Raw genomic sequence first — 96,181 nt, 5'->3', positions numbered from 1 at the left:
CGGGGGCCCCCGCGCCGCCCCGCGCGGGCGGCGGCCCCCCCCCCCCCCGGGGGGGGCCCCCCCCCCCCCCGGCGGGGGGGGGGGGGGGGGGGGGCCCCGGGCGGCGCCCCCCCCCCCACCCCCTCCGTTCGCTCTACGCGCCCCGGCCGGCGGCTACTTCGCGCGGTCGAAGTCGATCGCGCTGTAGGCGCGCAGCTTCGACAGCCGGTGGGTCGAGGAGATCGTCCGGATGGTGCCGGACTTGGACCGCATCACGATCGACTCGGTGGTCGCCGTCTCCGCGCGGTACCGCACACCGCGCATCAGCTCACCGTCGGTGATCCCCGTCGCCACGAAGAACACGTTGTCGCCGCTGACCAGGTCGTCGGTCGACAGCACCCGGTCCAGATCGTGGCCCGCGTCCAGCGCCCGCTGCCGCTCCGCCGCGTCCTTGGGCCAGAGCTTGCCCTGGATGACGCCGCCGAGGCACTTTATGGCGCACGCCGAGATGATGCCTTCGGGCGTCCCGCCGATGCCCATCAGCAGGTCGACGCCGGTGCCCTCGCGGGCCGCCATGATCGAGCCCGCGACATCGCCGTCGGAGATGAACTTGATCCGCGCGCCGGTCTCGCGGATCTCCTTGACGATGCCCTCGTGCCGGGGGCGGTCGAGGATGACGACGGTGACGTCCTCGGGCGTGGAGTTCTTCGCCCGGGCCACGCGCCGGATGTTCACCGACACGGGCGCGTTGATGTCGACGAAGTCCGCCGCCTCGGGCCCCGTGACCAGCTTGTCCATGTAGAAGACCGCGGACGGGTCGAACATCGCGCCGCGGTCGGCCGCCGCCAGCACCGCGATGGCGTTCGGCATGCCCTTGGCGTTGAGTGTGGTGCCGTCGATCGGGTCGACCGCGATGTCGACCTCGGCGCCGGTGCCGTCGCCGACCCGTTCGCCGTTGAACAGCATGGGGGCTTCGTCCTTCTCGCCCTCGCCGATGACGACGACGCCGTTCATCGAGACGGTCGAGACGAGGGTCCGCATGGCCTTCACGGCGGCGCCGTCGGCGCCGATCTTGTCGCCGCGGCCCACCCAGCGCCCGGCAGCCATGGCGGCGGCCTCGGTGACCCGGACCAACTCCAGGGCCAGGTTGCGGTCGGGGGCCTCCGGGGAGACCTCCAGTTGGGACGGCAGATGATGCTCGGACATCGGAGCGCACCTTTCTGTACGGCGACGACCGGATATGAGGGTGCTGTGACTCTATCGGTAGGTCGATAAAATGAGCAGAGCGGGTCACGCATGAGCGCCCCCGGCGTCGTGGCCGTGACCGGCACCCTGCGGCCGGGCGTGTCAGGCCGCGTGCCACCATGGATCCCGTGGCAAGCAAGCGAGGCAAGCAGACAGTCCGGGACATGATCCTGTCGACCTTGGTGATCGCCGCCTGCGCGGGCGTCATCTATCTCTTCATCCCGAAGGACGAGCACGCCGATCCGCTCAAGGCCGTCGACTTCACCGTGGAGCTGGCGACGGTGCGGACGGCCGCCCCCTACCCGGTGGCCGCGCCTGAGGGCCTGCCGGAGAAGTGGAAGGCGACCTCCGTCAGCTACGACGACGCCGCGGGCGACGCCTGGCACCTGGGCTTCCTCGACCCGGACCGCAGGTACGTCGCGGTCGAGCAGTCCACCGCCGCCGCGGGCACGTACGTCCCCGAGGTCAGTCAGAAGGCCAAGGACACCGGGCGGACCGAGACGGTGGCGGGCCGCGAGTGGCAGTACTGGGAGGGCGACAAGTACGACGCGCTCGTCCTGCCGGAGAAGGGTCACACCACGGTGGTGACCGGCTCGGCGCCGAAGGCGAGCCTGGTGGAGATGGCCGCCGCACTGAAGACGACGCCGCCGCCCGCGAAGCCGGCTTCCTGACGCGCGGCCCGCACGGACGGACCCGCCCGGCGCGAGCCCGGCGCGAGCCCGACGCGAGCCCTACGCAGCCCTACGCGAAGGGGCCCCGGAACACGTGATGTTCCGGGGCCCCTTCGCGTAGGACGGGAGCGGTGCGGCTCGGCCGTACCGGCTCAGACGGTCGTGACGACCTCGTCGAAGGAGAGGCGCGGGCTGCGCGGGAACCAGGCGTCCTCGCCCGGCTTGCCGATGTTGACGACCATCAGCGGGGCGTGGTCGTCGTCCAGGAACTCCTTCTGGATGCCCGCGGCGTCGTAGCCGGTCATCGGGCCGGCGGCCAGGCCGGCGGCGCGGACGCCGATGATGAAGTAGGCGGCCTGCAGCGCGGCGTTGAGACCGGCGGCCGACTCACGGACCGGGCGCTCCGAGAAGAACATGTCCTTGGCCTGCGGGAAGTGCGGGAGCAGCGCCGGGAGCTCCTCGTGGAACTCGTTGTCGGCGGCCAGGATCGCGACGAGCGGCGCGGTGGCGGTCTTCGGGCGGTTGCCCTCGGCCATGTGCTGCACCAGGCGCTCACGACCCTCGGCGGAGCGGACCAGGACGACGCGCAGCGGCGACTGGTTGAAGGCGGTCGGGCCGAACTTCACCAGGTCGTAGATCGCCTGGACCTGCTCGTCGGTCACCGGCTCGTCGGTGAAGGTGTTGGCGGTGCGGGCCTCGCGGAAGAGGAGGTCCTGGGCGGCGGGGTCGAGAACGAGGGACATCTGGTGCAAACCTTCCGAACGTACGCAGTGGGGAGAGTCCGAAGGTACGCCAGAGATAGGTTAACTTTCAACTAAACAGGGCCATGAGTGATCCATTGCACATCGGTTGCACAGTGCAGCTACTTCGCGCGAGGGCCCGGCTCAGCCCTCGTCGGCGTCCTCCGGGCGGGCCAGGGCCGCGTCCAGCCGGGCGCGGGCGCCCTCCAGCCAGTGCCGGCAGACCTTCGCCAGCTCCTCGCCCCGCTCCCACAGGGCCAGTGACTCCTCCAGCGTCGTGCCGCCCGCCTCCAGCCGGCGCACGACCTCGATCAGCTCGTCGCGCGCCTGCTCGTACCCGAGCGTGCCCGTGGCGGCGGCAGTCGCCGCCGTACCGTCGTCCGTCATGTGATCCACCCTAAATGTGAGCTGTTACGTCATCGTGGGCACGGCCCCGGCCGCCGGTCGGCCGGCTCACCCGTCCCCGGCCCCGTCCACCCGTACCGTGAACTCGCCCTCCGACACCCGCGCCCGCAGCGGCTCGCCGGGCGCACCGGCCTCGTCGGGGGAGCGCACCACATGCCCGTCGGGCCGCTGGAGCACCGCGTACCCCCGCTCCAGGGTCGCGGCGGGCGACAGCGAGACGACCCGGGCGAGCGTGTGCGACAGCTCCGAGTCGGCCCGGTCCAGCAGATGGCCCAGCACCCGGCGGCTGCGCCCGATGAGCGCGTCCACCTCGGCCTCGCGCTCGTCCACCAGCCGCTGCGGCCGCTCCATCGCGGGGCGGCCCAGCGCGTGCGCCAGCCCCCGCTCCTCGCGGTCCAGCAGCCCCCGTACGGTCCGCAGCGCCCGGTCCCGCAACTGCTGCACCCGCTCCAGCTCCTCGCCCACGTCGGGGACGACCTTCTTGGCCGCGTCCGTCGGTGTGGAGGCACGCAGATCGGCGACCAGGTCCAGCAGCGGCGAGTCGGGCTCGTGGCCGATCGCGGAGACCACCGGCGTACGGCAGGCGGCCACGGTCCGGATCAGCTGCTCGTCGGAGAACGGCAGCAGATCCTCGACGCTGCCGCCGCCCCGGGCCACCACGATCACGTCGACCTCGTCCAGCGCGTCCAGCTCCTCGACCGCCTGCACCACCTGGGCGACCGCGTTCACCCCCTGCACGGCGGTGTTGCGGACCTCGAAGCGCACGGCGGGCCACCGGCGGCGGGCGTTCTCCAGGACATCGCGCTCGGCGGCGGAGGCGCGGCCGCAGACGAGCCCGATGAGCTGCGGGAGGAAGGGCAGCGGCTTCTTGCGGTCCAGGGCGAACAGCCCCTCGGCGGCGAGCGACTTCTTGAGCTGCTCCAGCCGTACGAGCAACTCGCCGATCCCGACCGGCCGTATGTCCGTCGCCCGCAGCGACAGCTGCCCCCGGGGCGCGTACCACTCGGGCTTGGCCAGCACGACGACGCGCGCGCCCTCCGTCACCACATCGGCGATCCGGTCGAAGACCTGCCGGAAACAGGTCACGCTCACCGAGATGTCGTGGGACGGATCGCGCAGCGTCAGGAAGACGACACCGGCCCCCGGCCGCCGCGACAGCTGGGTGATCTGCCCCTCCACCCAGATGGCGCCGAGCCGGTCGATCCACCCGCCGATGAGCCGGGACACCTCACCTACGGGCAGCGGCGCTTCCGCGGACGTGTTGAGAGCCATACGGGCGAGCGTATCGGCAGCCACCGACAGGACCCCCGCCCCGCGCAGGACGGCAGGGAACCCGAGGACTCACCCGCCCATGCCGCCCGGGCCCGCCACCCCACCCCGGCGGCCCGTCCCCTGCACCGCCAGCACCACGAGCCCCACCCCGAGCCAGCAGAGGCCCACGACCTGGGAGGACGTCGTCGCCTCCACGATGACCGCGACCAGCACCCCCGCGCCGACCACCGGGACGAGGACGTGCCGCCACCACACCGGGGGCCCCGCCATCCGGCGTACGACGAACCAGCCGACCACCGACGCGTGCAGCAGGATGAACGCCGTCAGGGCCCCGATGTCCACCACGGACACCAGATGGTCCAGGCCGTCGTCGCGCCGGGCCGCCCACACGGCGGCCACCAGCGTCACGACCGCCGCGCACAGGATCGCCACCCGCGGCACGCCCGACTTCGGGTCGACCTTCGCGAGGAACGGCGGCAGACGCCGCTCCCGGGCCATCGCGAAGACGAGCCGCCCGGCGGCGGCCTGCCCCGCCAGCGCGGCGAACGCGGCGCCGATCGCCTTGCTGACCGCCACCAGATCGTGCAGCCAGGTCCCCACCGAGGCATCCACCGCGTCGTAGAACGCCGACCCCTGCGCCGCGGGGTCGGCCGCCAGCTCCGCCGAGCTCACCGGCTCCAGCAGCGCCGCCAGGTACGACTGCGCGACGAACAGGACACCGGCCAGCACCAGGCAGAACAGCACCGCCCGCGCCACCTTCTGCGAGCCGCCCGTCACCTCCTCGGCGAACGAGGCGATGGCGTCGAAGCCCAGATAGGAGAGCACGGCGATCGACACGGCCCCCAGCACCGCCGACATGGAGAACACGGTGTCCCCCGTCAGCGGCGTCAGCCAGCCGCGTTGCGCCCCGTCCCGTACGAGGACGACCACGGCCGAGACGACGAAGACCAGCAGCACCACGATCTCCATGGCCAGCACCGCGAAACCGACCCGGGCGGCCGCCCGTACGCCCCACAGATTGAGCAGCGTGGTGATCAGGACGGCGATCGCGGTCCACACCCACCGCGAGACCTCAGGGACCAGCGCGTTCATCGCGATCCCGGAGAAGAGATAGGCGACGGCCGGGATCAGGAGGTAGTCGAGCATGGCCATCCACCCGGCGATGAACCCCGGCCCTTCCCCGAGCCCCTTGCGGGCATACGTGAAGACCGAACCGGCGAAGGGGGCGACCCGCACCATCTGGGCGTAACTGAAGGCGGTGAACGCCATGACGACGGTGGCGACGACATAGACGAGAGCGACCGCGCCGTCGGACTTCGCGTCGAGCGTGCCGAACACGCCGACGGGCGCCATCGGGGCGATGAAGAGCAGCCCGTAGACGACCAGATCCCGGAACCCCAGCGTCCGCCGCAGCCTGCCCGGCTCGGCACTGCTACCGGACCCACTGCCGCTACCGGACCCACTACCGCGACCGGAACCCCTGCCCGAACCGCCGCCCGAACCGCTCCCCGACACCGACACCATCGCCCTCCATCACCGTCCGCCACACTTCACACGCGCACCGCGACCAGTCTCCCGACCCGACGGTCCGCGCGCCCGTTCGGCACGGCCTTACGATGGGACGCATGACTGCTACTCCTGCCCGCCGTGTCCTGCTCGCCGCACCCCGTGGCTACTGCGCGGGCGTGGACCGTGCCGTGATCGCCGTCGAGAAGGCCCTGGAGCAGTACGGGGCCCCGATCTATGTCCGCCACGAGATCGTGCACAACAAGTACGTCGTGCAGACCCTGGAGAAGAAGGGTGCGATCTTCGTGGACGTCACCGCGGAGGTGCCCGAGGGCTCCATCGTGATGTTCTCCGCGCACGGAGTCGCGCCCACCGTCCACGCGGAGGCCGCCGAGCGGAAGCTCGCCACCATCGACGCGACCTGCCCGCTGGTCACCAAGGTCCACAAGGAAGCCGTCCGGTACGCCAAGGAGGACTACGACATCCTCCTGATCGGCCATGAGGGTCACGAGGAGGTCATCGGCACCTCCGGCGAGGCCCCCGAGCACATCACCCTGGTCGACGGCCCCGAGGACGTCGCGAACGTCGAGGTCCGCGACGAGTCGAAGGTCGTCTGGCTCTCCCAGACCACCCTGTCCGTCGACGAGACGATGGAGACGGTCGACGCCATCAAGGCGAAGTTCCCCAACCTCCTCTCGCCGCCCAGCGACGACATCTGCTACGCCACGCAGAACCGCCAGATCGCGGTGAAGAAGCTCGCCGAGGACGCCGAACTGGTCATCGTGGTCGGCTCCAAGAACTCCTCGAACTCCATTCGCATGGTCGAGGTTGCCCTGGACGCCGGAGCCCCCGCCGCCCACCTGGTCGACTTCGCGAGCGAGATCGACGAGGCCTGGCTGGAGGGCGTGACCACGGTCGGCCTGACCTCCGGGGCCTCCGTCCCCGACGTTCTGGTCGACGAGGTCCTGGAATGGCTCGGGGAGCGGGGTTACGGGGACGTGGAGACGGTGAAGACGGCCGACGAGTCGATCACCTTCTCCCTCCCCAAGGAGCTCCGCCGCGACCTGCGCGCCGAGGCCGCCGCCCTTTCCGCCGAGTAGCCGCGCAAGGGGCTCGGCCTGCCCGTACCGTGGGTTCCATGGAGATCTTCGGTGTGGACATCGGCGGGTCAGGGATCAAGGGTGCTCCCGTGGACCTGGACCGCGGAGACCTGGCGCGGGAGCGCCACAAAGTACTGACACCGCATCCGGCCACGCCGAAGGGCGTGGCCGACGGCGTTGCCGAGGTCGTAGGCCATTTCGACTGGTCGGGCCCTGTCGGCATCACCTTCCCCGGGGTCGTCACGGACGGCATCACCCGCACCGCGGCCAATGTCGACAAGGGGTGGGTCGACACGGACGCCCGCACCCTGCTGGGCGAACGGATCGGTCAGCCCGTCACCATCCTGAACGACGCGGACGCGGCCGGGATCGCCGAGATGACCTTCGGCGCGGGCAAGGGCCGTACGGGCACGGTCATCGTGCTGACGTTCGGTACGGGCATCGGCAGCGCGGTCTTCACCGACGGCCGGCTCGTCCCCAACACCGAGCTGGGCCACCTGGAGCTGCACGGCCACGACGCGGAGAAGCACGCCTCCACGAAGGCCAAGGAGGACGAGGACCTCAGCTGGCAGCACTGGGCGCACCGGGTCCAGAAGTACCTGCTGCACGTGGAGATGCTGTTCTCGCCCGAGCTGTTCATCATCGGCGGCGGCGTGAGCCGCAAGGCGGAGAAGTTCCTGCCGCTGATCGAGAAGGTCCGGGCCGAGATGGTCCCCGCACAGCTCCAGAACAACGCGGGCATCGTGGGAGCGGCGATGGCGGCGGCGGGCACGGAACAGAGCAAGAGCTGAACGGCTCATACGGGCTCGGCGCACGTGTCAGCACATCAGCACATCAGCACAGGTGACGGAGCGCGACAGACGGGCTCAGGGCCGCTGAGGACGCCGGGCAGCAGCGCCCGCCGCGGCCCGTACGGGCTTCGCGGCCGCGGCGGAGGCGGCGGCGGCCCGGGGCGCCCGCCTGGGGGCGGCACCACGCCCCTGAGACCCTTGAGCCCCCTGGGCCAGCACATAGCGCCGCCGGGCCCGCATCTGCCGCACCTTGCGTACGGAGGCGATGAGGCCCGCGATCAGCGTCCCGCCGTACAACCAGCCGGCGTGCACGGCGAGGGCGGTGACGAGCCCCATGATCTGCCCGCCGACCCCCTCGGACCCCCCGGAGATCGGGAACACCCCGACGGCGAAGGCGATGGGCACGCTGATCGGCGCGGTGACCAGGTCGGCGGGCCGGACCCAGAGGGCGGTCAGAGCGCTGACGGGCAGGAAGAGCAGCCCGTAGACGAGCTCCGAGCCGTCGAACAGCAGCCGGTCGACGCAGGCGAGCACGAACATGGTGAGGGCGGCGAACAGCCCGGCCCCGATCCCGGTGAGCCGGGGGTTGGGAAACCGCCGCAGCGCGAGGACCACGGGCGGCACGCTGCGCACCCGCACCCGGTACACGGCGGAACTCTCACCGGGAGAACCACCCGGCGCGGGCGGGGCGGGCGCGGCCTGCGGGGGCTGCCTGCGCTGCGGGGGACGTGTCCTGTGCTGCTCCACCCGCACAACGTAGGTCGCGGGGGGCGGGGAATCAGGCGTTGGACACGCGCTTTGGCCGACCTTGGGGTTGCGTTCGATGTCACACGGCCGAAAGCAGCACTGTTCGGACGGGCGGAAGGGTCCCGCGTACCGCACGGCCCGGGCCGACGGGTGGGACCCGTAAACCGCACTGTCCGGTCCCACCGGCCCGGCCCGTAAACTGGAGAATCGGTCCACTCCGGGACCCGGCCCGAACAGCCGAGCCGGACCCGGACGCCCCTGACCCCCTCCTCACTCCAGGAAGTCGCCAAAGTGTCGCTCACGATCGGAATCGTCGGTCTGCCGAATGTCGGCAAGTCGACCCTGTTCAACGCCCTGACCAAGAACGACGTGCTGGCGGCCAACTACCCGTTTGCCACGATCGAGCCGAACGTCGGCGTGGTCGGCGTCCCGGACCCGCGCCTGAACAAGCTCGCGGAGATCTTCACCTCCCAGCGGCTCCTCCCGGCGACGGTGGACTTCGTCGACATCGCCGGCATCGTCCGGGGTGCTTCGGAGGGTGAGGGCCTGGGCAACAAGTTCCTCGCGAACATCCGCGAGTCCGACGCGATCTGCCAGGTCATCCGGGCCTTCAAGGACGAGAACGTCGTCCACGTCGACGGCAAGGTCTCGCCGAAGGACGACATCGAGACGATCAACACCGAGCTGATCCTCGCCGACCTCCAGTCCGTCGAGAAGGCCGTCCCGCGCCTGACGAAGGAGTCCCGCCTCCAGAAGGAGAAGGTCGCGGTCCTCGCCGCGGTCGAGGAGGCCCAGAAGATCCTGGAGTCCGGCCAGACCCTGTTCGCCGCGGGCATCACGGCGTCCACCGAGAAGGGCCGGCTCCTCCACGAGCTGCACCTGCTCACCGTCAAGCCGTTCCTGTACGTCTTCAACGTCGACGAGGACGAACTGGTCGACGAGGACTTCAAGAACGAACAGCGCGCCCTGGTCGCCCCCGCCGAGGCGATCTTCCTGAACGCCAAGATCGAGTCCGAGCTGATCGAGCTCGACGACGACGAGGCCCTCGAACTGCTCCAGTCCATGGGCCAGGAAGAGCCCGGCCTCGCCACCCTCGGCCGCGTCGGCTTCGAGACCCTGGGCCTCCAGACCTACCTCACGGCAGGCCCGAAGGAAGCCCGCGCCTGGACCATCAAGAAGGGCGCCACGGCCCCGGAGGCGGCCGGTGTGATCCACACCGACTTCCAGAAGGGCTTCATCAAGGCGGAGATCATCTCCTTCGACGACCTGGTGGAGACCGGCTCGGTCGCCGAGGCCCGCGCCAAGGGCAAGGCCCGCATGGAGGGCAAGGACTACGTCATGCAGGACGGCGACGTGGTGGAGTTCCGCTTCAACGTGTAGTGGGTGAATTCTCACCACTTCGGTAATCTAGTGAACATGCAGGTCAGAAAGGGTCCGACTCTTCCGAGTCGGACCCTTTGTCGAGCCCGACTCGGCCGCCGTTCCAGATTCCCGCAGTTCAGGAGTCCTGCTCCCTGGGATGGAAAACGCCCGGGTGCGTTCCGGCTGTGCCGGCGAGTTGCGAATCTGGGCCTCAGCGCCACGCGTGCGGCCGCCGATGCGGGCACCGGTACGACAGTCAATTCCGCCAGGTACCCTCGAACACATCGTCAACGCGGCCCGACGGGCTTCCGCTCCACCCCGTGGAGTCTCGAAGGACATGCCCCCACCCGCACGAGCAATTTCGTGCTGCCCGGGGGAAGTCCTTGTTGTTCCGCGCGTCTGCGAAAACGGTCGCCGCCATGGCGCTCGACAGTTCGCTCTATCTTCACCTCACCGAGCAATTCACCCACATGCATGGCTATCAGCCCAACCCGTCGGAGGCGCGGTCCTGGGAGCGGAGCATCCCTGAGCTGACCGCCGCGCTCAATGACGCGGGACTCGGCGACGTCGAGGTCATGCTCGAGTACACGCTTCCGATGAACAGCAAGCGAGCCGACGCGGTTCTCGCCGGTGTCCACCCACGCACCGGCGACCCCTCCTATGTGGTGGTGGAGCTCAAGCAGTGGAGCGATGTGGTCCCGGACGAGGACGACCCGGTCCTCTGCCACGTCTCTTCCTATTCTCAGCCGGTCCTCAACCCCATCGAGCAGGTACGCCGCTACTGCGAGTACCTCGTCAACTTCAACGGCGCTGTCGCCGGCCACGCGGAGAGGGTCGGGGGAGTGGCCTTCCTGCATAACGCCACCGAGCTCGATGTGGCCGTACTGCGCGAGATCGAGTCCGAACAGTGGGGGCAGTTGTTCGCGGGCGGCACCCGGGGTGGGTTCATCGACTACCTTCGTGCCCGGCTCAGCCCTGAGCATCCGGGCGCCGCAGCCGCTGACGGGCTGCTGGCGGGCAAGACGGTCCCCTCGAAGCAACTGATGGCGGTCGCAGCACAGGAAGTCCGTGAGAGGGAGCAGTTCGTGCTCCTCGACGAACAGCAGGTCGCTTACCGCACGGTCCTCAACGCGGTACGCAAAGCCCAGCAGGCCGATCACAAGGAGGTCGTGGTCATCACCGGTGGTCCTGGCACCGGCAAGAGCGTCATCGCGCTCTCCCTGCTCGGCGAGTTGTACCGGCGAGGCATCCCCGCTCTGCACGCGACCGGGTCCCAGTCCTTCACCAAGACGATGCGCAAGGTCGCGGGTGCCAGGAAGCGCGAAGTTCAGGATCTCTTCAAGTACTTCAACAGCTTCATGACGACGGAGAAGAACAGCCTCGACGTACTGGTCTGTGATGAGGCCCACCGCATCCGTGAGACATCCGCCAACCGGTACACGCCGGCAGCACGCCGGACCGGCAAGCAGCAGATTGACGAACTGATGGACGTGGCCAAAGTGCCCGTCTTCTTGCTCGACGAGCACCAGGTCGTGCGCCCGGGCGAGATGGGCACGGTGGAAGACATTCGGGCCGCGGCCGCACGCAGGAGGCTGAACTGCACCGTCGTAAGGCTGGAAAGCCAGTTCCGCTGCGGCGGTAGCGATGCCTACTTGCGCTGGGTGGTGCGGCTTCTGGGCCTGGAGCCCGGCGGCCCGGTGATGTGGGACCCGGATGATCGCATGCAACTCCTGTTGGCCGACAGCCCGGAAGAGATGGAAAGCTTCCTGGACGGCCGCTGCGGCCAGCGCTACAGCGCCCGCATGTCAGCCGGCTACTGCTGGCAGTGGTCCCCGGAACCCAAACCGGGACAGCCCCTTCCGGCAGACGTGAGGATCGGCGCCTGGGCACGCCCCTGGAACCTGCGCGGCGACCGCTCTGTCTCCGGCGCACCGCCGTCCGCTCTGTGGGCCACGGACCCGGCGGGCTTCGGTCAGATTGGTTGCGTCTACACCGCCCAGGGCTTCGAGTACGACTGGTCCGGCGTCATCATCGGCCCCGACCTGGTGTGGCGCGGCGACCGATGGGTGACGGACCGCACGGCGTCCAAGGACCCGGTATTCAAGCGCTCGACACCGGACGCCGATGTGGATCGCCTGATCCGCAACACGTACAAGGTGCTATTGACGCGGGGAATGGTCGGCACCGTCGTCTACTCCACTGATCGGGAGACGCAGGAGAGGCTACGAGACCTGGTGGGTGCCAGACGGCGCGTGACTGTCACGGCGTAAGCGACCGGACTGAGCCGCCGGCTTCTCGCCAACTTGCCGCCGACATGCCATGAGTCGGCGGGAGGAGTTCGCGTGAGCTGCGTTGCTCTCTAAGATCACCTTTTACCCATTGCGGCCCGACGGGCTTCCTCCGCACGAGGACACGCCCCCACCCGCACGAGTTACTCGTGCCCTGGGGGAACCACCTCGTGTCGATGCTCTTGCTGAGGCTGTCCGCGCAGGACCTGCTCACTCTGAACTCAAGGCGGCGGATGGTGCCGCATCTCGCCGCCAGATATCGGTACTTCCGAGGGCGCGATGTGTCCGATTCCGAACGGGAGGCGTGGGCCGAGAGCCTGATCGAGTTGGCGGAAGACCTCGTCGAAGCGGAGCGGGGCAACGTCGAGATGGTCGTCGAATGCGCGGCGACGGTCGACGAACCGAAGAAGGGCGAGCCGTCCCTCATCGACGTCGTGCTCGTGGGCCGACACCCGACGGAGGGGCTGCCGTCGTACCAACTCGTCGAGCTGAAGCGATGGTCAATGGTGACGCGAGTGGAGTCCGCCACCGCGCAGCTCGTGAATGTGCCGGGATTCAAAAGTCCTAAGAAGCACCCTGCTCTGCAACTCAGGAACACCTACCAGTTGTTCACCGGAGACCAGGGCCCGCTGCGTGGCAGCACGGTTGAATGCGGCGGATTCGCGTATCTGCACAATGCCACCGATGACTCCGTTCGGCCGCTGCTCGATACGTTGGCGCCGACGGGAGCCTATGAGCGTGTGTACACGCGCGACAGCCGCGATGTGCTCCTCAGAGACCTGCGGAAACACTTCGCGGAGACCGGCGCGGCCTCCGAGGCCGAGCGTCTCCTCACGTCCATGAACCTGCGTAATACACCGCTTCTCGACGCGATGATCCGGTCTCGCGGGGAGGACACGGTGTTCACTCTGCGCGGACAGCAGAAGAAGGTGGCGGCAAGCGTTCTGGAACGGGCCACTCTGGTTCTCGGCGATCCCGATCGGCCCGCTCCGCCGCAGGGCGACGAAAGAGCCGTGTTCATCGTGACGGGTGGTGCGGGTACCGGAAAGAGTGCGGTGGGTCTGCAGCTCAGAGCCGATTTTGAGGCAGCCGGACGCACGGTGAAGTACGCCAGCGGCAGCCGTGCGTTCAACGGGGCGCTCCAAGAGCAGGTGGGCTACACCGACAAGGAGTTCAAGGAGAGGTTCGCCTACTTCAGTTCCTTCGTGACCCCTCCGGACCCTCCCTTGGACGTCCTGATCTGCGACGAGGCACATCGCCTGAGGGAGCGAACCATCGACATGTACCAGCGAGAGGAGAAGTCGGGCAAGCAGCCCCAGGTGGATGATCTGCTCGATGCCTCCCGCCTCACTGTGTTCTTTCTCGACGAGAGCCAGTCCGTGCGACCCAAGGAAGTCGGAACGGTGAGCCTGATTGAGGAAGCCGCAAGAGCGCGGGGGATCACTCCGCTCCGCTACGGACTCAGGGAGGAATGGCGGTGCGGGGGCAGCGACGCCTACATCCGCTGGGTGCGGGCTGTCCTCGACATCGAGGAAGGAACCACCGAGTGGGCCCCCGACGGCTTGATGCATGTCGAGGTCGCGGACAGTCCGGAGCAACTCGAGTACATCATCAGGGCGGAGGCGGCGGCGGGAGCGACGGCTCGCATGGTGGCCGGCTTCTGCTGGCCGTGGACCGAGCCGGTGGGCCGGGGGAAGGCCGCGCGCCTGGAGGCAGACGTGCGGATCGGTGACTGGCACCGACCGTGGAACGCCAAGGGCGACTCCTTCCGCGAGGACGGATCGGTGCCCCCGTCCACGAAATGGTCGGTGCACCCGTATGGCATCAACCAGATCGGCTGCGTTTACACGGCTCAGGGCCTCGAGTGGGACTGGTGCGGGGTAATCCTTGGCGAGGACATGGTGAGACGTGGCGACCGCTGGGTCTACCGCAAGGGGCAGTGGCGTGAGGATGCGGAAAGCGGGGTCAAGCGTGTCAAGGTGCCCGGTTCGTTCGACATGAAGCTCCGTGAGGGGACGGGAAGCGAGAAGGAGAAAGCGGAGGAGTTCGCGCGGTGTGTTCGGCACGCGTACCACGTGCTCATGACCAGGGCGAGCCGGGCGACGGTGCTGTACTCCACGGATGAGGAGACACAGGCATACCTCAAAAGCTGCGTAGGTGACGTGCAGATACACGGCCTGCGGCCCACGCGGGACAGCCTCTCCTCCGAGGCACGGGTTCCACATCGCCCCAGCCCGAAGAGGAAGGGGCATGCCACCCCTCCCGGGCAGGAACTGCTCTTCTGAGGGGGCACTTGCCGTAAGGCTGAAGCCAGGCAGACTGAAGAGTGGCGGGCTCTCCGGGCCCGCCACATGCCTGCCTCAGATGAGGTGGCGCGCTGCCACCGTCAGTGCCTCCCACACGAGGTTGGAGACCACGCTCACGGTGACGCCGGCCAGGATCTTGCGGATCCAGGGACGACGCGCAGGCTTGTACTCGACCGGTTCCATAAAGGCCCACTCCATGGTGTGAGTTCGGAATGGTAGGACCGCCCTACCGGGCATCCGCTCCATCCGTCACTCACGGCCAGTGGACTGGTCCGTGGACTCCGCCTCGTACCCTCCGGGAAGGTGCGCAGCAGTAAAAGCCTATCTCACTGGGGTGCGCGCTCTCATCGGGCCAACGATCGCGCAGTCGACCGGAGTTGGAGCTTGAGATCGACCCAGGCGGTTTTCTCCGCAAGCGGTGGGATCGGACATCCGCTACGAGTACGTCCCTATCGCCGCCTCGAACGAGCAGGTCTCCCTTGGTCTCGGTGACCGCAGTCGTGGACGCCCTGCGCTACTTTCCGGGTCTGAGGCTCATCGATACATATGCCGAAAACCCGGCACGCTTGGCGAACTTCACCCGACGCGTGTGTGACTCACGGAATCCGAGCTTGCGGTACAGCGCCAGCGCAGGGGCGTTCGTATCCTTGATGTCGCGGAGCACGAATTCGTCGTACGGCAACCGCAGCAGATGCTTCATGAGGGCCGTCGCGACGCCTTTCCCCTGGTTCTGCGGCGCGGTGGTCACGAAGCCGATCTCTGCCAGGCCGGGCCGTGCGCCGTCGTATGCCCCGAGGAACTGGCTCCGGACGATGAGATAGCTGATCAGTCCGTGCCGGCCTCCCAGCGCGTGCTGGAATTCGCGGCGGCTGGGATCGAAGCACTCCTGATCGCCTTCCGTCACGGTCGCGATCGCCGCCGGTTTCCCGTCGACCAGCGCCACATGGAAGCGCTCGAGGATGACCATGTGCTCGAAGGCGTCTGCCAGGACCTTCGGATCTTTCGAGAAGTATGCGAAGTCCTCGGCGAATCCGTGGACGAGGACCTCGGTGACGCCCCGACGGAAGCTCTCGCCCAGTTCGTCGCCGCGTCTGATCTCGATCACGTGTGTCCTTCTGTCGTCAGGAGGCGAAGCACGAGGTCGACGCCCGAGTCGGTCAAAGAGTCCTGGATGACCAGCCGCATGCTCGCCAGACCGGACAGCATCGCGAAGTAGTAGGCGGTCAGCTGGGCCGGGTCGCCCGCTGCGAATTGCCCGGCTGCTTGTCCGCGGCGCACGAGATCGGCGAAGGCGTCCCACAACGAGCGCTGGCCGGCCGCCAGCCGTGCCGCCGTTCCGGCCGGTGTGTCCGTCAGGAAGCCTTGGTTGATCACGAGAAAGAACTCGGCCGCGCCTTCGCCGCTGGCGAGGTCGGCGAGAAAGTCACGGGTGAAGCCGCGTGCCAGGGCGAGTGGGTCTCCGTCGCTCGAGAGCACCTCGGATGCCGCTGCGAGACCGGCTGAGGCCTGCTTGAGCAGGTCATCGAAGAGTGCTTCCTTGCTCGCGTAGTGCCGGTAGATCGATCCGACGCTGAGACCGGCCTCGTCCGCGATGTACCGGATGCTCGATGCGGCGAATCCATGCCTGGCGAAGATGCGGATCGCGGCGACCTCGATCGCCTGGCGCGTGGCCTCGCGCAAGGCCCGATTCTGTTCTGGTTGCCGCACGACCGCCTCCACGGGATGAACTGATGTTCATTATATTCAGCGGCCGTCGGATCCTCGGTCTCCAGCCTCGTCGTCCCGCACCCTGTCTTCCGTGCGGGGAACGGGTCAGCCGGCGTCGGGCGGCAGCAGCCCGTGCAGCAACTGGTCGAGTCCGTCCTTGATCCGCTCCGGGGAGAATCCGGCCGCGCGCAGCTGGTGGTCGACCAGACCGGGTGTGAAGGGGGCGAGCAGCGCGTCCGCCAGGTACGGCGCGTCCGCGTCCGGGCGCAGCTCGGCCACCAGGGCGCTCGCGTGCGCGTGCTGGAAGGCGTACGAGGCGTTGCGGTAACGCGCGGCGGGCGAACTCGATTCGGCGAGCAGCAGCAACTGCCGTTGTTCCACCGAGAGGTCGACGAGCGCGTGGAGGAAGGCGCGGAGCCGCTCCGCCGGGCAGGCCTGCGGCCCCAGCGGCGGTGGACCGGCCGTGACCCGGGCCCGGAAGCGCTCGTCCTGCTCCTCCAGCAGGGCGAAGACCAGCCCCGCGCGGTCCCCGAAGCGCCGGTAGACCGTACCCACGCCGACGTCGGCGGCCCTGGCCACCTCGTCCAGCGCGAGCCGCTCCACGCCTCCCGCCGCCACCATGCGGGCCGCGGCGGTGAGGATGCGGTGACGGTTGCGCGCCGCGTCGGCGCGTTCGGGGGTTGCGGAGGGCATGGCCGAGAGCATAGTTCGGCCGATCGGGCGGCTCGGGCCGCTCGTGAGGCAACCCTTGATAAGTGGAAGATTCTCCGTTTAGGCTCGGCGCACACCACGCCGAACAGTTCCCCGCATCCCCGACGGAGAGGAAGTCCCCATGAGCTCAGCGCAGTTCGACCCCGCACCCACCGCCCCCGCCGAGGACGCCCCGGGCGCGTACAACCTTCAGGTCATCCAGCAGTTCCGGGAGAACGGTGGAAAGGTCGGGGGCCCCTTCGAGGGGGCGGCGCTCATCCTGCTCACCACCAGGGGCGCCAAGTCCGGCCTCGCCCGCACGGTGCCCACGCTCTGCTTCCGGCAGGCGGACGACAGCCTCTTGATCTTCGGCAGCAATGGCGGTGCGGACACTCACCCCGCCTGGTTCCACAACATCAGGACCAACCCGCGGGTGACCGTCGAGACCGGTGACGAGACCTACTCCGCCGTCGCCCGCGAGGTGCCGCTCGGCGAGGAGCACGACCGTCTCTTCGCCGAGGCGTCCGCCGAGGTGCAGGCGTTCGCCGACTACCAGGCCGGGACCGAGCGGCGGATTCCGCTGGTCCTGCTGAGCCGGAAGGGCTGAGCCGGAAGGGCTGACCCGGAAGGGCTGATCCGTGCGCTGTGTGCTGCCCGGAGGGAATGGGGGCCGGGGGCCGGGGAGCCGCCCCTGGCCGGCTAACCCGCGAGCGCGTTCGCGGTGGCGCGGGCGAACGCCTCCGGGTTGTCCAGCATGATGTTGTGCCCGCAGTCGGGGATCGGCACCACCGTCACGCCTGTCGCCTCCAGCGGCTCGGCACCGGGGAGAGGGCCGCTGCTCTCGGGCAGCATGTACGTGCGCGGGATCTTCAGTTCCGCAAGCAGCGTTCGCAGCGACGGATCCGTGCCGCGCACGAGGTGCACCGCGCTGCGGTGCAGCGCTTCGAGGCCGGCCAGGCGCATCGTGGACCACCAATGGGCGCCGGCGGCATCGCGTACCTCCTGCCAGCCGCCCGCCAGGAACTCTTCCTCCGTGAAGTGGGCGATGCCCGCGCTCCCCGGGCCCGGGGCGGGGGCGATCGGGTCGAGATTGGCGTCCACCAGAACGAGCCGGGAGACCAGGTGCGGGTGGCGGGTGGCCAGGACGATGGCCACCGAGCCGCCCATGCTGTGCGCGATCAGCTCGGCCCCCGCCACACCGGCGGCCTCCAACGCCGAGGCGAGCGCGTCGGCGTGCGCCTCCAGTGTGTAGGTGAAGTCGACCGGGCGGTCGCTGATGCCGAAGCCGAGCATGTCGATCAGCAGGGAGCGGCGCCCCGCCAGCAGAGGGTGGACCGCGCTCTCCGCGAAGTAGGCGGGCGATGTGGCGCCGAGCCCGTGCACATAGACGCGAGAGGGGTCCGCGCCCGGCAGTTCGACCCACCGAATCCGGTCACCACCGGGTGTCACACGCGCGCTGCGCACAGCCTTGACCTCCGTACTCGAAGCTCGTCGGAAAGCCGAGGCTACTCGCCGCGTGGTCGGCTACCGTTCCGTCCGTACCAACGGACGCTCCAACCCGCATTGCTCTTCGAGGAGTTGCCTGCCATGCCGCAGATCACCGTCGACTACTCCGGAACGCTCGATACCGCCTTCGACCGGCAGGCCTTCGCGCTCGCCCTCCACCCGGTCGTCGTGTCCACCGTCGACGCCCGACTCGAGGCCTGCAAGACCCGCTTCCGCCGGGTCGAGGACTTCGTCGCCGGCGACGCGACCACGGGACACGCCATCCTGCACATCGAGATCCGCCTGCTCCACGGCCGCACCGACGCGACCAAGATCCGCCTCGCGGACGCCGTGCTCGATCTGGTCGCCGCCCAGGTCAAGCCGGTCGATGGCGTCACCCTGCATCCATCCGTCGAGATCCCCACCCTGGACGTGTCCTACCGAAAGCGCTGACGGACCCGGTTCGCTCAGGCCACCGGGCATCCGTGCCGAGCTCCCGAAGCGGTGGCGAACGCCGTCAGCAGCCGGTGTCCGTCCTCGGTGCGGACCGTGCTTCGCACGCCCTTCTCGGCGTCCCGCATCGGCAACTCCTCGAACTTGAAGTACGCCGTGCCCAGAGCGCCCTTGCAGGGGTGTGGCCGCATGATCGCGCCCTTCACACTGCCGGGGTAGCGCTTGTCCAGGTACATCTCCTACTGGGCGGAAGGGCCGTAATACGCGGTCAGGCGGATGCTGTGGCTCTTGGCCGGCAGCTCCAAGGAGCACTCCTCGGTGAGCGCGCGGCCGGCCGGCATCTCCGAAGCCGTCGTGAGCCGCAGCCGGGCGATGTCCTGCGCGCTGACGACTCCGCGGCAGGTTCCATCCGTCCGGGCGACGGGGCTCTTCTGCCATTCGGTGCGGTCCACGGTCGAGGGGCGCTTCCCGAGCGCCCCTTCGCAACCGAAGCGCTCCGCCGCCCGGCGCGCCGACTCGGTGGTGAAACGGGCCAGTCCACGGATCTGCTCGGCGGAGAGCTCCCTGATGTCCTCGGGTACGTCGGCCATGACGAGGAGGCCCTTGCCGGGCAGCGGCGCGCAGTCGACGAGCACGGCGGCCGAGGGGTTGTATCCGGCGTCGAACGAGCCGTTCCAGCCGAATCCGATCGGTGCTGCCGTGGTCCTCTCCGCCGCGCCGCTGGCGCGATGGGCCGCCGCCGGACGGATGGACAGTTCGAGCGCTACGCCACCGGGTTCCTTGCCGCCGGCCCACGCCCTGCAGTACTCGGTCTCGTGGCCCATCCATTCCCCGGTGTTGCCGCGGAACTCCAGTTCCGCTCCGCCGAAGAACTTGCCGGCCTCCTCGGTCGCCAGCGCTCCCCGGCAGGTGTCGGCGGGGGTCGTGCCCGAGCCGTCGCCCCGGAGACCGAAGCCCCAGATCAGTCCGCCCGTCGTGAGTGCCAGGACGAGCGCCGCCCCTGCCACCTTCGTCCGTCGTCGTCCGGTCATGGTTGTTCCTTCTCGGGCACGGGAGGGCGGAGAGCATGGAGAGGGGTGGAGGGTACGGAGGGGCGGAGGAAGCCATGCGTGTCACCCCCCGTGTCCACCGCATCACGCTCTCTCCCCCTCCGATCGTAGATCGGGCAGGCCGAACGGTTCCGTCCGGGGTCTGAAGGGGTAGGAGGTCAAGTAAGTCCCCTTGGGGAGGCTGATTCGATGCCGTGGTTCGCATGGCTGCTCGCCGCCGCGGCGCTCGGCGCCGCGGAGTTCTTCACTCTGACGCTGGTTTTCGGGTTGCTGGCCGGAGCGGCGCTGGTCGCTGCCGTCGTGGCCGGAGTGGGCGTCGGTCTGCTCGGCCAGCTCGTGGCGCTCGGACTGACGGCGGTCGCGGGTCTCGCTCTCGTACGTCCTGTCGCGCTGCGCCACATGGCGCAGGCGCCCTTGACGCACGAGGGCACCGATGCGCTGATCGGAAAGCGGGCGGAAGTCATGCAGGAGGTCACCGCGACCCACGGGCTGATCAAGGTCTCCGGTGAGGAATGGACCGCTCGCGCCCTCGACGAAAGCCATGTGATCCCGGTCGGAGCGCTGGTGGACGTCATGGAGATCGAAGGCGCTACAGCAGTCGTGTATCCCCGCGAGCTCCTTCCGTGAACGACTGAACACGCAGCGAAGGAGGAAGCATGGACCCGGTCGTCATCACGATTCTTCTGGCGGCGCTTGTCGTGGTCTTTCTCGTGGCCGCCACCGTGCGGATCGTTCCGCAGGCGCGCCGCTTCAACATCGAGCGGTTCGGCCGGTATCGCCGGACTCTGCAACCCGGTCTGAATTTCGTCCTGCCGGTGGCGGACCGCGTCAACACCAAGCTCGACGTGCGGGAGCAGGTGTATTCGTCCGAACCCAAGCCGGTGATCACCGAGGACAACCTCGTGGTCAACATCGACACCGTGCTCTATTACCAGATCACCGACCCGCGCGCGGCGGCCTACGAGGTCGCCGATTATCTGCACGCCATCGACCAGCTCACCGTGACGACCCTGCGTAACGTCATCGGCTCCATGGACCTGGAGGGGACGCTCACCTCGCGTGAGGAGATCAACGCCCGCCTCCGTGCCGTCCTCGACGAAGCCACCGGGAAGTGGGGCATCCGGGTCAACCGGGTCGAGATCAAGGCCATCGATCCGCCGAACACCATCAAAGAGGCGATGGAGAAGCAGATGCGGGCCGAGCGTGACAAGCGCGCGGCCATCCTGCACGCCGAGGGTGAGCGGCAGGCCAAGATCCTCACCGCCGAGGGTACGAAGCAGAAGGACATCCTGGAGGCGCAGGGTACCCAGCAGGCCATGATCCTGCGGGCGGACGGTGAGTCGAAGGCGGTGGAGCTCGTCTTCCAGGCCGTCCACCGCAACAACGCCGACGCGAAGGTCCTGGCCTACAAGTATCTGGAGACGCTGCCGCATCTGGCACAGAGCGACAACAACACGTTCTGGGTCATCCCGGGCGAGCTGACCGAGGCGATCCGTACGGTCACCACCGCGTTCGGCGACCAGTCGGCGGCCACGGGAGCGCCCCCCTCCGCGCAGCGCGAGGGTGCGGCCGCCGATGTCGCGGACAGCGACAAGGACAACGTCGGGGTTCCGGAGATCGAGCCGAACTCGACGCTCGCGCTGGATGCCGTCGCCGCCGCCGGCGAGGCCGCGAAGGAGGCCGCCGCCGCGGTGAGCGACGCGAAGGCCGAGGCCGCGGCCGCGGGAGAGACGCGGCTGCCGGGACGGGGGCAGACGTCCGGCGACTGAGTCGGGGCAGACATCTGGCAACGGGGCCGGGGGTCGGTGTCCGGTGATTGAGCGGACCATCGACTGATCGAGCGGACAATCGGCGTATGGACGTCGTCGGGATCCTCGAAGCCGCGTCGCTGCTGGTGCCGGAGAGCGTCGCCACCGACAACGACATCTCCGTCTCCGATGTCTGGGACCACCTCGCGCACGACGAGTGGGAGGTGGCTCTCGACCTGCTTCAGGAGCTGGGCGACGGCGACGCGTGGACCGCGCCGGAGGGCTTCTGGGACGAACTGGCGCGCGCGGCCGGGGCGATGGGGTTCGAGCGGAGCCGGGAGTGGTGCCGGTGGCGGGAGACGGAGACGCGTTCCGGCGTCATCCGGGCCGATCTCACCCTCCTCCCCGCCGGCGAAGGGCCCCGGCGCACCCCGATTCCCGGCGGCGGGGTGCTGCGGCCGATGTGGGACACCGGTGAGCGGGGGGACGGCAGTGTGCCCGCGCTGGACATCGCCCGGGTGTGGGTCGAGTTCGCGCGGGAGCTGGAGCCCGGCGCCCGCGCCCCTGTACGTCTCCTGCCGCTGAACCCCGCCCGGTGGACCCACCTCGTCCCGGGCGACCGGATCACGCTGTACGAGAACGCCGTCCCCGGCGGCACGGCGACGATCCTGGAGGTGGTGAAGTGAGGTGAGCCAGGGGCGGGGCGGCCAGGTGGCGTTCTGGAGGTGAGAGCCAGGACCCGGCCGCCGGGCACGTTCTACCGTCCTCCCGTCTCCACCCGCAGCTCCGCGATCCCCGCCGGCTTCTCCGGGTCCTCCGAGGCCACCGTCACCCGGACCTTGCGTGCCGTGTCGCCCGCCAGGTAGGGGCGCCAGAAGCGGCCGTCGAGGGAGGTCTCCAACGTGTGGGAAGCGGGCGGTACGTCGCTCCAGACCGGGGTCACGGAGGCGAGCCGGAGGGGCCTGGTACCCAGGTCGACCGTCAGGGAACCCGTCGCGCCGTCCGGGGACCAGGACGTCGCCGGGGCCCCGTCCACCGCCGCCTCCGCGTACAGGCCCGGGGCCTCGGACGTCGCCGTCACCGGGCGGCAGCGCGCCGCGTCGGCCGTCGGGGTCAGGTCGGGGCGACGGGTGGGAAGCGTGAGGGACGAGGACAACCTGCGCGGGCCCTGTGTCGTGTGGACCGTGAACGGGGTGCCCGAGGTCAGGCGGACCGTGGTCGTCCGGGGGCCGATCTCGACCTCGTACGCCGCGTCCCGGTACCGCAGGCCCTTCAGCGTGACGCCCTCACGCAGCTGGGGCGGCAGCGTCGGGTCCAGGCGCACGCCGTCCTCACGGAGGCGCAGGCCCGTCAGGCCGTGCGTGAACACCTGGAGGAAGCCGCCCTTCCCGGTCAGGAAGTCCTCGGCCGGGAAGCCCGACAGCGGGTCCTCGGCACCCGACTTCTCGCCCCGCGCCTCGGAGAACAGGTCGTACGGGCCCCGCAGAAACGGCCGTACCGCACGCTGGAGATACGTGTACGCCGAGCAGCCCGGCTCACCGATCTCCGCCGCGTCGATCGCGTGCACCGAGTCCGTCATCGCCGGGCCGTCCGGATCGGTGCGCGCCGCGTAGTAGTCCAGGGTGGCCGCCGACGCGCCCGGCTCCATCGGCCACTCCAGCGGGTACGTCAGCAGCACCGTGTCCGCCTGCTTGATCGTGGAGCCGTTGTAGCCCGCGTACTGGAGGAAGACCTTCTTCTCCGCGTCGTACGGGATGCGCAGGCCGTCCGCCACCCGGTTCCAGCCGGACGGCGGGCGGTGGCCCAGGAGTTGGGCGGCGCGGGTCGCGTTGCGGAGGGCTGTGGCGGCGACCGCGTTGGTGAAGACGCCGTCGTCCACGCCGTTGCTGTACTCGTCGGGGCCCGCCACGTCGGTGATGGAGTAGCTGCCGTCCGCGTTCGCCGTGGCGCGGGACTGCCAGAAGTCGGCGATGCCGCGCAGGAGCGGCCAGCCCCTCGCCGCCAGCCAGTCGCGGTCCCCGGTGGCCAGGTAGTACTGCCAGACGGCGAGCGAGACATCGCCCTGGAGGTGGTTCTGGGTCACGCAGTGCGGCGGGTCCACGCTGTGGCACTCGGAGTCCAGCCGGCCCCGGCTCGCGCTCGTCCAGGCGTAGAACAGGCCGTCGTGGCCCAGCTTCTCGGCGTTCGCGCGGGCCGCGTCCCGGGTGCGGTAGCGGTACTCGACGACCGAGCGCGCCAGCTCCGGGCGGGTGGCCAGCAGCCCCGGGAACATCCACGTCTCCGCGTCCCAGAACACCAGGCCCGCGTAGTTGTCGCTGGTCAGACCAGCCGGGGCGATGCTGTCCGAGGAGCCTCGCCGGGTGCTCGCCAGCAGCCCGTACTGCGCCGAGCGCAGCCAGCGCTGGAGGTCGGGGCTGCCGGGGACCAGCACATCGGCGGACCAGGCCTCGCGCCAGGCGGCCTCGTTCGCCGCGAAGACCCGGTCCCAGCCGCGCCGCGCCGCCCGGTGCGCCGCCTCACGGGCGTCCTCGGCCGGGGTGCGGGAGGTCAGGGCGGTGTCGACGCCGACGTACTTCTCGAAGGTGTACGTCCGGCCCGCGCGGACCGGGGTCTGCCTCGGGGACGTACGGGCGTCCGGCCGCAGCGTCTCGACGACGCCCGAGCCGCGCCGCATCGCCTGCGCCACGGCCCCCTCGATGCCGGTGCCGAGCGTGCGGAACGTGCCGTCCTCGCGCAGCGTGATCCGGCGCGCGCCCCGGGCGTCGAGCCGGCCGGTGACGGTCGCGGTGCCGCTCCAGCGCGGGGTCATCCGCAGGCGTACGGCTCCGGTGTGGACGTCGGAGCGGTCGGCCAGGACGTCGTAGGCGAGGTCGGTCGCCCGGCCGTCCGCGGTCGTCCAGCGCAGCGAGGTGCGGACGAGGCCGCAGGAGAGGAAGACCGTCTGGCGGTAGTGCGAGATCCGGCCGGTCGGGGTGTCCGTGCCGAGGGTCTCCTTGCCGACGCCCACGTCGATGCCGGTCCAGCTCGGCAGCGCGGCGATCACCTCGCGGCCCTCGGTGACGCCTTTGTCCCGCGCGTAGAGCCCGGAGACGAACGCGCCGTCGTAGCGCGGTGTGTAGAGCGGCCAGCCGGTCTTCTCACCGGTGGCCGCGTATCCGGCGCCGGTGGCGGGGACCCGGTGGCCGAGATAGCCGTTGCCGACGTACGGGTCGTACCCCTCCGCCTCGCCGAAGCGGGTGGAGGTCGGGGACCAGGAGGTCCCGGGGGCGCCCTGACCGTCCGTCCGGCCACAGGCGGGCACGGCCGGGGCCGGGGCCGGGGACGGGGATGGTGCTGGGAGCGGAGACGAGGGCGTGGCCGATGGCAGGTACGGGGACGCCGTCGGGGCCGGCGCGGGGGAGGTGGCCGGGTGGGCCGGGCCCGGCAGCGGTACGGGGCCGGGGGACTCGGCCGCGTCGGCGGGGGGCGGCAGAGGTGCGATCAGGGCGGCCGCGACCAGGGGCGCGAGGACGGAGATACGCGAGAGGCTCACGGTACGAAGGTAGGGACGCGGCGGTGCGGTCGGCCGTCACGCCGCGCACGGTCCGCATACCCACCCCGCACCGGGCGTCCGCCGGACCGCCGGATGGAGCAGATCCCGCGCCCGTCGGGGGTGGTTCGCTTCGCGGACGGATGGGCGGATGGGCGGATGGGCGGAAGGGTGGACGGGCGGAAGGCGGATGGGCGGGCGGTCGGCTCCGGGGCGACCTGTTCTGGGTTCCGGGGGGGCCTGAGCCCGGATCCCGCGCGTGAACCCCGCGCCCGGATCCCGCGCCCGGGCGCGCCCGCCCCTGGTCAGGTCGGCTCCCCGCCCCTCACCCCGCCGCCATCCCCGTCTTCAGCCCCGCCCCGCACAGCGGCACCACCACGCTGCCCCTCACCGCGTCGTCGCCGCCTCCGTCCTCGCCGCCCCCGCCCCCGTCCCGTACCGCCGCCCAGCAGGCCACCCCCGTCGTCTCGACGTAGAAGCCGCGTGCCGCCAGGTCCCGCTGGGCCTCGCGGATGCGGTCCTCCGGCACCGTCAGGAACGTGCCGCCCGAGGCCCGTACCGCTGCAAGGATCTGCCGGGCGCGCGGTGGGCGCGGGATCGCGATGCCCTCCGCCAGGGTGGGGGAGGGCACGGAGAGCGGGCCGGCCGCCGGGGGCAGGTCGTCCGCGCCCGTGTGGAAGGCGGCGGCCAGCGGGGAGACCGCCTCGGCCTGGACGGCGATCAGGCGGGGGCGAGTCTCGATCAGGCCCAGCGCGTGCAGTTCGGCGGTGGCCAGGGCCGCGCCCAGCAGCAGGGTGCCGTTGCCGACCGGGACGGCCAGCGCGTCCGGCAGCCGGCCGCCGAGGTCCTCCCAGAGCTCGTACACGTACGTCTTCGTTCCGTGCAGGAAGTACGGGTTGAAGACGTGCGAGGCGTAGAACGCGCCAGGTTCGCCGGCCGCCTCGCGGGCGGCCAGGGCCGTCGCCTCCCGGCCGCCGGGGACGGTCACCAGGTGCGCGCCGTGGGCCCGGATCTGCTCGGTCTTCTTGGGCGATGTGCCCTCGGGGACGTACACCGTGCACGCGAGCCCGGCCCGCGCGCAGTACGCGGCCACCGACGTGCCCGCGTTGCCCGTGCTGTCCGCCACGACCCGGTCCGGGCCGAGCCGCCGGGCCAGCTCCACGAGCATCACCGCGCCGCGGTCCTTGAAGGACAGCGTCGGCATGAGGTAGTCGAGCTTGGCCGAGACGGTGTCCGTGAGCGGGACGAGCGGGGTGCGGCCCTCGCCCAGGGAGATCGCCGGGGAGGCGAGCGGCAGGAATTCCTCGTAACGCCACAATGAATTGGCGCGCGTGGAAAGCGCGTTCGGTCCGACGCCCCGTACGGGGGTGAAGTCGAGGTCCCAAGGGCCCCGGCAGACCGGACAGCACCAGGTCAGGGCGGTGGTCTCGGACCGGGTCCCGTCCACCGGGCAGTGATAGGTCGTCATGTTCGCCAGCATGTCAGGCATATGGCAGATGAATGGCGCGCGTATGGCACGCCCCAACGCACTCTTGTGGGTTCGTCATGGATCGGTCAATCTTTCGCTGGCAGCACGGCATGCCGGTCACCGGAGGACGCAGAAACCGGGGCGTTCCGACGGCTGATTTGTCATGCCCCTGCCGGGAGTCGTCGTGCGGCTCCGGCACCACCCCCCACCAGAGCACCGCCTATGAGGAGGACCCCTCACATGTCAGTGATGCGTCACACCCCCCATGCACGGCGAAGACTCGCCACGGCGACCGTCATAGCCACCGCAGCCGCCGTCGCGCTCGCCGCCGCCTCCGCCCTTCCGGCGAACGCGGCCGAGCGGGCACCCGAAGGCGTGATCGAGAACGCGGGCGCTCCGGGCGTCATCAGCAACAGCTACATCGTGACCCTCAAGGACTCGGCCGCGAAGTCCGACTCCGCCCAGGGCAAGGCCCTCGCGAAGAAGTACGGCGCGAGCATCGAGCGCACCTACCGCTCGGCCCTCAACGGTTACGCGGTCGAGGCCTCCGCCGCCGAGGCGAAGAAGTTCGCCGCCGACCCGGCCGTCGCCTCCGTCTCGCAGAACCGCACCTTCACGGTCTCCGCCACCCAGAACAACCCGCCGTCCTGGGGTCTGGACCGGATCGACCAGAAGAACCTTCCGCTGGACCAGCGCTACACCTACCCGGACAAGGCGGGCGAGGGCGTCACCGCCTACGTCATCGACACCGGTGTACGGATCAGCCACAGCGACTTCGGCGGCCGGGCCTTCAACGGCTACGACGCCATCGACAACGACAACGTCGCGCAGGACGGCCACGGCCACGGCACCCACGTCGCGGGCACCGTCGCGGGCACGGCCCACGGCGTCGCCAAGAAGGCGAAGATCGTCGGCGTCCGCGTGCTGAACAACAGCGGCTCGGGCACCACCGCGCAGGTCGTCGCCGGCATCGACTGGGTGACGGCCAACGCCGTCAAGCCCGCCGTCGCCAACATGAGCCTCGGCGGCGGAGCGGACTCCGTGCTCGACGCCGCCGTGAAGCGGTCCATCGCCGCCGGCATCACCTACGCCGTCGCGGCGGGCAACGAGTCGACCGACGCCTCCACGAAGTCCCCGGCGCGCGTGCCCGAGGCCATCACCGTGGGCTCGACGACCAACACCGACGCCCGCTCCAGCTTCTCCAACTACGGCTCCATCGTGGACATCTTCGCGCCCGGTTCCTCGATCACCTCGACGTGGAACACCAGCGACAGCGCCACGAACACCATTTCCGGTACGTCGATGGCCAGCCCGCACGTGGCCGGTGGCGCCGCCCTCTACCTCGCCGAGAACCCGTCCTCGACGCCCGCGCAGGTCTCCGCCGGTCTCGTCGCGGCGGCCACCACCGGGGTCGTCGGCAACCCGGGCAGCGGTTCGCCCAACCGCCTCCTGAACGTGAACACGGGCACCACCAACCCGCCGGACCCGGACCCCAAGAAGTTCGAGAACACCACCGGGTACCCGATCAACGACAACGCGACCGTCGAGTCGCCCGTCACGGTCACCGGGGTCACGGGCAACGCGCCGTCCGCGCTGAGCGTTCCGGTCAACATCTCGCACACCTACATCGGTGACCTGAAGATCGACCTGGTCGCGCCGAACGGCACCGTCTTCAACCTGAAGGCGTTCGGCTCCGGCGGCAGCAGCGACGACGTGGTCACCACGTACACGGTCAACGCCTCCTCCGTCGCCGCCAACGGCACCTGGAAGCTCCGGGTCAGCGACAACTGGACGTACGACACCGGCCGGATCAACAGCTGGGGCCTGCACTTCTGAGCCCGCACCGCTGAACGGCTGAACCACAGGCACCAGGCACCAGGCACAGCCATACAGGCCGGGGCGGTCGCGTCATGCGACCGCTCCGGCCCTGTGCGGTGCGGTGTCAGCGGCGGTTGAGCCCGCGGTCGACCGCGGTGATCAGCTCGCCGTTCTCCGTGTCCCCGTCCAGCGACCAGAACATCGCCCCGCCGAGACCCTTGTCCCGAATGTACGCGGCCTTGGTGCGGAGCACCTGCGGGTCGTCGTACGTCCACAGCGTGGTGCCGTCGAACAGCCAGGCGTGGCCGTTCTTCACATCACGGTGGACCTTGTACGTCCCCGACGCGGCCAGCTGCTTCAGGACCTTGTAGTCCTCGTAGCCCGCCTCCCAGGTGGCCGGAGCCGGGGCCGTGGCCGGCTGCCCCATGCCCGTGCCGCCGCCGCTCACTCCGGTCCACCCCTGACCGTAGGTCGGCATCCCCATCACGAGCTTGTGCTTGGGCGCGCCGCGGCGGACCCAGTCGCGCACGGTCCGGTCGACGCTGAAGTCGTCCTTCGCGTACAGGGCCGACTGCTGGGCCGTCTTCTTCTCGCCCGAGACGTGGTAGTCGTAGCCCTGGATGTTGACGAAGTCGAAGTCCTTCATGAGGCGCTTCACGTCGAAGCCCGCGTCGATCGCGGCTGGGTTGGCCGGTACGTACGCCGACAGGTCGTAGTGCTTGGGCTTCGGCTTGGGCTTCGGCTTGCCGTGCCCGTGCCCCTTGTTCTTGTCCTTCTTGGCCTCGCTCTTCGCCTCGCTCTTCGCGTGGGCGTCGAGCTGGGTGCGGAACTCGCGGATCAGCGCGGTGAAGTTCTTCTTGTCCTCGGGGCGGAAGACGGTGCCCTCGTTCGCCGCCGAGCCGGGCCACTCCCAGTCGACGTCGATGCCGTCGAAGAGGCCCGCCGCGGCGCCCTCGCCGCCGCGCGCCCCGTCCACCGGGAGGTTGCCCTTGATGTACAGGTCGACGCAGGAGGCGACGAGCGCCTTGCGGGAGGCCTTGGTGCGGACCGCGTCGGAGAAGTGGGTGGACCAGCTCCAGCCGCCGAGCGAGATCATGACCTTGAGGCCGGGGTGCTTGGCCTTCAGCTCGCGCAGCTGGTTGAAGTTGCCCGCGAGCGGCTGGGTGTCGGTGTCGGCGACGCCGTCCACCGATCCCGCCGCGTCGAGCGGACGGGCGTAGTCCGCCCAGGCGTCGGCCTGGCCGGGGACATTGCCGGTGAAGCACTTTCCCTCGGCGCTGACGTTGCCGAAGGCGTAGTTGATGTGGGTCAGCTTGGCCGCGGCCCCGCTGGTGTCCAGGTCCTTGACCTGGAAGTCGCGTCCGTAGACGCCCCATTGGGTGAAGTAGCCGATGTTCTTGTACGCGGGGCGGTGGTGGCCCTTGCCGCGGTCGCCGCCGTCGCTCCGGTCGTGGCCGGGGCCGGCCGTGGCCGCGGGCGCGACACCTGCCAGCAGGGCCAGGGAGACGCCGACGATGGTCATTCGGGACAGGTTTCTTCGACGCATGAGGCTCGTTCCTGTGCGTGATCCGGTGGGAGGGAAAGCCGAGGGAAAGCCGAGGGAATGCGGGAGCCGTGCTGTGCACAGGAAGGTATTGGTCTGGACCAAAAATGGTCAAGGGTGCGGGAGTTGCCGGAGAACGTCCGGGAAGAATCTGGTGTCCGCGTTCGAGGTATGCATGAACCGTCACAGGATCATCACATTGGGTGAAACTCTGGCCTATGCTTGCGGTGTACAACCCACGGTTGTCAGGCTGTCGCAGACTGTCAACCTGTTGGGAGTGGCCTGTGACTTTTGGTGAGCAGCCCGCCTATCTGCGCGTGGCGAGCGATCTCAGGGAGAAGATCGTCAACGGCGCGCTGCCGCCCCATACCCGCCTGCCGTCGCAGGCCCGCATCCGGGAGGAGTACGGGGTCTCGGACACCGTCGCCCTGGAGGCGCGAAAGGTCCTGATGGCGGAGGGGCTGGTCGAGGGGCGCTCCGGCTCCGGCACCTATGTGCGTGAGCGCCCCGTGCCCCGCATGATCGCCCGCTCCGGCTACCGGCCGGACAAGGGCGCCAGCCCGTTCCGGCAGGAGCAGACGGCCGAGGGGGCACGCGGGACCTGGGAGTCCCGCAGCGAGCAGGAGGGGGCGAGCCCCGAGGTCGCCGGGCGGCTGGGTATCGAGCCGGGCGACCGGGTGATGCGCACGCACTACGTCTTCCGGGAGGCGGGCGAGCCGGTCATGCTCTCCACCTCGTGGGAGCCGCTCGCCGTCACCGGCCGGACGCCCGTGATGCTGCCGGAGGAGGGTCCGCTGGGCGGTTGCGGGGTGGTCGACCGGATGGCCGCGATCGACGTGGTCGTGGACAACGTCGCCGAGGAGGTCGGCGCGCGCCCGGGGCTGGCGGAGGAGCTCCTGGCGCTCGGCGGTGTGCCCGGCCATGTGGTCATCGTCATCGGGCGTACGTACTACGCCTCGGGCCGGGCCGTGGAGACGGCCGACGTGGTGGTGCCGGCCGACCGGTACCGGATCGCCTACCACCTGCCGGTGAGATGAGGTGAGGTGACGCCCCGTCGGGCCCGGTGAGGGGTGCCGGCCGGGGCCGACGGGGCATGCCGCTGAGTCATGAGGGGCGCATTCCGCTGATGCGCCCCTTTCGTGATGGCCGGATGTGTATCTCTTTGTGCAAACCCGCCTGCACTGAGTGAAGGTCAGGCGTACGCTCGGGCATATGCGTACTGCGGTTTCCTGGGGATCCTTAGAGACGTGCACGCCGGTGGGAAGAGGGGCGATATGCGGGGGAGCGACACGATGAGCGACAGCGGCGCCGTGCTCCCTTGGCAGGTGATACGGCAGGACGACGGCGGTAACCGCTACCGCGTGGGCAGGTATGCCACGCAGGCCGAGGCGCAGAAGGTCGCCGACGGCCTCGACGGCCACCATCGCCACCAGGTCTACCGGGTGGAGCGCGTGGGCCAGGGCAACAGGCCCTGACGCGACGGACGGCCCCGTGGGGTCCCGGAGGGCCGTTCCGCCCCCCGGGGCCCCACGGCCTTCCCAGAGGCCCCACGGCCTTCCCGGAGTGCCTCCGCGCCCGCGTGCGCCCCTCGTCGCGCTTGTGCGCGTCTCCTGCCCCGGGCGGTCGCGTCCCCTGCCCCGGGCGGTAGGGTCCCGCCCGGACCGGGGGTGCGGAAGCCGCCGGAAGCGCGGCGAGTGGGCGGAGTGATGACGGTGCTGATCGACACGGTGGCGTGGGTGCGGATCGAGGGCGGCAGGATCCTCTGCGCACGGCCCCGCGGCAAGGACGTCTTCTACATCCCGGGCGGCAAACGCGAGGGCGCCGAGACCGACCTGCAGACCCTTCTGCGGGAGATCGAGGAGGAGCTGACGGTCGGCCTGATCCGGGAGACCGTCGTCCACGCCGGGACGTACGAGGCCCCCGTGGACGACCGGCCCGACGCCGCCGTCGTACGGATGAGCTGCTATTACGGCGACTACCGCGGCACGCTCGCCGCGAGCGGCGAGATCGAGGAGATGGCGTGGTTCTCCTTCGCCGACCGGGCCCTGGTGCCGCCCGTGGACCAATTGCTCTTCGACGACCTCAGGGCGACGGGCGCCCTGACCTGACCCGGTGCGTCCGCATCTGCTCGTGTACCCCGTATGCACCAAACGTAAGGTCACGCGGTAGTAAGCAATAAATGGTGGGTATGGGCTGTTTAGTCCCCATTTGCAGGTGGGTGCGCCCGTGGTCGTCCCTGGGAAGTGATCGGCGTGATCGATACCGAAGGCGACTGCGCCGAGTGGACCTTCCCCGCGGAACCGGGTTCCGTGCGCGGCGCCCGGCACGCCGTCCGAGGTGCTCTGGGCTCGTGGGGCCTCGACGCGGCGGTGGGCGACCTGGCGGTCCTGCTCGTCAGCGAGCTGGTGACCAACTCCCTGCGGTACGCCTCCGGACCCATCGGCGTACGTCTGGTCCGTACGCACCCCGACGGGGAACTCCTGCTCGCCGACAGTCCTCCCACCGCCCCGGGACTGCTGGTGGAAGTCTCCGATCCGCTTCCGGATCCACCCACCGAACGCAGTGCGGGACCCGACGACGAAGGCGGCCGGGGACTCCAGCTCGTGGCCTGTTCCGCACGTCGCTGGGGGACCCGTCGCGGAAAGAGTGGCAAGACCGTGTGGTTCGAGCTGGCTCTCCCTGGTTAGGAGAGTGGAGGGACGCACAGCGATCACCAGAGGTCGGGCAGAACCTGGCTGAAAGGGACTGAGACCTTGCTGTGATCGTGAACGCCGTGTCGGTCGGGGCCGTAGTGCTGAATACTGCGGGCAGGACCGGTCCGGTGTGTGAGCTGGAGGGGACGGTCGCGTGAGCGAAATACCTGGGACAACGGGTGATGTCGTCGGGACCACGGGCGATGTCGTGTGGCAGAGCAGCCCGCCCGGCTCGATCTACGACTACATCAGGGTCGCCTCCTTCTCGATCGGCCCCGATGGTCTGATCGAGCAGTGGAGCAGCCGGGCCGCCGGTCTCTTCGGCATGACCTCGACCGAGGCGATCGGCCGCGACCCGGTGGAGGCCTTCATGCCCGCCGAGCTGCGCTCGGACGGCCATCGGCGGGTCGGCGAGATCCTCGACGGCAGGGAGTGGACGGGCCTCGTCCCGTTCCGGATGCCGGGCGAGGGCGGGGCGCACGGCGTCGCCGAGGTCTATGTGATGCCGAGTCTGACGGGGCAGGGGGAGCGGGCCGCGCTCTGCATCGTCGTGGACGTCCGGGCGCTGCGGCGCATCGAGACGGACCTCGCCGCGTCACAAGCCATATTCGGCCAATCTCCTTTCGGCTTCGTGCTGTTCGGTACGGACTTCGCCGTCGTCCGGGCCAACCAGCGCTTCGCCACGGTCTTCGGCGGCGCGGCCGAGGACCACCGGGGCCGCACGGTGGAGGACTATCTGCCGCGCGCCGAGGCCGACCGGCTGTCCGCCACCCTGAAACGGGTCCTGGAGACCGGGGAGTCCGTCACCGACCTCCAGCTCGTCGGCACCGCCCCCGGCGGCACCGAGCGCCGCCACTGGTCCATGAACCTCTACCGGGTGCACAGCGGGGCCGGCCGTCCCGTCGGCGTCGCGGGCCTCGCCACCGACGTCACCCGCCGGCACATCGCCGCCCGCGAGGCGGCCAGCGCCCGCCGCAACCTCGCCCTCCTCAACGAGGCCAGCGCCCGCATCGGCAATTCCCTGGACCTGGAGACCACCGCCCGCGAGCTTCTCGACGTGGCCGTCCCCGGCTTCTGCGACCTCGCCACCGTCGACCTCTACCAGGGGCTGCTCACCGGCGAGGAGGCCGCTCCCGGCAGTTGGGCGCCCGCGCACCGCGAGTCCGCCGGAGGCTCGGCGGAACTGCGCCGGGTGGCCCACGCCAGCGCGGTCGCCGACGCCCTGCCCACCGCCGTCGCGGGCAACGGGGCGCCGGGCCCGGACGACCTGCCGCCCGCGCTCGGCTCCGTCCACCGCTTCCCCTTCGGCTCGCCCTGCGCCGTCGCCCTGCGCTCCGGCCACGTCGAGGACGTCCCCGGCGACGAGATGGGCTTCGTGCAGTCGACGCTCGCCGTGCCGATGGTCGCGCACGACACCGTCGTCGGCCTCGTCCAGTTCTCCCGTACGAAGGGCAGCGAGCCGTTCGGCGAGCGCGACCGGGCGCTCGCCACCGAACTGGCCGCCCGCGCCGCCGTCTGCATCGACAACGCCCGCCTCTACCGCCGCGAGCACGAACGCGCCCTGATCCTCCAGCGCAGCCTGCTGCCCCCCGGCGACCCCGAGGCCGCCGGTCTCGACATCGCCTGCCGTTACCTCCCCGGCAACACCGCCACCGAGGTCGGCGGCGACTGGTTCGACGTGATCGAGCTGCCCGGCCACCGCACCGCCCTCGTCGTCGGCGACGTCATGGGGCGCGGCCTGCGCGCCGCCGTCGCCATGGGCGAACTGCGCACCGCCGTAAGGACCCTGGCCCTCCTCGACCTGGAGCCCGCCGAGGTGCTCTCCGCCCTCGACGAGGTCGCCCGCGGCCTCGGCTCCCCGGGCGGCGGCGAGCGCAGCGAGGGCCTCGGCGGCAGCGGGGGAGCGCAGTGGCCCTCCCGCGCCGCGCAGAAGTCCCGCGAGGCCGACCTCTCCGAGGTGTATCTCGCGACCTGCGTGTACGCGGTCTACGACCCGGTCACCCGGCGATGTACGTTCGCCAACGCCGGGCACCTCCCCCCGGCCGTCGTCGAGCCCGGCCGGCCCGCCCGGCTCATCGACGTCCCCCCGGGCATGCCGCTGGGCGTCGGCGGCGAGCCGTTCGAGGAGGTCGAGGTCGAGCTCGCCGAGAACGCCCTGCTCACCCTGTACACCGACGGCCTGGTCGAGTCCCGGGACCAGCCGCTGGACGAGGGCCTGGAGGCGCTGCGGGCCGTGCTCACCGGTCCGCAGATGGAGCTGGAGGACGCCTGCGACCACGTCCTGAGCACCCTCGACACCCGGCACGGCGAGGACGACATCGCCCTGCTGATGGCCCGGATCCAAGGGCTCCCCGCCGAGGCGGTGGGGGACTGGACGCTGCCGCGCGAACCCCGCTCGGTGGGGCGCGCCCGTGAGCTGGCCCGCTCCCAGCTGGTCGCCTGGGACCTCGACGACCTGGTCGACACCACCGAACTCCTCGTCAGCGAACTGGTCACCAACGCCCTGCGCTACGGCGAGGGCGAGATCCGGCTCCGGCTGCTGCGCGACCGCACCCTGGTCTGCGAGGTGTGGGACGCCGGACTCGTCCAGCCGCGCCGCCGCCGCGCCCGCGACACCGACGAGGGCGGGCGCGGACTCCAGCTGGTCGGCCTGCTCAGCGCCGCCTGGGGCTCGCGCCGCACCCCGCGCGGCAAGACCGTCTGGTTCGAACTGGCCCTGCCGGACGGGGCCCCGGCCGCCGAACTCTCCGTGGAGCAGCTCCTGAGCATGTACTGAACCCCGCCCGGCACACCGGGCGTTACGCGCCCGTCTTCAGGGCCGCCAGCCGGGCCTCGACCTCCGCGCTGGCGCCCAGACTGTCCAACTGCTCGAACTGGGCGTCCAGCGAGGAGGCCGCCAGCTCCTGCTTGCCCAGCGCCTTCGCCTCCTCGCGCCGCACCTTGTCCTCGAAGCGGCTCAGCTCGCTCGTGGGGTCGAGCACGTCGATGTTCTTCACCGCGTCCATCATCTGGTTCTGCGCCTGCGCGGACTTGGCGCGCGCCACCAGCTCGTCGCGCTTGGCCTTCAGCTCGGAGAGCTTGACCTTCATCTGGTCCAGCCCCGTCTTCAGCTTGTCCACCACCTCGGACTGCGAGGCGATCGTCGGCTCGGCCGTCCTCGCCTCCTGCTCCGACTGGAGCTGACGGCCCAGCGCCACCTTGGCCAGGTTGTCGAACTTATCGGCCTCCGCCACCGACCCGGCCCCGCGCAGCTCGTCCGCCTTCCGGCTGGCCGCCAGCGCCTTGCCGCCCCACTCGGCCGCCGCCTCGACGTCCTCCTTGTGGTCCTGCTCCATCAGCCGGAGGTTGCCGATGGTGGACGCGACGGCCTGCTCGGCCTCCGCGATGTTGTTCGTGTAGTCCCGGATCAGCTGGTCCAGCATCTTCTGCGGATCCTCGGCCTGGTCGAGGAGGGCGTTGATGTTGGCCTTCGCGAGCTGGGTGACGCGGCCGAGGATGGTCTGCTTGGTCATGTGGTCGCTCCTTGGAGTCGAGATCGCTGGTACGGGAGAGGAGATACGGGAGAGGAGATACGGGAGAGCGGATGAGATCCGGTCGTTCAGAAGCGGCCGCCACCGCCCCGGCGTCCCCGGGTCCCGCCCCCGCCGAAACTGCCCGGACTGCCGCCGAAGCCACCGGACCGGCCGCCCCCGCCGAAGCCGCCGCCCATGCCCCCGCCCCGGCCGCCGCCTCCGCCGAACAGCCCGCCGAGGATGATGCCGCCGAGCACCGCCCCGCCCATGCCGCCGCCCCCGCCCCGCATCCCGCCGGGCCCCTGCATGCCGCCGAAGCCCCGGACGTCCTGCTCCGCCAGGCTCATCGCCTGCCGGGCCAGCGCGTCCGCCTGCTGCGCTTCGGCCAGCGCCCCCTGCGCGTCCGTGCCCGACAGCTCCCGGGCCCGCTCCCACCGCCGCTGCGCCTCCGCGAGCCGGGTGCGGGCCTGGCTGCCGACCGCACCCCGGTTGGTCGTGATGTAGTCGGCCGCCGCCCCGATCGCGGACCGGGCGGTGAGCATCGCCTGATCGAGGAGCGAGCGGGCCTTGGCGTCGCCGCGCTCCTGCTCGCGCGCGCCGGCCAGCGCCTCGTCCAGGGCCGCGTCCGCCTCCTCCACCCGGCGCAGCGCGTCGATCGGGTCGTACGGTCCCGCCGCCATCGCGCCCCGGACATCGGCGAGTACGGTCTCGGCGCGGGCGATCCGGCCGCGCAGATCGGCGGTCGACGCGCCCTCGGCGGTCCCTTCGAGCAGCCCGCCCGCGTCCGCGAGGTCGGCCTCCGTCTCGGTCAGCGCGGCGGGCAGCTTCTGTGCGGCCTCGCCCAGCTCCGCCGCCCGCCGGTCCACCGAGTCCAGCAGCGTGCCCGCCTGGCCCACCGCGCCCTCGGCGGCCCGGATGTACACCGCGGCCCGGGAGTTCTCGTCGCCCTCGACCGCCGTACGGGCCTGCTCCACGGCCGAGGCCGCGAAGACGAGCCGGTCCTCGGCCTGTTCGACGTCGGCGGCCACGGGTGCGGCGGCGCCCTCCCCGTACCGCTCGCGCAGCCCGGCGACGCCCGACTCGGCCGCCGCGACCCGCCCGGCGAGGCCGCGGTGTGTGGCGTCCACGGTGGCCAGGGCCTCCGGGGCGGTACGTTCCAGGGCGCGCAGCCGGTCGAAGTCCTCCGAGACGGTGTCCAGACCCTCGTCGGCGGTCGCGCACCGCCGCAGGATCTCCTCCAGCATCCGGCGGCGGGTCGCGTCGTCCTCCGGGAAGGCGTCGTCGAGCTGCTGGCGCAACCGGAACGACTGCGTCAGCTCGTCCTTCGCCCGCGCGACCGCCTCGGTGAAGGGCTTCGCCGCCTCCTCGCCGAACTGGGCGGTGGCGAAGCCGAGTTCCTCCTCGCTGGTGCGCACCGCGTCATCGGTGTCCACCAGCACCTGCTTGGCCCGCGCGTCCAGCTCCGGCAGCGGCGTCGGCTCCGGCGCACCGCCCGCCCCCGCGCCCCGTCCCCAGCCGGTCGCCGCCGGGGTGGTGCGGGTCGCCGTGCGCCGTCTGCGCCGGGCGTACGCGTAGACGCCGACCGCGCCGGCGCCCGCGACGACGGCCACCGGCAGGATGAAGTCGCGGGCGCCGGTCGAGCCGGAGTCGCCCGTTCCGGGGTCGGCGGGGCCGGGGGTGATGGCGGGGGCGGTCACCGGGCGTCCGGCCAGCACGGAGGCGTAGCCGTCGGCCGCGCCGATCGCGGCCCCCGCCCAGTCGTTCTCCCGCAGCGCGGGTTCGATCGCGGTGCCCGACACATCCCGCAGCTGCTCGTCGGTGAGCGGGGAGCCGGCGTCGACGGAGTAGGCGTACTGCCGGTCGTGGGTGGCGACGGAGAGCAGCACGTCGTCCTGGCCCAGACCGTTGCGGTTGGCGGTCTCGTCGCTCCAGGTCTGTCCGGACCGGCCGGAGAAGTCGCGTACGTACACGACGAAGAGCTGGATGCGCTCGTTGTCGTACAGCCGGTCGAGGGCGTCCTCCACCTGCCCCGCCCGGTCGCCCAGGGCCCCCACCCGGTCGGTGATCTGCCCGTCCCGGGACAGCTCGACGGGGTCGTCGGCGCGGGCGGTCGTGGCGGCGGGGAGCACCAGCCAGCACACGGCGGACAGCACGGCGAGGAGGCCGGTGAGCGGTCGAGGAGATGTCACCTTTGCGAGGCTATGTGCGCTTTTTCGCCCCCGCGACCCGGCGGTCCGCCGACCCGCGTCGGCTGTTCGCATGAATGGGCGCGGGAAAGAGACGCCCCCGCGCGTGTGCGGAGGGACGGAGGCCGCCGCCCGTCGTCAGATGGGGCGGACGTGGTGCGTTCCGGGCCCGGTGCCGGAGGCCCACGGTGCCGCGCCGGTGAGGCCCGGCACCCGCGAGGCCCGAAGTCCGGAGGTGGCGAGTGAGTGGCCTTCAGCTGTCGGTCGTCGTGCCGTGTTTCGACGAGGCCGAGGTGATCGAGGCCTTCCACGCCGCTCTGGTCGGCGTCCTGGACCCCCTCGGCGACAGCTTCGAGATCTGTTACGTGGACGACGGCAGCCGGGACCGCACCCGCGTCCTGCTGAGCGGCCTCGCCGCCCGCGACCCGCGGGTCCACTACACCGCCTTCAGCCGCAACTTCGGCAAGGAGGCCGCCATGCTCGCCGGCCTCCGCATGTCGCGCGGCGCGGCCGTGGTGATCATGGACGCCGACCTCCAGCACCCGCCCGAGCTGATCCCCCGCATGCTGGAGCTGCACCGCCACGGCTACGACCAGGTCATCCCGCGCCGCGACCGCACGGGCGAGGGCATGCTCCGCAGTACCCTCAGCCACACCTACTACGCGCTCGTCCGCCGCTGCATGGACGTGGAGCTCATCGACGGGTCGGGGGACTTCCGGCTGCTGTCGCGGCGGGCCGTGGAGAGCGTCCTGTCCCTCCCCGAGAGCAACCGCTTCTCCAAGGGGATCTTCTCCTGGATCGGCTTCGACACGGTCACCTTCCGCTACCGCAACAGCGAGCGGGTGGCGGGCCGGTCCAAGTGGGGCAGCAAACGGCTGCTGAACTACGGCATCGACGGACTGCTCTCCTTCAACAACCGGCCGCTGCGCCTCGCGATCTACGCCGGCTTCTGGGTCTTCGTCTCGGCCCTGGCCTACGCCCTGTGGACCGTCACGCGAGTCGTCCTGCACGGCGTCGACACCCCCGGTTACGCCACCCTGCTCACCGCCGTCGTCGCGCTCAGCGGCATCCAGCTGGTGACGCTCGGGGTCATCGGGGAGTACGTGGGCCGCATCTACCACGAGGCGAAACACCGCCCGCCCTACGTGGTGCGGGAGACCGACGCGACCTGCCGCACGCTGCCGGACGGCCCGCCACCGCGCCCGCGGCTCACCGGAGGCGGAGCCCCGGCCGAACGCACCGCCACCGCAACGGTCACCGCCCCGGCCCCCGCGACCACCGCCCCCGGCCGGTCCCGTACCGTCCGCCAGTTCGGCAGTTTCGTCCTCATCGGCTGTGTGAACACCGCCGTCTACCTCGGGATCTACGCCTCGCTGAACCGCTGGATCCCGTACCTGACCGCGCATGTCATCGGCTACGCGGTCAGCATCGGGTGCTCGTTCCTGCTCAACTCCTACGTCACCTGCCGGACGCGGCCGACCTGGCACGCGTTCGTCCGCTATCCCCTCTCCAGCCTGGTCAACCTGCTGGCGTCCGGTGCGCTGCTCTACGGCGCGGTCAGCGGCCTCGGGATGGACAAGAACCTCGCGGCGCTGGCGGCCGGCGTCCTCGTCACGCCCGTCTCGTTCCTGCTGGCGCGGTGGGCGATCACCTCGGGCCAGACCAGGGCCACCGCCGCCGCACCCGTACCGGGGACCCTGGACCGTGCCGCACCGCTGCCCGACGGTCCGGCGCCCGCACCGCTGCCCACCCGCTCACCCCAGGACCGGTGAGGGCCGCGATGCCCGACGACGTTCCCGTCACCGCCGCTCCCGGGAGCCCGCGGAGCGAGGAAGCGCCGGACCGGGCGGCCGGACGGCAACGCTCGGACCGCCCGTGGACCGCCCTCTGGGTGACCGCCCTCGCGGTCCCGCCCCTCGCCCTGCTCGCCGCCGCGTCCTGGCTCGGGCGGTGGGTGAGACCCGGCGCGGACGACTGGTGCTTCCTGCCCGCCGTACGGGACGACGGCGTCACCGGCCTCGTCGGGACGTTCTACTTCGACGACAACGGGCGGGTCGCCAACGCGCTCCTGGTCGGCGCGTACGCGAAGTTCCAGGTCGCGGGACACCAGTGGTTCCCCCTGGTCAGCGGGGTCCTGGTGGTCGCGGTCCTCTGGACGGTGGCCGTCCTGGCGCTGCGCCGGGCCGGCCTGCGCACCCCGCGCGGCCTGCCGCTGCTGCTCGCGGCCATGACCACCGCGCTCTTCCTGTTCGCCACGCCGAACACGTACAAGACGTTCTACTGGCCCGCCGCGTCCGTCTCGCACACGCTGCCGCCCGTCCTGGCCTGCGCCGCCCTGATCCCGCTCCTGCTCGCCCGCTCGCGCCGGGGCCGGATCCTCGCGCTCGTCGTCGCGGTGTGCGCGGGGGCCTTCCTCGCCACGCTGTCCGAGGAGACGGCGATCGTCGTGGTGACGGTGCTGTCGGCCACGCTCCTCCTGTCCGGCCGGGTCGTCCCCGCGCCCGAGCGGGGGTTCGTCCGCCGGTGGTGCGCGGCGGGCATCGCCGGGACGGTGGCCGGGGCCGTCGTCCTGATGACCTCACCCGGCTCGCTGCACCGCAGGGAGCGGTACGGCGCGGAGACCACGTCCCTGCTCTCCTCCGACTCCCTCGCCGCGTCGCTGCGCGCGTTCGCCGAGATCACCGTCACCGTGGTCACCACCTGGCAGTACACCGGCGCGGTCGCGGCGGGCGTCCTGCTCGGGCTGCTGTGCCGGCGGGCGGACGGGACGACGCCCCGCCCGCCCGCACACGGGCCGCGGCTCGCCACCGCCGGGGGGCTCGTGCTCCTCGTCGCCGGCTACCTCTGCACGGTCATCGCGTACCCGGTGTTCGGCGACCGGGTGAGCGAAGCGAGCGCCAACCGGCTGTGGAACGACTACCTCCTGCTGTACGTGATCCTCCTCGTCGGCGCGGGCGCGCTGCTGGGCCTGGCCGTCCGCCGGTACGCCCGCCGCACCGCCCCGGCGAAGGCCGTGTGCGCCGCGCTCTGCGTCCTGGTCTGCGTGGGCCCGGCCGTGGCCCTGAGCGACCTGGGCACCGCGATGCGGGACCGGGCCGAGAAGTGGGACGCCCAGGACCTGCGGCTGCGCGAGGGGGCGGCGGCCGGCGAACGTGTCCTGCCGTACGAGCGCCTGGTGATCAGCCAGATGCTGGAGCCGTTCAGCCAGGGCGGCCGCCGGTACTGGCCGGGCGGCTGCGTCGCCGACCTCTACGGCCTCGACCGGGTCACGGACGGGGCCAGGGGACGCTGAGGTCCCGGCCCTCCGTCCCTGTGGATCGTTCACGCACGAGGTGTCACACGGCCGGGCGGTGGACGCGCGGGAGTCCCAGGTCCGGCAGGTCGAGGTGGAATCCGTGCCCGCGGCCGCCTCGGCGTGCGCGCGATCGTCCATGGCGTCGGGGAAACGGCGTTGCCAGACCGGGCGGGTGAACTCCCAGCCGCTCCGGGTCGGGCCGATGTTGACGGAACGGTTCCCGGGAAGCGACGCTCGCCCCACCAGGACATCAGGGAATGAGGTGGAGCATGGAGGCAGGCGGAGTGGAACTCGCTTTCGGGCAGAAGGTGTTGGAGGCCCAGCCCTTCAGCGTCTATCTGGGGGCCAGGCTCACCGCCTTCGGCGACGGGGCGGCGGTCCTGGAGCTGGACGTACGCGACGAGCTGCGCCAGCAGAACGGCTTCGTGCACGGAGGCGTGCTCAGCTACGCGGCCGACAACGCCCTCACCTTCGCGGCGGGCGCGGCCGTCGGCCCGTCCGTGCTGACCGCCGGCTTCACCATCGACTATCTGCGCCCGGCCCGGGGCGAGGTGCTGCGCGCGCGGGCCCAGGTGGTCCGCCCCGGCCGGACCCGGGTCGTCTGCCGGTGCGATCTGCTGATGGTGGACGCGGCGGGGGAGGAGACCCTCTGCGCGGTGGCCCAGGGCACGATCGCCGTCGCCGGAGACCCCGGACGCTGACCGCTGCTGCCGCTCAGGGACGGCCTCGGGGGCGACCTCGGGGGTGACCTCCGGGGGTGTCCGACCAGAGGTGTATGTCCCTATGTTCCTTGGTCTGACGTTTTCGCTTGATACGTGCAAGAACATGGAGGAAAGGAAACTTCTTCGGCTCTGAACAGGAGAGAACATGCGTGGCGTTCTGATAGGTGCGGTGGTCGCGGTGGCAGTACTCGGCGTGGCGGGCGCGGTGGCCGTGCCCGAGGCCAAGCAGTGGTACGACGGACGCCACGAGCAGACGTCCTCCTACGCCACGGGCAAGGACGCGAAGGCGGAACGCGAGTCCGTTCCCCGCTGGCTGCCGGACGACGCCACGTCGGTGGAGTACGCCATGCGGACGACCGGGGGCGAGCGCCTGCTCAAGGCCACCCTCGCCGACGACCGGCTGCCCGCGTCGTGCGAGCCGCTCGACGGCAAGAAGGCCCCGGACCCCGAGATCAGCGCCTCCTGGTTCCCCTCCGGCACGGAGAATGGCGCGAAGGGCCGCTGCGGCTCCTACTACGTGGCGCTGGCGGACCACACGCTGTACGCCTGGCAGACGGACCGGGACTGGGTCGAGGAGAACCGCCGGTCCGCGCAGTAGGGCATGGTCGCCCTTCGGGGCTCGTACAGGCTCCCGCTCCCTACCGTGCCGCGCATCGCGCGGCCGACGCACCCGAGGTTCTCGATGCTCGCATTCGTTCCGACGGCAGGCTTTCTGCTCTGGTTCTGCTGGGGCGTGCGGCAGGACAGGCGCCAGTTCCGCAACGCGGTCCTGCTCGGCCTGACCGTGCTGAGCCTGTCGTTCGCTCTGCTGACCAAGGTGGACCGGCTGCCGGCCAACCTGGCCGTGGTCGTGTATTCCCTGGTCTTCCTCGTCCCCGTCCTCGCGACCGTGGTGCTCGGCGGCTTCCTCGTCGTCAACGGCCTCACCATGATCCGCAAGGAAGGGCGCAGCCCCGCCAACCTCCTGTCGGGTCTCGCGGGTCTGGCGATCTTCGCCGTCCTGGCGCTCGTGGCCACCGCCGACTACTTCGGCGGCTCGAACGCGTACCGGTCCTTCATCCTGGCCGTCGTGCTGATCACCGGCTATGTCTCCTTCCTCTTCCTCTGCTTCCTCGCCTACGCCTTCCTGTACGGCCGCATCCGCGTGCGCGGGGACGTGGACTACGTGGTGATGCTCGGCTCGGGCCTCATCGGCGGCGAACGGGTGCCCCCGCTGCTCGCCTCGCGTCTGCGGGCCGGCCTGCGCATTCACCAGCAGCAGGTGGCGCGGGGCGGCGCGGCCCCCGTGCTGCTGGTCTCCGGCGGGCAGGGGCCGGACGAGAAGGTCCCGGAGGCTCGGGCGATGGGTCGCTGGCTGGTGGGCGAAGGCGCGGACCCGGCCCTCGTACGCGAAGAGGCGCGGTCCCGCACGACGGCCGAGAACCTGCGCTTCAGCCGGCGGATGATGGAGGCGTCCGACGCGGGTGACGTCTGCGTCGTGGTGACCAACAACTTCCACGCGTTCCGCGCGGCGATGACCGCCCGCCGGGAGGGGGTACGCGGCCAGGTGGTCGGTTCCCCCACCGCCGCGTACTTCTGGCCGAGCGCCACCCTGCGGGAGTTCGTCGCCGTCTTCTGGGAACACCGCCTCGTCAACGCGGCCCTGTGCGTGCTGCTGGCGGCGCTGGCGGTGGCCGTGGGGATGGGCGGGTAGGGGGCGGCCCGGCGGACCGGTGCGCGGCGCACCGGCGAGGGGCCTCTCCCGCGCGGCTCGGGCCCGTCGGCCGGAGAAGCGGGAGAGGCCCCTCGGGTCTCATATGCCGCAGCTGGGCGCGGACCAGAAGCGGCCGCTGCCCCCGGCGACGTGGGTGTGGTCGTTGTGGCCCGGGTAGCCCGGGCCGAGGATCTCGGTGAAGCCGTGGTTGCGCGCGGCCTGGGCGAGGGCGCAGAAGCCCTGGGGCCCGGCGCCGAGGTCGGCCGCGTGCCCGTACATGTGGCGGCTGTTGGCGGCGCCGCCGACCGCGCTGTTGCAGGACACGCTGCGGAAGCCGCCGTTGACGGTGATGGGCCGGTCTCCCATCGCGTGCCGCATGGCCTGGAGCTTCCACATGGTCACCAGGGCGTTGGCGCGTGCGGTGGCGGCGTTGACCTTGCCCCCGGACCAGTCGGAGTTGCAGCGGTTCAGCTCGGCGTAGGTGAAGTTGACCGGGGTGCAGTCGTTGTCCTGCAGTTGGTAGATCTTGTTGAACGTCTGGGCTCCGGCGATGCCGTCGGCGGCCAGTCCGTACGCGGCCTGGAAGCGCTGCACGGCCGCCTTCGTGGCCGGGCCGAACGCTCCGTCGATGGCGATCTGGTTGCCGGTGCCCGGATAGCCGGCGACCCGGATCTGGAGCTGACGCACCGCTTCACCGCTGGAACCCTCCTGGAGCGTGCCGCTCCAGGTGTAACAGGCGTCGGCCGTACCGACGTTGCCGGACGGTACGGAATCGGGGGCCGGGGGCGGCGTCGCGGAGGCGGTGGCGGTACCGCCGAACGCGAGGGCCGCGCCCGCGAGGGCCGAGAGGAGGAATCCGATGGAGCGTGATCGCATGGGCTTGCACCTCATAGTCGTCAGGCTGTCCCTTGGGGACTCAGAGCCTCCGGCGCGGGCTCCATGGGTGTCAAGGTCATGTCAACATGCTGCCAAGTGGCGCGATCGTGAATGACCTGGCGGCGCTTGTCAGCAGCGCCCGCCGTCAGGGTCAGGGCATCCTCTGCTGGGTTGCGCAGGGGGTAAGCGTCGGTCCAGTGGCGGCGGCAGTCCTCGGGCAGCGGGACGCCCCACCGCGCGGGGCACGGTGGGGCGGGGCTGGAGCTGCGGCGTCGGGTCAGACGGTGTCGAAGTCTCCGGCCCGGACGCCCGCAACGAACGCGGCGAACGCGGTGGCCGGGACGCTGAGGGCCGGGCCGCCCGGGTTCTTCGAGTCGCGTACGGGGACGATGCCGGTGGTGGTCGCGGTGCGCGGGGCCCACTCGACGCAGGTGCCGCCGTTGTCGCTGTAGGAGGACTTGACCCACTGCGGGGTCGTGGATTCGGTCGTCACGGGGTGCCCTTTCGATGCTGGTGGATCATGTCCACGGTATCTGTCTGCGACAGAGACACGGCCTGCAACTGATGGTAGGACCTCACCATCGGGATGACCGAGCTGAGTTCACGGTCGAGATGGCCCTGCGTCTCGGACTCGACGTAGGAGACCGCGGACCGGTCCTGGAGCGTCAGCAGGTTCACCGCCCGATTGAAGGGCCGCTGCTCACCGACGCTGAACGGGGCGATCTGCAGCATGGTGTGGGACTGCGTGGCGAAGTCGACCAGATACTGCAACTGCGCGTCCATCACGGCAGGGCTGCCGATCGGTCGGCGGATGCAGCTCTCGTCCAGCACCGCGATCAGCATCGGCGGCACGGTGCGTAACAGCGCGCCTTGGCGTTCCATGAGTAACGAGACGCGCTGATCGGCCTGTTCGGGGGTGATGACGCCCCGGTCGACCGCCCCGCGCGCCAGCGCCTCCGCGTACTCCCGGGTCTGCAACAGCCCCGGGATGACGCCCACCTCGAACAGCCGGATCTCCGCCGCCCGGCCCTCCAGCGCCACGTACTCCGGGAAGCCCTGCAACAGCACCCCGTGCTTGATCTTGCGCCACTCGCGCTCGAACGAATCAGCGGTTCCCGTATAGCTCATCGCCACGTCAACGGCGATCGAGAACTTGCGAGTTGGGGACTTGTGGCACAATTCCACGCCGGAAACGTGCCGCCCCGTGTAACCGATGTGCGCGCCGAGATCGTCCTGCTTCCAGCCCCGCGCTTCGCGCTCCCTACGGAGACGTGCTCCGTAGGCAGCCTCCGGGCCCCCGTCAGGGTTCACTTCTTTGCGGTTGACCAACGTATCCCCCAGATCCGAAACGTTGAAGACGTATCCACGCTAGGCCACTCTGAGTCGCCCCGGTAGTCGTACGGCTACAGAGAGGAGCGAACGGTGTACGGCGAGAACGTCAGCCCGAATACGGAGCGGCCCCCACATGCCCCGGCCCCCGGGACCCTGCTCGCGGACACCAGTCGCGGTGACCGCGTGGGGGAGTTCCAGGGCGTCGCCGGCCCGTACTGGTCCCTCCGGCCGGTCGGCGGCGGGCGCGAGTGGGAAGTCGAACCCCGTTACGTACGGCCCGCGTTGCTCATGGAGCAGCTTCGGGCCCGTACCGCACGGCTCAACGCGCGCAGCCGGGGAGAAGTGCTGTGAGGGCGGCCGCGCCGGTCGGCGGCGGGCGGGAGTGCGTCGCGTGAGGAATCTGGATTACGTCGCGGCCGTCACGGCCAAGGTCGGCGGCGAGGCCCTCCGGCTCGGCGGAGTCGCTCTGCCGAACCGCCGGCTCGTACTCCGTTGGCTTCGGCGGCAGGCCCTGCGGCTGGCGGATGCGCACGGGCACAGCCTGCCCCCGCCCGCCCCGTGGCTCGGGGCCAGAGACATCCGGCCGGTCACCTTCCACGGCTCCGACGCCCCCGAAGCGCTCCGGGCGTGGGCCGGCGACCACGGCAGCCAGGACCACGCCCTGAGCGCGCTGGAATCCGGGCTTCCCGCCCTGCTCACCGTGGTCGACCCCTTCGTGGGGCTGCGCGTCACCCTCGGCGCGTGGCCCGTGGATCTGTGGGGGTGGACGGCGGCAGCCTCGGCGAGCCACCCGTCCCCGCCCCGTACGGAAGGGGCCTGACCGCGTGCTGCAATGCACCGCCGTGACCCAAGTCCCTTACCCCGAAGCGTTGCTGGCGCTCGCGACGATGGAGGGCGGGCCCGCGCATCCGCCCGATGTCGTGGCGGCGGAGGACTTCGTCCTGTGCGAGCTGGGTGGCCACGACGATACGGCCGAGCACGCCGCGCACCTGTGGACGGCGGACACCCCGGACGACCAGGACCTGTGGTTCCTCTGGTCGGGGACCGGGGCCCACCGCGTCCACCGGCTCGACACGCTGCGCCTGTGCCCCGCCGTGCTCCGCGAGCTGGCGACCCGCACGGTCACCACGTGTGCGTTCTTCGACCACCACCCCGGCCCGCACTCCTTCTCCGTGACCGACCCGCTCGGCGACCTCATCGCCGCACACGTCCACAGCGAAGTCCAGCGGCTCGTGACCGAGGACGACGCGCCCGACACCGACGCCCCCGACACCGACGCGCCCTGACGGCGACCGGAGGTCCTGCCCCTCATGAACCCCTGCGCCCCCTGCGCCCCCTGCACGGCCGTGGCCCTGCTGCCGCCCCCGGAATTCGTGGTCCGACTGGCAGGCCCCGGGGCGCCGCCGGAAGCCGGACATGTGCTCTGCGAACTCGGTGAGGATCACGACGGATTACACACCGCGCTGCTCTGGGACGAGGACGTCAACAAGGAGGCGGTCTGGGTTCGTTGGAACGGTTGCGGTGCGGCCGGGCTCGTTGCGCTGCCGTGGTGCGGTGTGCCCGACGCCCGGGGCGAGGACGCGTGCGGGCTGTTCGCCGGTCACCCCTCCGCGCACGACTGGAACGTCATGGATCCCACCCTCGCGGCGGTGGACGCGGTTCTCGCGGCGGAGCACCCGCGTCTCTTCCCCCAGGAGGGAGGGCAGGACCCCCTGTAGGACGTGTCGGCCGGTCGTGCGACTGCTCCGCGCCGGACGCGTCAAGGTGTGCGTGGGTGCCCGACGGACGACCTGGCGGCCTGCTCGATCTTCGCGCGGTAGGCCGCGCGGGCTTCCTGGTCGATCGGCTTCTCGTGTTCGGGGCGCAGCCCGGTCCGGCCGTCGATGCCCTCGCGCAGGATGTCGGCGTGCCCGGTATGCCGGATGGACTCGCCGAGGACATGGACCAGGACGGCGAACAGGTTCGTGTGGGTAAAAGGCTCCGGCCACCACGGCACGTGGCCGGGGGCGTCGAGGGGAAGCGCGTCGATCGTCGCGTCCGAGTGTTCCCACGTGCGCCGGTAGAACTCGATGATCTGCTCGCGGGTCTCGTCCTCGGCCGCCCACTGATCGCTGCCGTCGGAGTCCTGCCACCGGGGCAGCGGTTCCGGGGAAGGGCGGTCGAAGACCTCGCCGAAGTACCTGGCCTCGACGTTGGCCACGTGTTTGACCAGGCCGAGGAGGTTGGTCCCGGTCGCGGTCAAAGGCCGGCGGGCGTCGTAATCGGACAAGCCGTCGAGTTTCCAGACCAGCGCCTCGCGGTCCCGCCGCAGTCTGCCGTGCAGGTTGTCCTTCGCGAATTCATCGATCATGAGGCATGAGCCTTTCATGGGGTGCAGGGTTGGGGTAGCGGTGGTGGGGGTGAGGCTGGGGGGTGGGGTGCCAGGTGAGCATCCAGCCGGCGGTGAGCGCCACCGCGCCGCCTGCCAGGGCGATGGCGCCGCCTGTTCCGATGGCTGCGGCCACCGCGCCCAAGCAGACCGGTCCGACGCCCTGCAGCGTCATGCTGCCGGAGCCGAGCAGGCCGAACGCCTGGCCCCGGCCGTCCTGCGGCAGGGCGTCCAGGAACGGGCGTTGCAGGCCGAGACCGTAGGCGTATCCGAGGCCGCTGAGGAGGAGCAGACCGGACGAGACGCCCACCCCGGGCTCGGCAGCGAAGCCGAGCAGAGGCAGCCCCGCCAGCGCGACCAGCGGAACTACCAGTCGCTCCCGGGTGCGTGGCCGGAGCAGCCGACCCACCAGCAGGTCACCGACCAGCATGCCGACCGGAAGACAACCCATCAGCACCGCGTACCAGCCGGGCGCGAATCGGCGTTCTCCCGCGTAGGCGACGATGAGGCCTTCCGCGCCCGCTACGAGCGCGACGGGCAGCCACTGGGCCAGCATCAGTCGTCGTACCGTGCGTCCGCGCAGCAGCAGGCCCGCACCCTCCAGGCTTGCCCGGACGGCCCCGCCGTCGCCCCCCGCGCTGCCGGGTGCGCCGCCGAACTCCCCCGCCCGCAGCCGGGGGAGCCGGATACGGACAGCGAGAGCGCAGCCGAGGTAGAGGACGGCACTGACCGCGAGCGCCCGGCGTGGGCCGAGCGCCGCTACGGCCGCGCCTCCCAGCGCCAGACCGAACAATTGCGCGCCGGCGCCGGCGATGTTGTTCAGCGAACGGCCCAGTACATAGGCGTCGCCCTTCAGCGACTGAGCGACCAGCCGACTCGACGCGCCGTGGAACAGCGGGGTGGCGAGAGAGACCAGCGCCACGACACCGAGACTCGCCGCGACCGGCATCCGCACCAGGGCGAGCAGCAGGGCGGTGGCGCACGTCAAGGCGTAGCCGCCGGTGATGAGCGCGCGGGGCGGCAGCCGGTCGGCCAGTGAGCCCAGCAACAGCGAACCGAACAGCTGCGGAATGAAGCCGATGCCGAAGGCCACCGCGCTCAGCAGCGCGGAGCCGGTGGACGAGAAGACCAGTACCGAGAACGTGGTGATCCGCAGCGCGTCCGCGGTGATCGCGACGGCGCGTGTGGAGAAGAGCAGCCGGAATCGCGGCTCGGCGAGCACCTCCCGGTAGGTGGCACGGTGGTCGCCCTGCGCGGGCCCGGCGGTTGGGGTCATGACGCGGAGCCTCGCCGCGCGCTCACCTCACCCACCAATGATTCGTCGCTGGACGAATCCGAACAGGCGTCCCGCGCTAGCATGCCTGCGTGCTGCGCTTCGAAGTCTCCGTCGAGGATCTGCTGCGCAGCCGCTTCGCGCTGTCGCCCGCGATGGACCTGTGCTTCCTGCTGGGCTCGCTCACCGGCCGGGACAGGCCGCTGCCACGAGCCTGGGCCACCCGGCTCCTGCCGGCGTTCGAACGGCTTCGCCGCGAGACCGAACTGAACGCCGTCCTCGCCCTGTTCACCCCGCAGGGCGGACCGAACTTCATCGCCCCGCCGCCCCGCGGCCTCAACCAGACCTGGGCGGACGACCTGGCCAGGATCCGGGCCACACCGCTGGAAGCGGCCCGCCACGAATGCGCCACCACCGCGACCGGCCCGTCCGCCCGTGATCCCCGCGTACGCGCGGTGCTGGACTCGACGGACGCCGTCTCCAGGATCGCCGAGGCGATGGACCGGGCGTGGCGCGAACTGCTCGCCGCGGACTGGCCGCAACTGCGCGCGATCTGTGAGCGCGACGTCGTGCACCGGGTGGGAGTGATCGGCGAACACGGCTGGGCCACGACCATCGAGAGCCTGCACCCGAGCATCACCTGGCACGCCGGCGGCATCGAGATCGGCCACTTCCAGCCAGTCGGAACCGTCCGCCTCGCCGGCGACGGGCTCCTGCTGATCCCTTCGGTCTTCGTCAGGAATATCGCCGCCCACACGGAAGACCCCTGGCCCCGGACCTTGATCTATCGCGCCCGCGGCACCGCGGCCCTGTGGGGCGAACAGGAGACCACCCCCCAACCGGACGCGCTGACCGCTCTGGTCGGCCGGGCCCGAGCCCGCCTGCTGCTGGCGCTGGACGCGCCGGCCAGCAACAGCCACCTCGCCCGAAGCCTCGCCATGGCACCCGGCGCGGTAGGAGACCACCTCGCCATCCTGCGAGGCGCGGGGCTGCTCGTCCGCGCCCGGTCCGGACGGTCGGTGCTCTACCGGCGCACCCCGCTCGGCGAAGCACTGGTCGCCGGTTCGGGCTGAGGGACCGGATCAGCATGCGGCACCGGCGGCCCGGGGCCGGAGCGTTTGAGGTGGTGGCGAGGCCGAGTTAGGGTCGATATCCGCCGCACCCGATCTTGACCACATCGGCCACGCGGCTCAGGGGAAGATCCATGGGTAGAAGAATGCGGGGGGAATTGACGTGTGCGCTGATTCGGGTGTGAGAACTCCGTCACGAAAAGACGAAGTGAAAGGCTTTCCCAGCTGGCTGACGTTCGTCGTTTCGGTCGCCGCCGGTTTTGTGGGCGGGGAGTTCTTCGGCTTTCCGTGGTGGCTGCGCCTGATCACGGTCGTGGCCGTCACCATCCTCATGCAGGGCGCCGGCGAGATCGTGGGCCGCACCCGCGCCATGAGAAAGGCTCGCGAAGAGCACACGGGTCACTGACCCGCGGGGGGAGTGGGGGAGTTCACTCGCACCGGCCCTCCTCGCCTTCGCGCGCGGGAACGCTGCCTCAGCGTTCCCGCGCGCTTGAATCAGACCTCTCCGTAGCGTCGGTCTCAGATCGAGAACCGCTCCTTCGCCAGCAGCGGCCGCACCCGGGTCCGGAAACCGCCCGTGCGGAACGGCCGTTGGAGCAGCCCGGGGCGCAGTTCCTGGGCGAGTGCGGCGACGATCATGCCCTGGTCCAGGGCGAGCATGAAGTCGCTGACCCGGCCCGTGGACACGTTCACCGAGTCCCGGAAGCCGAGCCCGTCCTCGTACGCGCCGAAGTCCCGCTCCAGCGCCCGCAGGTTGGCCACCGCCTCCCGGCCCGCGTACGGCAGGGCCAGGAAGGAGGCGTGCGGGGTGACGACCCCGTTGGTGAACGCGGAGGGCGGCGGCAGGGGTTCGCCGTCCGTGGTGTGCGTGCGGTCGGTGTTGGAGGCGTATCCGTCGACCGCCATGCCGAGCGCGTCGACCCCGTACTCCTGGTAGCCGTCCTCGGGGACGTTGGAGGGGGAGAAGCCCCAGTAGCCGTACCGCGCCTCCCGCAGACCGTGGTCGATCTGGCCGCGTACGTACCGCTGGTGGGTCACGCCCCAGGCGCGCGGCGACCACTCCGGCTCCGGCACGAACAGCGGCACCATCAGCGCCTCGAACATCGAGCCGCCCCAGGTGGGGATCAGCTTCCGGTCGCGGTGGGTGTAGTGGCCGTTCCAGACGCGTATGCCGTCGACCGTGACGTAACCGCCGCCAGGCTGCTGCTCCTGCTCGTGCTCCGGCAGCATCGTCCGCAGCAGGTGCCAGTAGTGGTCGCCGGGGAGCGTGCCGTCCGCGATGCCCAGGTAACTGGCCATGCGCGGCTCGGTGTTGAGCGCCCCGTAGTGGTGCGGGGTCGGCTCGTCCGTGTCCGTCCAGACGCCGCCGCGCAGTTGGCCGGGGCCCGCGACCGGGTCGGCCGGGTCGTACGGCGTGTAGAAGTACGACCAGTCCGCCGTGGCCAGGATGCGGTGGATACGGGGGCGGAGCGTCGGGGCCGCGTCGGCGGCTATCCGCAGGCCCGTCACCAGCCAGGCGTTGTCGACGGAGGACAGGAACGGGCGGACCGGATCCCCCGTGCCCGGCCACTCGGTCAGCACCGAACCGTCGTGCGCGTCATACCAGTTGAGCCAGAAGCCGTGGTGGCGTTCCAGCTTCTCCACGGCGGCGACCGTACGGGTCAGGGCGCGGATCATCGTGCTCTCGCGGATCACCCCGAGGCCCGCGGCGGCCACCGTCGACCACAGGCCGCAGCCGATGTTGGTCGGGGAGGTCTGCTGCGACTGGACGGGGGCTCCGGGGCCGCCGATGCCGATCTTGTCGGTGACCAGACCGAAGTCGGTCGTCATCGCCCCGATCGAGCGGTACGTGTCGACGAACCAGGTCCTGAGGAGGCGCGGGTCGGCGGGGGCTGCTGCTGTCGCGGGGGAGGCTGCGGCTCCGAGCGACAGGGCCGCGGCCCCGGTCCCTGCGGCGGTGAGAAACGTGCGACGGTCCATCGGTCCGGCTCCTGTGGCAGAAGGGGGAGGGGGATGAGTCGTGATCTCGGTCGTGCGGGGTGAAGCCAGGTGGTGCGGGGGAGTGGTTCTGGTTCTGCGCGGGCGGCTCGGGGGCCGGCGGTCGTCAGGGGCCGCCGGCTCCCGGGCCGGAGGGAGCCGTCAGGTGGCTCCCCGTATCAGGGGCGTCCCCCGGAATCCGGGAGCGCCGGAATTACGCTGCTGTGCGCGGCAGTTCGCGGGTGCGGCCGAGCGAGCCCAGCCACTTCGCCGAGTCGCGCGGGGTGCGCTCGAAGGTCTCCCAGTCGATCGCGATCAGGCCGAACGTGGCCTTGTACGTACCCCACTCGTAGTTGTCCAGAGCGCTCCACGCCAGGTAGCCCCGGATGTCGATGCCGTCCGCCAGTGCGGAGGCGACCTCGTTCAGCGCGCCCGCGTAGTAGTCGACGCGGCGGCTGTCGTCGGCGGTGGCGATGCCGTTCTCCGTGACGATCAGCGGGACGTCGCCCACCACCTCGGCCGTGTGGCGCAGCGCCTCGCCGACCGCGCCCGGGTAGTACTCCCACGTCGTCAGCGTCCGCTCGACGTCGTCGGCCGCCGGGATCGGTCCTTCGGGGCCGATCCGCGTACGGGTGTAGGACTGCACGCCGATCCAGTCGTCGCCGCGCGCCGCCTCGATGAAGACGTCCTCGCGCGGGTGGCGGTAGGCGGCGGTGACGTCCTCCGCGCCGGGGAGGGCCTGGTAGACCTGGTTGGCGATGGTCCAGCCGACCTGGATGCCCGCGTCCAGGGCCCGGACCTCCTTGACGGCGGCGTGGTGGGCGGCGATGACGGCCTCGGTCGTCTCGTCGTCGGGGGTGGGCAGGCCGGCCGGCGGGAAGCTGTTGTCACCGCGCTTGGCCTGGCCCGCCATCACGGCGATCATGTTCGGCTCGTTGATCGTGCAGACGTGGCCGACGCCCTCGGAGATCACCGGGGCGCAGGCCGCCACGTACCGGGCGAACAGCTCCACCGCGCCCTCGGCCGTCCAGCCGCCGCGCGCCTCGAACCACTGCGGGACGGTGAAGTGGTGCAGGGTCACCATCGGGCGCAGGCCGCGGGCGATCGCGCCTTCCACCATGCGGCGGTAGTGGGCCAGTTCGGCACGCGAGAAGTGGCCCTCGACCGGCTCGATCCGGGCCCACTCGACGGAGAAGCGGTAGTCCGTGAAGCCGAGCGAGGCCAGCAGGTCCATGTCCTCGGGCCAGCGGTGGTAGCTGTCGCAGGCGTCCAGGCTCGGCTCCGCGATGTGGGTGCCGGCGGCGTGCTCCTTGACCCACCAGTCGCTGTCGGTGTTGTTGCCCTCGATCTGGTGGGCGGCCGTCGAGGCGCCCCAGAGGAAGCCCTCGGGGAACGGGACGGGAGCAGGGGTGTTCGTCATCGCGACATGTCTTTCTGGTGGGTGGTGAGGGGTGCGGCCGCGCTCGGTCACGGGGTGGGGTGCGGCCTCGATAGGTGAAGTCGGGCGGCCCGGGGGCTACTTCATGCCCGCCGTGGCGATGCCCTGCGTGAAGTGCCGCTGCAGCGCGATGAAGACGATCAGCACCGGCAGCACGATCAGGAAGGCCCCGGCCATCAGCATTCCGTTGGAGCCGCCGGCCTTGTTGGGGTCGGTGGCGAAGGTCGCCAGGGCGACCGGAAGGGTGTACTTGTCGGGGTCGTTGGTCGCGATCAGCGGCCAGACGAAGTTGTTCCAGGAACCCAGGAACGTGAAGATCGACAGGGTCGCGAGGGCGGGCTTCACCAGCGGCATCACGATCCGCCAGAAGATGTACCACTCGCTCGCGCCGTCCATCCGGGCCGCTTCCAGCAGCTCGTCCGGGATCGACTGCATGAACTGCCGCATCAGGAAGACCCCGAACGCCCCGGCGGCGAACGGCAGCACCAGACCCGCGTAACTGTCGATCAGCTGGAGCTTGCTCATCAGCACGAACAGCGGCAGCAGCATCAGGTTGCCGGGCACCATCAGCGCGCCGAGCACCAGACCGAAGATCTTGTTGCGGCCGGCGAACCTCAGCTTGGCCAGGGCGTAGCCGAGCATCGAGCAGAAGACCAGGTTCGAGACGGTCACCAGGACCGCCACGATCACCGAGTTCATGAAGTACAGCGGCAGGTCCAGCTTGTCGAGCAGCTGCCGGAAGTTCTCCAGGGTCCACTCGGTGGGGATCCACACCGGCGGGCTGGCCGACAGCTCGCTCTGCGTCTTGAAGGCGGAGATCCCCATCCAGAGGAAGGGCGCCGACATGACCAGCAGGCCGAGCGAGAGCAGGACGTAGACCAGGGGGCGTGCGGTGCTCCGCTTTCCGGGAGACCGCTTGTCCAGGGTCTTGGCCGGTGCGTTGGGGCTGCTGGTGGCGCTCATTTCGTGTTGTCCTTCAGCAGTCGGAGCTGGAGCACCGTGATGCCCATGATCACCACGAAGAGGACGTACGCCATGGCGCTCGCGTAGCCCATGTGGAAGAAGTTGAACCCTTCGCGGTACATGTTCAGCGAGACCGTGAGGGTCGAGTCGGACGGGCCGCCCTGCGTCATCACGAACGGCTCCTCGAACACGTTGAGGTAGCCGATCGTCGTGATCACCGTGGCGTAGAGGACCGTCGGGCGCAGCAGCGGGACCGTGATGCCCCGGAACTCCTGCCAGACGCTCGCGCCGTCGAGCTTCGCGGCTTCCCGCACCTCGGTGGGGATCGCCTGGAGGCCCGCGATGAACAGCACCATCACCGTGCCGACGTTCCGCCAGACCGCCATCACGATCAGCGACGGCATCGCCAGCGTCTCGGAGCCGAGGAAGTCCGGCGCCGTCCAGCCCACTTCGGAGAAGAGGCCGGCGATCAGCCCGTCGCTCGGATCGAGCACGAACCGCCAGACGACGGCGACCGCGACGATGGTGGTGACCACCGGAGCGTAGAAGCCGACCCGGAAGAAGGTCCGCGCCCGGTCGATGCCGTTGTTCAGCAGAACGGCGACGACCAGCCCGATCCCGATCGTCAGCGGTACGCCGACGACCACGAAGTACCCCGTGTTGAAGAGGGACTTGAGGAACTTCTCGTCGCCGAAGAGGTTGACGTAGTTCTCGAACCCGATGAAGTTCGCTTCCCACGGGCGCGTCACGTTCCGCAGCCCGAAGTCCGTGAAGCTCATCACCAGCGTGGCGAGGATCGGGAACGCCATGAAGACGGTGAACAGGACGAGGAACGGGGTGGAGAACAGCCAGCCCGCCGCGTTCTGCACGCCCATCGACGGCTTGCGGCCTCGGCTGCCCGTGGGGGCGGGGGACGGGGAGCCCCCTGCCTTCCCGGGCTGTTCGGCCTTCCCGGCCGTGGTGGTCGTGGTGCTCATGGCTACTGCTTCACGAGGCCTTCGATCTCGGACTGCGCCGTCTTCAGCGCGTCCTCGGCGGAAGCCTTGCCCTGCGTCACCTTGGCGATGGCCTGGTCCACCTTGTCGGTGATCTCGGTCCAGTTGGCCAGGGACGGCGAGGACTTGGCGGTGTCCATCTGCTTCTTGAAGGTCTGCAGGTCGGCGTCGTCGGCGAGCGTCCCGGACTCCCACGCGGAGGTGTTGGCGGGCAGGTCCTTCGTCCGCTCGTACCAGTCGGACTGGCCCTTCGTGTCCGTGAGGTACTTGATGAACTCGGTGGCCGCCGCCTTGTGCTCGCTGTCCTTGGAGACGACCAGGGAGGAGCCGCCCGCCATGGAGGTGGAGGAGGCGTCCGCCGGAACGTTCGCGATGGCCCACTTGCCCTTGATCTGCGGCTGGCCCTCGTTGAGGAGCGTCACGTGCCAGGGGCCGCCGAAGAACATCGGGACCCGGCCGTTGCCGAAGTCCTTCACCACGTCGTAGCCGGGCTGTACGGACTTGTTGGAGAGGCCCTTGTCGAAGTACGAGCCGTACTCCTTCAGCGCCTTGACCGCCTCCGGGCTGTCGATGACGGCCTCGCCCCGGTCATTGACGATCTCGCCGCCCGCCGAGTACAGGAAGGAGTAGAAGTTCTGCACGGTGTCCAGGCCGCTGGGCTGGATGGAGAGACCCCACTTCGTACCGGCCTTCTTCTGGTACGCGCCTGCCAGGTCCTGGAGCTCCTTCCAGTTCTCCGGAGCCTTGCTCACGCCCGCCTTCTCGGCCAGGTCCGTGCGGTAGTAGAGGACCCGGGTGTCGACGTACCACGGCACGCCGTAGGCGGTGCCGTCCACCTCGCCCTGCTCCCAGCCCGCCGGGAAGAAGTCCTTCTTGTCGAAGGTCTTGGTGTCCACCGGCTCCAGCACGCCGAGCTCGGAGAACTCGCCCAGGTAACTGCCGCCCATCTGCGCGACGTCGGGCAGTGTGCCCGCCGCCGCTGCCGAGACGAGCTTCTGGTGGGCGACGTCCCAGCCGATCGGGGTCACCTTCACCGTGATGTTCGGGTTGGCCTTCTCGTAGACCTCGGCCACGTCCGCGAGCTTCTCGCCCTCGGCCCCCATGGCCCACACGGTGAGCGTCTGCTTCTCGTCGGCCGCGACGTCGCCGCCGGAGGAGCCGCAGGCGGAAAGGGTCACGGCGAGCGCGAGCGCTATGCCGGCGGGAGCTGTTCTGGCGATGCGGGACATGGGAGGGCTCCTCCTTGAGCAATCCGGATGCTGCGCGATGTATGCGCTGCCTGTAAGCGCATACATCACTCTGCGCCAGCCGCTCGGGAATCCGCAAGAGGGTGCTGGGTCACACTCGTGCAACGTGCTCGACACGTCGGCGCCTTGTTGTTGAACCGTAAACGCGCTGTTTGTGGAACAACAGGCGATGTGACCGATTCGTCGTGCGGGGGTCCGTGTCCGGCGGGGGCGTGGGCCCCCGCACGGGCGGGCGTGGTCGGCGTCTACCCTCGCGGCATGGCTCCATCCGCCGCGTTCCCCCACGGCTTCCCGTTCGACCCGGCCTACGGGTACGACGCGCCGGACGCCCTGCTGAACATCCCCGCCCCGCCCGCTCCCGACGACTTCGACGCGTTCTGGCGGGGCCGGTACGCGCGAGCCCGCGCGGTCGATCCGCGGCCGGTCCTCGGCCCGGTGGAGGAGGAGCGCGACGGCCTGCAGATCCACGGCGTGAGCTACACCTCCGTGGGCGGCGTCCGGCTCGGCGGCTGGCTCGCCCTGCCCGCCGAGGGGCCCGTGCGGTACGGATACGTCGTCGGGCACGGCTACGGCGGGCGCCAGGGGCCCGGCCGGGACCTTCCGGCGCCGCTGCCCGGGGCCGCCGTAATCCTGCCGTGCGTACGGGGCATGGGGGAGCGGGGCCGGGTCGAGGGCATCCCGGACCTGGCCGACGAGCACGTCCTGCACGGCATCGGCTCCCGCGAGTCGTACGTCATCGGCGACTGCGTGGCCGACCTGTGGTGCGCCGCCTCCGCGCTGACGGAGCTGGTGCCCGAGCTGGCCCCGGCCGGCCTCCCGGGCGGGCCCCGCCTCGGCTATCTCGGCGAGAGCTTCGGCGGCGGGCTCGGGGCCCTCGCGCTGCCCTGGGACGAGCGCTTCGGCGCGGCCCAGCTCACGGTCCCCACCTTCGGCAACCACCCGCTGCGCCTGACCCTGCCCTGCGCGGGCAGCGGGGAGGCGGTCCGGGCGCACCACCGCGAACACCCCGAGGTCACGGATGTCCTCGGCTACTTCGACGCGGCGACGGCGGCGACCCGGCTGACGCTGCCCACGCTGGTCGCGGCCGCGCTGTTCGACCCGTCCGTGCCGCCGCCGGGGCAGTTCGCCGTGCACAACGCGCTGGCCGGCGAGCGGGAGCTCCAGGTGCTGACGGCGGGGCACTTCGCTTACCGGGGGATGACGGCCGAGGCGGCGGAGCTGGACGCGAACCGGACGCGGTTCTTCGGGGAGCGGCTGAAGCCTGCTTGACGGCTGCGAAGCCGAGGGGTTCCGGGGCGCCGACGCTCAGCGTCTGACCGCTGCGCCGGGGGCGCCGAGCCGCAGCCGCCCCCACACCCGCAGCTCGCGCGGTCGCGTCCGCCGTGTCAGCCGCAGCCGCAGCTGGCCCGTCGCGTCACCGAGACCGGCAGCTCCAGCGAGACCGGGGCGCGGCCCGGGTCCGCCAGGCGCTGCACCAGCAGCTCCACCGCCTGCTCGCCCAGCTGCCGGATCGGCTGCCGGACGGTCGTCAGGGGCGGGCGGACGATCCGGCTCAGCGGGATCCCGTCGAACCCGGTCACGGCGATGTCCTCCGGTACCCGCACCCCGCGCCGCTCCAGCGCCTGGAGCGCGCCGACCGCCATCTGGTCGTTGGCGAACAGCATCGCCTCCGGCCGCTCCACCCCCGTACCCTCCGACCGGTCCAGCAGGGCGCCCGCCGCCAGCGCGCCCTCGGCCTGCGTCATCATCCCGGCGCGCAGCTCCGGCCGGGAGGGCACCGGAAGGCCCGCGTCCCGGCACGCCTCCTGGAAGCCCCGGAACCGGGCCTGGGCGTCGGGCGAATTCTCCTCGCCGCCGATGAACGCCAGCCGGCGCAGCCCGTGGTCCTCGATCAGATGGCGGGTCAGTTCGCGCTCGCCCTCGGTGTTGGCCACCACGATGTGATCCAGGTGGTCGATCTCGCGCGGTCCGGCGAGCATCACCACGGGCAGCCGGCGCGATATCACCTCCAGGTCCTCGGTCGGCACGGTCCGCGCCAGTACGGCGAACCCGTCGACCCGCCCCGCGACCTTCGCCACCAGGCTCTCCGGCCCGCCGTCCAGCGAGGCGGCGATCAGCAGGGCGTAGCCGTGCCGCCGGGCCGCCCGTTCCATGCCCCGGATGATCTGGTCGGAGTAGAGCATCACGGCCTGGTCGTCGTCCGCGTCGCTCGCCGCCGCGGCGGTCTCGGCGTCCTGGTCCGCGAAGTCGGGGAAGCACAGCCCGAGCACGCCCGTGGTCCGGCTGGCCAGGCCCCGGGCGCTGCCGCTCGGCACGTACCCCAGCTCGCGGGCCGCCTCCATGACCTTCTCGCGGGTCTGCGCGCGTACGGAATCGGGGTTCCGGTAGACCCGGGAGACCGTGGCAATGGAGACGCCCGACCGCTCGGCGACGTCGTACACCGTGGGGGCGCTCACTCGACCGACCGTCCGTCCGCTTCTTCTGCTTCTTCTGCTTCTTCTTCGTTCACGAGGCTTGTGAAAGCGCATTCACCCTAAATCCTGGGCCGAGGGAGGAGCAAGGTCACCCGGTGTCACGCGAGCCGCGTCGGAGGGAAACGTTCCTCCGGCCGGGTGAGCTTGCGGCCCCCGCCCGTCGTGTCTGCGCCCCCTCGCGCGAGGGGGCGTTTTCAGTGGGCGGAAGGAATCAGTGTGATCAACTGCAAATGCCACCACATACGCACTATCCGGTCCATTCCGGTACGGGGTGGTCCGGGCCGGCCCCGGAGGTATCAGCCATGTCCCACGTCGGCGTCCCGCGCGGGACGGTTCGAAAGCGCCGATCGCTCGCGCTCCTCACGACGGGGGTGCTCACGATCCCGGTGCTGGCGGGCTGCAGCTCCGGCAGCGAGGAGACCTCCCGGGGCGTGCCCCAGGACATCGCGCCCGCCGCCCGAGAGACGGTGACCGACGGTTCGACGGTGAACTGGGCGGTCGACGCGCTGCCCGCCACCTTCAACGCCTTCCAGGCGGACGCGGACAGCGCCACCACCCGGATCACCGGAGCCCTGCTCCCGACCCTCTTCCCGATGGACAAGTCCGGGCAGCCGAAGCTCAATCCGGACTACCTGGAGTCCGCGAAGGTCATCGAGCGCGAGCCGAAGCAGGTCGTGCTCTACAAGCTCAACCAGCAGGCGGTGTGGAGCGACGGGCGGGAGATCGGAGCCCCCGACTTCGTCGCCCAGTGGCGGGCGCTCAGCGGCAAGGACTCCGCGTTCTGGACCGCCCGCAACTCCGGTTACGAGCGGATCGAGAAGATCGAGCGCGGCGCGGACGACCTCCAGGTGCGGGTCACGTTCTCCAAGCCGTACGCGGACTGGCGCTCGCTGTTCTCGCCGCTCTACCCGAAGGAGATCACCGGCTCGCCGGACGCCTTCAACGACGGCGCGCGCACCACCCTGAAGAACACCGCCGGGCCCTTCGTCCTGCGCGGTGTCAGCAAGTCCAAGGGCACGGTCACGCTGGCCCGCAACCCGCGCTGGTGGGGCGACAAGGCCAAGCTGGACACCCTCGTCTTCCGGGCGGTCGCCGCGAAGGACCGTACCCAGGCCCTCGCCGACGGCACGGTGGACGTCGCCGACATCGACGCGCCCACCGCCGACCGCATCACCCTCGCCCACCGTGACCGGGGCAACAACGGCCAGCCGCTCGCCCACGGTCCGGGCTCCGGGACCACGCCCGCCGAGGCGCTGCGCTCCTGGGCCCTGGCGCACGGCTCCGACGAGGAGGCCGCGGAGATCGCGCAGGCCGCCCGGGAGAAGAACCGCAAGGCCGTCATCGCGTACACCGCGGAACAGAAGGCCCTGCGCGACTTCGCCGTCCGCAAGTCCCTGGAGCCCGCCTACACCCAGCTCGCGCTGAACGGCGAGTCCGGCCCGCTCGCCGACGACCGGGTCCGCCGGGCGGTGGCCCGCGCCCTGGACCGCCAGGAGCTGGCCCAGGCGGTGCTGGGGCCGCTGGGCCTCCCGGCGAAGCCGCTCGGCAGCCACCTCGCCCTCGCGGGGCAGCCCGGCTACAAGGACGGCAGCGGGGCGCTCGGCGACCAGAACACCAAGGAAGCCCAGGCCCTGCTGGCGGACGCCGGGTGGACCCGGGGCGGCGCGGCCCAGCCGCCCAAGGACACCAAGGCGGGCAGCGAGGCGGAGAAGAAGGGCGACAAGAGCGAGAAGGGCGAGAAGAGCGGCAAGGAAGACGCCGACGCGGAGAAGAAGACCTCCGAGGACGCGAAGAAGGACGAGGACAAGGACGCGAAGACCGAGAAGGCGGAGAAGGACGAGAAGGACGAGAAGGACGAGAAGGCCGACAAGGCCTCCGGGGACAGCGCCGCCTCCCGCGACGAGGGCCTCTACATCGTCGGCGAGGACAACAAGCCCGGCGCCCAGGCCCCCGCCCACGCCTCCGCGAGCGGCGCCTCGGGCCTCCACGTCCTCGCTCCCGGCCGGACCGCCGCCGCCCAGAGCGCCGCCCTGCTCCGCCAGGCCGGCACCCTCGGTGAGGACGGCGCCGTCGCCGCCCAGGACAAGCAGCCCGGGGGAGCCGCCGGAGCGTACGCCCCCGTCGGCACCGCCGCCCCCGCGCCCGCCGCGGCCAAGGGGCAGCTCGGCAAGGACGGCAAGGCGCTGACCCTGCGCTTCGTGCTCCCCTCCGGGCCCGGCTCCCAGTCGCTGCGCAGCGTCGGCGACAAGATCGCGGTGATGCTGGAGAAGATCGGCATCGGCACGGAGATCACCAAGGTCCCCGACGAGAGCTACTTCAAGGACCACATCGCCTCCGGCGAGTACGACCTGGCGCTCTACTCCTGGCCCGCCACCGCCTACCCGGCCACCGACGGGCGTCCGATCTACGCCAAGCCGGAGCCCGCCACCGACGGATCGCTCCTCGTGGAGCAGAATTACACCCGGGTCGGCACCGACCACATCGACCAGCTCTTCGACCAGGCCGCCGCCGAGCTGGACGAGAAGGCCGCACGGGAGCTGATGAAGCAGGCGGACGCCCGGATCTGGGCCGCGGCCGGATCGATTCCGCTCTTCCAGCGCCCGCAGCTCGTCGCGGTCGACAAGAAGCTCGCGAACGTCGGGGCGTTCGGTTTCGCGGCCCCCCGGTATCAGGACATCGGGTTCAAGAACCGGCAAGCGGCAGGTTCCCCCGCAGACCGCAAGAAGTAGCGAGCAAGTATCACCGACTCCCGTCGCCAAGCTCAGATGCACCTCAAAACCCTTGCCCGCCGGTTCCCCCGGCGGGCAGTGTGGTTTCTGCCCTGACCCGGGCCGTTCCATCGCTTCACCGCTCCTCACCCCCCCCACAAGCTCCACCACAGCTCCGCCCGCATTTCGGCCATGCAGATGGCCCGGCTGCACCCAAGGGCCCGCCTGCGTGCCAGGCCGGGCTCGCGGGCCCCGGCACGCGCATCTGCGGCGTTGTCGTCGGTCGGCATGGCTCCGCCATGGCTCCCTCCTCCGCCTTGCAGCTGCACGCGCCGGACCCCGCTCACTGACCCGGCCTGGCACGCAGGCGGGCCCTTGACACCGGCTGAATATCGCCTGAATCACACGGGAAGACCGCCTCTGCGGATCGGCCCGGGAAGCCCGGCGGGCCCAAGGCCCGTACGATGGGACGAGCCGTGGCGTGCCGCCCGGCGGGCGTACGAGGACTCGAAGACCGACTGAGACGCCTGATCCCACGATCCGAGAGAAGCGCAAGCCACCCATGCCCACGCGCCACGACATCCGTAACGTAGCCATCGTCGCCCACGTCGACCACGGCAAGACCACGCTGGTCGACGCCATGCTCAAGCAGGCCGGTGCGTTCGCCGCCCACGCCGCCGAGCACCTCGACGACCGCATGATGGACTCGAACGACCTGGAGCGTGAGAAGGGCATCACGATCCTCGCCAAGAACACGGCGGTGAAGTATCACCCCAAGGACGGCGGGGACCCGATCACGATCAACATCATCGACACCCCCGGCCACGCCGACTTCGGTGGCGAGGTCGAGCGCGGCCTGTCGATGGTGGACGCGGTCGTGCTGCTCGTCGACGCCTCCGAGGGCCCGCTGCCCCAGACCCGCTTCGTGCTGCGCAAGGCGCTGTCCGCGAAGATGCCGGTCATCCTGTGCATCAACAAGACGGACCGCCCCGACTCCCGGATCGCCGAGGTCGTCGACGAGACGTACGACCTGTTCCTGGACCTGGACGCGGACGAGGACCAGATCGAGTTCCCGATCGTCTACGCCTGTGCCCGTGACGGCGTCGCCTCGCTGACCAAGCCAGAGGACGGCACCGTCCCGGCGGACAGCGACAACCTGGAGCCGTTCTTCAACACGATCCTGTCGCACGTCCCGGCCCCGGAGTTCGACGCGGACGCGCCGCTCCAGGCCCACGTCACCAACCTGGACGCCGACAACTTCCTCGGCCGTATCGCGCTCTGCCGCGTCGAGCAGGGCGAGCTGCGCAAGGGCCAGACCGTCACCTGGATCAAGCGTGACGGCACCCTGTCCAACGTCCGCATCACCGAGCTGATGATGACCGAGGCGCTCACCCGCAAGCCCGCCGAGGTGGCGGGCCCGGGCGACATCTGCGCCGTCGCCGGTTTCCCGGACATCATGATCGGCGAGACCCTGGCCGACCCCGAGAACCCGATCGCGCTCCCGCTGATCACGGTCGACGAGCCGGCCATCTCGATGACCATCGGCACCAACACCTCGCCGCTCGTCGGCAAGGGCGGCAAGGGCCACAAGGTCACCGCCCGCCAGGTGAAGGACCGCCTGGACCGCGAGCTGATCGGTAACGTCTCGCTCCGCGTCCTGGACACCGAGCGTCCCGACGCCTGGGAGGTCCAGGGCCGTGGTGAGCTCGCGCTCGCCATCCTGGTCGAGCAGATGCGCCGCGAGGGCTTCGAGCTGACCGTCGGCAAGCCCGAGGTCGTCACCAAGCAGATCGACGGCAAGACGCACGAGCCGATCGAGCGCATGACGATCGACTCGCCGGAGGAGCACCTCGGCGCCATCACGCAGCTCATGGCGACCCGCAAGGGCCGTATGGAGACCATGACGAACCACGGTTCGGGCTGGGTCCGCATGGAGTGGATCGTGCCGTCCCGCGGCCTCATCGGCTTCCGTACGGAGTTCCTGACCCAGACCCGCGGCACCGGCATCGCGCACTCGATCTTCGAGGGCCACGAGCCGTGGTTCGGCGAGCTGCGCACCCGTCACAACGGCTCGCTGGTGGCCGACCGTTCGGGCTCCGTCACGCCGTTCGCGATGGTCAACCTCCAGGAGCGCGGTGTCATCTTCACCGAGGCCGGCACCGAGGTCTACGAGGGCATGATCGTCGGCGAGAACTCCCGCGCCGACGACATGGACGTGAACATCACCAAGGAGAAGAAGCTCACCAACATGCGTGCGGCCTCCGCGGACACCACGGAGAACGTGGTCCCGGCCCGCAAGCTGTCGCTCGAGCAGTCCCTGGAGTTCTGCCGCGAGGACGAGTGCATCGAGGTGACCCCGGAGACCGTGCGTATCCGCAAGGTCGTCCTGGACGCCAAGCAGCGCGGCCGCACGGCCTCGCGCGCCAAGCACGGCTGACCAAGCACCAGCACGGCACGCAGGACCGCCCGGACGCCCCTCAGGGGGTGTCCGGGCGGTCCCGTGTGCGGCCCCGGGATCCCCGGAGCCGCACCCTCCGTATGCGGAGACCCGCGCGCCCTCGGAGACTCGTCCGGACGGTCCGTCAGCACAGGCATTGACAGAAGGCCCGGCCCACCACGGACACTGTGGTGGGCCGGGCCTTCGTCAATCGCTTTTTCTGACCGTGGTGTCCGGATATCGGGGGTCGCTCTCCGGAACATGTGTTAACAGTCCGTTTCGGGCGTGTCTGTCTGGGATCGCTTTGTCCGGATTTCGGGCAGGCAGAGGGTGCTGATGTTGTCAAACCGAGACCCTTTAAGTGTGGTTTACAGCCCGGCCGTACTCAATAGTTGGCTCCATTGAGCTCGGGTCAATGGGTCACGCACTGTGGGGAGTGCCGACTCACGAGCACACTCGGGGCACTGAACGATCACCGTCAGGGGTGTCGGTGAATCTCTCCAGTGCCCTTCTTGTAGTCAAAAGTGGACTCATGAGGAGGAAACCCATGCGCGGTGCCAAGAGCGCCAAGTGGGTCGCGGGAGCGGCAATCATCGCCCTGGCCGCGACTGCCTGTGGTGGTAGCGACAGTGGTGACGAAGGCAAGAAGAACACGTCGGGCCAGCCCGCCGGGTACGTCTCGATCGACGTCGGCGAGCCCCAGAAGCCTCTGATGCCGGCCGACACGAACGAGAGCAACGGCTCCTACGTCATCCAGTCGCTGTTCACCCAGCTGCTGGACTTCGACGACAAGGGCGAGATCGTTCTCACGAACGCCGAGTCCGTCGAGACCGAGGACTCCAAGACGTGGACCGTCAAGCTCAAGGCCGGCTGGAAGTTCCACAACGGTGAGGCCGTGACCGCGCAGTCGTACATCGACGCGTGGAACTGGTACGCCAACGTCGAGAACAAGCAGCAGAACGCGTTCTGGTTCTCCGACATCAAGGGCTACGAGGACGTCCACCCCGAGAAGGGTGCGCCCAAGGGCAAGGAGATGTCCGGCCTGAAGGCCGTGGACGACACCACGTTCACGATCGAGCTGGCGGAGAAGGTTCCGTACTTCAACTACAAGCTCGGCTACGCGACGTTCGCGCCGCTGCCCAAGGTCTTCTACGACGACCCGAAGGCGTTCGGCCAGAAGCCGGTCGGCAACGGCCCGTACACGTTCGAGAAGTGGACCCACAAGAAGCTCATCCAGGTCAAGGCCTGGGACGAGTACCAGGGCCCGAACAAGGCTGCCAACAAGGGCATCCAGTTCAAGAACTACTCGACCGTCGAGGCGGCCTACGCGGACGTCATCTCCGGCAACCTGGACATGATCCGTCAGGTCGGCCCGCGTGACCTCCCGAAGTACAAGACGGACCTCGGTGACGGCGCGATCGACCAGCCGTACGCCGCGATCCAGACGCTGGTCCCGGCGTTCTACTCGAAGTCGTTCAAGGACATCGACCCCAAGGTCCTCCAGGGTCTGTCCATGGCGGTCGACCGTGACACCATCACGAAGACCGTCCTGAACGGCACGCGCATCCCGGCGACGAGCTTCACGCCCCCGCAGGTCAAGGGCAACCAGACGCTCGACTCGGACATCCTGAAGTTCAACCCGGCCAAGGCCAAGGAGCTCATCAAGGAGGGCGGCGGTGTTCCGGAGAACAAGATCTCGATCCAGTACAACGCCGACGGTGGGCACAAGGAGTGGGTGACCGCGGTCTGCGAGTCCATCCGCAACTCCACCGGGGTCGAGTGCGTGGGCGACGCCAAGCCGGACTTCCCGACCGACCTCGAAGCGCGTGACAACGACGAGGTCAAGGGCTTCTACCGCGGTGGCTGGGTGGCCGACTACCCCGTCAACGTGAACTTCCTCAAGGAGCTCTACCACTCCAAGGCGGAGTCGAACAACGGTCGTTTCAACGACAAGGAGATCGACGAGCTGATGGCGAAGGGCGACAAGGCCGACTCGCTCGAGGAGTCGGTCGCCGCCTACCAGGAGGTCGAGAAGGCCCTGGTGGAGAAGATGCCCGCCATCCCGCTCTGGTACTACGCCATCAACGGCGGCCACGGCAAGAACGTCGACAACGTCAAGGTCGACTTCCACGGTGACCTCGAACTGACCGGCGTCACCACCAAGTAACGCCTGCGGGTCATTCCCCAACTGGCCGTCATCCGCCCGTGCTGCCCCTCAGCACGGTCGGAGGCGCGGGGGTCGTCTCTGCGAAGAGGCGGCCCCCGCGCCGCAGTTATCCCCACACGGAGGCACCCATGGGGCGCTATGTCGCACGACGACTGCTCCAGATGATCCCGGTCTTCATCGGGTCGACCCTGCTGGTCTTCCTGATGATGTACGCACTGCCCGGCGACCCCGTCAGAGCACTTGCCGGTGAACAGCACGTAGACGCTGCGCAGATCGCGTCGATGAAGGCGAGTCTGGGTCTGGACCAGCCGATCTGGCAGCAGTACTTGAACTACCTGGGCAATCTGTTCCAGGGCGACCTCGGCAATCAGATCGGAACGCAACGTCCGGTCGCCGAAGTCATCGCCGAGGCCTACCCGATCACCGTCAGACTGGCGATCTTCGCCTTCGTCTTCACGGTCGTTGCCGGGATCTCGCTCGGCATCATCGCGGGCCTGAAGGCTGAGTCCCTTCGGGACCGCGGTCTGCTCGGTCTGACGCTGGTGCTGATCTCCATGCCGTCCTTCGTGCTGGGCTTCCTCGTCCAGTACTTCTTCGCGTTCCAGATGGGCATCGCCAAGCCGAACGTGAGCCTCGAACCGACCAACAGCGAGTTGATCATGCCGGCCCTTGTGCTGGCGTCGCTGTCCCTCGCCTACGTGGCCCGGCTCACCCGTACCTCGGTCGCCGAGAACCTGCGCGCCGACTACATGCGTACGGCTGTGGCCAAGGGCTTGCCTCGACGCCGGGTCATCGGCGTCCACCTGATGCGCAACTCGCTCATCCCGGTCGTCACGTTCCTCGGCACCGACATCGGGGCCCTGATGGGCGGCGCGATCGTGACCGAGGGCATCTTCAACATCAAGGGCGTCGGGTCGCTCGTCTTCGAGGCTCTCAAGAAGCGTGAGGGCGCCACTGTCGTCGGCGTCGTGACACTGCTCGTCGTCGTCTATCTCGTCGCCAGCCTGCTCGTCGACCTGCTCTACGCGGTCCTGGACCCGAGGATCCGGTATGCCTGACACCACCGCACTCAAGAGCACCGACGCTCCGGCCGCGGCCGTCGACGCGCCGCCCGCGACGGACGCCGGGCCCGCGCCCGGCAAGCCGCGCAGCCTCTGGTCGGACGCCTGGCACGACCTGCGCCGCAATCCGCTCTTCGTCATCTCGATGGTGCTGATCCTGCTGCTCGTCGTCATGGCGATCTTCCCGGGTCTGTTCACCAGCGCCTCGCCGCGGGATGCCAACCTGGCCGAGCACTACCTCCAGCACCCGAACTGGGGGCACTTCTTCGCCCCCGACTGGCTCGGGTACGACGGTCAGGGACGTTCCATCTACGCGCGTGTCGTCCACGGGGCCCGTGCCTCCATCACGGTCGGCGTCGTCGTGACCATCGCGGTCACCATCACCGGACTGGCGATCGGCATGATCGCCGGCTACTTCGGCGGCTGGATCGACACGATCCTGTCCCGTGTCACCGACGTCTTCTTCGGTGTTCCCTTCATCGTCGGCGCCATGGTCATCCTGACCAGCTTCGAACAGCGCTCGGTGTGGGTCGTGATCCTTTCCCTGGCCTTCCTCGGCTGGACCTCGATCGCGCGTGTCGCCCGTGGCTCGGTCATTACGATCAAGCAGGCCGACTACGTGGTCGCCGCCAAGGCCCTCGGCGCCTCCACCACCCGGATCCTGACGCGGCACATCCTGCCGAACGCCATCGCTCCGGTGATCGTGGTCGCCACCATCGCGCTCGGCGGTTACATCGCAGCCGAGGCCACCCTGTCGTTCCTCGGCATCGGCCTCGCCGAGCCGACGGTCTCCTGGGGCATCGATGTGTCCGCCGCTTCGGCCCAGTTGCGTAATGCTCCGTACGTCCTGATCATCCCCTCGGTGATGGTCTCGATCACGGTGCTGTCCTTCCTGATGTTCGGCGATGCGGTCCGCAACGCCCTCGACCCCAAGATGCGCTGAGGGAGGCGTTCGTGACCACCATCGACAAGACGGCTCACGTCCCCGCACCGCGGGAGTCCGTGAGTGGCGAAGGCCCACTGCTCGACGTCCGTGACCTGCACGTGGAGTTCCACACCCGCGACGGTGTGGCCAAGGCGGTCAACGGTGTGAACTACACCGTCAGCGCCGGCGAGACGCTCGCGGTGCTCGGCGAGTCCGGTTCCGGCAAGTCCGTGACCGCGCAGACCATCATGGGCATCCTCGACATGCCGCCCGGGAAGATCACGCAGGGCGAGATCCTCTTCCGCGGCCAGGACATGCTGAAGATGTCCAACGAGGAGCGCCGGAAGATCCGCGGCCGCAAGATCGCGATGATCTTCCAGGACGCGCTGTCCTCGCTGAACCCGGTCCTCTCCGTCGGCTACCAGCTCGGCGAGATGTTCCGGGTGCACCAGGGCCTGTCCAAGAGGGCGGCCAGGGCCAAGTCCATCGAGCTGATGGACCAGGTCAAGATCCCGGCGGCGGCGGCCCGTATCTCGGACTTCCCGCACCAGTTCTCCGGCGGGATGCGCCAGCGCATCATGATCGCCATGGCGCTGGCCCTGGAGCCGGACCTGATCATCGCGGACGAGCCGACCACCGCGCTCGACGTGACGGTGCAGGCCCAGGTCATGGACCTGCTGGCCGAGCTCCAGCGCGAGTACAACATGGGTCTGATCCTGATCACCCACGACCTCGGCGTCGTCGCCGACGTCGCGGACAAGATCGCCGTGATGTACGCGGGCCGGATCGTGGAGACGGCCCCGGTCGGCGAGCTGTACAGCCGCCCGGCCCACCCGTACACCAAGGGTCTGCTGGACTCGATCCCGCGCCTGGACCAGAAGGGCCAGGAGCTCTACGCGATCAAGGGCCTGCCGCCCAACCTCACGCGTATCCCCGCGGGCTGTGCCTTCAGCCCGCGCTGCCCCAAGGCACAGGACATCTGCCGCACGGACGTCCCGCCGCTCGCCCCGGTGACCGAGCAGGACGGCCTCGAGCTGGTCGGCCGCGGCAGCGCGTGCCACTTCTGGAAGGAGACGATCCATGGCTGAGCTCAAGAAGGAGCCCGTGGACGCCACCCCGAACGTCTCCGACGTGGAGACCGTGGACGCCGCGACCGAGGCGGAGGCCGTAGCCGCCATCGACGCGCCCGTCAGCCAGGGTGAGCCCATCCTCCAGGTGCGGAACCTCGTCAAGCACTTCCCCCTGACGCAGGGCATCCTCTTCAAGAAGCAGATCGGCGCGGTCAAGGCCGTCGACGGGATCTCCTTCGACCTGTACGCCGGTGAGACCCTGGGCATCGTCGGGGAGTCCGGCTGTGGCAAGTCCACGGTCGCCCGGCTTCTGATGACGCTGGAGCGGGCCACCGCCGGCGAGGTCTTCTACAAGGGCCAGGACATCACCAAGCTGTCCGGCCGCGCGCTGAAGGCCGTGCGCCGCAACATCCAGATGGTGTTCCAGGACCCGTACACCTCGCTGAACCCGCGGATGACGGTCGGCGACATCATCGGGGAGACGTACGAGATCCACCCCGAGGTGGCCCCGAAGGGCGACCGGCGCCGCCGGGTCCAGGACCTCCTGGACGTCGTCGGGCTGAACCCGGAGTACATCAACCGGTATCCGCACCAGTTCTCCGGCGGTCAGCGTCAGCGCATCGGCATCGCCCGCGGCCTCGCGCTCAACCCGGAGATCATCATCTGCGACGAGCCGGTCTCCGCGCTCGACGTGTCGGTGCAGGCGCAGGTCATCAACCTGATGGAGAAGCTCCAGGACGAGTTCAACCTGTCCTACCTCTTCATCGCGCACGACCTGTCCATCGTCCGGCACATCTCCGACCGGGTCGGCGTGATGTACCTCGGCAAGATGGCCGAGATCGGTACGGACACGCAGATCTACGACCACCCGACGCACCCCTACACCCAGGCGCTGCTCTCGGCGGTCCCGGTCCCCGACCCGGCGGCCCGTGAGGGACGCGACCGGATCATCCTGACCGGTGACGTTCCGTCACCGGCGAACCCGCCGTCGGGCTGCCGCTTCCGCACCCGGTGCTGGAAGGCGGAGGAGCGCTGCGCGACGGAGGAGCCCCTGCTGGCGATCCCCGAGCGCTTCGTCGCGGGGACCACTCCGGCCTCGCACGAGTCGGCGTGCCACTTCGCCGAGGAGCGGGACGTCGTGCACGCGGCGTAACCGTTACCCGTTCTCGAACGGCGGATGCCCGGTCCCCCGAGGGGGCCGGGCATCCGCCGTTCAGGAACCGCCCCCGCCCGTACGGGGTAAGCCCGCATGCGATGCATGGCGTTATGAGGTGATATGAGGCATTGAGCTACTCGATGACTCTAGGAGGCACTTCATGCGCGGAGCCACACAGGTCAGGTGGGCCGCATGTGCGGTGGCCGTCGCCCTGACAGCGACGGCCTGCGGCGGCGGCGATGACGACAGCGGCGGCAGCGGCTCCGACGGCATCGTCAGCTCCTCCTGGGGAGACCCGCAGAACCCCCTGGAACCCGCCAACACCAACGAGGTCCAGGGCGGCAAGGTCCTCGACATGGTCTTCCGCGGACTGATCCGCTACGACCCGAAGACCGGCGAGGCCCAGAACATGGTCGCCGAGTCCATCGACACGACGGACTCCCAGAACTTCACGATCAAGCTGAAGGACGGCTGGACGTTCTCCAACGGCGAGAAGGTCACCGCCAAGTCCTTCGTCGACGCCTGGAACTACGGCGCCGCGCTGAAGAACAACCAGAAGAACGCCTACTTCTTCCAGTACATCGAGGGCTACGAAAAGGTCCACCCGGAGTCCGGAACCGCCTCCGCCCAGGCCCTGTCCGGCCTGAAGGTCGTCGACGACCTGACCTTCACCGCCAAGCTCACCCAGAAGTTCTCCCTGTGGCCCGACACCCTCGGCTACTCCGCCTTCGTCCCGCTGCCCAAGGCGTTCTACGACGACCACGACGCCTGGCTCTCCAAGCCCGTCGGGAACGGCCCGTACACCATCGAGTCGTACGACAAGGGCTCCTCGATGAACCTGCGCAAGTGGGACGACTACCCGGGCGACGACAAGGCGAAGAACGGCGGCGTCGACCTGAAGGTCTTCACCGACAACAACACCGCCTACACCGACCTGACGTCGGGCAACCTCGACCTCGTCGACGACGTTCCGGCCTCCCAGCTCCGTAACGTCGAGGCGGACCTCGGCGACCGGTACATCAACACCCCCGCCGGCATCATCCAGACCCTGGCCTTCCCCTTCTTCGACGAGAAGTGGGACACCGACGACGCCCGCAAGGTCCGCCAGGGCCTGTCGATGGCGATCAACCGGCCGCAGATCACCGACCAGATCTTCCAGAAGACCCGCACCCCCGCCTCCGACTGGACCTCCCCGGTCCTCGGCGAGGAGGGCGGCTTCAAGGAAGGGCTCTGCGGCAAGGAGTGCACGTACGACAAGGCCGCGGCCAAGAAGCTGATCGACGAGGGCGGCGGCATCCCCGGCGGCCAGCTGAAGATCTCGTACAACGCGGACACCGGCTCCCACAAGGAATGGGTCGACGCCGTCTGCAACAGCATCAACAACGTCATGGGCAACAACAAGGCCTGCGTCGGCGGCCCCGTCGGCACCTTCGCCGACTTCCGCGCCCAGGTCTCCACGCAGAAGCTCACCAGCGCCTGGCGTGCGGGCTGGCAGATGGACTACCCGCTGATCCAGAACTTCCTCCAGCCGCTCTACTACACCAACGCCCCGTCCAACGACGGCAAGTGGAGCAACGAGGAGTTCGACGACCTGGTCGACAAGGCCAACGCCGAGAGCGACAAGGCGAAGGCCGTCACCACCTTCCAGGACGCGGAGAAGATCCTCGTCACGGAGATGCCGGTCATCCCGCTCTGGTACCAGAACGGCAGCGCCGGCTACTCGGACCGGGTCGACAACGTCGCGCTGAACCCGTTCAGCGTCCCGGTCTACGAAGAGATCACCGTCAAGTGACGCGCTGAGCGACGCGGACGGCCGGGACGCCCGAAACGCCGGCGCCCCGGCCGTCCGCGCACCCCGTTCCGCCCGCGCACCCCCTGCCCGGTACTGCTCGCCCCGACCCCCGGAGCCCCACATGGGACGTTATGTGATCCGGCGGCTGCTGCAGATGATCCCCGTCTTCTTCGGCACCACGCTGTTGATCTTCCTCATGGTGAACGTGATGGGCGACCCCATCGCGGGCCTCTGCGGCGACCGCCAGTGCGACCCGGCCACCGCCGCCCAGCTGCGAGCCGAGTTCGGCCTCGACAAGCCGGTCTGGCAGCAATACCTCACGTACATGGGCAACGTGTTCACCGGCGACTTCGGCACCGCGTTCAACGGGCAGAAGGTCACCGAGCTGATGGCCACGGCCTTCCCCATCACCATCCGGCTCACCATCGTCGCGGTCGTCTTCGAGGTCGTCATCGGCATCAGCCTCGGCGTCGTCACCGGCCTGCGGCGCGGCCGCCCCGTCGACACCACCGTCCTCATCCTGACGCTGGTCGTCATCGCCGTCCCGACCTTCGTCACCGGTCTGCTGCTCCAGCTCCTCCTGGGCGTCAAGTGGGGCATCATCAAGCCCTCGGTCTCCCCGGACCCCGCCTTCGACGAACTGCTCGTCCCCGGACTGGTCCTCGCCTCGGTCTCGCTCGCCTACGTCACCCGGCTCACCCGGACCTCGATCGCCGAGAACGCCCGCGCCGACTACGTACGCACCGCCGTCGCCAAGGGCCTGCCCCGCCGCCGCGTCGTCGTACGGCACCTGCTGCGCAACTCGCTGATCCCCGTCGTCACCTTCATCGGCACCGACGTGGGAGCCCTGATGGGCGGGGCCATCGTCACCGAGCGGATCTTCAACATCCACGGGGTCGGCTTCCAGCTCTACCAGGGGATCCTGCGCCAGAACTCGCAGACCGTCGTCGGGTTCGTCACGATCCTCGTCCTCGTCTTCCTGGCCGCCAACCTGATCGTCGACCTCCTGTACGCCGTACTCGACCCGAGGATCCGCTATGCCTGAGCCGCAGTCATCGGACGGAGCGATCTCCCCGGCGGGAGCCGGCGGCGCGATGGACCTCGCCCTGGAGGAAGGCGCCAGCCTGGAGAAGAACCCGGGCGGCCCCGACGGCACCGGACCGGCCGGCAAACCCCGCAGCCTCTGGTCGGACGCCTGGCGCGACCTGCGGCGCAACCCGGTCTTCATCATCTCCGCGCTGGTCATCCTCTTCCTGGTGATCATCTCGATCTGGCCCTCGCTCATCGCGAGCGGCGACCCCCTCCAGGCCGACCTGGACGACGCCCAGAAGGGCTCCGAGCCCGGCCATCCCTTCGGCTTCGACCCGCAGGGCCGCGACGTCTACACCCGGGTCGTGTACGGCACCCGCACCTCGGTGACCGTCGGCATCTGCTCCACCCTCGGCGTCGCGATCCTCGGCAGCGTCCTCGGCGGACTCGCCGGATTCTTCGGCGGCTGGTGGGACTCGATCCTCTCCCGCCTCACCGACGTCTTCTTCGGCATCCCCGTCGTCCTCGGCGGCCTGGTCTTCCTCTCCGTCGTCACCAGCTCCACCGTCTGGCCCGTCGTCGGCTTCATCGTCCTGCTCGGCTGGCCCCAGATCGCCCGCATCGCCCGCGGCTCGGTCATCACCGCCAAACAGAACGACTACGTCCAGGCGGCCCGCGCGCTCGGCGCCTCCAACTCCCGCATGATGCTGCGCCACATCACCCCGAACGCCATCGCCCCCGTCATCGTCGTGGCGACCATCGCGCTCGGCACGTACATCTCGCTGGAGGCGACCCTCTCCTACCTCGGGGTCGGCCTGAAGGACCCGGCCGTCTCCTGGGGCATCGACATCTCCGCGGCCTCCAACTACATCCGCAACGCCCCGCACATGCTGCTCTGGCCCGCCGGAGCGCTGGCGATCACCGTGCTCGCGTTCATCATGCTCGGCGACGCGGTGCGCGACGCCCTCGACCCCAAGCTGCGCTGAGGAGCCGGTTGCCATGTTGCTCGAAGTGCGCGATCTGCACGTGGAGTTCCACACCCGCGAAGGCGTCGCCAAGGCCGTCAACGGGGTCAACTACTCGGTGGCCGAGGGCGAGACGCTCGCCGTCCTCGGCGAGTCCGGCTCCGGCAAGTCCGTCACCGCCCAGGCGATCATGGGCATTCTCGACATGCCGCCCGGGAAGATCGCCGGCGGCGAGATCCTCTTCAAGGACCAGGACCTGCTGAAGCTCAAGCCGGAGGAGCGGCGCAAGATCCGCGGCCAGGAGATGGCCATGATCTTCCAGGACGCGCTGTCCTCGCTGAACCCGGTCCTCACCGTCGGCGAGCAGCTCGGCGAGATGTTCGTGGTGCACCGCGGCATGTCCCGCAAGGACGCCAAGGCCCGATCGGTCGAGTTGATGGACCGCGTCCGCATCCCGGCCGCCAAGGAACGGGTCGGCAACTACCCGCACCAGTTCTCCGGCGGGATGCGCCAGCGCATCATGATCGCCATGGCGATGGCCCTGGAACCGTCCCTGATCATCGCCGACGAGCCGACCACCGCCCTCGACGTCACCGTCCAGGCCCAGGTCATGGAACTCCTCGCCGAGCTCCAGCGCGAACTGAACATGGGCCTCATCCTGATCACCCACGACCTCGGCGTGGTCGCCGACGTCGCCGACAAGATCGCCGTGATGTACGCGGGCCGCATCGTCGAGACCGCCCCCGTCCACGAGATCTACCGGGCCCCCGCCCACCCGTACACCAAGGGTCTCCTCCAGTCGATCCCGCGCCTGGACCAGAAGGGCCAGGAGCTCTACGCGATCAAGGGCCTGCCGCCCAACCTCACCCGCATCCCGCCGGGCTGCGCCTTCAACCCCCGCTGCCCGATGGCCCAGGACGTGTGCCGCAGCGATGTCCCGCCGCTCTACGAGGTGGACGAGCAGCGCCGGAGCGCCTGCCACTTCTGGAAGGAGACGCTCGATGCACGCTGACCGCGACGAGAGTGCGGGGACCGGCGGTGGCGCGGCCGGCTCCACCCTGCTGTCCAAGGCCCGCGAGGACGCCGTCACCCCGTACACGGAGGGCGACCCGATCCTCCAGGTCCGCGACCTCGCCAAGCACTACCCGCTGACCCAGGGCATCCTCTTCAAGCGGCAGATCGGCGCGGTCCGGGCCGTCGACGGCGTCGACTTCGACCTGTACGCGGGCGAGACGCTGGGCATCGTGGGGGAGTCGGGCTGCGGCAAGTCGACCGTCGCCAAGATGCTCGTCCACCTGGAACGCCCCACCGCCGGCGCGATCCGCTACAAGGGCGAGGACATCTCCAAGCTGTCCGGCCGGGCCCTGAAGGCGGTGCGCCGCAACATCCAGATGGTGTTCCAGGACCCCTACACCTCGCTGAACCCGCGGATGACGGTCGGCGACATCATCGGGGAGCCGTACGAGATCCACCCCGAGGTCGCCCCCAAGGGCAACCGACGCCAGAAGGTGCAGGACCTGCTGGACGTCGTCGGCCTCAACCCGGAGTACATCAACCGCTATCCGCACCAGTTCTCCGGCGGCCAGCGCCAGCGCATCGGCATCGCCCGCGGCCTCGCCCTCAACCCGGAGATCATCGTCGCCGACGAACCGGTCTCCGCGCTCGACGTCTCCGTACAGGCCCAGGTCGTCAACCTGCTGGACCGGCTCCAGGCCGAGTTCAGCCTCAGCTTCGTCTTCATCGCCCACGACCTCTCGATCGTCCGGCACATCTCCGACCGGGTCGGCGTGATGTACCTCGGCCGGATCGTGGAGATCGGCTCCGACGCGGAGATCTACGACCACCCCACCCACCCGTACACCCAGGCACTGCTCTCCGCCGTCCCCGTACCGGACCCGACCGCCCGCGCCCACCGGGAACGGATCATCCTGCACGGCGACGTCCCCTCACCCGCCAACATCCCCTCCGGCTGCCGGTTCCGCACCCGGTGCTGGAAGGCGCAGGAGCGGTGCGAACTGGAGGTCCCGCTGCTGGCGGTCCCCGCGGAGTTCCGGCACGTCGACACCCCGGCCCGGCACGACTCCGCGTGCCACTTCGCGGAGGAGAAGCGCGTGGTGCCGAAGGAGGACGAGAGCGGGGGCTGAGACCGGGATCGCTCTTGAGTAGGGTGCGAGGGACTCAGGCGTTCCTGAGCTCGACCGGCGGCGCGACCGCCCAGGGGGAACCGCAGCCCTCGCGGCCTTGACCAGGGCCCGCGAAGGCTCTCCCCGGCACGCGCCCGACACGCGAAAACGGGGAACATGAACAACAGCAGGACCACAGCGGACGGACCCGGTTCGACGGCCACGGTGGGAGCGATGGCCACGGTGGGAGCGACGGGCACGGTGGGAACACTGTGTCTCGACGAGAGGCCGCCCGTCCCGGGGGACCCCCTGGCCATCCACGACCTCACCCCGCGCGAGCGGCAGGTTCTCCTGCTGCTGGGGCAGGCGGCGACCAACCGTCGGATCAGCCACAGCCTCGGCATAGCCGAGCGGACGGTGAAGTCCCACCTCACCAGCATCATGGGCAAGTTGGACGTGACGACCAGGACCGAGGCGGCGCTGTTCTCGTACGTCCACCACCGGGTGCTGGTCCACGAGGATTCCGGAGCCGCCGCGAGCTGACGGGCCGCCCGTTCCGTCACCGGCCCCTGCGACCTTCGGGTGATGCCCGTTGGTCGGATGCCCGAAGATCCCATTGCCGGGGCCGGACCGGACTGGAGATGATCTCTTTCCGCGGCCGCATCACGGCCGCGGTCCACCACCTGGCCTCCTGACCCGGGGCCGGTGTGTCCGTTCCCGGCGGGGATCTCCCACGCGTCAGAAGCACCCTGCGGGGTGCGGATTCGGCATGTCCTGCGGGGGGTCCGCGCGGGAAGATACGAGGAGTTCATCATGGCGACCACCTTCGCTTCCCGGCTTTTCAGCGGCGCGGCGGCCACCGCGGCGGCCGGTGCGCTGGTCCTCTCGGCGAGCCCGGCCCACGCCACCAGCTCGTCCCAGAGCTGGAACATCAACGGCGGCTACAAGGCCACCGTCAACGCCTGGCACTGCGGCGTGTACGTCAAGGCCTGTGACTGGAAGACGTCGACGAAGCTCTACAAGGGCAAGTCGAGCGCGAAGGCCACCTGGATCCAGTCCCGGGCCATCGTCAAGTCGCACGGTGTCGGCGCCTCGCTGGAGATCTCGAAGAGCCCGAGCATCAAGATCTACTCGAAGACCAAGGACAAGGCCGAGTACCGCTGGAAGAACACCAACACCTGGATCTCGGACGCCTCCGGCCAGGTCAAGCCGGGCTGGAGCGCCACCCACATCTCCACCAAGAGCTGTGGCGCGCTGAAGATCGGCAAGAACATCAACTTCAAGGAGAAGTGCGTCACCGCCGGGGCCTTCTGACCTCTCTCCCCGCCTTCCCGTGAAGGCACGAGTCACGCCCGGGACGTGTCACCCGTGCGCCCCCGCCCTGGAATTCGCCTGGTGCGGGGGCGCACGCGTCCGGTGCGCCGTCCGCCGGAAAGAGCCGAGTCAGGTCACCGTCATGAAGAAAGCCACTGTCAGGGCCGCCGTCGCCGCCCTCGCCTGCGCGGTGCTGGCCGCCTCCTGCGCCGCACCGCCGGACGAACCGGCCCCGGGCGCCTCCCGTCCGGCATCCGGAGCGTCGCCGGCAGACCCCTTCGAGACGCTGGTCAGCAAGCAGAACGGACTCTTCTACCACCCGTTCCTGCGCGGCCACGCCACCTCCGCCCAGGACCAGTCGTTCGCCCTGCGCGCCCTGCGTGAGGCAGGCGCCCGGCCGAAGGTGGAGCTGACGGCCGCCGTGCGCGACGAGGTGCGCGCGGACGCGCTCGCGGTATCGGCCGTCTGGGGGCGGTACTGGCTGATCGCGTTCCGGGATGCCGGGGCCCGGGGAGCCCTGACCGGCGCGGACGCGGACGCCGTCGAGCGGCTGCGCACCCCGGGAGGCTGGTACACGGACCCCGCCCTGGGCGACGAGCCCGCTCAGCGGCTGAGCGCCACCTGGGCGGCGCTCGAAGTCCTGGACGCGGTGGGGCGGCTGCGTCCCGACGGGCGGCGGGAGGCGACGGCGCGCTGGCTCACCTCCCTGGCCGGCCCGGACACCGGGCTGGAGGAGGCCGGTGCCATCGCGCGGTCGTTGCGGCTGCTGGGGAAGCCCGTGCCGCGACGGCTGACGGCCCTGAAAGCGCCCCCGACGGCCGACTTCGGCTCCCTGACCCCGGATCAGCGGGCACAGCGGCTGCTCGACACCTACGGCTACGTCACGCTGGCCGAATCGGCGGGCATCGCGGTGGAGGTGGACCGCACCGCGTGGCGGAAGGCCCTCACCGACAACGCCGACGTCCTGGAGTACGACCAGCTCCACTACCTCGCCCGGGTGCTGAGGGCCGGGGGCGAGGACAGCGGCGTCCTGCGGCCCGTCGTACGGCGGCTGGAGCGCAACCGGCTCGCCGACGGCAGGATCGGCGACCCGTCGTCGTACGTCGGGACCGGCGACGCCTCGCTGTTCGTCCAGATGCTCCGCGCGCTCGCCGGGGGCGGGGCACGCGATGTCCGCCTGGCACGGGCGGTGCGCGAGGAGAAGGCCTCCGACGACGCCCCTGACGATCCGGTCAGCCGCATCACGCGTGCCGCACTGCTGCGTTCGGCCGCCGGGGACACCACACCGCAGGACGTGCGTGGCCTGTGCGCGGACGACACGGTGGTGCCGTCCCGGGTGACGCAGGACAACGCGGTGGAGTGGCAGCGCATGGCGCAGCTGTGCGAAGAGGCCGGCGCCGGGACCGGGGCGCCCCGGGTCACGGCCTGGCCGGTACGGACGAGACAGCAGATCAGGGACGCGGCCGCGCTGGTGGACGGCCTGACCCGACTGGGCACGAAGGCGCCCGCCTGGGTGGACACGGCGGCCCTGAGACAGGTGGCGGTGGCCCCGGACGCAGAGACACCGCTGTACGAACAGGCGGTCGCCGCGCACGCGTATCTGCGGGCGGGCGGGAAGGCGGACGCCGCCCTGCTGTCGGCGCTCCGGCAGAAACAGGCGGGACTGCGCGGCTGCCCCGGGCTGCCCGGCCTGTACCGGATCGGCGCCGGCGACGAGAGCTGTGACCTGAAGACCACCTGGGCCGTACGACGGCTGGACAGGCAACTGGACGGAAGACTTCTCCGTCTTCCGGACGGCACACACGCACCATCAGGAAGTGAGAAGCAAGGGTGAGCGCACTACTCGAAACCCGGGGGGTGTCCAAGACGTACCCCTTCCGGGGGCGCGCCGTCGACGTTCTGTCGGACGTCGACTTCTCCGCGCACGCGGGTGAACTGACGGCCATCGTCGGGCACTCGGGGACCGGCAAGTCGACGCTGCTGCACATCCTCGGTCTGCTGACCGAGCCGGACCGGGGCAGCGTCGTGCTCGACGGAACGGACACGACCGGACTGGGGGACGCCCGGCTGGCCGGTCTGCGGCGCGCGAAGATGGGGTTCGTCTTCCAGTCGTACAACCTGCTGCCGCAGCACTCGGCCCTGCGCAATACCCTCATCCCTTCCGTACGGCGTGGGAAAGAGGCCCAGGAACGAGCCCGGGAACTGCTGGAACGGGTCGGCCTGGGCGAGCGGGTGGACCATCTGCCGGCCCAGCTGTCGGGTGGTGAGCAGCAGCGGGTCGCCCTGGCGCGCGCCCTGGTCAACGACCCGCCGGTGATCCTGGCCGACGAGCCCACCGGCAACCTGGACAGCGAGAGCGAACAGCGGCTGCTCGCCCAGCTCCTGGAGCTGGCCCGGGAGGGCCGCGCTGTGGTGGTCGTCACCCACAACCAGGCCGTCTCCGACGCCGCCGACCGTGTCTACCGCATCGCCGAGGGCCGCATGAGCAGCCCGCAGATCCAGAAGGAGGGCACCCGGTGAGCCTGTGGTCTCTCGCCCTGGCCAACGTGTGGTCGCTGCGGCGGCGCCTGGTCGGGCTGATCGTGCTGGTGTCGGCGGCGGTGGCGGTGTGCCTGGGGGCGTTCGCCATCACCGACCGGGCGCAGGCCGTGACGACGAGCGATGTGAAGGAGAGCACCGCCAACCGGTCCATCACCATCGACCCGCCGGGGGAGGGGTCGGGCAACCCGCTCCTGACCGGGCGGTCGGTGAAGGAACTCGGGAGCCTTCCGCGGGTCGAGTCCGTGCAGTACCGGTTGCAGGCGTCGTTCGGACTGGTCACCGGGGAGGGCAACGGCCCGCTGCTGTACGCCACCACCTACCGGCCGGCCCTGCCGCCGCCCGTCGTGGACGCGGTGCGCGAGGACCTCTTCCCGCTGCGCAAGGGCGAAGTGGTGCTGCCCTCGCGCTCGCAGGGCTTCGACCTGGGCAAGTACCTGGGCAAGAAGGTCACCGCGACGACCACCCGGTTCGTCCGTGAGGGCGAGGGAACCGGGGTGGACCAGCCGGTGACGGTGGTCGGGATCTACGACGCGACCTGGCAGCTCGACAACCCGGACGCCGCCTACGCGGACGACGCCACCGTGATCAGGTGGGCGGCGGAGCGCAACGGCCGGCCGGTCAAGGACTTCGTGGACACGGTCGGCTACGACCAGCTCACCGTGGTGGCGCGGCAGGAGTCCGACGTACCGGAGCTGACGCGGCGGATCCAGGACCACCACTACACCGCCACGACGCTCCGTCAGGTCCTCGACACCCTGCCGGGCATTCTGGAGCTGATCCGGGTGGCGGGGCAGGTGCTGCTCGTCGTCCTCGGCGTCCTCGCCTTCGCGGGTACGGTCACCGCCACCGGGGCCCTGGCCCGCCGACGGGCGCAGGAGATCGGCATCCTCAAGGCGGTGGGGTTCCGGACCCGGTTCGTCCTGGGTCTGCTGGTGGCCGAGATGAGCGTGGTGGCGGCCGTGGCCGCAGCCGTGGGCGTGGTCCTCGGCGTGGGCCTGGCGGGCGCGGGCGCGGCGGGGCTGCGGACGGTGTCCGAGCTGAAGCCCTATGTGGAGCAGGCGCTTCCGCTGCCGTCCGCCGGTGTGCTCCTCCCGCTGGTCGCGGCGACGGTGCTCGTCGTCGTCGCCGGATCCCTCGGCCCCGCCCGACGCGCCGCACGCATGTCCCCCACTCAAGCCATGAAGGACTGGTGACCCCGGGATGAGGCCCCGAACGACAGCCCGAACGACGGCCCGAACGGCAGCCCGAACGGCGGCCCGAACGGCGGTCGCACCGATCGCGCGCGCTCCTCGTGCCTCTCGTGTCGCCGCCGTCCTCGTCGCGTCCGGCCTGCTGGCCGCGCTGACGGCCGGATGCTCCACGCCCGGCGAGGACATCACCCTGGGGAAGGACTGGGACGGCGCCCAGTCGTACGTCGTCGTCGACATCGCGGGTACGGAGGCCGTGGCCGGCGTCAACCCGCTCACGCGCACGGCGGAGCCCCTGGCGCTCGTACCCCGCCACGACGACGACGATGACGTGCTCGCCCCCCAGCTCGTCCGGCTCTCCGGCGGGCGGTGGGTGCTGGCCGTGCCCCGCAAGGACGGCAGGCCGGACCGGCTCTACCGGCTGGACGAGGGCTCCCGCAAGCTCGTCGAGCAGGGCGACCACGACGCGCTGCACGCGATCCTGCCCGGCCGCACGCTGGTCGCGGACGCGAAGGGCCTGGACGGCGCCCGGGCGGGCACGGAGGTCCTGGTGAAGGACCCGAAGCGCTGGAACGTCCAGCGCAAGGTCCAGGTCCCCGGCGCGCTCGCGCACGCCTCGGCGGACCCGGCGTCGGACACGGTGTGTCTGGCGACCGGATCGCCCCAGGACCTGACGGTCCACGCCCTGGAGCTGACCGGCGGGAAGCTGACGAGCCGGCGGGCCCCGAGCGGGACGGACGTCCAGGGGCTCGCCTGCTCCGGCGGGAAACCGGTGGCGGCCGGAGTGAAGGCCACGCGGCCGGACGGCGACCAGCCGGCCGACGCGACCTTCACGATCGCCGTGACGGACGCCGGAGCGAGCATCACCGCGGACACCGGACGCATCGAGGACATCCAGGTCCAGGACGGCACCGCGACGGTCGCGGTGGCGGTCGCGGTCGGCGAACGGACCGAGATCGTCGAGGTGGACACCCGCAGCGGCAAGGAACTCCGCCGGACGGGCCTGAAGGGTACGGGCGCCCTGCGGGCGCTGCGCCGTGCGGACGCCGGGTGGCTGGCCTACACGCAGGACGCCGTGTCGGTGGTGGACCCCGGGACCGGCAAGGCGCGGACGTTCGGCCTTCCGGGGGCGTACGTCGCCGGGTGACGGCAAGGAACCTCGACGCGAGCGGGCTCGCCCCCGGTGACCGGGGGCGAGCCCGCTCGCGTCACCCGGTCAGCTCGTGGTGCCGCAGGGCTTGCCGGCCTTGATCTCCTTCACGGCCGGGGCGAGGGCCGAGAGAACGGCCGAGGCGTCCGTACTCCCGTCGTGGAGACGGACCTGGACGCTGGGGTTGCGGCCATGGGTGGAGAACATCTTGGCGGTCCGGTCGTCCGCGGGCTTCTGGGCGACCCAGTCGACCCCGCCCTCATCGGTGCAGGCGGCACCGGCCTCGGGCTCGGGCATACCGCAGTAGACGATGATGTCGCCGCCGTCCCCCCAGGCGGCGGCGCCGGTCACGTCCGACTTCTCCTGGTCGTATCCGCCCAGTTCGCCGGGGAGCTTGCCGGTGAGCGTGTCGCACGCCGGACTGCCCGAGAAGGGCGGCTTGGTGAGGTTGTAGCCGTCTCCGCTGCCGCAGCCGGCGAGGACGGCTGTACAGGCGGTCAGAGCGGCGGTGAGGCGCAGCGCCCCACGTATGTTCTTGGTCAACGTGTTCCCCGTGTGGGTGGTTGTTCGGTCGAACAGAAACCTATCGCCCGACCGCGCGCCGACCTCATGGAGGATGGGCTTCCGGACCGTCTGCCGATCCGTTAACAGGCAGGCAACTCAACCGTCGCCGCACCGATATACGGACGCTCCATGCTGAACAGCGTACGGCCGTGCGGGTGCCGTGGACCGGCCGGAGCGTCGTCTTGTCGCTCCGGCCGGTCGCCCGCCGCTCCGGCCCCGTCCCCAGGCGTGCTTGTTCATCCGTTCGGGGCAATGGAGTATCACCGGGTGACACTTACACGGGGAGCAAGAATCACCGGCGCGGTTCTCTGCGCGGTGCTGGCAGCGATGGCCTTCGCCTGGATCGTGCGGGACATCCGGGCCGCCGACGGGCCGATGAATCTGTGGGAGTACCTGGGCGCCCCGGACCCCCGGTCGGGTCAGCCCATGACGACCGCACAGGGCAGCCGGGTCCTGCTCGTGACCTACGTCCTGGCCGCGGTGGCCGCACTTCGTTCCTCCTCCGCCGCCTCCTCGGTCCTGGTCATCACGGGTGTCGTCACCCTCGCGATGAAGCTGCCCGGCACCTGGTCCATCGACGACACCTATCCGGTGGAGCTTCGGGACCGGGCCGAACTCGGCCTGTACGTCGCCCTGGCCGCCGCGGTCGCTCTGATCGTCGCCGGGATCGCCGGCCGCCGGCCGTCGCCGGAGGCCGTGCGTCCCGCGGGGCCGGGGCAGGGTGCGGGGGTGGCGGCCTTCCTTCTGCTGGGCGCCGTGGCGGTGGTCTCCCTCGCCTGGGAGATCCGGCAGCCGTTCGTCGTCCCGTCCGGGATCTACCCCGCGTGGTTCCTCGGCGGAGCGCCGGTGCACAGCCCGATGACCGAGGCGCCGCCCGGCTGGGAGAGCGTGGTGCTCGTCCTGATGTCCCTGGTGGCGGCGTTCGGCGCGGTCGTACGTGCAGCGTTCGCCCGGGTGCTCGGCCTGATCGCGGGAGGCCTCTCGTTCCTCGGCGGTGTGCTGGGCACCGCTTTCGCCGTTCGCTTCGAGATGTACGAGAACTTCGCCGATCTGCCCCTGGAGCGTCAGCTGTCCGTGCTGACCTCGCTCTTCCTGGTCGTCGTCGGAGCGGCCGTGATCGCCGTCCTCGCACGCCCGGGAGCCGAGCGCACCTCCGGCGGCCTTCCGGGCCCGTGGGGCGGCTCCGGCCCCTGGGGCGTCCAGCCCCCCGGCTATCCGCCTGCCCCGGGCCCCGGCGTGCCGCCGCAGGCCCCCGGCCATCCGCCGTACGGGGTGCCCGGTCAGCCGCCCGCCTCCGGCCCCGGCGTGCCGCCGCAGGCCCCTGGCCATCCGCCCGCCCAGGCCCCCGGCTTCGGGCCCCCGCAGGACGGCGGCTTCGGGCCCCCGCCCCCGTCCCCGCCGCCGGGCCGGTGAACCGGTGACGGGGAGTCGGGAGTGGTCCGGGCGGTCCGGGCGATCCGGGCTGCCCGGTCGCGCGTGGCTCAGGCTCCGGTCAGCCCCAGCGACCGCTTGAGGAAGTCCACCTGGAGCAGGAGCAGGTTCTCCGCGACCTGCTCCTGCGGCGTCATGTGCGTCACCCCGCTCAGCGGCAGCACCTCGTGCGGCCGCCCGGCCGCCAGCAGCGCCGAGGACAGCCGCAGGGCGTGCGCGACCACCACGTTGTCGTCGGCCAGACCGTGCACGATCATCATCGGCCGGACCTCGGCGGCCGGCTCGGAGAGACCGTCGTCGGTGAGCAGCGAGTTGTACGCGTACACCTCGGGCTGCTCGGCCGGGTCGCCGAGATAGCGCTCGGTGTAGTGGGTGTCGTACAGCCGCTGGTCCGTCACCGGCGCCCCCACGACCGCCGCGTGGAAGACATCGGGCCGCCGCAGCACCGCGAGCCCCGCCAGATAGCCGCCGAAGGACCAGCCCCGGATCGCCACCCGGGAGAGGTCGAGCGGGAAGCGGTCCGCGAGCCCGTGCAACGCCTCGACCTGGTCCTCCATGGTCAGCACGAGGTTGTCCCGTACCGCCTTCTCCCAGCCCGGCGAACGGCCCGGCGCGCCCCGCCCGTCGGCGACGACCACCGCGAAGCCCTGGTCCGCGAACCACTGCGAGGTCAGGTGCGCGTTGTGGGCGGCGACCACCCGGCGGCCGTGCGGACCGCCGTACGGGTCCATCAGAACCGGAAGGGGGCCGTCCGCCTCCTGGTAGTCCGAGGGGAGCAGAACGGCGCACGGAATCCGCCGTGCGCCCCCCTCGGTGAGCGTCACGCGGGCGGCGAGCACCGGCTCCTGGGCGAAGCTCGCGATCCGGGCCAGCCGCTTGCCGTCCCGCACCACCCACGCGGCGGCTCCGGGCTCCTCCGGGACGGCCGAGACCACGACCGAGAGACCGCCCGAGCGGACCGCGGAGTGCACACCCACCCCTTCGGAAATCCGCTCGATTCCCAGCTCGTTCACCCGGTACACATGGACCTGCCCGATCTCCGGCTCGACCGCGTCCTCACCGGCCACCGCCGAGACCAGGATGTCGGACTCCCCGATGTCCAGCACCGCCTGGACGTGCAGCTGCGACCCGGTGAGCGGCCGGTCCCCGACCGCCAGCACCCGCGCGCCGCCCTCGTCGACGATCCGCACCAGCCGCCCGTCCGGCGCCCACGCGGGCACCCCGGGGAAAAGATCCAGCCACACCGGGTCCTCGTCGACATGCACGATCCGGGTCGCACCGGTCTCCGGGTCCACCGCCAGATACCGCTGACTGCGCTGGTCCCGGGCCTGCACCAGCAGCAGCGGAGCACCCGCGGACGACCAGTGCACCTGGGCCAGATACGGGAACGCCGCCCGGTCCCAGACCACTTCGGTACGGGCCCCCTCCAGGTCCGTCACGAAGAGCCGCACCTCGGCGTTGGGCGTGCCCGCCGCCGGGTAGGCGACCTCGGCGGGCCGGCGCTCCGGGTTCGCCGGATCGGCGATGTACCAGCGCTGTACGGGGCTGTCGTCGGCCCGTGCGACCAGCAGCCGGTCCGACTCCGGCGACCACCAGAAACCCCGGTAGCGGTGCATCTCCTCGGCCGCGATGAACTCGGCCAGACCGTAGGTGACCTGGGAGTCCTCCGGCTCGGCCAGCGCCCTGTCCCCCTCGCCCCCCGCGCCCACGACCCGCAGCGCGCCCTTGGCCACGTACGCGATGTGCCGGCCGTCGGGGGACGGACGTGGGTCGATCACCGGTCCCGGCACCGGCAGCGCCCGCGCCGTCCCGGCCCGCAGCTCGGCCACGTACACCTTTCCGGACAGCGCGAACGCCGCCAACTCCGCCGCCGCGTCCACCGCGTAGGAGACGATGCCCGACGAACCCTCCCGGGTCCGCTCGCGCCGGGCCCGCTCCTGTGCCGACAGCTTCTCCGCCGAACCGCCCAGCAGGACTTCGGGATCGGCGGCGACGCGCTCCTCGCCGGTCGCCGGGTCGAGCACCCAGAGCCGGTTGGTCCGGTCCGTCCCGGACGTGGACCGGAGGAAGATCACCCGTGTCTCATCCGGCGAGACGGTGAAGGCGCGAGGTGCGCCGAGAGTGAAGCGCTGGGTCCGTGCTTGCTGGCGGGGAAAGGACAGCTTCTGCGAGGTCATGGCTCCGAACCTAGCCGTGAACTCGGCCGCGCGGCACGGTTCGTGCGCCCCTCGTGCTGCTGTGCCCCGATCAATGCGTTGGCACGGATAGTTATGATCCGTAGCGCTCGGTGGGTAGGAACCTGCTGGCTCCGCGTGTACTCCCGTCCCGACCGTACTGATGGAGGTGAACCGCCGTGGCGCTCTCGATTTCGGCGGTAGTGCTGCTGGCGATCATCGTCTTCCTGCTGATCCGGAAGTCCGGACTGAAGGGAGGACACGCGGTGGTCTGCATGCTGCTCGGGTTCTACATCGCGAGCTCGTCCATCGCCCCGACCATCTCCGATCTGACGACCAACGTGGCGGGGATGATCAGCAGCATCAAGTTCTGACCGGACGCCGGGGCCGGGGCCGGGAGCCGGGGACCCAGCCGGGGCCGAGGCCGGGGGCGGCGGGCGAGGAGGGGCGGGGCACGGGGGCGCGGGGGCACGGGGGGCCTCCGGGCTCGTAGGGTGGTCCCCATGAAGGACCTCCCCGCCCGCCGCCTGCTGCTGGTGCACGCGCACCCCGACGACGAGTCGATCAACAACGGCGCCACCATGGCCCGGTATGCGGCCGAGGGCGCCCACGTCACCCTGGTGACGTGCACGCTCGGCGAGGAGGGCGAGGTCATCCCGCCCCCGCTCGCCCGCCTCACCGCCGACCGGGACGACGTGCTGGGCCCCCACCGCGTCGGCGAGCTGGCCGCGGCGATGAAGGAGCTCGGCGTCACCGACCACCGCTTCCTCGGCGGAGCGGGCCGCTACCGGGACTCCGGAATGATGGGCGCCGAGCAGAACGGCCGCCCCGGCTCCTTCTGGTCCACCCCGGTGGACGAGGCGGCGGCCCACCTCGTCGAGGTGATCCGCGAGGTCCGCCCCCAGGTCCTGGTCACCTACGACCCGGACGGCGGCTACGGCCACCCCGACCACATCCAGGCCCACCGCGTCGCGATGCGCGCCGCCGATCTGGCCGCCGACCCGGCGTACGGCACCGGCGCCCCGCACACCATCGCCAAGATCTACTGGAACCGGGTGGAGCGGGCCGTGGCCGAGGCCGCCTTCGACCGGCTGCGCGCCACCGCGCCCGACGCCTTCCCCGGCATCGCCGCCGTGGACGACGTCCCGGGTGTGGTGGAGGGCGACGAGATCACCGCGGAGATCGACGGATCGGCGTACGCCGGGGCGAAGTCGGCGGCGATGCGCGCCCACGCCACCCAGATCGCGGTCGACGGCCCCTACTTCGCCCTCTCCAACGACCTCGGCCAGCCCCTGCTGACGGCCGAGTGCTACCAACTGGTACGGGGCACAGCGGGCGTGCCCGAAGGGGCGCGTGAGAGCGACCTCTTCGCGGGCCTGCCGGGCGCCACGGGCACCGAGGGCACCACGGGCACCGAGGGCGGTGCGGCATGAGCGGGAACCCCGGCAAGGGGCGCGGCCGCGCGCAGTCCTCCCGCGCTTCCGAGGCTTCCCGTGATTCCAAGTCCTCCCGCGCTTCCAAGTCCTCCCGCGCTTCCAAGTCCTCCCGCGCTTCCAAGTCCTCCCGCGCTTCCGAGGCCTCCCACGCGCCGCGGCGGAACGCGCCGCCCAGGCCGTCCGAGCCCGCCGGTCTCGCCGCCCGTCCGAACCCGGCCCGGATCCCGGCCTACTTGGGCCTGGCCGTGCTCGGCATGCTCGTCGCGCTCGCCGGAACCCTCGTCCAAGCCGCCTGGTTCCCGGGCGGGTTGATCATCGCGCTGGCGGGCTCCGCGGGCGTCTTCTACGGCGGCCGGATCCTGACCCGCACCCAGCTCGGCGCGCTCGCCCCGGCGGCGGGCTGGTTCATCACGGTGTTCCTTCTGCTGAGCGGCCGGCCGGAGGGCGACTACGTCTTCGGCGACGAACTCGGCCTGGTGCTCTTCACGCTCGGCGGGACGGCCGCCGCTGTGATGTGCGCCACCACCTCCAAAGTGCCGCAATCAGCCATCCGCAGCGGCGGGTCCAGTACGTGAAGTGCCATGTACGGGTCCGGAACGACCCCCACAGGTGTGATGCACGGGTGGAGGTTTCCCCCGGTCGCGGAGTGTCCGGGGGTGGCGGCCAGTATGGTGGTGCGCGCGCCGAGCCGTCCCCTGGCCTGCGGCATGGGGGAAGTACGGGCGGCGGAGCCAATCGGGAGAACCTGCTTTGAGTCGTGAAACTGACAGTTCGTCCTCCGGGCCCCAGGGCCGCGGCGGAGCCGCGTACCCGTCGGGTACGCCGCCGTACGGATCCCGCCAGTATCCGTCGCAGCACCCGTCACAGGACGGCTCTGACGAGAACCCGGAATCCGTGGATCCGCCCCGGCCCGAGGAACCGAAGACCGAGACGACGCTGACGACGCGCATCCGGATCAACATCCCCGGGTCGCGTCCGATCCCGCCGGTCGTGATGCGTACGCCGATGGCGGAGAGCGACATCGCCGGCGGCCGTTCCGACGCGGAGCGCACCGGCGCCACCCCGCGCCCCGGTACGCCGCCGTCGGCACCAGGAGCCGGATCCGGACCCGGCTCAGGACCCGCCGACCGTTCCGTCCGTTCGGCGGGCCCGGACGGCGGAGCGCCCGCGGACCGGTCACGGGACGGCGGCCCGGCCGCCGACCCGACGCCCGGGGAGAAGCCGGCCCGGGAGAAGAGCGGCAGCGACTGGTTCGCCCCGCGCAAGGCCCCGGCCACCGGCCCGGGAGCAGCCGCCCAGGGCACCGGTGCGCCCGGCGCCCCCGGAGGCGCTCCTTCCGGCCCCGGCCCCGGCCCCGGCCCCGGCCCAGGCCCCGGCGGCGCTGCGGGCCCGGGCGGTCCTGGCGGCCAGGGCGGCTCCGGCATTCCGAGCGGCCCCGGCGGTCTCGGCGGCCCCGGCGGTCCCGGTGCGGGCGGCCCCACCGGCCCCCGCAGTACCACCGGCCCCGGTGGCAACACGGGCCTCGGCGGCCCCGGCGGCCCCGGCGGCCCCACCGGCCCCGACGGCGACGCGGGCCGTTCGCGTCCCGACCTGCCGTACTTCTCGGACGCCCCGGGCCCCGGCGCCCCGCAGCCCGGCGGCGCTCCGGGCGCGCCCGGCCCCGGCCGCAGCGCGCTCGACGCCTATGGCGCGGAGCCCCCCGGCGGAGGCCCGCGTTCCACCCCCGGCCTCGGGGTGCGTACGCCCGGTCCGTCCGGCCCCACCACGGGACCGGTCACCGGCACCTCCTCGCTGACCCCGAACCTCGACGGCGTCCCCGGCCTCGGCGGACCCGGCCCGATGGTCCCGGGCGTCCCCGGCGGCGTACCGCCCCGGATGTCCGACGACACCGCGATCCTCACGCCGCAGGCCCCGGCGCCCGAGCCCGGCCCCGGCGGCCATGTCTCGGGCTCCACGCTGACCAGCGGCATCCCCGTGGTGCCCAGCGAGCCCCGCGCCACGTTCCCGGGCGGGCCGGGCGCGCCCGGCGGCCCGGTGGCGGGCGGTCCCGGCGGGCCCGGCGGTCCGGCAGGACCCGGGGTTCCCGCGCCCGGCCCCGCCGCCCCGCGTCCGGCACAGCAGAGCACCCCCGCCCCGGCCCCCGCGAAGAAGGGCCGCTCCAAGCTGGTCCTGCTCGGGGTGGCCGCCGTCGTGCTGCTCGGCATCGCGTACGGGGCGGGTCTCCTGCTGAACCACGCCGAGGTCCCCAAGGGCACCACGGTGCTCGGCGTCGACATCGGCGGCGGCACGAAGGAGGAGGCGGTCGCCAAGCTCGACGCCGCCCTCGGGGAGCGGGCCAAGACGCCGCTCCAGCTGTCGGTGGACGGCAAGGAGGAGAAGCTCGACCCGGAGAAGGCCGGTCTCACCCTGGACAGCCAGGAGACCGTGCGCGGCGCGGCGGGGAGCGACTACAACCCCGTCTCGGTGATCGGTTCGCTGTTCGGCGGGGAGCGTCCCGCCGACCCGGTGATCCCGGTCGACGAGGAGAAGCTCGGCGTGGCGCTGACCGACCTGGCGGGCGCTTCCGGCTCGGCCAACGACGGCACGATCCGCTTCGAGCCGAACAAGGCCGTGGCGGTGCCGGGCAAGCCGGGCAAGACGCTGGACGCCGGCCAGTCCCTGATCTCGGTCCGGGACGCCTACCGCGCCCAGGTACAGACCGGGCAGGCCCGGCTGGTCGAACTCCCCGTCTCCACCACCGAACCCACCATCACCAAGGCCGAACTGGACCGGGCGATGAAGGAGTTCGCCGAGCCCGCGATGTCCGGTCTGATCACGATCAAGGCCGGTCCCAAGCAGATCCAGTTCGGTCCGGCCCGGTCGCTGCCGCAGATCCTCTCCATGAAGGCCGTGGACGGCCGGCTGGTCGACGTCTACGACAAGAAGGCGATCGACACGCTCCTGGACGGCGTCTTCGACGGCATCATGGCGGTCAAGGGCGACGGCAAGAAGCACCAGGTCGGTCCGGACGACGTGGCCCAGGCGATGAAGACCGCCCTGGCCGGGAAGACGGAGGCCGAGCGCACGGTCACCATCGACCTGACCGGCCAGGGCTGACGCCCCGGCACGGACACCCGCTCCGCCTGCTCCGCCCGTTCCACCCGTTGCACCCGCTCCGCCCCCGCCCGGGAACGTCTCCGGCCGGGGGCGGAGTCGTGTCGGCGGCCGGGCCCCGATGGGCGCGTCTCCCCAACTTCCCCACCCCGTAAGAACTTTCAGAAACAATCTGGAAACTGTTGCACGCACCTTGACGTGTCCATCGCCGGACGGGCAGGCTCCGAACTCCCCCCACGGCAGCCAGGCGCGTGGCTGCCCACGCCGGGTACGGGCGAACGCCCCGTACCCGCGACCGAAGGAGCCGCAATTGAGTTCCCGCGCCGCACGCGCAACCCTGGCGGGCCTGCTCGCCGCCGGAGGCCTCACGGTCCTCGCCCCCTGGTCCTCCCAGGCGACCCCACCGGGTGAGAAGACCGTGACCGCCACCCTCTTCGAGTGGAAGTACGATGCGGTCGCCGCCGCCTGCACCGACACCCTGGGCCCGGCCGGCTACGGCTACGTCGAGGTCTCGCCCGCCACCGAGCACATCCAGGGCGACCAGTGGTGGACCTCGTACCAGCCGGTCAGCTACAAGATCGCCGGCCGCCTCGGCGACCGGGACTCCTTCGCCGCGATGGTGGACAGCTGCCACGCGGCCGGGGTCAAGGTCGTCGCGGACGCGGTCATCAACCACATGGCCGCCGGGTCCGGCACCGGGACGGGCGGCACGTCGTACACCAAGTACGACTACCCCGGCACGTTCCAGGACCAGGACTTCCACACCTGCCGCAAGGACATCGCGAACTACGGCGACCGCGACGACGTCCAGAACTGCGAACTGGTCGGCCTCGCCGACCTGGACACCGGCAGCGACGCCGTCCGCACGACGATCGCCGGCCACCTCTCCGACCTCCGCTCGCTCGGCGTCGACGGCTTCCGCATCGACGCCGCCAAGCACATGTCCGCCGACGACGTCGCCGCGATCAAGGGCAAGATGGACGACCCCGGCTTCTGGGTCACCGAGGTCATCCACGGCGGGGGAGAGGCGGTCCAGCCGGAGGAGTACACCTCGATCGGCGACGTCGACGAGTTCCGCTACGGCGGCCACCTCAAGTCCGCCTTCCAGGGCGGCGGCCTGCCCGGCCTGAAGTCGGTCGCCGACGGCAAACTGGCCGGCGCCTCCGCCCGTACGTTCGTCGACAACTGGGACACCGAGCGCAACGGCTCCACCCTCACCTACAAGGACGGCGCGGCCCACACCCTGGCCAACGTCTTCATGCTCGCCTCGCCCTACGGCTCGCCGAACGTCTTCTCCGGCTACGCCTGGTCCGACAAGGACGCGGGCCCGCCGAACGGCGGCGCGGCGGACTGCGGCTCCGACGCCTGGACCTGCGTCCACGCCCAGCAGGCGGTCACCGGCATGGTCGGCTTCCACAACGCCACGGCGGGCGCGGAGCTGACGGACTGGTGGGACGACGGCGCCTCCGCCCTGGCCTTCGCCCGGGCGGGCAAGGGCTTCGTCGCCCTCAACAACGGCGACGCGGAGCTGACCCGCACCTTTACGACGACGCTGCCCGCGGGCACCTACTGCAACGTGGTCGCCGCCGCCCCGGACGCCTGCGACGGCAACGAGGCCACGGTCACGGACGACGGCACGGCGACGGTCACGGTCCCGGCGCGCGGGGCGGTGGCGCTGCACGGGTAGGGCAGCATTCAGCGAAAATTACCCCTGCGTGATATCGTGCAGGGGTAATCTCGCAGTTGGCTGGAGACTGAATGCAGTACAGGATCGTCGTGGTGGAGCCAGCGAGGAGCTGGTTACATCAATTGCGCCAGCATGACCGAGACACGCTGATTCAGGTCACGGCGGCCATCAACGTCCTCCAGCGGGAAGGGCCCGCACTCGGTCGTCCACTGGTCGACCGGATCGTCGGCTCGTCCCTGCCGAACCTGAAGGAGCTGCGGCCGGGATCGTCGAGGGCCAGTGAGGTGAGGATCCTCTTCGTGTTCGACCCCGCGCGTAATGCGGTCATCCTTGTTGGTGGCGATAAGGCAGGCCAGTGGTCCGGGTGGTACCGGACGGCGATCAAGGAAGCGGAAGCCGCTTACGCGGCTTACGCGGCAAGCGGGAACGAGGAGTCGTGAGAGCTGAACCGAAAGCGGCGGACGCCGCCGACTGGGACGACCTCAAGGGCGAGTTCGACTTCACCGCCGAAGAGGCCGAGAGGGTTGAGCAGCGCACTGCTGCGTTGCTGTCGGAGGTCAGGGCATACCGTCTCGCAGAGGTGCGCAAGCGCCAGCAAATGACGCAGACAGCGGTGGCCAAGGTTCTCGGCGTCACTCAGGGGCGCGTCTCGGCCATAGAGAAGGGTGCGATCAATCGAACCGAGGTCGAGACGCTCGCCGCGTACGTGGCGGCGCTGGGTGGTCAGTTGAAGCTGGTGGCTGATTTCGGGGACGAGACGTTGGTCCTGGGGTGAAGCAGCGGGGCGGGCGAACGGCTGGGCCATTCCATGGTCAGTTGGCCGTCGGCGTGTGACGGCAGCGGAGCGGGGCCCGGCGCTCAACAGCAGCCGGGCCCCGCTCCCGTACAGGTCCCGAGTCGAGAACTCGAGAACTACAGGAACTCGAGAACTACGGGAAGTTCACGACCTGCGAGGGGATCGTGTCCGTGCCGGACGTGGGGGATCCGACCTCGTTGATCACGTGCTCGTACTGTCCCTGGCCGCCCAGTGAGACGACGATCAGGCTGTGGAACTTCACGCCGGGCTTCACCGGGGCCTTGAAGCCGTGGCCCTGGACGATCGTCGGGTCGACGTTGTAGAAGCAGTAGCTGCCCATGCCCCAGCCCTCGTGCTCCTCGACCGAATCGTCGACCCGGTAGGCCGCGTAGCCCTTCGTGTCGCCGTTCTGGATCGCCTCCTGGTTAGGTGCGTCGTAGGCCTTCTCGTTCTGGAAGAAGATCGTGCGGCCGCGCTCGCCGTACCACTCCACGTCGTACTTGTTGAAGTGCTCGACGAACAGGCCGGTGGCCAGGACGTCGTCGCCGTTGACGCGGACGCCGTAGTCGGCCCGGTTGGTCTCCCAGCCCCAGCCCTCACCGTGGTCCGCACGCCACACCCACGTGTGGTCGATGATCGTGTCGTCGCTGTTCACCACGATGCTCGTGGTCGCCTTGCCGGGACCCGCGCCGCCGATCCGCACGAACACGTCCTGCAGCGACGTGGGGTTGGCCGAGTGGTCCGCCGAGGCGTTCTCGGGGCCGACCTCGATCAGCGTCTCGGAGTTCACCGGTCCCGCGTCGACCAGGAGGCCCGCGAGCTTCACGCCGGACACGTCACCGACCTTGATCGCGGTCACCCCGTTGTCCGGGATGATCGTGGCCAGGCCGAGGCCGAGGGCCACGGTGTCCGCGCGGTCGATGTTGATCGTCTCGTCGATGTGGTAGACGCCGGGCGTGAAGAGCAGGTGCAGGCCCTGCTCCACGGCCGCGTTGATCGTCGCGGCGTCCGCCCCCTCCTTCACGACGTAGAACTGGTCCAGCGGGATCGACTCGCCCGCCGGTGTCCCGCCGTCCCACGAGACGCCGCGCGCGTTCTCACGCTTCTCCGGCACGAAGACCTTGTAGTCGTCCCCGTCGAGGTAGAGGAACGGCTTCTCGCGCGAGATCGGGGTGGTTTCCAGGGTGGTGTACGGCGGCTCGGGGAAGCTGTTGGCCGGTGCGCCCTCGACGCCCGAGAACGTCATGTTCCAGACGCCGTTGCCCCAGCCGCCCACCGAGCTGTCGCGGGTGTACCACTGCTGCTGGGAGTACGGTCCGACCTCGCCGTCGATCTTGCTGTCGGCGATGTAGCCGCCGC

At 70.6% G+C, this 96,181-nt stretch carries 86 protein-coding genes and 1 pseudogene; 55 read left to right on the top strand and 32 right to left on the bottom strand.

The features are described 5' to 3' along the window. Positions 1-153 precede the first annotated feature (153 nt). Positions 154-1,185 (bottom strand): class II fructose-bisphosphatase, encoded by a 1,032-nt coding sequence (gene glpX, locus ACIQPT_RS34095; RefSeq protein ID WP_401161720.1) that lies wholly within the window; start codon positions 1,183-1,185, stop codon positions 154-156. Between the two features lie 158 nt (positions 1,186-1,343). On the opposite strand from glpX, the gene ACIQPT_RS34090 reads away from it, so the two are divergent. Further along, positions 1,344-1,895 (top strand): DUF4245 domain-containing protein, encoded by a 552-nt coding sequence (locus ACIQPT_RS34090; protein WP_401161718.1) that lies wholly within the window; start codon positions 1,344-1,346, stop codon positions 1,893-1,895. 152 nt (positions 1,896-2,047) lie between these two features. Here ACIQPT_RS34090 and ACIQPT_RS34085 read toward each other — a convergent pair whose 3' ends face one another. The 4 genes from ACIQPT_RS34085 to ACIQPT_RS34070 form a co-directional block, all read right to left on the bottom strand. Continuing rightward, on the bottom strand, positions 2,048-2,638 hold the full coding sequence (locus ACIQPT_RS34085) for a malonic semialdehyde reductase (RefSeq protein ID WP_401161716.1): 591 nt from the start codon (positions 2,636-2,638) through the stop codon (positions 2,048-2,050). A gap of 141 nt (positions 2,639-2,779) precedes the next feature. After that, complete coding sequence (locus ACIQPT_RS34080; protein WP_401161714.1) at positions 2,780-3,022, bottom strand: exodeoxyribonuclease VII small subunit; 243 nt, start codon at positions 3,020-3,022, stop codon at positions 2,780-2,782. Between the two features lie 66 nt (positions 3,023-3,088). Further along, the gene (gene xseA / locus ACIQPT_RS34075) at positions 3,089-4,312 is read right to left on the bottom strand and encodes an exodeoxyribonuclease VII large subunit (protein ID WP_401161713.1); all 1,224 of its coding nucleotides are present in this window, start codon (positions 4,310-4,312) and stop codon (positions 3,089-3,091) included. Positions 4,313-4,381: 69 nt separating this feature from the next. Further along, a complete protein-coding gene (locus tag ACIQPT_RS34070) occupies positions 4,382-5,836 on the bottom strand; it encodes an APC family permease (protein ID WP_401161711.1) in 1,455 nt (484 codons plus the stop codon). 92 nt (positions 5,837-5,928) lie between these two features. Between ACIQPT_RS34070 and ACIQPT_RS34065 the strand changes: the two genes are divergently transcribed. Both ACIQPT_RS34065 and ppgK read left to right on the top strand, forming a co-directional pair. Then, positions 5,929-6,918, top strand: coding sequence for a 4-hydroxy-3-methylbut-2-enyl diphosphate reductase (locus tag ACIQPT_RS34065; RefSeq protein ID WP_401161710.1), 990 nt, complete (start codon positions 5,929-5,931; stop codon positions 6,916-6,918). A 38-nt stretch (positions 6,919-6,956) separates the two neighbouring features. Next, entirely contained in the window at positions 6,957-7,709 is a 753-nt protein-coding gene (gene ppgK / locus ACIQPT_RS34060) for a polyphosphate--glucose phosphotransferase (protein WP_401161709.1), read from the top strand. Between the two features lie 75 nt (positions 7,710-7,784). Here the strand turns inward: ppgK and ACIQPT_RS34055 are convergent, their stop codons facing one another. After that, positions 7,785-8,357, bottom strand: a complete 573-nt coding sequence (locus ACIQPT_RS34055; RefSeq protein ID WP_401161730.1) for a DUF6542 domain-containing protein — start codon at positions 8,355-8,357, stop codon at positions 7,785-7,787. Between the two features lie 390 nt (positions 8,358-8,747). Here ACIQPT_RS34055 and ychF point away from each other — a divergent pair, with 390 nt between their 5' ends. The 3 genes from ychF (at position 8,748) to ACIQPT_RS34040 (ending at position 14,391) form a co-directional block, all read left to right on the top strand. Beyond that, a complete protein-coding gene (ychF, locus tag ACIQPT_RS34050) occupies positions 8,748-9,836 on the top strand; it encodes a redox-regulated ATPase YchF (protein WP_401161707.1) in 1,089 nt (362 codons plus the stop codon). Between the two features lie 365 nt (positions 9,837-10,201). Then, on the top strand, positions 10,202-12,088 hold the full coding sequence (locus ACIQPT_RS34045; protein ID WP_401161706.1) for a DUF2075 domain-containing protein: 1,887 nt from the start codon (positions 10,202-10,204) through the stop codon (positions 12,086-12,088). 194 nt (positions 12,089-12,282) lie between these two features. After that, entirely contained in the window at positions 12,283-14,391 is a 2,109-nt protein-coding gene (locus tag ACIQPT_RS34040) for a DUF2075 domain-containing protein (protein WP_401161728.1), read from the top strand. 75 nt (positions 14,392-14,466) lie between these two features. Here ACIQPT_RS34040 and ACIQPT_RS34035 read toward each other — a convergent pair whose 3' ends face one another. The 4 genes from ACIQPT_RS34035 to ACIQPT_RS34020 all read right to left on the bottom strand — a co-directional run bounded on the left by ACIQPT_RS34035 (position 14,467) and on the right by ACIQPT_RS34020 (position 16,812). Further along, positions 14,467-14,610, bottom strand: a complete 144-nt coding sequence (locus tag ACIQPT_RS34035) for a DUF6408 family protein (protein ID WP_401161704.1) — start codon at positions 14,608-14,610, stop codon at positions 14,467-14,469. A 316-nt stretch (positions 14,611-14,926) separates the two neighbouring features. Next, positions 14,927-15,517: a GNAT family N-acetyltransferase gene (locus tag ACIQPT_RS34030; protein WP_401161703.1), complete on the bottom strand. Its 591-nt coding sequence runs from the start codon at positions 15,515-15,517 to the stop codon at positions 14,927-14,929. After that, entirely contained in the window at positions 15,514-16,092 is a 579-nt protein-coding gene (locus ACIQPT_RS34025) for a TetR/AcrR family transcriptional regulator (RefSeq protein ID WP_401161701.1), read from the bottom strand. The genes ACIQPT_RS34030 and ACIQPT_RS34025 overlap by 4 nt, the downstream gene beginning before the upstream one ends. 132 nt (positions 16,093-16,224) lie before the next feature. Beyond that, a complete protein-coding gene (locus tag ACIQPT_RS34020) occupies positions 16,225-16,812 on the bottom strand; it encodes a TetR/AcrR family transcriptional regulator (protein ID WP_401161699.1) in 588 nt (195 codons plus the stop codon). Between the two features lie 139 nt (positions 16,813-16,951). Between ACIQPT_RS34020 and ACIQPT_RS34015 the strand changes: the two genes are divergently transcribed. Continuing rightward, positions 16,952-17,416 (top strand): nitroreductase family deazaflavin-dependent oxidoreductase, encoded by a 465-nt coding sequence (locus ACIQPT_RS34015; RefSeq protein WP_401161697.1) that lies wholly within the window; start codon positions 16,952-16,954, stop codon positions 17,414-17,416. A gap of 92 nt (positions 17,417-17,508) precedes the next feature. Here the strand turns inward: ACIQPT_RS34015 and ACIQPT_RS34010 are convergent, their stop codons facing one another. Further along, positions 17,509-18,273, bottom strand: coding sequence for an alpha/beta fold hydrolase (locus ACIQPT_RS34010; protein WP_401161695.1), 765 nt, complete (start codon positions 18,271-18,273; stop codon positions 17,509-17,511). A 123-nt stretch (positions 18,274-18,396) separates the two neighbouring features. Here ACIQPT_RS34010 and ACIQPT_RS34005 point away from each other — a divergent pair, with 123 nt between their 5' ends. Next, on the top strand, positions 18,397-18,747 hold the full coding sequence (locus ACIQPT_RS34005) for a 5-carboxymethyl-2-hydroxymuconate Delta-isomerase (RefSeq protein ID WP_401161693.1): 351 nt from the start codon (positions 18,397-18,399) through the stop codon (positions 18,745-18,747). 14 nt (positions 18,748-18,761) lie between these two features. Here the strand turns inward: ACIQPT_RS34005 and ACIQPT_RS34000 are convergent, their stop codons facing one another. Both ACIQPT_RS34000 and ACIQPT_RS33995 read right to left on the bottom strand, forming a co-directional pair. After that, complete coding sequence (locus tag ACIQPT_RS34000; RefSeq protein ID WP_401161691.1) at positions 18,762-18,983, bottom strand: hypothetical protein; 222 nt, start codon at positions 18,981-18,983, stop codon at positions 18,762-18,764. A gap of 3 nt (positions 18,984-18,986) precedes the next feature. Then, positions 18,987-19,778, bottom strand: coding sequence for a hypothetical protein (locus ACIQPT_RS33995; protein ID WP_401161689.1), 792 nt, complete (start codon positions 19,776-19,778; stop codon positions 18,987-18,989). Positions 19,779-19,985: 207 nt separating this feature from the next. Between ACIQPT_RS33995 and ACIQPT_RS33990 the strand changes: the two genes are divergently transcribed. From ACIQPT_RS33990 to ACIQPT_RS33980, 3 genes are all read left to right on the top strand, one after another. Further along, complete coding sequence (locus ACIQPT_RS33990; RefSeq protein WP_401161687.1) at positions 19,986-20,423, top strand: NfeD family protein; 438 nt, start codon at positions 19,986-19,988, stop codon at positions 20,421-20,423. A gap of 29 nt (positions 20,424-20,452) precedes the next feature. Then, positions 20,453-21,565, top strand: a complete 1,113-nt coding sequence (locus ACIQPT_RS33985; RefSeq protein WP_401161685.1) for an SPFH domain-containing protein — start codon at positions 20,453-20,455, stop codon at positions 21,563-21,565. A gap of 86 nt (positions 21,566-21,651) precedes the next feature. Continuing rightward, complete coding sequence (locus ACIQPT_RS33980; protein WP_401161683.1) at positions 21,652-22,230, top strand: hypothetical protein; 579 nt, start codon at positions 21,652-21,654, stop codon at positions 22,228-22,230. A 71-nt stretch (positions 22,231-22,301) separates the two neighbouring features. Here the strand turns inward: ACIQPT_RS33980 and ACIQPT_RS33975 are convergent, their stop codons facing one another. After that, entirely contained in the window at positions 22,302-25,076 is a 2,775-nt protein-coding gene (locus ACIQPT_RS33975; protein WP_401161682.1) for a glycosyl hydrolase family 65 protein, read from the bottom strand. A 322-nt stretch (positions 25,077-25,398) separates the two neighbouring features. Continuing rightward, positions 25,399-26,541 (bottom strand): threonine synthase, encoded by a 1,143-nt coding sequence (locus ACIQPT_RS33970; protein WP_401161680.1) that lies wholly within the window; start codon positions 26,539-26,541, stop codon positions 25,399-25,401. 240 nt (positions 26,542-26,781) lie between these two features. On the opposite strand from ACIQPT_RS33970, the gene ACIQPT_RS33965 reads away from it, so the two are divergent. Further along, on the top strand, positions 26,782-28,377 hold the full coding sequence (locus tag ACIQPT_RS33965; RefSeq protein ID WP_401161679.1) for a S8 family serine peptidase: 1,596 nt from the start codon (positions 26,782-26,784) through the stop codon (positions 28,375-28,377). 106 nt (positions 28,378-28,483) lie between these two features. Here ACIQPT_RS33965 and ACIQPT_RS33960 read toward each other — a convergent pair whose 3' ends face one another. Continuing rightward, positions 28,484-29,905 (bottom strand): glycoside hydrolase family 18 protein, encoded by a 1,422-nt coding sequence (locus ACIQPT_RS33960; RefSeq protein ID WP_401161678.1) that lies wholly within the window; start codon positions 29,903-29,905, stop codon positions 28,484-28,486. A 281-nt stretch (positions 29,906-30,186) separates the two neighbouring features. Here ACIQPT_RS33960 and ACIQPT_RS33955 point away from each other — a divergent pair, with 281 nt between their 5' ends. From ACIQPT_RS33955 to ACIQPT_RS33935, 5 genes are all read left to right on the top strand, one after another. After that, complete coding sequence (locus tag ACIQPT_RS33955; RefSeq protein WP_401161677.1) at positions 30,187-30,939, top strand: GntR family transcriptional regulator; 753 nt, start codon at positions 30,187-30,189, stop codon at positions 30,937-30,939. A 237-nt stretch (positions 30,940-31,176) separates the two neighbouring features. Continuing rightward, positions 31,177-31,377, top strand: a complete 201-nt coding sequence (locus ACIQPT_RS33950) for an SPOR domain-containing protein (protein ID WP_401161726.1) — start codon at positions 31,177-31,179, stop codon at positions 31,375-31,377. Positions 31,378-31,608: 231 nt separating this feature from the next. Further along, on the top strand, positions 31,609-32,010 hold the full coding sequence (locus ACIQPT_RS33945) for an NUDIX domain-containing protein (RefSeq protein WP_401161675.1): 402 nt from the start codon (positions 31,609-31,611) through the stop codon (positions 32,008-32,010). Positions 32,011-32,145: 135 nt separating this feature from the next. Then, positions 32,146-32,589, top strand: a complete 444-nt coding sequence (locus ACIQPT_RS33940; protein WP_401161673.1) for an ATP-binding protein — start codon at positions 32,146-32,148, stop codon at positions 32,587-32,589. Positions 32,590-32,803: 214 nt separating this feature from the next. Further along, complete coding sequence (locus tag ACIQPT_RS33935; protein ID WP_401161724.1) at positions 32,804-35,371, top strand: SpoIIE family protein phosphatase; 2,568 nt, start codon at positions 32,804-32,806, stop codon at positions 35,369-35,371. Between the two features lie 22 nt (positions 35,372-35,393). On the opposite strand, the gene ACIQPT_RS33930 is transcribed toward ACIQPT_RS33935, so the two are convergent. Continuing rightward, positions 35,394-36,107: a PspA/IM30 family protein gene (locus tag ACIQPT_RS33930; protein WP_401161671.1), complete on the bottom strand. Its 714-nt coding sequence runs from the start codon at positions 36,105-36,107 to the stop codon at positions 35,394-35,396. A gap of 86 nt (positions 36,108-36,193) precedes the next feature. Then, positions 36,194-38,296 carry a TPM domain-containing protein gene (locus ACIQPT_RS33925; RefSeq protein ID WP_401161669.1) on the bottom strand — a complete coding sequence of 701 codons (2,103 nt, stop codon included), beginning with the start codon at positions 38,294-38,296 and terminating at the stop codon, positions 36,194-36,196. A gap of 239 nt (positions 38,297-38,535) precedes the next feature. On the opposite strand from ACIQPT_RS33925, the gene ACIQPT_RS33920 reads away from it, so the two are divergent. The 5 genes from ACIQPT_RS33920 to ACIQPT_RS33900 all read left to right on the top strand — a co-directional run bounded on the left by ACIQPT_RS33920 (position 38,536) and on the right by ACIQPT_RS33900 (position 44,003). After that, positions 38,536-40,065 carry a glycosyltransferase gene (locus ACIQPT_RS33920; protein WP_401161668.1) on the top strand — a complete coding sequence of 510 codons (1,530 nt, stop codon included), beginning with the start codon at positions 38,536-38,538 and terminating at the stop codon, positions 40,063-40,065. Positions 40,066-40,073: 8 nt separating this feature from the next. Then, a complete protein-coding gene (locus tag ACIQPT_RS33915) occupies positions 40,074-41,585 on the top strand; it encodes a DUF6056 family protein (RefSeq protein ID WP_401161666.1) in 1,512 nt (503 codons plus the stop codon). 272 nt (positions 41,586-41,857) lie between these two features. Next, positions 41,858-42,289 carry a PaaI family thioesterase gene (locus ACIQPT_RS33910; RefSeq protein WP_401161664.1) on the top strand — a complete coding sequence of 144 codons (432 nt, stop codon included), beginning with the start codon at positions 41,858-41,860 and terminating at the stop codon, positions 42,287-42,289. 166 nt (positions 42,290-42,455) lie between these two features. Further along, positions 42,456-42,908 carry a hypothetical protein gene (locus ACIQPT_RS33905; RefSeq protein ID WP_401161663.1) on the top strand — a complete coding sequence of 151 codons (453 nt, stop codon included), beginning with the start codon at positions 42,456-42,458 and terminating at the stop codon, positions 42,906-42,908. A gap of 84 nt (positions 42,909-42,992) precedes the next feature. Beyond that, on the top strand, positions 42,993-44,003 hold the full coding sequence (locus ACIQPT_RS33900) for a YdcF family protein (RefSeq protein WP_401161661.1): 1,011 nt from the start codon (positions 42,993-42,995) through the stop codon (positions 44,001-44,003). Between the two features lie 99 nt (positions 44,004-44,102). Here the strand turns inward: ACIQPT_RS33900 and ACIQPT_RS33895 are convergent, their stop codons facing one another. The 3 genes from ACIQPT_RS33895 to ACIQPT_RS33885 form a co-directional block, all read right to left on the bottom strand. Beyond that, on the bottom strand, positions 44,103-44,879 hold the full coding sequence (locus ACIQPT_RS33895) for a D-Ala-D-Ala carboxypeptidase family metallohydrolase (protein WP_401161660.1): 777 nt from the start codon (positions 44,877-44,879) through the stop codon (positions 44,103-44,105). Between the two features lie 277 nt (positions 44,880-45,156). After that, positions 45,157-45,372, bottom strand: a complete 216-nt coding sequence (locus ACIQPT_RS33890) for a DUF397 domain-containing protein (protein WP_401161658.1) — start codon at positions 45,370-45,372, stop codon at positions 45,157-45,159. After that, a complete protein-coding gene (locus ACIQPT_RS33885) occupies positions 45,369-46,208 on the bottom strand; it encodes a DUF5753 domain-containing protein (protein ID WP_401161656.1) in 840 nt (279 codons plus the stop codon). The genes ACIQPT_RS33890 and ACIQPT_RS33885 overlap by 4 nt, the downstream gene beginning before the upstream one ends. Before the next feature lie 93 nt (positions 46,209-46,301). On the opposite strand from ACIQPT_RS33885, the gene ACIQPT_RS33880 reads away from it, so the two are divergent. The 4 genes from ACIQPT_RS33880 to ACIQPT_RS33865 are packed head-to-tail and all read left to right on the top strand — an operon-like array spanning position 46,302 to position 47,929. Further along, a complete protein-coding gene (locus tag ACIQPT_RS33880; RefSeq protein WP_401161655.1) occupies positions 46,302-46,562 on the top strand; it encodes a hypothetical protein in 261 nt (86 codons plus the stop codon). 40 nt (positions 46,563-46,602) lie between these two features. Next, entirely contained in the window at positions 46,603-47,031 is a 429-nt protein-coding gene (locus tag ACIQPT_RS33875; RefSeq protein ID WP_401161653.1) for a hypothetical protein, read from the top strand. Positions 47,032-47,035: 4 nt separating this feature from the next. Then, complete coding sequence (locus ACIQPT_RS33870) at positions 47,036-47,497, top strand: hypothetical protein (protein WP_401161651.1); 462 nt, start codon at positions 47,036-47,038, stop codon at positions 47,495-47,497. Between the two features lie 24 nt (positions 47,498-47,521). Beyond that, a complete protein-coding gene (locus ACIQPT_RS33865; protein WP_401161650.1) occupies positions 47,522-47,929 on the top strand; it encodes a hypothetical protein in 408 nt (135 codons plus the stop codon). 41 nt (positions 47,930-47,970) lie between these two features. Here ACIQPT_RS33865 and ACIQPT_RS33860 read toward each other — a convergent pair whose 3' ends face one another. Together ACIQPT_RS33860 and ACIQPT_RS33855 are read right to left on the bottom strand one after the other, a co-directional pair. Then, a complete protein-coding gene (locus tag ACIQPT_RS33860) occupies positions 47,971-48,561 on the bottom strand; it encodes a DinB family protein (protein ID WP_401161648.1) in 591 nt (196 codons plus the stop codon). Beyond that, positions 48,551-49,855: an MFS transporter gene (locus ACIQPT_RS33855; protein ID WP_401161646.1), complete on the bottom strand. Its 1,305-nt coding sequence runs from the start codon at positions 49,853-49,855 to the stop codon at positions 48,551-48,553. The genes ACIQPT_RS33860 and ACIQPT_RS33855 overlap by 11 nt, the downstream gene beginning before the upstream one ends. Before the next feature lie 89 nt (positions 49,856-49,944). Between ACIQPT_RS33855 and ACIQPT_RS33850 the strand changes: the two genes are divergently transcribed. Together ACIQPT_RS33850 and ACIQPT_RS33845 are read left to right on the top strand one after the other, a co-directional pair. Beyond that, on the top strand, positions 49,945-50,925 hold the full coding sequence (locus ACIQPT_RS33850; RefSeq protein ID WP_401161644.1) for a winged helix-turn-helix domain-containing protein: 981 nt from the start codon (positions 49,945-49,947) through the stop codon (positions 50,923-50,925). Positions 50,926-51,130: 205 nt separating this feature from the next. Next, on the top strand, positions 51,131-51,328 hold the full coding sequence (locus ACIQPT_RS33845) for a hypothetical protein (protein ID WP_401161642.1): 198 nt from the start codon (positions 51,131-51,133) through the stop codon (positions 51,326-51,328). A gap of 113 nt (positions 51,329-51,441) precedes the next feature. Here ACIQPT_RS33845 and ACIQPT_RS33840 read toward each other — a convergent pair whose 3' ends face one another. From ACIQPT_RS33840 to ACIQPT_RS33820, 5 genes are all read right to left on the bottom strand, one after another. Beyond that, entirely contained in the window at positions 51,442-52,902 is a 1,461-nt protein-coding gene (locus ACIQPT_RS33840; RefSeq protein ID WP_401161641.1) for a glucoamylase family protein, read from the bottom strand. A 211-nt stretch (positions 52,903-53,113) separates the two neighbouring features. Beyond that, a complete protein-coding gene (locus ACIQPT_RS33835) occupies positions 53,114-54,319 on the bottom strand; it encodes a glycoside hydrolase family 1 protein (protein ID WP_401161640.1) in 1,206 nt (401 codons plus the stop codon). A gap of 96 nt (positions 54,320-54,415) precedes the next feature. Then, positions 54,416-55,300, bottom strand: a complete 885-nt coding sequence (locus ACIQPT_RS33830; RefSeq protein WP_401161638.1) for a carbohydrate ABC transporter permease — start codon at positions 55,298-55,300, stop codon at positions 54,416-54,418. After that, positions 55,297-56,277 carry a carbohydrate ABC transporter permease gene (locus ACIQPT_RS33825; RefSeq protein ID WP_401161636.1) on the bottom strand — a complete coding sequence of 327 codons (981 nt, stop codon included), beginning with the start codon at positions 56,275-56,277 and terminating at the stop codon, positions 55,297-55,299. The genes ACIQPT_RS33830 and ACIQPT_RS33825 overlap by 4 nt, the downstream gene beginning before the upstream one ends. A gap of 2 nt (positions 56,278-56,279) precedes the next feature. After that, positions 56,280-57,524 carry a sugar ABC transporter substrate-binding protein gene (locus ACIQPT_RS33820; RefSeq protein WP_401161634.1) on the bottom strand — a complete coding sequence of 415 codons (1,245 nt, stop codon included), beginning with the start codon at positions 57,522-57,524 and terminating at the stop codon, positions 56,280-56,282. A gap of 276 nt (positions 57,525-57,800) precedes the next feature. Between ACIQPT_RS33820 and ACIQPT_RS33815 the strand changes: the two genes are divergently transcribed. Beyond that, on the top strand, positions 57,801-58,811 hold the full coding sequence (locus ACIQPT_RS33815) for an acetylxylan esterase (RefSeq protein WP_401161633.1): 1,011 nt from the start codon (positions 57,801-57,803) through the stop codon (positions 58,809-58,811). A 116-nt stretch (positions 58,812-58,927) separates the two neighbouring features. Here ACIQPT_RS33815 and ACIQPT_RS33810 read toward each other — a convergent pair whose 3' ends face one another. Beyond that, entirely contained in the window at positions 58,928-59,998 is a 1,071-nt protein-coding gene (locus tag ACIQPT_RS33810) for a LacI family DNA-binding transcriptional regulator (protein WP_401161631.1), read from the bottom strand. Between the two features lie 320 nt (positions 59,999-60,318). Here ACIQPT_RS33810 and ACIQPT_RS33805 point away from each other — a divergent pair, with 320 nt between their 5' ends. The 18 genes from ACIQPT_RS33805 (at position 60,319) to ACIQPT_RS33720 (ending at position 83,638) form a co-directional block, all read left to right on the top strand. Next, positions 60,319-62,745: an ABC transporter family substrate-binding protein gene (locus ACIQPT_RS33805; protein ID WP_401161629.1), complete on the top strand. Its 2,427-nt coding sequence runs from the start codon at positions 60,319-60,321 to the stop codon at positions 62,743-62,745. Between the two features lie 541 nt (positions 62,746-63,286). Next, complete coding sequence (gene typA / locus ACIQPT_RS33800) at positions 63,287-65,161, top strand: translational GTPase TypA (RefSeq protein WP_401161628.1); 1,875 nt, start codon at positions 63,287-63,289, stop codon at positions 65,159-65,161. Positions 65,162-65,708: 547 nt separating this feature from the next. Next, on the top strand, positions 65,709-67,328 hold the full coding sequence (locus ACIQPT_RS33795) for an ABC transporter substrate-binding protein (RefSeq protein WP_401161626.1): 1,620 nt from the start codon (positions 65,709-65,711) through the stop codon (positions 67,326-67,328). A gap of 128 nt (positions 67,329-67,456) precedes the next feature. Beyond that, a complete protein-coding gene (locus ACIQPT_RS33790; protein WP_401161624.1) occupies positions 67,457-68,386 on the top strand; it encodes an ABC transporter permease in 930 nt (309 codons plus the stop codon). Then, entirely contained in the window at positions 68,379-69,332 is a 954-nt protein-coding gene (locus ACIQPT_RS33785; RefSeq protein WP_401161622.1) for an ABC transporter permease, read from the top strand. The genes ACIQPT_RS33790 and ACIQPT_RS33785 overlap by 8 nt, the downstream gene beginning before the upstream one ends. An 11-nt stretch (positions 69,333-69,343) precedes the next feature. Beyond that, positions 69,344-70,402 (top strand): ABC transporter ATP-binding protein, encoded by a 1,059-nt coding sequence (locus ACIQPT_RS33780; protein WP_401161621.1) that lies wholly within the window; start codon positions 69,344-69,346, stop codon positions 70,400-70,402. Beyond that, positions 70,395-71,537: an ABC transporter ATP-binding protein gene (locus ACIQPT_RS33775; RefSeq protein WP_401161620.1), complete on the top strand. Its 1,143-nt coding sequence runs from the start codon at positions 70,395-70,397 to the stop codon at positions 71,535-71,537. The genes ACIQPT_RS33780 and ACIQPT_RS33775 overlap by 8 nt, the downstream gene beginning before the upstream one ends. Before the next feature lie 163 nt (positions 71,538-71,700). Next, positions 71,701-73,332: an ABC transporter substrate-binding protein gene (locus ACIQPT_RS33770; protein ID WP_401161618.1), complete on the top strand. Its 1,632-nt coding sequence runs from the start codon at positions 71,701-71,703 to the stop codon at positions 73,330-73,332. Between the two features lie 121 nt (positions 73,333-73,453). After that, complete coding sequence (locus ACIQPT_RS33765) at positions 73,454-74,377, top strand: ABC transporter permease (protein WP_401161617.1); 924 nt, start codon at positions 73,454-73,456, stop codon at positions 74,375-74,377. Beyond that, complete coding sequence (locus ACIQPT_RS33760; RefSeq protein WP_401161615.1) at positions 74,370-75,347, top strand: ABC transporter permease; 978 nt, start codon at positions 74,370-74,372, stop codon at positions 75,345-75,347. Before ACIQPT_RS33765 ends, ACIQPT_RS33760 begins: the two co-directional genes overlap by 8 nt. A gap of 13 nt (positions 75,348-75,360) precedes the next feature. Next, on the top strand, positions 75,361-76,338 hold the full coding sequence (locus ACIQPT_RS33755) for an ABC transporter ATP-binding protein (RefSeq protein WP_401161613.1): 978 nt from the start codon (positions 75,361-75,363) through the stop codon (positions 76,336-76,338). Next, on the top strand, positions 76,328-77,470 hold the full coding sequence (locus tag ACIQPT_RS33750; RefSeq protein ID WP_401161611.1) for an ABC transporter ATP-binding protein: 1,143 nt from the start codon (positions 76,328-76,330) through the stop codon (positions 77,468-77,470). Before ACIQPT_RS33755 ends, ACIQPT_RS33750 begins: the two co-directional genes overlap by 11 nt. Before the next feature lie 156 nt (positions 77,471-77,626). Next, positions 77,627-77,992 (top strand): response regulator transcription factor, encoded by a 366-nt coding sequence (locus tag ACIQPT_RS33745; protein ID WP_401161609.1) that lies wholly within the window; start codon positions 77,627-77,629, stop codon positions 77,990-77,992. Between the two features lie 270 nt (positions 77,993-78,262). After that, positions 78,263-78,763 (top strand): hypothetical protein, encoded by a 501-nt coding sequence (locus ACIQPT_RS33740; RefSeq protein WP_401161607.1) that lies wholly within the window; start codon positions 78,263-78,265, stop codon positions 78,761-78,763. A gap of 142 nt (positions 78,764-78,905) precedes the next feature. Next, positions 78,906-80,597 (top strand): hypothetical protein, encoded by a 1,692-nt coding sequence (locus ACIQPT_RS33735; RefSeq protein WP_401161606.1) that lies wholly within the window; start codon positions 78,906-78,908, stop codon positions 80,595-80,597. A gap of 23 nt (positions 80,598-80,620) precedes the next feature. Next, positions 80,621-81,283 carry an ABC transporter ATP-binding protein gene (locus ACIQPT_RS33730; protein ID WP_401161722.1) on the top strand — a complete coding sequence of 221 codons (663 nt, stop codon included), beginning with the start codon at positions 80,621-80,623 and terminating at the stop codon, positions 81,281-81,283. Then, on the top strand, positions 81,280-82,497 hold the full coding sequence (locus tag ACIQPT_RS33725) for an FtsX-like permease family protein (protein ID WP_401161605.1): 1,218 nt from the start codon (positions 81,280-81,282) through the stop codon (positions 82,495-82,497). The genes ACIQPT_RS33730 and ACIQPT_RS33725 overlap by 4 nt, the downstream gene beginning before the upstream one ends. A 7-nt stretch (positions 82,498-82,504) precedes the next feature. Continuing rightward, positions 82,505-83,638, top strand: a complete 1,134-nt coding sequence (locus tag ACIQPT_RS33720; protein WP_401161604.1) for a hypothetical protein — start codon at positions 82,505-82,507, stop codon at positions 83,636-83,638. A gap of 69 nt (positions 83,639-83,707) precedes the next feature. Here the strand turns inward: ACIQPT_RS33720 and ACIQPT_RS33715 are convergent, their stop codons facing one another. Further along, complete coding sequence (locus ACIQPT_RS33715; protein WP_401161602.1) at positions 83,708-84,184, bottom strand: DUF3515 family protein; 477 nt, start codon at positions 84,182-84,184, stop codon at positions 83,708-83,710. Between the two features lie 288 nt (positions 84,185-84,472). On the opposite strand from ACIQPT_RS33715, the gene ACIQPT_RS33710 reads away from it, so the two are divergent. Next, a complete protein-coding gene (locus tag ACIQPT_RS33710; protein WP_401161601.1) occupies positions 84,473-85,618 on the top strand; it encodes a hypothetical protein in 1,146 nt (381 codons plus the stop codon). A 68-nt stretch (positions 85,619-85,686) separates the two neighbouring features. Here the strand turns inward: ACIQPT_RS33710 and ACIQPT_RS33705 are convergent, their stop codons facing one another. Further along, the gene (locus ACIQPT_RS33705) at positions 85,687-87,813 is read right to left on the bottom strand and encodes a prolyl oligopeptidase family serine peptidase (RefSeq protein ID WP_401161599.1); all 2,127 of its coding nucleotides are present in this window, start codon (positions 87,811-87,813) and stop codon (positions 85,687-85,689) included. A 176-nt stretch (positions 87,814-87,989) separates the two neighbouring features. Here ACIQPT_RS33705 and ACIQPT_RS33700 point away from each other — a divergent pair, with 176 nt between their 5' ends. From ACIQPT_RS33700 to ACIQPT_RS33670, 7 genes are all read left to right on the top strand, one after another. Beyond that, positions 87,990-88,184 carry a hypothetical protein gene (locus tag ACIQPT_RS33700; protein WP_010063247.1) on the top strand — a complete coding sequence of 65 codons (195 nt, stop codon included), beginning with the start codon at positions 87,990-87,992 and terminating at the stop codon, positions 88,182-88,184. A gap of 129 nt (positions 88,185-88,313) precedes the next feature. After that, entirely contained in the window at positions 88,314-89,243 is a 930-nt protein-coding gene (mshB, locus tag ACIQPT_RS33695; protein WP_401161597.1) for an N-acetyl-1-D-myo-inositol-2-amino-2-deoxy-alpha-D-glucopyranoside deacetylase, read from the top strand. Continuing rightward, positions 89,240-89,821 (top strand): DUF6113 family protein, encoded by a 582-nt coding sequence (locus ACIQPT_RS33690; RefSeq protein ID WP_401161595.1) that lies wholly within the window; start codon positions 89,240-89,242, stop codon positions 89,819-89,821. The genes mshB and ACIQPT_RS33690 overlap by 4 nt, the downstream gene beginning before the upstream one ends. Positions 89,822-89,996: 175 nt before the next feature. Continuing rightward, positions 89,997-92,342, top strand: coding sequence for a hypothetical protein (locus ACIQPT_RS33685; RefSeq protein ID WP_401161593.1), 2,346 nt, complete (start codon positions 89,997-89,999; stop codon positions 92,340-92,342). Between the two features lie 307 nt (positions 92,343-92,649). Next, positions 92,650-94,026: an alpha-amylase family protein gene (locus tag ACIQPT_RS33680; RefSeq protein ID WP_401161591.1), complete on the top strand. Its 1,377-nt coding sequence runs from the start codon at positions 92,650-92,652 to the stop codon at positions 94,024-94,026. 71 nt (positions 94,027-94,097) lie between these two features. Further along, a complete protein-coding gene (locus tag ACIQPT_RS33675) occupies positions 94,098-94,466 on the top strand; it encodes a type II toxin-antitoxin system RelE/ParE family toxin (protein WP_401161590.1) in 369 nt (122 codons plus the stop codon). Next, a complete protein-coding gene (locus tag ACIQPT_RS33670; protein ID WP_401161588.1) occupies positions 94,463-94,801 on the top strand; it encodes an XRE family transcriptional regulator in 339 nt (112 codons plus the stop codon). Before ACIQPT_RS33675 ends, ACIQPT_RS33670 begins: the two co-directional genes overlap by 4 nt. 154 nt (positions 94,802-94,955) lie before the next feature. Here ACIQPT_RS33670 and ACIQPT_RS33665 read toward each other — a convergent pair. Beyond that, a pseudogene (locus ACIQPT_RS33665) lies at positions 94,956-96,181 on the bottom strand (coagulation factor 5/8 type domain-containing protein); the annotation flags it as partial.

It is taken from the genome of Streptomyces sp. NPDC091289, from assembly GCF_044757365.1.
Taxonomy (GTDB): Bacteria; Actinomycetota; Actinomycetes; order Streptomycetales; family Streptomycetaceae; genus Streptomyces.
This window is presented reverse-complemented; position numbering and strand designations above follow the sequence as displayed.

Excerpts from the sequence above, each read along its gene's own strand:
- glpX (WP_401161720.1), bottom strand. The coding sequence starts at position 1,185 with ATGTCCGAGCATCATCTGCCGTCCCAACTGGAGGTCTCCCCGGAGGCC.
- ACIQPT_RS34090 (WP_401161718.1), top strand. The coding sequence starts at position 1,344 with ATGGATCCCGTGGCAAGCAAGCGAGGCAAGCAGACAGTCCGGGACATG.
- ACIQPT_RS34085 (WP_401161716.1), bottom strand. The coding sequence starts at position 2,638 with ATGTCCCTCGTTCTCGACCCCGCCGCCCAGGACCTCCTCTTCCGCGAG.
- ACIQPT_RS34080 (WP_401161714.1), bottom strand. The coding sequence starts at position 3,022 with ATGACGGACGACGGTACGGCGGCGACTGCCGCCGCCACGGGCACGCTC.
- xseA (WP_401161713.1), bottom strand. The coding sequence starts at position 4,312 with ATGGCTCTCAACACGTCCGCGGAAGCGCCGCTGCCCGTAGGTGAGGTG.
- ACIQPT_RS34070 (WP_401161711.1), bottom strand. The coding sequence starts at position 5,836 with ATGGTGTCGGTGTCGGGGAGCGGTTCGGGCGGCGGTTCGGGCAGGGGT.
- ACIQPT_RS34065 (WP_401161710.1), top strand. The coding sequence starts at position 5,929 with ATGGGACGCATGACTGCTACTCCTGCCCGCCGTGTCCTGCTCGCCGCA.
- ppgK (WP_401161709.1), top strand. The coding sequence starts at position 6,957 with ATGGAGATCTTCGGTGTGGACATCGGCGGGTCAGGGATCAAGGGTGCT.
- ACIQPT_RS34040 (WP_401161728.1), top strand. The coding sequence starts at position 12,283 with ATGCTCTTGCTGAGGCTGTCCGCGCAGGACCTGCTCACTCTGAACTCA.
- ACIQPT_RS34035 (WP_401161704.1), bottom strand. The coding sequence starts at position 14,610 with ATGGAGTGGGCCTTTATGGAACCGGTCGAGTACAAGCCTGCGCGTCGT.
- ACIQPT_RS34020 (WP_401161699.1), bottom strand. The coding sequence starts at position 16,812 with ATGCCCTCCGCAACCCCCGAACGCGCCGACGCGGCGCGCAACCGTCAC.
- ACIQPT_RS34015 (WP_401161697.1), top strand. The coding sequence starts at position 16,952 with ATGAGCTCAGCGCAGTTCGACCCCGCACCCACCGCCCCCGCCGAGGAC.
- ACIQPT_RS34005 (WP_401161693.1), top strand. The coding sequence starts at position 18,397 with ATGCCGCAGATCACCGTCGACTACTCCGGAACGCTCGATACCGCCTTC.
- ACIQPT_RS34000 (WP_401161691.1), bottom strand. The coding sequence starts at position 18,983 with ATGTACCTGGACAAGCGCTACCCCGGCAGTGTGAAGGGCGCGATCATG.
- ACIQPT_RS33995 (WP_401161689.1), bottom strand. The coding sequence starts at position 19,778 with ATGACCGGACGACGACGGACGAAGGTGGCAGGGGCGGCGCTCGTCCTG.
- ACIQPT_RS33990 (WP_401161687.1), top strand. The coding sequence starts at position 19,986 with ATGCCGTGGTTCGCATGGCTGCTCGCCGCCGCGGCGCTCGGCGCCGCG.
- ACIQPT_RS33985 (WP_401161685.1), top strand. The coding sequence starts at position 20,453 with ATGGACCCGGTCGTCATCACGATTCTTCTGGCGGCGCTTGTCGTGGTC.
- ACIQPT_RS33980 (WP_401161683.1), top strand. The coding sequence starts at position 21,652 with ATGGACGTCGTCGGGATCCTCGAAGCCGCGTCGCTGCTGGTGCCGGAG.
- ACIQPT_RS33970 (WP_401161680.1), bottom strand. The coding sequence starts at position 26,541 with ATGACGACCTATCACTGCCCGGTGGACGGGACCCGGTCCGAGACCACC.
- ACIQPT_RS33965 (WP_401161679.1), top strand. The coding sequence starts at position 26,782 with ATGTCAGTGATGCGTCACACCCCCCATGCACGGCGAAGACTCGCCACG.
- ACIQPT_RS33960 (WP_401161678.1), bottom strand. The coding sequence starts at position 29,905 with ATGCGTCGAAGAAACCTGTCCCGAATGACCATCGTCGGCGTCTCCCTG.
- ACIQPT_RS33950 (WP_401161726.1), top strand. The coding sequence starts at position 31,177 with ATGCGGGGGAGCGACACGATGAGCGACAGCGGCGCCGTGCTCCCTTGG.
- ACIQPT_RS33945 (WP_401161675.1), top strand. The coding sequence starts at position 31,609 with ATGACGGTGCTGATCGACACGGTGGCGTGGGTGCGGATCGAGGGCGGC.
- ACIQPT_RS33930 (WP_401161671.1), bottom strand. The coding sequence starts at position 36,107 with ATGACCAAGCAGACCATCCTCGGCCGCGTCACCCAGCTCGCGAAGGCC.
- ACIQPT_RS33915 (WP_401161666.1), top strand. The coding sequence starts at position 40,074 with ATGCCCGACGACGTTCCCGTCACCGCCGCTCCCGGGAGCCCGCGGAGC.
- ACIQPT_RS33910 (WP_401161664.1), top strand. The coding sequence starts at position 41,858 with ATGGAGGCAGGCGGAGTGGAACTCGCTTTCGGGCAGAAGGTGTTGGAG.
- ACIQPT_RS33905 (WP_401161663.1), top strand. The coding sequence starts at position 42,456 with ATGCGTGGCGTTCTGATAGGTGCGGTGGTCGCGGTGGCAGTACTCGGC.
- ACIQPT_RS33900 (WP_401161661.1), top strand. The coding sequence starts at position 42,993 with ATGCTCGCATTCGTTCCGACGGCAGGCTTTCTGCTCTGGTTCTGCTGG.
- ACIQPT_RS33895 (WP_401161660.1), bottom strand. The coding sequence starts at position 44,879 with ATGCGATCACGCTCCATCGGATTCCTCCTCTCGGCCCTCGCGGGCGCG.
- ACIQPT_RS33865 (WP_401161650.1), top strand. The coding sequence starts at position 47,522 with ATGAACCCCTGCGCCCCCTGCGCCCCCTGCACGGCCGTGGCCCTGCTG.
- ACIQPT_RS33860 (WP_401161648.1), bottom strand. The coding sequence starts at position 48,561 with ATGATCGATGAATTCGCGAAGGACAACCTGCACGGCAGACTGCGGCGG.
- ACIQPT_RS33855 (WP_401161646.1), bottom strand. The coding sequence starts at position 49,855 with ATGACCCCAACCGCCGGGCCCGCGCAGGGCGACCACCGTGCCACCTAC.
- ACIQPT_RS33840 (WP_401161641.1), bottom strand. The coding sequence starts at position 52,902 with ATGGACCGTCGCACGTTTCTCACCGCCGCAGGGACCGGGGCCGCGGCC.
- ACIQPT_RS33835 (WP_401161640.1), bottom strand. The coding sequence starts at position 54,319 with ATGACGAACACCCCTGCTCCCGTCCCGTTCCCCGAGGGCTTCCTCTGG.
- ACIQPT_RS33830 (WP_401161638.1), bottom strand. The coding sequence starts at position 55,300 with ATGAGCGCCACCAGCAGCCCCAACGCACCGGCCAAGACCCTGGACAAG.
- ACIQPT_RS33825 (WP_401161636.1), bottom strand. The coding sequence starts at position 56,277 with ATGAGCACCACGACCACCACGGCCGGGAAGGCCGAACAGCCCGGGAAG.
- ACIQPT_RS33820 (WP_401161634.1), bottom strand. The coding sequence starts at position 57,524 with ATGTCCCGCATCGCCAGAACAGCTCCCGCCGGCATAGCGCTCGCGCTC.
- ACIQPT_RS33815 (WP_401161633.1), top strand. The coding sequence starts at position 57,801 with ATGGCTCCATCCGCCGCGTTCCCCCACGGCTTCCCGTTCGACCCGGCC.
- ACIQPT_RS33805 (WP_401161629.1), top strand. The coding sequence starts at position 60,319 with ATGTCCCACGTCGGCGTCCCGCGCGGGACGGTTCGAAAGCGCCGATCG.
- typA (WP_401161628.1), top strand. The coding sequence starts at position 63,287 with ATGCCCACGCGCCACGACATCCGTAACGTAGCCATCGTCGCCCACGTC.
- ACIQPT_RS33795 (WP_401161626.1), top strand. The coding sequence starts at position 65,709 with ATGCGCGGTGCCAAGAGCGCCAAGTGGGTCGCGGGAGCGGCAATCATC.
- ACIQPT_RS33790 (WP_401161624.1), top strand. The coding sequence starts at position 67,457 with ATGGGGCGCTATGTCGCACGACGACTGCTCCAGATGATCCCGGTCTTC.
- ACIQPT_RS33785 (WP_401161622.1), top strand. The coding sequence starts at position 68,379 with ATGCCTGACACCACCGCACTCAAGAGCACCGACGCTCCGGCCGCGGCC.
- ACIQPT_RS33775 (WP_401161620.1), top strand. The coding sequence starts at position 70,395 with ATGGCTGAGCTCAAGAAGGAGCCCGTGGACGCCACCCCGAACGTCTCC.
- ACIQPT_RS33770 (WP_401161618.1), top strand. The coding sequence starts at position 71,701 with ATGCGCGGAGCCACACAGGTCAGGTGGGCCGCATGTGCGGTGGCCGTC.
- ACIQPT_RS33765 (WP_401161617.1), top strand. The coding sequence starts at position 73,454 with ATGGGACGTTATGTGATCCGGCGGCTGCTGCAGATGATCCCCGTCTTC.
- ACIQPT_RS33760 (WP_401161615.1), top strand. The coding sequence starts at position 74,370 with ATGCCTGAGCCGCAGTCATCGGACGGAGCGATCTCCCCGGCGGGAGCC.
- ACIQPT_RS33755 (WP_401161613.1), top strand. The coding sequence starts at position 75,361 with ATGTTGCTCGAAGTGCGCGATCTGCACGTGGAGTTCCACACCCGCGAA.
- ACIQPT_RS33750 (WP_401161611.1), top strand. The coding sequence starts at position 76,328 with ATGCACGCTGACCGCGACGAGAGTGCGGGGACCGGCGGTGGCGCGGCC.
- ACIQPT_RS33745 (WP_401161609.1), top strand. The coding sequence starts at position 77,627 with ATGAACAACAGCAGGACCACAGCGGACGGACCCGGTTCGACGGCCACG.
- ACIQPT_RS33740 (WP_401161607.1), top strand. The coding sequence starts at position 78,263 with ATGGCGACCACCTTCGCTTCCCGGCTTTTCAGCGGCGCGGCGGCCACC.
- ACIQPT_RS33735 (WP_401161606.1), top strand. The coding sequence starts at position 78,906 with ATGAAGAAAGCCACTGTCAGGGCCGCCGTCGCCGCCCTCGCCTGCGCG.
- ACIQPT_RS33720 (WP_401161604.1), top strand. The coding sequence starts at position 82,505 with ATGAGGCCCCGAACGACAGCCCGAACGACGGCCCGAACGGCAGCCCGA.
- ACIQPT_RS33705 (WP_401161599.1), bottom strand. The coding sequence starts at position 87,813 with ATGACCTCGCAGAAGCTGTCCTTTCCCCGCCAGCAAGCACGGACCCAG.
- mshB (WP_401161597.1), top strand. The coding sequence starts at position 88,314 with ATGAAGGACCTCCCCGCCCGCCGCCTGCTGCTGGTGCACGCGCACCCC.
- ACIQPT_RS33690 (WP_401161595.1), top strand. The coding sequence starts at position 89,240 with ATGAGCGGGAACCCCGGCAAGGGGCGCGGCCGCGCGCAGTCCTCCCGC.
- ACIQPT_RS33675 (WP_401161590.1), top strand. The coding sequence starts at position 94,098 with ATGCAGTACAGGATCGTCGTGGTGGAGCCAGCGAGGAGCTGGTTACAT.